The sequence below is a fragment of the Bacillota bacterium genome (assembly GCA_040755295.1).
GTDB lineage: Bacteria > Bacillota > Desulfotomaculia > Desulfotomaculales > Ammonificaceae > SURF-55.
The window spans coordinates 1-115,343 of the sequence record JBFMBK010000005.1 but is presented as its reverse complement, the minus strand read 5'-3'; the positions used below and the strand labels follow the sequence as shown (position 1 = coordinate 115,343).

The 115,343-nt window shown below is 55.2% G+C and carries 109 protein-coding genes, 3 tRNA genes, 2 pseudogenes and 1 other annotated feature (1 of these 115 running past the window's edge); of the genes and pseudogenes, 42 read left to right on the top strand and 72 right to left on the bottom strand.

Annotated features, from left to right (window positions below; translation table 11 throughout):
• Positions 1–53, bottom strand: partial view of a hypothetical protein gene (locus tag AB1500_05780; protein MEW6182673.1) — the 5' portion only. It extends 211 nt beyond the left edge of the window; only the first 53 of its 264 coding nucleotides appear in the window; the start codon lies at positions 51–53; the stop codon falls past the left edge of the window.
• A gap of 225 nt (positions 54–278) precedes the next feature.
• On the opposite strand from AB1500_05780, the gene AB1500_05775 reads away from it, so the two are divergent.
• Together AB1500_05775 and AB1500_05770 are read left to right on the top strand one after the other, a co-directional pair.
• Entirely contained in the window at positions 279–758 is a 480-nt protein-coding gene (locus tag AB1500_05775) for a ferritin-like domain-containing protein (GenBank protein MEW6182672.1), read from the top strand.
• 223 nt (positions 759–981) lie between these two features.
• Positions 982–1,326, top strand: coding sequence for a hypothetical protein (locus AB1500_05770; protein MEW6182671.1), 345 nt, complete (start codon positions 982–984; stop codon positions 1,324–1,326).
• Between the two features lie 616 nt (positions 1,327–1,942).
• Here AB1500_05770 and AB1500_05765 read toward each other — a convergent pair.
• Both AB1500_05765 and AB1500_05760 read right to left on the bottom strand, forming a co-directional pair.
• Positions 1,943–2,017, bottom strand: a tRNA-Val gene (locus AB1500_05765).
• A 274-nt stretch (positions 2,018–2,291) separates the two neighbouring features.
• Complete coding sequence (locus AB1500_05760) at positions 2,292–3,407, bottom strand: D-alanyl-D-alanine carboxypeptidase family protein (protein ID MEW6182670.1); 1,116 nt, start codon at positions 3,405–3,407, stop codon at positions 2,292–2,294.
• Between the two features lie 185 nt (positions 3,408–3,592).
• On the opposite strand from AB1500_05760, the gene pdaB reads away from it, so the two are divergent.
• On the top strand, positions 3,593–4,345 hold the full coding sequence (gene pdaB / locus AB1500_05755) for a polysaccharide deacetylase family sporulation protein PdaB (protein ID MEW6182669.1): 753 nt from the start codon (positions 3,593–3,595) through the stop codon (positions 4,343–4,345).
• Between the two features lie 143 nt (positions 4,346–4,488).
• Here the strand turns inward: pdaB and AB1500_05750 are convergent, their stop codons facing one another.
• The 4 genes from AB1500_05750 to AB1500_05735 all read right to left on the bottom strand — a co-directional run bounded on the left by AB1500_05750 (position 4,489) and on the right by AB1500_05735 (position 9,347).
• The gene (locus AB1500_05750) at positions 4,489–4,992 is read right to left on the bottom strand and encodes a YhcN/YlaJ family sporulation lipoprotein (GenBank protein ID MEW6182668.1); all 504 of its coding nucleotides are present in this window, start codon (positions 4,990–4,992) and stop codon (positions 4,489–4,491) included.
• A gap of 82 nt (positions 4,993–5,074) precedes the next feature.
• The gene (locus AB1500_05745; protein MEW6182667.1) at positions 5,075–6,562 is read right to left on the bottom strand and encodes a divergent polysaccharide deacetylase family protein; all 1,488 of its coding nucleotides are present in this window, start codon (positions 6,560–6,562) and stop codon (positions 5,075–5,077) included.
• A gap of 394 nt (positions 6,563–6,956) precedes the next feature.
• Positions 6,957–7,574, bottom strand: coding sequence for a DedA family protein (locus AB1500_05740; protein MEW6182666.1), 618 nt, complete (start codon positions 7,572–7,574; stop codon positions 6,957–6,959).
• 456 nt (positions 7,575–8,030) lie between these two features.
• On the bottom strand, positions 8,031–9,347 hold the full coding sequence (locus AB1500_05735) for an SEC-C domain-containing protein (protein ID MEW6182665.1): 1,317 nt from the start codon (positions 9,345–9,347) through the stop codon (positions 8,031–8,033).
• Between the two features lie 329 nt (positions 9,348–9,676).
• Between AB1500_05735 and polA the strand changes: the two genes are divergently transcribed.
• The 6 genes from polA to AB1500_05705 all read left to right on the top strand — a co-directional run bounded on the left by polA (position 9,677) and on the right by AB1500_05705 (position 16,367).
• Positions 9,677–12,511, top strand: coding sequence for a DNA polymerase I (polA, locus tag AB1500_05730; protein MEW6182664.1), 2,835 nt, complete (start codon positions 9,677–9,679; stop codon positions 12,509–12,511).
• Positions 12,512–12,685: 174 nt separating this feature from the next.
• Positions 12,686–13,507 (top strand): DNA-formamidopyrimidine glycosylase, encoded by an 822-nt coding sequence (gene mutM / locus AB1500_05725; protein ID MEW6182663.1) that lies wholly within the window; start codon positions 12,686–12,688, stop codon positions 13,505–13,507.
• A gap of 375 nt (positions 13,508–13,882) precedes the next feature.
• Entirely contained in the window at positions 13,883–14,509 is a 627-nt protein-coding gene (gene coaE, locus AB1500_05720) for a dephospho-CoA kinase (protein ID MEW6182662.1), read from the top strand.
• A complete protein-coding gene (locus AB1500_05715) occupies positions 14,487–15,071 on the top strand; it encodes a lytic transglycosylase domain-containing protein (protein ID MEW6182661.1) in 585 nt (194 codons plus the stop codon). The genes coaE and AB1500_05715 overlap by 23 nt, the downstream gene beginning before the upstream one ends.
• A 301-nt stretch (positions 15,072–15,372) precedes the next feature.
• Complete coding sequence (locus AB1500_05710) at positions 15,373–15,576, top strand: hypothetical protein (GenBank protein MEW6182660.1); 204 nt, start codon at positions 15,373–15,375, stop codon at positions 15,574–15,576.
• Between the two features lie 380 nt (positions 15,577–15,956).
• Positions 15,957–16,367, top strand: a complete 411-nt coding sequence (locus AB1500_05705) for a helix-turn-helix transcriptional regulator (GenBank protein ID MEW6182659.1) — start codon at positions 15,957–15,959, stop codon at positions 16,365–16,367.
• A 348-nt stretch (positions 16,368–16,715) separates the two neighbouring features.
• Here the strand turns inward: AB1500_05705 and ileS are convergent, their stop codons facing one another.
• The 15 genes from ileS to AB1500_05630 form a co-directional block, all read right to left on the bottom strand.
• The gene (ileS, locus tag AB1500_05700; protein ID MEW6182658.1) at positions 16,716–19,511 is read right to left on the bottom strand and encodes an isoleucine--tRNA ligase; all 2,796 of its coding nucleotides are present in this window, start codon (positions 19,509–19,511) and stop codon (positions 16,716–16,718) included.
• 210 nt (positions 19,512–19,721) lie between these two features.
• Positions 19,722–19,931 (bottom strand): hypothetical protein, encoded by a 210-nt coding sequence (locus tag AB1500_05695; GenBank protein ID MEW6182657.1) that lies wholly within the window; start codon positions 19,929–19,931, stop codon positions 19,722–19,724.
• Between the two features lie 15 nt (positions 19,932–19,946).
• Positions 19,947–20,304: a binding site (T-box leader), on the bottom strand.
• A gap of 25 nt (positions 20,305–20,329) precedes the next feature.
• Positions 20,330–20,677 carry a DUF167 domain-containing protein gene (locus AB1500_05690; GenBank protein ID MEW6182656.1) on the bottom strand — a complete coding sequence of 116 codons (348 nt, stop codon included), beginning with the start codon at positions 20,675–20,677 and terminating at the stop codon, positions 20,330–20,332.
• Complete coding sequence (locus AB1500_05685; GenBank protein MEW6182655.1) at positions 20,674–21,216, bottom strand: DivIVA domain-containing protein; 543 nt, start codon at positions 21,214–21,216, stop codon at positions 20,674–20,676. The genes AB1500_05690 and AB1500_05685 overlap by 4 nt, the downstream gene beginning before the upstream one ends.
• A gap of 9 nt (positions 21,217–21,225) precedes the next feature.
• Positions 21,226–21,507 carry a YggT family protein gene (locus AB1500_05680; GenBank protein MEW6182654.1) on the bottom strand — a complete coding sequence of 94 codons (282 nt, stop codon included), beginning with the start codon at positions 21,505–21,507 and terminating at the stop codon, positions 21,226–21,228.
• A 247-nt stretch (positions 21,508–21,754) separates the two neighbouring features.
• Complete coding sequence (proC, locus tag AB1500_05675) at positions 21,755–22,573, bottom strand: pyrroline-5-carboxylate reductase (GenBank protein ID MEW6182653.1); 819 nt, start codon at positions 22,571–22,573, stop codon at positions 21,755–21,757.
• A 427-nt stretch (positions 22,574–23,000) separates the two neighbouring features.
• Positions 23,001–23,420, bottom strand: a complete 420-nt coding sequence (locus AB1500_05670; protein ID MEW6182652.1) for a cell division protein SepF — start codon at positions 23,418–23,420, stop codon at positions 23,001–23,003.
• Complete coding sequence (locus AB1500_05665; protein MEW6182651.1) at positions 23,413–24,123, bottom strand: YggS family pyridoxal phosphate-dependent enzyme; 711 nt, start codon at positions 24,121–24,123, stop codon at positions 23,413–23,415. The genes AB1500_05670 and AB1500_05665 overlap by 8 nt, the downstream gene beginning before the upstream one ends.
• 147 nt (positions 24,124–24,270) lie before the next feature.
• The gene (gene phoU, locus AB1500_05660; GenBank protein MEW6182650.1) at positions 24,271–24,942 is read right to left on the bottom strand and encodes a phosphate signaling complex protein PhoU; all 672 of its coding nucleotides are present in this window, start codon (positions 24,940–24,942) and stop codon (positions 24,271–24,273) included.
• A gap of 90 nt (positions 24,943–25,032) precedes the next feature.
• A complete protein-coding gene (gene pstB, locus AB1500_05655) occupies positions 25,033–25,788 on the bottom strand; it encodes a phosphate ABC transporter ATP-binding protein PstB (protein MEW6182649.1) in 756 nt (251 codons plus the stop codon).
• A gap of 409 nt (positions 25,789–26,197) precedes the next feature.
• A complete protein-coding gene (locus AB1500_05650; protein MEW6182648.1) occupies positions 26,198–27,031 on the bottom strand; it encodes a phosphate ABC transporter substrate-binding protein in 834 nt (277 codons plus the stop codon).
• A 66-nt stretch (positions 27,032–27,097) separates the two neighbouring features.
• Complete coding sequence (gene pnpS / locus AB1500_05645; protein MEW6182647.1) at positions 27,098–28,447, bottom strand: two-component system histidine kinase PnpS; 1,350 nt, start codon at positions 28,445–28,447, stop codon at positions 27,098–27,100.
• Positions 28,441–29,136: a response regulator transcription factor gene (locus AB1500_05640; GenBank protein ID MEW6182646.1), complete on the bottom strand. Its 696-nt coding sequence runs from the start codon at positions 29,134–29,136 to the stop codon at positions 28,441–28,443. The genes pnpS and AB1500_05640 overlap by 7 nt, the downstream gene beginning before the upstream one ends.
• 2 nt (positions 29,137–29,138) lie before the next feature.
• A complete protein-coding gene (pgeF, locus tag AB1500_05635) occupies positions 29,139–29,897 on the bottom strand; it encodes a peptidoglycan editing factor PgeF (protein ID MEW6182645.1) in 759 nt (252 codons plus the stop codon).
• Between the two features lie 458 nt (positions 29,898–30,355).
• Entirely contained in the window at positions 30,356–31,885 is a 1,530-nt protein-coding gene (locus tag AB1500_05630) for an MBL fold metallo-hydrolase (protein ID MEW6182644.1), read from the bottom strand.
• A gap of 489 nt (positions 31,886–32,374) precedes the next feature.
• Between AB1500_05630 and AB1500_05625 the strand changes: the two genes are divergently transcribed.
• Both AB1500_05625 and upp read left to right on the top strand, forming a co-directional pair.
• Positions 32,375–33,088 carry a metallophosphoesterase family protein gene (locus tag AB1500_05625; GenBank protein MEW6182643.1) on the top strand — a complete coding sequence of 238 codons (714 nt, stop codon included), beginning with the start codon at positions 32,375–32,377 and terminating at the stop codon, positions 33,086–33,088.
• A gap of 102 nt (positions 33,089–33,190) precedes the next feature.
• Positions 33,191–33,820: a uracil phosphoribosyltransferase gene (upp, locus tag AB1500_05620; GenBank protein ID MEW6182642.1), complete on the top strand. Its 630-nt coding sequence runs from the start codon at positions 33,191–33,193 to the stop codon at positions 33,818–33,820.
• Between the two features lie 8 nt (positions 33,821–33,828).
• Here upp and pstA read toward each other — a convergent pair whose 3' ends face one another.
• From pstA to AB1500_05605, 3 genes are all read right to left on the bottom strand, one after another.
• Complete coding sequence (pstA, locus tag AB1500_05615; GenBank protein ID MEW6182641.1) at positions 33,829–34,713, bottom strand: phosphate ABC transporter permease PstA; 885 nt, start codon at positions 34,711–34,713, stop codon at positions 33,829–33,831.
• The gene (gene pstC, locus AB1500_05610) at positions 34,710–35,606 is read right to left on the bottom strand and encodes a phosphate ABC transporter permease subunit PstC (GenBank protein ID MEW6182640.1); all 897 of its coding nucleotides are present in this window, start codon (positions 35,604–35,606) and stop codon (positions 34,710–34,712) included. Before pstC ends, pstA begins: the two co-directional genes overlap by 4 nt.
• Before the next feature lie 315 nt (positions 35,607–35,921).
• Positions 35,922–36,794 (bottom strand): phosphate ABC transporter substrate-binding protein, encoded by an 873-nt coding sequence (locus AB1500_05605; GenBank protein MEW6182639.1) that lies wholly within the window; start codon positions 36,792–36,794, stop codon positions 35,922–35,924.
• A 271-nt stretch (positions 36,795–37,065) separates the two neighbouring features.
• Here AB1500_05605 and AB1500_05600 point away from each other — a divergent pair, with 271 nt between their 5' ends.
• On the top strand, positions 37,066–37,275 hold the full coding sequence (locus tag AB1500_05600; GenBank protein ID MEW6182638.1) for a zinc ribbon domain-containing protein: 210 nt from the start codon (positions 37,066–37,068) through the stop codon (positions 37,273–37,275).
• A 307-nt stretch (positions 37,276–37,582) separates the two neighbouring features.
• On the opposite strand, the gene AB1500_05595 is transcribed toward AB1500_05600, so the two are convergent.
• The 7 genes from AB1500_05595 to sigG form a co-directional block, all read right to left on the bottom strand.
• Entirely contained in the window at positions 37,583–39,730 is a 2,148-nt protein-coding gene (locus AB1500_05595; protein MEW6182637.1) for a bifunctional aldolase/short-chain dehydrogenase, read from the bottom strand.
• Between the two features lie 202 nt (positions 39,731–39,932).
• Positions 39,933–40,481: an anaerobic ribonucleoside-triphosphate reductase activating protein gene (gene nrdG, locus AB1500_05590; protein ID MEW6182636.1), complete on the bottom strand. Its 549-nt coding sequence runs from the start codon at positions 40,479–40,481 to the stop codon at positions 39,933–39,935.
• A 137-nt stretch (positions 40,482–40,618) separates the two neighbouring features.
• Positions 40,619–42,649, bottom strand: coding sequence for an anaerobic ribonucleoside-triphosphate reductase (gene nrdD / locus AB1500_05585; protein ID MEW6182635.1), 2,031 nt, complete (start codon positions 42,647–42,649; stop codon positions 40,619–40,621).
• Between the two features lie 157 nt (positions 42,650–42,806).
• Complete coding sequence (gene nrdR / locus AB1500_05580) at positions 42,807–43,304, bottom strand: transcriptional regulator NrdR (protein ID MEW6182634.1); 498 nt, start codon at positions 43,302–43,304, stop codon at positions 42,807–42,809.
• A gap of 174 nt (positions 43,305–43,478) precedes the next feature.
• Entirely contained in the window at positions 43,479–43,745 is a 267-nt protein-coding gene (locus tag AB1500_05575; GenBank protein ID MEW6182633.1) for a YlmC/YmxH family sporulation protein, read from the bottom strand.
• A 315-nt stretch (positions 43,746–44,060) separates the two neighbouring features.
• A complete protein-coding gene (gene spoIIR / locus AB1500_05570; GenBank protein ID MEW6182632.1) occupies positions 44,061–44,696 on the bottom strand; it encodes a stage II sporulation protein R in 636 nt (211 codons plus the stop codon).
• Between the two features lie 19 nt (positions 44,697–44,715).
• Positions 44,716–45,492 (bottom strand): RNA polymerase sporulation sigma factor SigG, encoded by a 777-nt coding sequence (sigG, locus tag AB1500_05565; GenBank protein MEW6182631.1) that lies wholly within the window; start codon positions 45,490–45,492, stop codon positions 44,716–44,718.
• Positions 45,493–45,736: 244 nt separating this feature from the next.
• On the opposite strand from sigG, the gene AB1500_05560 reads away from it, so the two are divergent.
• From AB1500_05560 to AB1500_05545, 4 genes and pseudogenes are all read left to right on the top strand, one after another.
• Positions 45,737–46,114 (top strand): hypothetical protein, encoded by a 378-nt coding sequence (locus tag AB1500_05560; protein MEW6182630.1) that lies wholly within the window; start codon positions 45,737–45,739, stop codon positions 46,112–46,114.
• 195 nt (positions 46,115–46,309) lie between these two features.
• Positions 46,310–46,576: pseudogene (locus AB1500_05555) on the top strand (nuclear transport factor 2 family protein).
• Positions 46,577–46,595: 19 nt separating this feature from the next.
• Positions 46,596–47,315, top strand: coding sequence for a DUF2461 domain-containing protein (locus AB1500_05550; GenBank protein MEW6182629.1), 720 nt, complete (start codon positions 46,596–46,598; stop codon positions 47,313–47,315).
• A gap of 399 nt (positions 47,316–47,714) precedes the next feature.
• A complete protein-coding gene (locus tag AB1500_05545) occupies positions 47,715–49,139 on the top strand; it encodes an MATE family efflux transporter (protein ID MEW6182628.1) in 1,425 nt (474 codons plus the stop codon).
• Positions 49,140–49,366: 227 nt separating this feature from the next.
• Here the strand turns inward: AB1500_05545 and AB1500_05540 are convergent, their stop codons facing one another.
• Entirely contained in the window at positions 49,367–49,936 is a 570-nt protein-coding gene (locus AB1500_05540; GenBank protein MEW6182627.1) for a hypothetical protein, read from the bottom strand.
• Between the two features lie 289 nt (positions 49,937–50,225).
• On the opposite strand from AB1500_05540, the gene AB1500_05535 reads away from it, so the two are divergent.
• Entirely contained in the window at positions 50,226–50,690 is a 465-nt protein-coding gene (locus AB1500_05535) for a hypothetical protein (protein MEW6182626.1), read from the top strand.
• 67 nt (positions 50,691–50,757) lie between these two features.
• On the opposite strand, the gene AB1500_05530 is transcribed toward AB1500_05535, so the two are convergent.
• Positions 50,758–51,579 carry a hypothetical protein gene (locus AB1500_05530; GenBank protein MEW6182625.1) on the bottom strand — a complete coding sequence of 274 codons (822 nt, stop codon included), beginning with the start codon at positions 51,577–51,579 and terminating at the stop codon, positions 50,758–50,760.
• Positions 51,580–51,905: 326 nt separating this feature from the next.
• Here AB1500_05530 and AB1500_05525 point away from each other — a divergent pair, with 326 nt between their 5' ends.
• The 3 genes from AB1500_05525 (at position 51,906) to AB1500_05515 (ending at position 57,956) form a co-directional block, all read left to right on the top strand.
• A complete protein-coding gene (locus tag AB1500_05525; protein ID MEW6182624.1) occupies positions 51,906–54,116 on the top strand; it encodes a DNA methylase in 2,211 nt (736 codons plus the stop codon).
• Positions 54,085–55,131: a hypothetical protein gene (locus AB1500_05520; GenBank protein ID MEW6182623.1), complete on the top strand. Its 1,047-nt coding sequence runs from the start codon at positions 54,085–54,087 to the stop codon at positions 55,129–55,131. Before AB1500_05525 ends, AB1500_05520 begins: the two co-directional genes overlap by 32 nt.
• A 212-nt stretch (positions 55,132–55,343) precedes the next feature.
• Positions 55,344–57,956 (top strand): Ig-like domain-containing protein, encoded by a 2,613-nt coding sequence (locus AB1500_05515; GenBank protein MEW6182622.1) that lies wholly within the window; start codon positions 55,344–55,346, stop codon positions 57,954–57,956.
• 54 nt (positions 57,957–58,010) lie between these two features.
• Here the strand turns inward: AB1500_05515 and AB1500_05510 are convergent, their stop codons facing one another.
• The 4 genes and pseudogenes from AB1500_05510 to AB1500_05495 all read right to left on the bottom strand — a co-directional run bounded on the left by AB1500_05510 (position 58,011) and on the right by AB1500_05495 (position 61,809).
• A complete protein-coding gene (locus AB1500_05510; GenBank protein MEW6182621.1) occupies positions 58,011–58,247 on the bottom strand; it encodes a PCP reductase family protein in 237 nt (78 codons plus the stop codon).
• A pseudogene (locus AB1500_05505) lies at positions 58,223–59,692 on the bottom strand (DHA2 family efflux MFS transporter permease subunit). The gene AB1500_05510 and the pseudogene AB1500_05505 overlap by 25 nt, the downstream one beginning before the upstream one ends.
• Positions 59,693–59,745: 53 nt before the next feature.
• Positions 59,746–60,237: a PadR family transcriptional regulator gene (locus AB1500_05500; GenBank protein ID MEW6182620.1), complete on the bottom strand. Its 492-nt coding sequence runs from the start codon at positions 60,235–60,237 to the stop codon at positions 59,746–59,748.
• A gap of 135 nt (positions 60,238–60,372) precedes the next feature.
• Entirely contained in the window at positions 60,373–61,809 is a 1,437-nt protein-coding gene (locus AB1500_05495; GenBank protein ID MEW6182619.1) for an ISLre2 family transposase, read from the bottom strand.
• A 438-nt stretch (positions 61,810–62,247) separates the two neighbouring features.
• Here AB1500_05495 and AB1500_05490 point away from each other — a divergent pair, with 438 nt between their 5' ends.
• The 5 genes from AB1500_05490 to AB1500_05470 all read left to right on the top strand — a co-directional run bounded on the left by AB1500_05490 (position 62,248) and on the right by AB1500_05470 (position 64,963).
• Positions 62,248–62,838 carry a hypothetical protein gene (locus tag AB1500_05490; protein ID MEW6182618.1) on the top strand — a complete coding sequence of 197 codons (591 nt, stop codon included), beginning with the start codon at positions 62,248–62,250 and terminating at the stop codon, positions 62,836–62,838.
• A gap of 17 nt (positions 62,839–62,855) precedes the next feature.
• Entirely contained in the window at positions 62,856–63,086 is a 231-nt protein-coding gene (locus AB1500_05485; protein MEW6182617.1) for a hypothetical protein, read from the top strand.
• A gap of 57 nt (positions 63,087–63,143) precedes the next feature.
• Positions 63,144–63,518 (top strand): hypothetical protein, encoded by a 375-nt coding sequence (locus AB1500_05480; protein ID MEW6182616.1) that lies wholly within the window; start codon positions 63,144–63,146, stop codon positions 63,516–63,518.
• A gap of 23 nt (positions 63,519–63,541) precedes the next feature.
• Complete coding sequence (locus AB1500_05475; protein ID MEW6182615.1) at positions 63,542–64,303, top strand: class I SAM-dependent methyltransferase; 762 nt, start codon at positions 63,542–63,544, stop codon at positions 64,301–64,303.
• A gap of 63 nt (positions 64,304–64,366) precedes the next feature.
• The gene (locus AB1500_05470; GenBank protein ID MEW6182614.1) at positions 64,367–64,963 is read left to right on the top strand and encodes an NAD(P)H-dependent oxidoreductase; all 597 of its coding nucleotides are present in this window, start codon (positions 64,367–64,369) and stop codon (positions 64,961–64,963) included.
• Positions 64,964–65,082: 119 nt separating this feature from the next.
• Here AB1500_05470 and AB1500_05465 read toward each other — a convergent pair whose 3' ends face one another.
• Positions 65,083–65,550 carry a hypothetical protein gene (locus AB1500_05465; protein ID MEW6182613.1) on the bottom strand — a complete coding sequence of 156 codons (468 nt, stop codon included), beginning with the start codon at positions 65,548–65,550 and terminating at the stop codon, positions 65,083–65,085.
• A 311-nt stretch (positions 65,551–65,861) separates the two neighbouring features.
• Here AB1500_05465 and AB1500_05460 point away from each other — a divergent pair, with 311 nt between their 5' ends.
• On the top strand, positions 65,862–66,590 hold the full coding sequence (locus AB1500_05460) for an AAA family ATPase (GenBank protein ID MEW6182612.1): 729 nt from the start codon (positions 65,862–65,864) through the stop codon (positions 66,588–66,590).
• Between the two features lie 99 nt (positions 66,591–66,689).
• On the opposite strand, the gene sigE is transcribed toward AB1500_05460, so the two are convergent.
• The 22 genes from sigE to AB1500_05350 all read right to left on the bottom strand — a co-directional run bounded on the left by sigE (position 66,690) and on the right by AB1500_05350 (position 92,423).
• Entirely contained in the window at positions 66,690–67,373 is a 684-nt protein-coding gene (gene sigE, locus AB1500_05455; GenBank protein MEW6182611.1) for an RNA polymerase sporulation sigma factor SigE, read from the bottom strand.
• 342 nt (positions 67,374–67,715) lie between these two features.
• Positions 67,716–68,618 carry a sigma-E processing peptidase SpoIIGA gene (gene spoIIGA / locus AB1500_05450; GenBank protein MEW6182610.1) on the bottom strand — a complete coding sequence of 301 codons (903 nt, stop codon included), beginning with the start codon at positions 68,616–68,618 and terminating at the stop codon, positions 67,716–67,718.
• Positions 68,619–69,490: 872 nt separating this feature from the next.
• Positions 69,491–70,546, bottom strand: a complete 1,056-nt coding sequence (gene ftsZ / locus AB1500_05445; protein ID MEW6182609.1) for a cell division protein FtsZ — start codon at positions 70,544–70,546, stop codon at positions 69,491–69,493.
• A 132-nt stretch (positions 70,547–70,678) separates the two neighbouring features.
• Positions 70,679–71,038, bottom strand: coding sequence for a small basic family protein (locus AB1500_05440; protein ID MEW6182608.1), 360 nt, complete (start codon positions 71,036–71,038; stop codon positions 70,679–70,681).
• Between the two features lie 53 nt (positions 71,039–71,091).
• Positions 71,092–71,787: a DUF881 domain-containing protein gene (locus tag AB1500_05435; protein ID MEW6182607.1), complete on the bottom strand. Its 696-nt coding sequence runs from the start codon at positions 71,785–71,787 to the stop codon at positions 71,092–71,094.
• The gene (locus tag AB1500_05430) at positions 71,784–72,497 is read right to left on the bottom strand and encodes a DUF881 domain-containing protein (protein ID MEW6182606.1); all 714 of its coding nucleotides are present in this window, start codon (positions 72,495–72,497) and stop codon (positions 71,784–71,786) included. The genes AB1500_05435 and AB1500_05430 overlap by 4 nt, the downstream gene beginning before the upstream one ends.
• Positions 72,409–73,218 carry an FtsQ-type POTRA domain-containing protein gene (locus AB1500_05425; protein ID MEW6182605.1) on the bottom strand — a complete coding sequence of 270 codons (810 nt, stop codon included), beginning with the start codon at positions 73,216–73,218 and terminating at the stop codon, positions 72,409–72,411. Before AB1500_05425 ends, AB1500_05430 begins: the two co-directional genes overlap by 89 nt.
• 205 nt (positions 73,219–73,423) lie before the next feature.
• On the bottom strand, positions 73,424–74,674 hold the full coding sequence (gene murA, locus AB1500_05420; GenBank protein MEW6182604.1) for a UDP-N-acetylglucosamine 1-carboxyvinyltransferase: 1,251 nt from the start codon (positions 74,672–74,674) through the stop codon (positions 73,424–73,426).
• A gap of 4 nt (positions 74,675–74,678) precedes the next feature.
• Positions 74,679–75,593 carry a UDP-N-acetylmuramate dehydrogenase gene (gene murB, locus AB1500_05415; protein ID MEW6182603.1) on the bottom strand — a complete coding sequence of 305 codons (915 nt, stop codon included), beginning with the start codon at positions 75,591–75,593 and terminating at the stop codon, positions 74,679–74,681.
• A 103-nt stretch (positions 75,594–75,696) separates the two neighbouring features.
• Positions 75,697–77,097, bottom strand: a complete 1,401-nt coding sequence (murC, locus tag AB1500_05410; GenBank protein MEW6182602.1) for a UDP-N-acetylmuramate--L-alanine ligase — start codon at positions 77,095–77,097, stop codon at positions 75,697–75,699.
• Between the two features lie 112 nt (positions 77,098–77,209).
• A complete protein-coding gene (murG, locus tag AB1500_05405) occupies positions 77,210–78,343 on the bottom strand; it encodes an undecaprenyldiphospho-muramoylpentapeptide beta-N-acetylglucosaminyltransferase (GenBank protein ID MEW6182601.1) in 1,134 nt (377 codons plus the stop codon).
• A gap of 228 nt (positions 78,344–78,571) precedes the next feature.
• Positions 78,572–79,678 carry a stage V sporulation protein E gene (gene spoVE, locus AB1500_05400; GenBank protein ID MEW6182600.1) on the bottom strand — a complete coding sequence of 369 codons (1,107 nt, stop codon included), beginning with the start codon at positions 79,676–79,678 and terminating at the stop codon, positions 78,572–78,574.
• A gap of 451 nt (positions 79,679–80,129) precedes the next feature.
• Positions 80,130–81,476: a UDP-N-acetylmuramoyl-L-alanine--D-glutamate ligase gene (gene murD, locus AB1500_05395; protein ID MEW6182599.1), complete on the bottom strand. Its 1,347-nt coding sequence runs from the start codon at positions 81,474–81,476 to the stop codon at positions 80,130–80,132.
• A gap of 95 nt (positions 81,477–81,571) precedes the next feature.
• The gene (gene mraY, locus AB1500_05390; GenBank protein ID MEW6182598.1) at positions 81,572–82,561 is read right to left on the bottom strand and encodes a phospho-N-acetylmuramoyl-pentapeptide-transferase; all 990 of its coding nucleotides are present in this window, start codon (positions 82,559–82,561) and stop codon (positions 81,572–81,574) included.
• Positions 82,555–83,940: a UDP-N-acetylmuramoyl-tripeptide--D-alanyl-D-alanine ligase gene (murF, locus tag AB1500_05385; GenBank protein ID MEW6182597.1), complete on the bottom strand. Its 1,386-nt coding sequence runs from the start codon at positions 83,938–83,940 to the stop codon at positions 82,555–82,557. The genes mraY and murF overlap by 7 nt, the downstream gene beginning before the upstream one ends.
• Before the next feature lie 209 nt (positions 83,941–84,149).
• Positions 84,150–85,631: a UDP-N-acetylmuramoyl-L-alanyl-D-glutamate--2,6-diaminopimelate ligase gene (locus AB1500_05380; GenBank protein ID MEW6182596.1), complete on the bottom strand. Its 1,482-nt coding sequence runs from the start codon at positions 85,629–85,631 to the stop codon at positions 84,150–84,152.
• Positions 85,632–85,756: 125 nt separating this feature from the next.
• Positions 85,757–87,916: a stage V sporulation protein D gene (locus AB1500_05375; GenBank protein MEW6182595.1), complete on the bottom strand. Its 2,160-nt coding sequence runs from the start codon at positions 87,914–87,916 to the stop codon at positions 85,757–85,759.
• 350 nt (positions 87,917–88,266) lie between these two features.
• Positions 88,267–88,752 (bottom strand): hypothetical protein, encoded by a 486-nt coding sequence (locus AB1500_05370; protein ID MEW6182594.1) that lies wholly within the window; start codon positions 88,750–88,752, stop codon positions 88,267–88,269.
• A 50-nt stretch (positions 88,753–88,802) separates the two neighbouring features.
• The gene (rsmH, locus tag AB1500_05365) at positions 88,803–89,747 is read right to left on the bottom strand and encodes a 16S rRNA (cytosine(1402)-N(4))-methyltransferase RsmH (GenBank protein ID MEW6182593.1); all 945 of its coding nucleotides are present in this window, start codon (positions 89,745–89,747) and stop codon (positions 88,803–88,805) included.
• Between the two features lie 15 nt (positions 89,748–89,762).
• On the bottom strand, positions 89,763–90,206 hold the full coding sequence (gene mraZ, locus AB1500_05360; GenBank protein ID MEW6182592.1) for a division/cell wall cluster transcriptional repressor MraZ: 444 nt from the start codon (positions 90,204–90,206) through the stop codon (positions 89,763–89,765).
• 261 nt (positions 90,207–90,467) lie between these two features.
• Positions 90,468–90,992 (bottom strand): metallophosphoesterase family protein, encoded by a 525-nt coding sequence (locus AB1500_05355; GenBank protein ID MEW6182591.1) that lies wholly within the window; start codon positions 90,990–90,992, stop codon positions 90,468–90,470.
• A gap of 39 nt (positions 90,993–91,031) precedes the next feature.
• Positions 91,032–92,423, bottom strand: coding sequence for an aspartate aminotransferase family protein (locus tag AB1500_05350; protein MEW6182590.1), 1,392 nt, complete (start codon positions 92,421–92,423; stop codon positions 91,032–91,034).
• Between the two features lie 348 nt (positions 92,424–92,771).
• Between AB1500_05350 and ffh the strand changes: the two genes are divergently transcribed.
• The 11 genes from ffh (at position 92,772) to AB1500_05295 (ending at position 100,398) form a co-directional block, all read left to right on the top strand.
• Positions 92,772–94,112, top strand: a complete 1,341-nt coding sequence (gene ffh, locus AB1500_05345; protein ID MEW6182589.1) for a signal recognition particle protein — start codon at positions 92,772–92,774, stop codon at positions 94,110–94,112.
• A 385-nt stretch (positions 94,113–94,497) separates the two neighbouring features.
• The gene (gene rpsP, locus AB1500_05340; GenBank protein MEW6182588.1) at positions 94,498–94,761 is read left to right on the top strand and encodes a 30S ribosomal protein S16; all 264 of its coding nucleotides are present in this window, start codon (positions 94,498–94,500) and stop codon (positions 94,759–94,761) included.
• Between the two features lie 3 nt (positions 94,762–94,764).
• Positions 94,765–94,992: a KH domain-containing protein gene (locus AB1500_05335; protein MEW6182587.1), complete on the top strand. Its 228-nt coding sequence runs from the start codon at positions 94,765–94,767 to the stop codon at positions 94,990–94,992.
• Positions 94,993–95,006: 14 nt separating this feature from the next.
• On the top strand, positions 95,007–95,411 hold the full coding sequence (locus AB1500_05330) for a YlqD family protein (protein ID MEW6182586.1): 405 nt from the start codon (positions 95,007–95,009) through the stop codon (positions 95,409–95,411).
• 5 nt (positions 95,412–95,416) lie between these two features.
• Complete coding sequence (rimM, locus tag AB1500_05325; GenBank protein MEW6182585.1) at positions 95,417–95,926, top strand: ribosome maturation factor RimM; 510 nt, start codon at positions 95,417–95,419, stop codon at positions 95,924–95,926.
• Between the two features lie 188 nt (positions 95,927–96,114).
• Positions 96,115–96,885 (top strand): tRNA (guanosine(37)-N1)-methyltransferase TrmD, encoded by a 771-nt coding sequence (gene trmD, locus AB1500_05320; GenBank protein MEW6182584.1) that lies wholly within the window; start codon positions 96,115–96,117, stop codon positions 96,883–96,885.
• A gap of 528 nt (positions 96,886–97,413) precedes the next feature.
• On the top strand, positions 97,414–97,761 hold the full coding sequence (gene rplS / locus AB1500_05315; GenBank protein ID MEW6182583.1) for a 50S ribosomal protein L19: 348 nt from the start codon (positions 97,414–97,416) through the stop codon (positions 97,759–97,761).
• Between the two features lie 95 nt (positions 97,762–97,856).
• Positions 97,857–98,384 carry a signal peptidase I gene (lepB, locus tag AB1500_05310; protein ID MEW6182582.1) on the top strand — a complete coding sequence of 176 codons (528 nt, stop codon included), beginning with the start codon at positions 97,857–97,859 and terminating at the stop codon, positions 98,382–98,384.
• Between the two features lie 3 nt (positions 98,385–98,387).
• A complete protein-coding gene (ylqF, locus tag AB1500_05305) occupies positions 98,388–99,215 on the top strand; it encodes a ribosome biogenesis GTPase YlqF (GenBank protein ID MEW6182581.1) in 828 nt (275 codons plus the stop codon).
• Positions 99,216–99,331: 116 nt separating this feature from the next.
• Positions 99,332–100,024, top strand: a complete 693-nt coding sequence (locus AB1500_05300; GenBank protein MEW6182580.1) for a ribonuclease HII — start codon at positions 99,332–99,334, stop codon at positions 100,022–100,024.
• An 8-nt stretch (positions 100,025–100,032) separates the two neighbouring features.
• Positions 100,033–100,398 (top strand): YraN family protein, encoded by a 366-nt coding sequence (locus AB1500_05295; GenBank protein MEW6182579.1) that lies wholly within the window; start codon positions 100,033–100,035, stop codon positions 100,396–100,398.
• A 235-nt stretch (positions 100,399–100,633) separates the two neighbouring features.
• Here AB1500_05295 and liaF read toward each other — a convergent pair whose 3' ends face one another.
• Positions 100,634–101,362 (bottom strand): cell wall-active antibiotics response protein LiaF, encoded by a 729-nt coding sequence (liaF, locus tag AB1500_05290; protein MEW6182578.1) that lies wholly within the window; start codon positions 101,360–101,362, stop codon positions 100,634–100,636.
• Positions 101,363–102,365: 1,003 nt separating this feature from the next.
• On the opposite strand from liaF, the gene AB1500_05285 reads away from it, so the two are divergent.
• A complete protein-coding gene (locus AB1500_05285) occupies positions 102,366–103,889 on the top strand; it encodes a YifB family Mg chelatase-like AAA ATPase (GenBank protein MEW6182577.1) in 1,524 nt (507 codons plus the stop codon).
• 141 nt (positions 103,890–104,030) lie between these two features.
• On the opposite strand, the gene AB1500_05280 is transcribed toward AB1500_05285, so the two are convergent.
• Positions 104,031–104,279, bottom strand: a complete 249-nt coding sequence (locus AB1500_05280; protein ID MEW6182576.1) for a DUF3243 family protein — start codon at positions 104,277–104,279, stop codon at positions 104,031–104,033.
• A 522-nt stretch (positions 104,280–104,801) separates the two neighbouring features.
• Here AB1500_05280 and AB1500_05275 point away from each other — a divergent pair.
• Together AB1500_05275 and AB1500_05270 are read left to right on the top strand one after the other, a co-directional pair.
• Positions 104,802–105,308 (top strand): DUF3231 family protein, encoded by a 507-nt coding sequence (locus tag AB1500_05275; GenBank protein MEW6182575.1) that lies wholly within the window; start codon positions 104,802–104,804, stop codon positions 105,306–105,308.
• A 145-nt stretch (positions 105,309–105,453) separates the two neighbouring features.
• Entirely contained in the window at positions 105,454–106,032 is a 579-nt protein-coding gene (locus AB1500_05270; protein MEW6182574.1) for a hypothetical protein, read from the top strand.
• Positions 106,033–106,520: 488 nt separating this feature from the next.
• Here AB1500_05270 and AB1500_05265 read toward each other — a convergent pair whose 3' ends face one another.
• The 5 genes from AB1500_05265 to rbr all read right to left on the bottom strand — a co-directional run bounded on the left by AB1500_05265 (position 106,521) and on the right by rbr (position 110,579).
• Positions 106,521–106,982: a hypothetical protein gene (locus AB1500_05265; protein ID MEW6182573.1), complete on the bottom strand. Its 462-nt coding sequence runs from the start codon at positions 106,980–106,982 to the stop codon at positions 106,521–106,523.
• Positions 106,983–107,302: 320 nt separating this feature from the next.
• A tRNA-Sec gene (locus AB1500_05260) sits at positions 107,303–107,396 on the bottom strand.
• A gap of 394 nt (positions 107,397–107,790) precedes the next feature.
• Positions 107,791–109,086 carry a replication-associated recombination protein A gene (locus tag AB1500_05255; protein ID MEW6182572.1) on the bottom strand — a complete coding sequence of 432 codons (1,296 nt, stop codon included), beginning with the start codon at positions 109,084–109,086 and terminating at the stop codon, positions 107,791–107,793.
• A 238-nt stretch (positions 109,087–109,324) separates the two neighbouring features.
• Entirely contained in the window at positions 109,325–109,663 is a 339-nt protein-coding gene (locus tag AB1500_05250) for a hypothetical protein (protein ID MEW6182571.1), read from the bottom strand.
• Between the two features lie 373 nt (positions 109,664–110,036).
• Complete coding sequence (gene rbr, locus AB1500_05245) at positions 110,037–110,579, bottom strand: rubrerythrin (protein MEW6182570.1); 543 nt, start codon at positions 110,577–110,579, stop codon at positions 110,037–110,039.
• A gap of 162 nt (positions 110,580–110,741) precedes the next feature.
• On the opposite strand from rbr, the gene AB1500_05240 reads away from it, so the two are divergent.
• Positions 110,742–111,677, top strand: coding sequence for an L-lactate dehydrogenase (locus AB1500_05240; protein ID MEW6182569.1), 936 nt, complete (start codon positions 110,742–110,744; stop codon positions 111,675–111,677).
• 40 nt (positions 111,678–111,717) lie between these two features.
• Here the strand turns inward: AB1500_05240 and AB1500_05235 are convergent, their stop codons facing one another.
• Positions 111,718–112,107, bottom strand: coding sequence for a hypothetical protein (locus AB1500_05235; GenBank protein MEW6182568.1), 390 nt, complete (start codon positions 112,105–112,107; stop codon positions 111,718–111,720).
• A gap of 13 nt (positions 112,108–112,120) precedes the next feature.
• On the bottom strand, positions 112,121–113,146 hold the full coding sequence (gene queA, locus AB1500_05230; GenBank protein ID MEW6182567.1) for a tRNA preQ1(34) S-adenosylmethionine ribosyltransferase-isomerase QueA: 1,026 nt from the start codon (positions 113,144–113,146) through the stop codon (positions 112,121–112,123).
• A 490-nt stretch (positions 113,147–113,636) separates the two neighbouring features.
• Here queA and AB1500_05225 point away from each other — a divergent pair.
• Positions 113,637–113,730 (top strand) — tRNA-OTHER (locus tag AB1500_05225).
• Between the two features lie 38 nt (positions 113,731–113,768).
• Here AB1500_05225 and AB1500_05220 read toward each other — a convergent pair.
• Both AB1500_05220 and AB1500_05215 read right to left on the bottom strand, forming a co-directional pair.
• Entirely contained in the window at positions 113,769–114,506 is a 738-nt protein-coding gene (locus AB1500_05220) for an ABC transporter permease (protein MEW6182566.1), read from the bottom strand.
• Positions 114,503–115,342: an ATP-binding cassette domain-containing protein gene (locus AB1500_05215; GenBank protein ID MEW6182565.1), complete on the bottom strand. Its 840-nt coding sequence runs from the start codon at positions 115,340–115,342 to the stop codon at positions 114,503–114,505. The genes AB1500_05220 and AB1500_05215 overlap by 4 nt, the downstream gene beginning before the upstream one ends.
• Position 115,343 lies beyond the last annotated feature (1 nt).

Sequence of the window (115,343 nt, the reverse complement as noted above, 5' to 3'; positions counted from 1 at the left end):
TCCAAGACCTCGAAACCGGTTTTACCGCATTTGGGGCAAGACGGTTCAGCCATCAGTCGATGCCTCCCTTCCTTAATTTTCTATTATATTTCGACACAAAGCGCTTTCTTCCTGCCAAACTCAATCCGCAATGACGTCCAGCCGGGTATATAGTCGGATACGTGCTAAACTTTTACCTGAAAGCACCGGTCGGTCTCGTTTATTTTATCGCTACAAACCGACCTTCTCTGAATAGTATGTTTCGAAGGCAAAATTACTTTGGAAAAAGGTGTTGGATAATGAAGTTTTCGAAAAACCAACTGGAACAAATAATCAGCGGTTTGAACCTGGATCTTTCGTGGGAGTACGCCGCCTTGGTTCAGTATATACAACACGCGAGCATGCTGAGCGGCGCGGAATATGTGGCCGTCATCGACGAACTGCTGGAACACGCGCAGCAGGAGCACGAGCACGCCGTAATTCTGAGCGATCTGATCCAGTACCTCGGCGGCGTTCCCACTGTGGAAGTCGCCACCAGGCTGACATCCTTCGATAACAAGGAAATGCTGCGTCAGGACCTTCAGTGGGAGTACGACGCCCTGCGCCGTTATTTACAGCGCATAGAACAGCTTGAAGCGCTGAAGCTCTACGACTCGGCGCAAAAAATTCGCAACATAGCGGTGGAAGAGCAGGAGCATGCCATCGACCTGGAAAAGGCCCTGGGCATCCAGAAGAAGAGCCCGTTTTACCTGCCGGACCCCCGAAACAATAAGAAGTAGACACAAACCGTCAATACTCAGGGCCATCCGATTTGGCCGCGCTTTGCGCAGCCTTCATTCATCGTCCAAGCCGGCATTTTCACCGGACGAGGATAACCGGCACGCGTTGCAGAACAACCGTTTCCCGCCTGAAATTCGTAGAATTAACTATTATTGCATTTTTACTTTAACCGAAAGAGATGCTATAAGTGTATTTCGCGTAACCAGCCAGGGGGAATAGGCAATGAAGAAATTAAATGATTTCTTTGCTGCAGGCGTGATAATCGGCCTTATTGGTAATATATGGACAACCCTTATAGTTCTGGCATTGATTCTACTAGGTCTTAATATAAGAACACCCTGGAATGATTTAGCCGCATTATTCTTTAAGGAACCAGAGGTATTCTCTTTTTCGGCACAATATTACGGATTCTTGGCGACATTTGGGGTAGCTATCACCAATGGTATCATCATAGGAGGTTTATTAAAATTTACAGGAAGAGATTTTGCGTTATCTCAAAAGCATGGTAGTATGCTCCGCAAGCGTTATGTTTGCTTTTATGATCTTATACCCTTCTCTTGGACTTAACGCCGATCAGCACTTAATAGTGACCTCTTATACATCTTTAATGGGAACCAATCATTTGCTGTCCTTGCAGCTTATCTCTTTATTCGACATACGAATATTGGTCTTTGAGAAAGTGCTGCTCCGGAAACCGTCCTTGATCTCCCGCCTCGATCAGGTCCCGCAGGCGTGTTTTATTTCTCGCTTGACTAAACGCCCGGCCGGCCACTCACGCCTTAAGGTACTTCTTAGGTCCGTTCGGACCCTACAGCGCCCTCCCTCAAATATAAGTGTTCTTTCGTAGGGCGCGACGACCAGCTGCGTATAGCTTTGTCAGCCTGTCAGCGCCGGGTCCTCACGTACCTCTATGTACGCTCCGGCCCGTCCCTGTCAGTCTTTCGCGCTCTACTTGCTTCTCCCCGCGCTCCGTATTGCGCTGTGTTCGTGAGCTGCCATTCTGCCCATTTTCATTCTTCAAAAGAAAACTCATACATATATGTTATATTCGCAATTAGAAACATCTTATCTTCTTTGGCTTCCCTCTCATGTTCTTTCCCCTCCTGGACGGCGGCTGGTGGTAATGGACTCTCTCACGACAAAACAAAAAGGCTTCCGAAATCCCGGAAGCCTTGCTTTTCCATGGTGGGCGGACCTGGGATTGAACCAGGGACCTTCTGCGCGTCAAGCAGACGTTCTCCCACTGAACTACCCGCCCATCTTAGTGACCGCAAACAAAATTATCTCTTAAACCGGTGTCTTTGTCAAGTGCCAGAAACACTCAGGGTTTCCGCCCGCCGGAAGGCAGATCGTCCGACGGCTTTTGTCCCGTGCTCTGACGCACCTACTGGCGGCGGCACTTTGAAAAATTCCCGGTACAGTATTTCCGGATACAGATGTTCTTCAGCATCTCGGGCTTGAACTTGCTGTAAATCGGACCCTTTTCGGTAAACCCGCAGGCCGTAAGAAACAGTCTACAAGTTTTGCGGGGCCTAAAAGTATCCCCGGGTTTTCGTCCGGTACCAGGGCCTCCGCTCGACGGTGCGCCCGGCGATCAACCCGGTGCGCCCCAGTTCCTGCCCCTTCCAGGTGAATATCACTTCGCCGAAACGGTCTCCCGCTTTTACCGGGGCCACCGGTTCCCGGTAGATACGCACCTCTTTGCGGATGTTTACGAGCTCCTCCCGGGGCAAAGAAACCACCAGTTCGTTCTCGGCTCCCAGCGGCACGTCCGGCAGCCGTCCCCCTCTCACCTTCAACCGCGTGAAGTATTCGCCACCTGTGCATGCGACCTGGTCCACGACCTCCTTTAATCCCCAGGTGAGAAGCTGGGACGCGTCTCCGTACCTGTCGCCGCTCCGCAACACCACCGCGATGAGGTTGCGCCCGTGGCGCGAGACGGAGGCGATGAGGCACTTACCGGCCGCATCCGTTGTTCCTGTTTTCACGCCCGTAATCCCGGGAAAACCGCTGTGGAGAAACTCGTTGGTGCTTTCGATCTGTTCATTTCTTTGCGGCTTTATCCACCGCACGTTCGCCTGTCTTGTCCGCACAACCCCGGCAAAGAGCGGATTTCTCAACGAATAGCGGGCCAGAGCGGCCAGGTCCGCGGCGGTGCTGTAATGGCTCGGGTGCGAGTAACCGTTGGTGTTGGCGAAGCGGCTTCCGGACATGCCCAGCAAAAGAGCTTTCGCATTCATCCACCGGACAAAGGCGTCATGGTCTCCCGCCACGTCTTCGCCGATCGCCACCGTGGCATCGTTGGCGGAGCAGATCAAAGCGGCCTTCACCAGTTCACGAAGCTTTATTTCTTCTCCGTTGTGGAGGTCGATGATTGAACCCACCGACACCCCGGCAGCCCGGGGGCTTACCTCCACCCTTTCATCGAGGTCGGCCAGTTCTTGCGCCAGGATACAGGTCATTACCTTCGTCAGGCTCGCCATGGGTCGGCGCTCCGCGGCGTTTTTGGCGAAATAAAACACGCCGCTGTCGGCATCCATCAGAGCCGCCGCTTCCGCTGTAACTTGTGGCTGTCCCAGCGCCGGAACGGTTCCCGCAAAAAGCGATACCGTTATGCACAGCAGAAATACACCAAGCCTTGCTTTCAATGTCCGACACCCCTTGTTCATTAACTCCTCTTACCGATCTTTTGTTTGGATCGAGATGCATATTTACGGACAAAACGTAATAGCTTTTACAGGGGACCGGACCCTTTCCCCCATCTTCGTCTTGGACGTTTATTCCGGACGGCGTAAACGACCCGTCGACACGGATTTATTAGGGGAGGGATACGATGCGGGTTTTTTACCTGAACCTCAAGTTATGGAGACAAATCACCCTTCTGTCTTTTTTCCTCCTGGCGACGGCAGGCGTTTTTACTTTCGCGGTCCTGCGCGGACCCGACGCAGCCCCAACCGCCGCAAAGAACAGCCCGATCATTTATCGGGTTAAGACCGATAAAAAGGTGGCCGCTCTCACCTTTGATATAAGCTGGGGAACTAAAACCCCCGGGCCTGTCCTCGACGTTCTAAAAAAGGAAAAACTGAAATGCACCTTTTTCCTTTCAGGCCCCTGGGTTGTCAAGTACCCTGAAATCGCCAAGCGAATTGCGGCCGAGGGACACGAAATCGCCAGCCACGGCGAAAGGCATATCAACCTTAGCGAGCTGCCGGCGGAGGAAATAAAGAACGAGATTAATCTGGCCCACCAAAACATTCTCGCCGTGACCGGCAGGCAGGCGCGCCTTATCCGCACGCCCAACGGCGATTATGACGCCAAGGTCTTGAAAGCCGCTTCGGAGGTCGGGTACACCGTAATCCAATGGGACGCTGATTCGCTCGACTGGAAAAACCCCGGGGTCGACACAATCATCGAAAGGGTAACGAAGCTGGCGCGTCCCGGCAGCATAGTCCTGCTCCATGCCAGCGACAGTTGCCAACAAACTGATCAGGCCTTGCCGGTAATCATAACCGAACTGCGAAAACAGGGTTACAAGCTGGTGGCGGTTTCTGAACTACTGCGCCTTGGCCCCGGGGTTACCGATTAGCAGGAAGGGTTTTCCCTTCCCGCCACGTAACGATTCAGGTCTCCTGTAGGAGACTGCTGCAAAACTACGCACAGCTAAGTTTGAAGGTGAGAGGCTTCTCACCGCGTTCACCAATTTGATGCGACAGGGTAAATGTTACCCTGCTATCTTGTCGTAGGTGTCATACGTCTGTTTATTTCGCTTATCTCTTTTGCAAACGCTGAAACCGGCCGGCCTTCGGCGATGCCTTCCTGAACGCGCTTGATCCTGGTGAAGGTGTCCGTATCCGTGGTTACCATCACCTTTGTCAAACGTGTTTCCATTTTCTTTAAACGGTCGGCAACCTGCCGTTTAATGGTGTTTGTTTCTACCCGCTCGACTCCGGCTTTCAGGTTTAACCCCACGTAGGCCGTGTGTCCCGTTAAGAATACGGTGGCTTTGTTGACGCCCGGCACCCGCGACGCTTCCGATGCAAGGCGTGACGCCAGGCGGCTTTGCTCCCTGGGGTCCGTCGGAAGCGGTTTTGCCGCCGGGGACGGGGTGGTCGGCGTGCCGGGCGTCGCGGGATCAGGCATCGGTTTGCGGCTTACGCTGCATCCCGCCGCGAGGCAAAGGTTTGCCGCCAACAACAGCATTACAACACCGGTAATAAGTTTTGTTCGTTTCACTAGTCTTCCCCCTTCTGGTCGATTTTTTAACCTGAACGCTTTGTTCCTTAAGACCAAGGCGCGGTCTCGCCATTAGTATCCCTTAGGGGTTTTGGGATATTCCAGGGCGATCCTGGAATACGATGTTAGACACATACACCATCTCAATCCCCTGCGCCTCGAACTCGGGAATCATCTCTTTAATTGCCCTGGACGTCGTCAGACCCGTCCGCCCGACGTGGCCGATGGCAACGGCGTACCCCTGACGGGCCGCAAGCTGGGCCGCCTCCCGCAGCTGCCTTTTCACATATCCGAGGTCGTTCATATTGTCCAGAAAAAGCCCGCGTGATATGCAGGGAACACCGATTTCCTTCCCGACCTGCAGGGCCACCGTCCGGTCCGTAGTCCTGCTGTCAAGAAAAAACATCCGGTGTTCTTTCACTGCCGTGAGCACCGCGCCCATGACGCGTTCGTCCGCTGTCGCGCGCGAGCCCATATGATTATTCACACCTATGGCGCCCGGCACGCTGGCCGCCGCCTGGTGCAAGCGGTGCTTGATCTCTTCGTCGTTGAGGTCGGTATAAATGGCGCCCGGCCCGGTGCTGTAGGGATCCCCGTTCACCGCTTCCATGGGCATGTGAAGCAGGACTTCGTAGCCGTTCTGCAGCGCGCGGTGGGCTATCGGTGTAGAATTAGGAAAATTGGGCATCACCGCAAAGGTAAGCGGCTTCTTAATTTCAAAATAATTTGATGTGCCGTTCTTCTCCGACGGCCCTGCAAAATCGTCAATTACGATTGCCACCTGGGGCCTTCGCACCGGAACCCCGCCGCCGGCAGGCCGTAGTACGGGCTGTAATTCTTCCTCAAAGTAGCGTTTTACCCCGGCGTAAACGGCAGAGGCAAGCTCCTTCTGATAAGCGGGATCCAACAGCCTTACCGCCTCTTCGGGATTGGACAGGTACCCGAGCTCGACCGTGACGGCAGGCATACTCGTTCTTCGAAGGACGTAATAAGGGACGGTCCGGCAGCCGCAAGCCGCGCCCCTCTTGTCAACCCCGGACAGCTCACCCTTAACCGCGTCCGCCAGCGCCGCGCCCCGTTCGGACCCGGGACAGTAGAACACCTCCGGTCCCGCCCGTCTGCTGTCGTAAAAACTGTTGGCGTGCAGGCTGATAAAGACGTCGGCCTCGTTGCTGTTCGCCAACACCACACGGCTTTCCAGTCCAAGATAAGGCAGTCGAAGCTCCCCGTCCCCGCCTTCCTCCACCGTCTCGGCATCACCATGGGTCATAATTGCCCGCGCCCCGGCGTCCATAAAAAGTTTTTGCAGCCGCCTGGCCACGGAAAGGTTGATTTCGCTCTCATACAACCCGAGACCGGACGCGATCGCTCCCGGATCGCGTCCCCCGTGACCCGGGTCCAAAACTATGACCTTTTCGGCAAGCGCGGTTGCGGAAGCGTGTGCAGGCGGCAGGAAAACCGCAGCCGACGCTAAGGTCAGACAAACCGCCGATACGACCGGGACAGCGTTTTGAAGCCGCCGCAGTGTTTTAAGAATCCAATTGTTTTTCTCAACAGCGAGAAATCGCAAGGCCAATCCTCCCCCCTTTATTTTGGGAGAATCGGCCCTGCCTCAAACATGTAGAAATATCTATAATTGTACGCCACAGGTAACCGAAAGCAGAGTACAAATTAAGTCCTGAATCGAAAGTCCTCAGTCCTCAGCCACGAATTAACAAACTAATGGCTTAAAGCGCTCCAAACCTCGGGCTAAGGATGCAGGACTTAGGATTTTGTTTCCTCCGTGTTCTTTGTTTCTTTGTGGTAACCCGGCATCCAGCCTACTGAATCTTAAGACGCGGCGTTCCGAATCGCATTTTGTACAACAATGAAAAGGGATTTGACGTACCTTTGAGTGCTGGGTGACGGCTTGTCCCGTTATAAAAATCCATATTCTGTATTCTACATTCTACATTCCTGTGGTTTCACTGCCGCCGCCGCCAGATAAAAAGGACCACACCGGCGATAATCGCCGCGAGAATTACCACGTCGAACCGGTGGAACCACCCCCGCAGCAGTTCCCAGTGCTGGCCCAGTTTAACACCCAGATAGGTCAGGAACAGACTCCATGGCAGCGAACCGAAGAAGGTATAAACGACAAAGCGCTTGAAATTCATCCGGGTGATGCCGGCCGGAAACGATATGAAGGTCCGGATGACTGGTAGAAGACGTGTAAAGAATACGGTGGTATCGCCCCAACGTTCGAACCAACGGTCGGCCACGGCCAGTTCGCGCTGCGAAACCCAGAAGTAGCGGCCGTATCGTTCGATAAAAGGGCGCCCGCCCTTATGCCCGATGTAGTAAGACACGATGGAGCCGATCGTCCCGCCCACGTTTCCCGCAAGCGCCGCAAGGTAGAAATTGAGTTTCCCCTGGGCCACCAGATACCCGCCGAAAGGAAGGATCACCTCGCTCGGCAGAGGGATATTGCAGCTTTCGATCGCCATTCCCAAAGCGATCCCCCAATAACCCATTGAGGCGATGTATTGAACGGTCAGCGCCACAATCTTTTCTAACACATAAAACACCTCTCCCCCGACCATATGCCCCGTCGATACAACATAATTACTCTTGCGAATATCTTCGAGAAGTGGCAAGAAATACCAACCACAGACACAGAGCAAAAAAATGGTATCTATTTAAGGTCAGAATCCAGTAGCCAGAAGTCAGAATGTATAGGAGAACCATGAATCGTATCGGATACGGCCTCGAATCGATTCAGACCTGAAACCCGTGACTGAATCGTTATTATTTTGATATTTCTATTCTCTATGAATCAGTGCTTCTGTGGTGACCCAGCACTCAACTTACTGATCTTAAGACGTGGCGTTCTAGTATTGTGTATATAACGATGCAAAGTTATATTAATGTGCCGTTGAGTGCTGGGTGGTTCCGGCTTGTCCGGATTAGGATACCTAACAACTTGAGTCACGGATTAACACCGGCGGACTGGGAATACCAATAAAAAAACCCCGTAAGGGGTTGTTTTTCGACAGGACCTAAAATATACCAAGTGAACGACACAGCATGCGGTATTTCATCGATACGGCCGATACCGAAACACCGTATTCGGACGCCAGCCGCTCCTGTTTAACCGCCCGGTTCCCTTCCAGGCGCGAAACCATGTAAACGACCGCCGCCGCCCATGCCGCAACCTTCCTTACCGCAGGCTCATTCAAGGTACAGAACTTATACCACAACTTGAGGGCTTCGCCGACCAGCTTAATCTTGCCGCGCTTTTTCAGGTCCTGCGTCACCAAACGCGCCACTTCCGCGTGCTCGGGTTGCGGCCAGGCAAAACCTTCCGATCCCGCCCTTTTCTTTTTTCCGGCTCCCTTCTGACCCGGCTCAGAATCCTCCTTGGTTTCCTTGACTACCTTTCCGAAAAACTCCCTCCACCGCTCCCGCCTGACCTGGCTGCGGATTATTTCGCGCAGGATGTGTTCTTCAAGAAGGTAAATGAGGTTGTTCAGACGTTCTCCCCACACATCCTCCGCCTTAACGCTGTTGTCCTGTCCGGCTGAGCCCAGAGTGGTCGCCAGAGCGGTGATACGGTGCGCCCTTTGCCGGAAATAAGAATTCCAATCGGCCTTTTTCTTACCTACCAATCGTTTGTAAGCCTTATAGTCTTTCTTCAACCATGACAGTAACGCTTCCTTCGCTTCCCGGGGCAGTGATAAGCCCGTCGTAGAAAACTCAAACTCCTCACCCACCCGAAGCAGGCGGAGATATAATATGCTGCCGAGGATAACATCCGACGGGTTTTCGAACCCCCGCACGTGGAAGGTCTCCCCGCTCAGGATGTCTTCCACGAATATGGATTGATCACCCAGGGCTTTTACTTCATAAAAGGCGTTGGGAGCGCTTTCCCACCAACCCAGGAGGGTGATTTCTTTCTTGTCCAGGTCTCCTACTGATGCCTTGCGATATATTTCAACTATTGTTTCTGTTCCGCTTACCGGAAAATCGAAAATAAACCACTCGAAACAACGTTCACTGACAAAATCGTCGTCGAGGGAGAACAGGCTTCCTGCCATGCCGCTCAGATACAAATGCTGCGCCCAAATTGCCGCTTCGTTGAATGCCGGCTGCTGCGCGAAAGAACCAAGCTTTCTTTTCAATTCCCTGGCCGTTATCCGCCAGCGTACCTGATCGAGGGTTACGACCTTACCGGCGCAACAATCGTAAAAATTCCGGCCGCTGCCGCACGGACAAGCTTTAAAACGAGGGATTTCTATGCCGGTAGACCTCCTTAACAGTATTGGTCTTCTTAGTATATTCCCCACAGTGTTTATTTTTCCTGCATCTGTATTCATTTTTCCTGCCGAGGAGAGTGTTGTAAACCGCTCCCGGTTTGAAGCGGTTTTCAGCGCCCCCAAGAAGGTATTCTGTTCTTTTTAGTGGAATACTACCTTAAAAGAGTGCTGCAAAACAAATAATCGGCGGAAAGGTACCTCACGGCCGTCTGCGGTCATAAGTTTAAAAGTTCCCCTAAGATGAGAACGGATGCCGGACGCAGGATTTCAGAGGCAGGAACCTTTGAATTTTTTAATTCCAGACTTCGGTTCTGACTTCTGAAATTGTCAGGTGTAGTTTTGCAGCGGCCTGTTTAAAAGACAGAGGTAAGAGGTTGGGGCGAAAAAGTATGCGAAAAAGGGCCGGGGGATCTAGGTACCGTTTAAGGGGAGCCATCCGAAAGGTCTCCGTTAAAAACAAAAACGGTACACAGGCCCCGCAGTCAAGCGTAAGGGTCCCCCCGAAGTTAAACGAACCGGTAAACCTCGCCGCCGGCAAAGTGTTACATACTACTCCGGCGTCAAAGGTACGCCCGGAAAAAACAAGCGGGCGACAGCTCGAAAAAAACGCGGCCAAGGCGCCGGCCCGACCGCGCCGCATTCTTCTGATTGACTCAAATAGTCTGGCTCACAGGGCCTTTCACGCCATTCCGCCGCTCAGTACGAGAGAAGGCCTTCCTACAAACGCGGTTTTCGGTTTCACGAGCATGCTCCTTAAACTGCTGAAAGAAACCCGCCCCGACTGCGTAATCGCCGCCTTTGATAAGGGAAGGATGACCTTCCGGAACGAGTTGGAGCCCACCTATAAAGCACACCGCCCCGCGACGCCGGATGACCTCCGCCCCCAGTTCCCGTTGATCAAAGAGGTATTGAGCGCCTTGAAAATCCCGGTGATTGAGGTCGACGGTTTCGAGGCCGACGACATCATCGGCACCCTGGTCTCCAGGGCCGAAGCTGAAGGCTATTATTCCCTGATCGTTACCGGGGACCTCGACACCCTGCAGTTTGTATCGCCAAAAACGTCCGTGCTGCACACCAAAAAAGGGATAAGCGAGATAGTCACTTACGACGGGGAAGGGGTCAGCGAACGCTTCGGTGTCGAGCCGGCGCAACTGGCTGATTACAAAGGTCTTGTGGGAGACGCCTCGGACAATATCGCCGGCGTGCCGGGAATCGGGGCTAAAACCGCCGCGTCGCTGCTTGCCAGATACGGCTCTTTGGAGAAGGTTCTGGCCCATACCGCCGAACTCCCCGCCAGAACCCGCAACCTGCTTTCTCAAAACGCCGAGCAGGCCCTCCGCTCGAAACAACTGGCCACAATGGACAGGAACGTCCCGCTGTCTTTGGATATTACCCTCGGCTGGCCCGGACCTGATCACGACGCCGCGCGGGATATCTTTCACCGGTTGGCGTTCCGTTCTCTTCTCAAGAAGCTCTCAGAACTGCGGCCGGAAACGGTTCCGCAAAAGAATTCCGACCCCGCCGCGCGGGCGGCCGGAAAAACCCGGCTTGCGCCGCGGATCCTTGACGGATGCGCGCAGGTCGTTGTAGAAGCACGCCTGGCGGCCATATTCCTGCAGGAGGATAAGCACGGAACGGCCTGCGCCCTGTGTGCCGGCGAAGACGGCGTCGTCCTGGCCCGGGGCCGTGATGATACGGCGTCCGTCCTGGAAAAGGTGGCTTCAGTGAAAAACCTCTGTTTAACGACCCACGACGCCAAGCGGGCACTGCACCTGACGGCGCCGTACGGTTTGGAGCCCGGTAGAATCGTCTTCGATACGATGCTGGCCGCGTATCTTTTAAACCCGAGCGTCTCGAACAAACTCGAAGATGTAGCGTTTGAACATGCCGGTATTTATCTCGCGGACGAAGACCTCAGCCCGGCCCAACGCGCCCTCACCATTTTCCTTCTTACCCCGGTGCTGGAAGCCAAACTCCGGCTTCAGGAGCAGGAATACCTTTTCCGGGAAATAGAGCTGCCGCTGGCCGGGGTGCTGAAGTCGATGGAGAGCGCAGGGGTAGCGGTCGACCGCCGGGAACTCGCCCGGATGTCGGCTGAACTCGGCGAACGGGTGGAAACAGTATCCGAAGAGATTTTCAACACCGCCGGCGAACGTTTCAACCTTAATTCGCCGCGTCAACTCAGTACCGTCCTTTTTGATAAGCTCGGCCTCAAGTCGGCGAAGAAGACGAAAACAGGGCAGTCAACAGACGCCTCGGTGCTTGAGAAACTATCCGACCACCGGATCGTGTCAAAGATTTTGCTATACCGCCAACTGGTTAAATTCAAGAACACTTATACCGACGCCCTGATGCGGCAGATCGATCCGGTGACGGGCCGCCTGCACACGACGTTCTACCAGGCCGTTACCGCAACCGGACGCCTGGCCTCGGCGGAACCCAACCTTCAGAACATCCCGATCCGCGACCCTATGGGGCGAAGGATCCGCAAGGCTTTCACCGCCGGTTCCCCGAACAGTGTTATCCTAAGCGCCGACTATTCGCAGATTGAGTTGCGGATTCTTGCGCATCTTTCGGAAGACCCGCTGCTGATTCAAGCCTTCAACACCGGCGAAGACATCCATACCAGGACAGCCGCCGAGGTCTTCGGGGTACCGCTCGAAGCGGTGACCTCTGAAATGCGATCGAGGGCGAAGGTGGTCAACTTCGGAATCATCTACGGGATGAGCGATTTCGGCCTCGCACAGGAACTGAAGATCGAGCCGGGCGAAGCCCACCGGTACATCCGTAATTACTTTGACCGTTATACCGGTGTGAGACTGTTCGTTCACAACACAATCCGGGAAGCACGCGACAGGGGTTTTGTCACCACCGTTTTCAACCGGTACCGGTACATTCCCGAAATATTGAGTCCCAACCGTATCCAAAGGCAGCTCGGCGAACGCCTTGCCGTGAATACCATCATCCAGGGAAGCGCCGCCGACCTAATCAAGAAGGCGATGGTCGACATCCACCAGGAGTTTACCCGCCGGGGGTGTAAATCTCAGATGGTGCTGCAGGTCCATGATGAGCTGCTCTTTGAGGTACCGCGCGAAGAGCTCGGTACGATCGCGCCGCTGGTTAAGGACGCGATGGAAAACGCCCTGCAATTCAATGTGCCGGTGACCGTGACACTCAAATCCGGGCCGAACTGGCATGACGTAGAAAAACTAATGAATTCGTGAAGTCTCTCCCGTATACGGGAACACGTAAGAGCGCGGTCAGAAACGAGTAGAGCGCCACAAACGGGCGGGGACGAGGCGGAACGTACTTAAGGTGCGCGAGCAGTCGAACCTGACCGGCTGGCGAAGCTATTCGAAGTTTATTACCGTGCTCTTAAAAAGGATTGAGGTATAGCCTTGCCCGAACTTCCAGAGGTTGAAACCATAAGACGGCAGTTAAATGATAAAATCACGGGTTTAACCATCGTTGACTGCACCGTATACTTAGAAAAGACGGTAAAAACGCCTTCCCCGGAGGTTTTTAAGAATGAGGTCCGCGGCCGGAAAATCGTGGGGGTTGCGCGCCGCGGAAAGTACCTCCTCTTCAGTCTTGACGGCGGCCGCTCCCTGGTCGCCCATCTCAGGATGACCGGCCAGCTGATTTGGGAGAATGATGATAGGCCGCTTCCCCGGCATACCCACCTGGTGTTTCACTTAGACCGGGGTCGCCTGCGCCTCACCGACCTGCGTCAGTTTGCCCGTGTTTCGCTCCTGGCAGCAGCAAACGGCGATACAGAGGCGGGACTTGATAAATTGGGGCCGGAGCCTCTCGGAGCGGAATTCAGCGAAACGTATTTGGCCGATTTGCTGCGAAACTCTAAGCGCCGGTTGAAACCGCTGCTTCTCGACCAGAAAGCGGTCGCAGGCGTGGGCAACATATACGCCGACGAATCGCTCCACAGAGCGGGGCTTCATCCCGACCGGGTGGCGGGCGGGTTGAGCGCGCGGGAAACACGCGCCCTTTATTTCGCCGTAAAAGAGGTGTTAGAGGAAGGCATTGCGCACCGCGGCACCAGCCTCAGGAATTATGTGGACGCCGACGGCCGCCGGGGAACGCACCAGGATTTCCTTAAGGTGCACGGCCGCGTCGGGCGCCCCTGCCCCCGCTGCGGCTGCCCTGTTCAAAAAATCCGCCTCGCGGGACGCGGGACCTATTTCTGCCCGCAATGCCAGGTGTAGGAGGGGGAAGGAGGAATATAGAAGGTGAAGATGAAAGTCACTACAATAACGCAGGATGTACTCGTAGGATGAAAATACAGACCCACAAGCCGGTTACTTAGAAGCAGAAAAGTATCATAAACGGAACGCGGCGAGAAGTGATGCAGTGCAAGGAACCCAGCACTCAATTTAACTTGAAAAGTAGCAATTTCATAAAAACGTCAGATGTTGTGAAAACCGCTTGCTTTTTGCTAGGGTAAGTTTGAGTGCTGGGGGAGACGAACCGGAGCGTACTGGGTGCGTACGTGAGGATTCGGCGCCGCAGGGCTGACACAGCAATGCGTTACTTATCGCCGAGCCCATCGAAAGAAGAACTATTCTCAGAGGAGGGGTCGAATGAAGGTCATAGGACTCACCGGCAGTGCAGGCGCGGGGAAGACAAACGTGGCGCGCCATCTGAAGAGTCTCGGCGCGGAGGTGATTGAAGCCGACGCTGTGGCAAAGCAGCTCACCGAACCCGGTCAGCCTCTTTTGAACAAAATCATCGAACAATTCGGCCCGGAGTACCTCCTGCCGGACGGTTCCCTGAACCGGGTCGCGCTCCGACGATTAATATTCAGCGATTCGGCCGCGAGAAACCGACTCAATGCGCTCACACATCCCGAAATCGCCGCAGTGATCACGGGAACGCTGCAGGAGTTACGCCAAAGTCCGGAACCGCCGATGGTCGTGGTCGTCGAAGCGCCCCTTCTCCTTGAAGCCGGTCAGGCCGATAAGATGGATGAGATCTGGGTCGTCATAGCCGATAAAGACGCCATTGTCCGCCGGTTGGCGGCCCGAGACAGGATTCCTCCCGAGCAGGCGCAGTCGATCATCGCGGCGCAAATGCCTCAGGAAGAGAAAATCCGCCGTTCAGACTGCGTAATCGATAACAGCGGCGGCTTCAACCATACCCGCGAGCAGATTGAATTCTTTTACAAGAAACTACTGGAGGAGCAAGGTGGCGGCATTGACCAGGAATAGGCGCGACCTGGCGGTAATCCTCCTGGTTGTCTCATTCGCCGTTTTGCTTGTCAACCTGAAACCTATAGGGCGGCATTACTACCCCTTAGAACATCAGGAAACCGTTTTCCGGTACGCCGCAGAAAACGGTCTGAACCCACTGTTGGTGACCGCCATTGTTAAGGTGGAAAGCGGTTTTCGCCATGACGCCGTATCCCCTCGCGGCGCGGTAGGCTTGATGCAGCTGATGCCTGAAACCGCGGCCTGGGTTGCCTCGAAACAGGGGCGGACCTTCTCGAACGATCAACTTTTAGATCCCGAAAAAAACGTCTGCTTCGGCACCTGGTACCTGGCCTTCCTGAACCGCGAGTTTAACGATACCATCCCGGCCCTGGCGGCCTATAACGCCGGGCGGGGAAACGTAAGGAAATGGCTTTCCGATCGGACGTGGACCGGCGAGAGCGCCGACATCGACCAGATACCGTTTTCAGAAACCAGACAGTTCGTGCGGAAAACCATTTGGACCTACCGGATTTACTCCTACCTTTACCCCGAAGTCAACAATACCGGTTATTTACATTGACGGCCAAACACCTGCGTCATCACCGGAACAGCGGCGTCTTATATAACCGCCACCATCGGGACGCCGAGCAGGTACGTCGGACGTTCACCGTCTCTTTCCTTCCTGCCAGGCACCACGAGTCCATAACCGTTTAACCGTCTTGCTTAACCAGACGGTTTTTCCTTGGCAACAGCCGTGCGGTGCGTGAATAATCACGGGTGCGAATCCCCGCGCACTCATACCGACCGTTATAAAGACGGCATGGTTCTTGCAATCATATGATTGTGGATTGAAGAAGTACTATTGAAGGGGAGATGCTGTTATGCCGTTTCAGATTCCGCTCATGGACATATTAAGCCCGGCGCAGGAAGGGAACGAGAATAAAGGGCCGGCCAAAAGGTCTTTCATGAAAAGACTGGCTGCGAGGTTCGACCTTTCCGTCTTCGACCTCTGGATGGTCATTTTTACCATAGTAGCGCTGGCCGCTATTTACGGAATAGGAGAACTGGCCGCTTATCTGTCTTGATAAGCTTTCGGAGCCGGGAAAAGAGCCGCAGCGGTTGCCGCGTTTTTCCTTTATAACCATTCAGCGTTTGGTGTTTTACCGGAAACCGCGAGGAGCATAAAGCTTCGCCAATCTTCGCAGCGGGCTTCGAAGACCGCTTTGCCGTTGCCGCCACGATGCACCCGGGACTGGACCAATACCGCTGTCCTCACCTTCTTGATTTCCATAACCCTTATATTGAAAGATAATGGCTTTTAAAGGCGGGAAAAGCACCGTAATTGTTCTTTTTATCGTCAAGTCTTTATTTATTCCTACAAAATTTATATTATTAAAGCGAATCTTGTTATACATAATTTCGTGAATCACGTCAGGAGTCATGTCAAATCCGAGGGTGAGGGTATTTGAACCCAAGAGACAGCGATGTCAACATTTTTAAACAACGACTCCAGCACCTTAGGAAATGCAAGAACTGGACGCAAAAGGATTTATCGGAAGCTTTGAATGTGGCCCGGTCAACGATTGCCGGGTGGGAGGCACAAAGCAAGGAGAACTTCCCCGACAGGCAAAGCCTCCTCCGCCTTGCGGAGATTTTTAACACTTCGGTCGATTATCTGATTGGAAACACCGAGGATCCGGCAGCCCGAAATGAAAAACAAATCCAGGAGCATCCCGATATAGAAACTTATCTAACAAAAGTCCTCTCCGGTGAAATCCCGCTCCACTTCCAGAAAGCCGAGATTGAAGCTACCGTTAAAGCCAACCTTCAAGCGATACTGACCGCAATTCAAATAGAAAAAACTCCCGTTAAATAAGGTTACAAAAATAATAAAGACGAGAGACTCTGATTGTGGTTAACCAAATATCTCATGTAGAAAGAAAGGCGTCGCTCATTATCCTCTCACTTCCGACTTCCGACCTCCCACCTCGCACTTCCCAACCGCCCGGCCTCCTAAAAGAGTGTTGAAAACAGATTCAACGTCTTTCGGCAGTCAAACCTAGTAAATTCCCGGAGACTGAAAACGGATGTCGGACGCAATATCAGGGGCAAGAATCTTTGTAGAAATTCGCTACGCCAATTTCTCTCGGATTTTCTAACTTCTGACTTCCAACATCCTGCATCCGACTTCTGAAACAGCTAGGCGTGGTTTTGCAGCGGTCTCCTAGCCGTTCGCCCCAATAGGATTAGAACCCACAACCTCGGCGCAGCGCGAACAAAGTTCCGGTTGAATCGCGTGCTGCCCTACCGTTTCGCTGTAACCCCAACACCGGGCACACTTTTCTCCGGGCGCCCGTCGCACCAGCACCGAAAAATCATCCTGGCCGAAACTCCCCTCCGGAGCCGGCTCCCCGTCCCGAGCCACCTCTAGCCGGGAAACGATGCTTATCATCCTCAGGTCGCCGGCATTTTCTTTTATAAACCGGTGCGTTTCCCCGGCAGTATAGACCTCCACCACCGCCTCCAGCGAATCGCCGATAACCTTACCCTGGCGTGCCTGCTCCAGCGCCTCCAGGATGACGTCCCGCACCCGGAGCAGACGCTCCCAGCGCGCTTCAAGCGCTTCGTCGTCGAGATACTCGTCCTTCGGGGAAGGCATGTCGAGCAACTGAACACTCGCGGCCTTCTTCCCCGGGACCGGCACATAACGCCAGATTTCCTCGGTGGTGAACGCCAGCACCGGGGCCAGCAGGAGCAGAAGGGTGTCCAGCACCTCGCGGAGCACCGTCTGTGCGGCGCGTCGTTTGATCGAGTCCGGCGGCTCGCAGTAGAGCCTGTCTTTCAGCACATTCAGGTAGAAGGCGCTCAGATCCACAACACAAAAGGAGTGAATGGCGTGCTGGACCACGTGGAACTCGTAGTCCTTGTAAGCGTCCAGCACTCTACGCTTCAGCCGTTCAAGCCGCATGAGGGCGAAACGGTCGATCTCGGGAAGTTCGCTGTAAGGAACCGCGCCCTCCCGCGGGAAGTCGTACAGGTTCCCCAGAAGGAAGCGGAAGGTGTTCCGGATCTTACGGTAGGCCTCGGCTATTTGTTTTAGGATGCTGTCGGAAGCCGCGAGATCACCCCGATAATCGGCGGAACACACCCAAAGGCGCAGGATGTCTGCGCCCAACTGCTGGATAACCTTCAGCGGGTCGACAACGTTGCCCAGCGATTTGGACATCTTGCGCCCCTGTTCATCCACCAGAAAACCGTGCGTGAGAACCGCTTTGTAAGGCGGCTGCCCCGTGACCGCCACGGATGTGGAAAGCGATGAATTGAACCAGCCCCTGTGCTGGTCGCTCCCCTCCAGGTAAAGGTCCGCCGGCCAGGTAAGCTCCGGCCAGGGCGACGGCTGGTGTATCACCGCCCAGTGGCTGGAGCCCGAATCGAACCAGACGTCCATTATATCGTCTTCTTTGCTAAACTCACCGCAGCCGCAGGCGGGGCACACAAACCCCGGCGGGAGCAGTTCCTGTGCCGGAGCGCTGTACCAGATGTCCGAACCGTGCTTCCGGAAGAGCGCCTTCACGTGTGCGATGGTCTCATTATTGATGATCTCCGTGCCGCACTTCCCGCAGTAGAAAATGATCAGCGGCACCCCCCAGAGGCGCTGGCGTGAGATGCACCAGTCGCCCCGTGTGGCCACCATATTGTAAATCCGCTCCTCGCCCCATGCCGGGATCCATTCGACCCGGCGAATCGCCTGCAGCGCCGCTTCCCTGAAACCGTCGATGGAAGCGAACCACTGCTCCGTCGCCCGGAAAAAGACCGGGTTTTTGCAGCGCCAGCAATGGGGGTACTGGTGTTTGACCCTGCTTTCTGATAGCAGCCGGTCCCGCTGCTTTAAGTCATCTATGATTGCGGGGTTCGCCTTCCGGTAGAATACCCTCGCAAGAGGGCCGGCATCGTTCGTGAAAAACCCGCGCCCGTCGACGGGGGACAAAACCGGCAGCCCGTATTTTTTACAGGTAATAAAGTCCTCTTCGCCGTGACCGGGAGCGTTGTGAACGCAACCGGTGCCCTGTTCCAGGGAAACGTAATCGCCGAGAACAACCAGCGAATCCCGTTCCGCAAAGGGATGCCGGCAGAGCGCCCCTTCCAGCTCCCGCCCCTGAAACTCGGCCTCAACCGTGTACTGCTCGCTCCCGAGGACCTTCAAAAAAGGCCCAATCAACTCCTTCGCCACTACGTAGCCCGCCCCATCCGATCGCACGACCGAATAGACGAAGTCCGGGTGAAGGCATACGGCGACATTCGCCGGAAGCGTCCACGGGGTGGTGGTCCAGATTACAAAATAGGTTTCCGGAGGCAGCAGCCCCTTCCCGTCGACCACCTTAAACCGGACATAGATAGAAGGAGACTCCTGTTCGGCATACTCCACCTCGGCCTCGGCCAGCGCCGTTTCACATGTCGCGCACCAGTACACCGGCCTCAAACCTTTGTAAATGTAACCCTTTCCGGCCATTTCCCCGAAAACCTCTATCTGCCTTGCCTCGTATTCGGGTATGAGCGTAAGGTAAGGATTACGCCAATCACCCCTGACCCCGAGGCGCTCGAACTCCTTCCGCTGAATATCGACGAACTTCAGGGCGTACTCCCGGCAATGCCGTCTGAATTCCACGGGCTTCATCCGGTGACGGTTAATCCCCAGGGTTTTTATCGCCTGCTGCTCTATCGGCAGGCCGTGCGTGTCCCATCCGGGCACGTACGGTGCGTCAAAGCCGCTCATGGAGTGGTATTTAACAATTATGTCCTTCAGAATCTTGTTCAGGGCGTGCCCCAAATGAATATGGCCGTTGGCATAAGGCGGCCCGTCGTGAAGGATAAACTTCGGCTGCCCCGCAGCCTTTTCCCTGGCAAGGTCGTAAAGGTTGATTTTCCCCCAGTACTCCAGGATCTCAGGCTCCCTCTGCGGCAGATTCGCCCTCATCGGGAAATCCGTCTTGGGCAGGTTTAGCGTCTTACTCCAGTCCATCTCTTCCTCCTTGAAATAGTGCTTCTTTCGCCGAGCGCCGCGATAAGCTTCACGTAGCTGCGTCAGCTTGGCAAGGCCGGGCCCTCACGTATTTCCATATACGCTCCGGCCCGCCCTTGCCAATCTTCCTTGCTCTGCTCGCTTCTCACGGCGTTTCGTTTATGTTATACCACTGCAGCTAAGCAACACGCTTACGGGTCTATATTTTCCTCAATCGCTGTGTCGCAACGCGGCATGGGCGACTTCCTTAAGAATAGTGCTTCTTTCGATGGGCGCGACGATGAGCTCCGCCTTTGTTACATTACAGGCCAGCTTAAGGGTCCTATTTTCATTCGACGTGGTGCCGACTAAGGCATCATATGGAACTCCTTCGAAAATAAGTGTTCTTTCGTAAGGCACGGCGATAAGTAACCTTAACAAATAAAACCCCCCGCCGTAAGGGACGAGAGGTTCTCCCGTGGTACCACCCTAATTATCCGACACCCAACCAGGTACTTGCACGCGCTCAAGATAAAGTTCTATCGCCTTGGAAACCTTATCCATCGGCTCATATATTCTTCCAATACCCGCTCAAGTGCCGGATGCTCTTACTGCCGGTAACGGCGGCAAACCGTCCGGACCTATTTGAACCCCGGCGGTCGACGGTCGAGGATAACAGACCGCCGTACCCCTGATGTCCGTTCAGCCCGGAATCTCCCGGGTGATTTTCGGCGGTTCCGGTCACCCGGCTTCCACCTCCCCGGGCTCGCTTGAGACTCCGACAACCGCTTACTCTTCCGTTCATCGACTTATTTATTATTTGCAGTTCAGCCGCCCCGTCAGCGCGGCATAGACCTGTCCTTCTTCAATACCCGCATGGCGCACTCGACCGCCGCTTCCACCGTACCCCCTTCAATACGGATGGTCTTCTCCCGGGATGATTCACCGTGCACTATGCAAAAACGGCTGGCCGGGGTGTCGAAAACCTTGCTCAGTATCTTTAAAAGCGCCTGGTTCGCCTTGCCTTCAACCGGCGGGGCGTTAACCCTCACCCGCAGGTGGTTGTCGGCCAAACCGACTATTTCATTCTTAGACGCCCGCGGGGTCAGACGAACCCGAAACACCACCCCGCCTTTTTCCCCGCGGAACAAGGACTGCAGGTTTTCTGCCTTCCCGTCCGGGCTCATGCCCTCTTTTTCCGGGTCTTCTTCACGGGACTTAAAATCCCGCCCGTGGTACCGCCTTTCTCATTACCTGCCTTTTCGCTGAGGAGAACGCGGAACCGTTCCGCCGCACCGGAAAGGAGCGCCTCTAAACGCTTTTCCGCTTCGTCGAGTATATACCTGGTTTTGTTCTCTACCTGGACAACCAGGTCGGCCATGCGTTGTTCGGTATGTAGAACCGTTTCCTCCGCCTGTCTGGCGGTCTCGGCGAGAGCGGCTCCGGCTATGTTTTCCATTTCCTTTAAAAGCTCGGGAACCTGTGTATCCACCCGCTCCGGACCGGACTGGTATCCTGCAGGCGGGGGCAAACCCTCAGACGGCAACTCCCGGACGCCCGCCGCTTTCTCCGCCGCCCGGCTTGATGCCCGCAACTGTTCATTCTCCCGGTAAAGGCGTTCCATGACTTCCGCAACCCTGGTCAGGAAGTCGTCGACCTCCTGCTCACTGTAACCGCGGAAGACGCGCTGGAACTCTTTCCGGTGAACGTCAAGCGGAGTGAGCATTCCAATCACCTAAAAGAAAGAAAATAAGGTGCCTAATATCCATAGTACAAACCTTTGCGCTATATTTAATACAAGGAAGGCGATCAACGGTGAGATGTCTATCATCCCGATCGGTGGAATGATCCCCCGGAAAAGGCGCAGGTAAGGTTCCGTAACCTCGTAAATGAACCTGATAATCGGCTGGTACGGGTTGTGCTTTATCCAGGAAAGAACCACACGGATAATTATAAGCCAGATGTAAAGCTGAAATGCTATGTCAACAATCCGGAAAATCGTCAGTTTCAACGCCATGTTCCAAGACCTTTCTGTATAACGCTCCGGGACTTTCGGGGAAACACCCTATCCTAAATATTATATCACACTTCCGGAACCGTAAATATTCAGGCACCTTGTTGGGCGCGACGATTTGAGAGGTGCGATGTGAGAGATTAGAAGTGAAAGCCTTGTTAAATTCCACTTCCCAACTTCACGCTGCTCACTTCTCAATTGCTCTGCTTGCCTCTTACCGCGTTTCGTCAGTGTTATATAAGCTGAATAGCTACCCGGAACTTAGTTCCCGCGAACGCGCGGCAGCGGCTCCCACAGCCCGGATGAGTATCGCTCTCAGTCCGCGGTCTTCAAGCTCAAAAAGTCCGGCAGCCGTTGTGCCGCCGGGGGTTGTAACCCTATCACGCAGCGCGGCCGGGTGTTCTCCCGATTCGAGGACCATTTTTGCCGCGCCGAGCACCGTCTGGGCGGCTAGGACAAGCGCTGTATCCCGGGGCAGTCCCATCCTCACCCCGCCGTCGGCCAGTGCTTCAATAACCGTATAAACATAGGCCGGCCCGCTGCCGCTCAACCCCGTAACGGCGTCGAGAAGCGCCTCTTTGCCCGCAACTACCCGGCCCACCGCGGAAAATATGGCTTCAGCGCGCGCTGCATCCCGCGGCGCGGCACCGGTTCCCAGGGCATAGACGCTCGCACCCTCGCCTACAAGACACGGGGTGTTCGGCATGACGCGAACCACTGGCACCGAACGCGTGAGGTTTTTTTCAATCACATTTATGGGAACCCCGGCAGCGATGGAAATCAGCGTCTGTTCCGGACGCAGGAACGGTCCGGCCTCCCCCAGCACCGGAACCACCAGATCAGGCTTTACGGCGAGAACAATTATATCCGTTTCACCGACCAGGTTCTTGTTGTCCTGGGTCGTCCGGACACCAAGTCCTTCTTCGAGCCTTCGAAGGCACCGGGCGTTGACATCGCCGACCAGAACCGCGTTTGGGGCAACCCGCCCGCTATTAACCAGGCCTGTCGTCAGCGCCCCTCCCATGGCTCCGCCGCCGATAATCCCTACCTTGAGTCCGGTTAGCGGCACCTAAGCAAGCCCCCTTATAATAGTACTTCTTTCGTAGGGCGCCGCGATAAGCAACGCATTGCTGCCAACTGCGAGGTGGGAGGTAAGAGGTTAGAAGTGAGATGCTTGTTCGAATTCGCTGATGAGCGAATTCCTTCTAGAATCACACTTCCAATTTCCCACGTCTCACTTCCCAATTGCCGGTTCGTCTCCACCGGTCTTCCTTGCACTGCATCACTTCTCGCCGCGTTCCGCATATGTTACTCTTCTGCATCTAAGTAACCGGCTTACTGGTCTGTATTTTCAGATTTTATGGTGCCCGGCACTTAGTCCAACATCTCCAAGTATTTTCAGATGACACCGACGACTCCAAAGCCACAATGCCGTACTATCACTATCAGATGTCTTCTGAGTGTTGGGCCTTGGGACTCTTGGGAAATGATGAATGCTATCCGCGCATCCAGGGGAAAAGGCTCTTTTCGGTTTCTTTCGCCTCGGCGGCGATATCCACGTTGTTCGGCGCGAACAGAAAGATTCCGTTACCGACCTTCTGAACGTTTCCCCCGAGGGCATAAACCGCGCCGCTGATGAAATCCACCACCCGCCGCGCCAGGTCGGTCTCTACCCGTTCCAGGTTCACCACGACAGGACGGCGGTTTTTCAGGTGATCGGCAATCTCCTGCGCATCATCGAAAGAGCGCGGCTCACAGACCACCACCCGGAGTTGTCGCTGGGAGTGCAAACTAACCACAGAGCCTTTTTTGGCCCGGAACAAGTTTTCCTGCGAATCAACCGCTGTCTGTTCTTCTTCCTGCTCGTCTTCAAAACCGATGAATCCCAGAACCTTGTCCACCAATTTCTTAGCCATGACCTTTTCCCTTTCCCTCCTGTAGCGGGTTAAAAATCGCCGTGCCTACCCGCACTATATTCGCCCCTTCTTCTACAGCAACCATATAATCCTGCGTCATTCCCATGGAGAGAAAATCCATTGCCAAACCCGGAGTATTACGGTTGTCTTCAGCCAGTTCCCGCAACCTCCTGAAAACCGGCCGCACCTCCTCCGGGTCATGTACGAAAGGAGCCATGGTCATCAGTCCCCTGATCCGAACGCCGGGAAGCTGTGTCGACGCTGTCAGGAAGTCCCTCAGTTCTTCCTCATAGAGACCGTGTTTCGATCGTTCCCGCGCAACGTTAATCTGCACCAGCGCATCAAAACATACGCCTTCCTGCGTCGCCTGACGGTTTAATTCGGTCGCCAGGTTCCACCGGTCGAGACTGTGAATAAGCTTCACCTTGTTAACAAGGTTCCGTACCTTATTCCGCTGAAGATACCCGATAAAGTGCCATTCAACCTCAGGTCCGAACTCGCGGTACTTTCGGATGAATTCCTGGACCCTGTTTTCACCGAAGGTGGTGATCCCCGCAACCTGCGCTGCCCGCATTACGTGCACCGGAATCCCCTTGGAGACCGCCACAAGCCGTACGGAACCGGGATCCCTCCCGGCATGTCTTGCGGCTTGAGCTATTTGAACCTTTACCCGCTCAAGGTTGTCTGCCATAAACCGGTTCATTTCAGGAGTAATTCGCCGGAAAGTGTGGTATTTCCTGCAAACAAACAAAAATTATCCCACAGGAGTATGCTACGTGCCGGGCGACAGTCCTGAAAGCGTTCAGGACCAGCCCCCGGCGCGACCGATCGGAGTAATGTCCGTCCCCGCCTAATTGAGTTCTTCCCATTCGCCGGTAACCAGATATACGACGTCCTCCCCGATGTTGGTGGCCCTGTCGGCCACACGTTCCAACCTTAAGGACGCGAGGAGCAAGTAAACATAACACCGGATGTTCTCCGGTTCTTTTTCCATTAATCCCAGGATCGCCTTGAACGTTTTATTGTAAAGGTGATCGACCTGGTCGTCGGTGGTGCACATCGACCGCGCCTTGGCCACGTCGTTGTCCACGTAGGCGTCCAATCCCTCTTTGACCATCTGCTGCACCAGCCTGCCGATCTGTGAAATCCCTTCGAGCGCCACTCCGGCAACGGTAGCGCTGTAGCAGATAATCAGGTTGAGGGCGGAACGCGCTATGTCCACCGCGTGGTCGGCCATGCGCTCCAGGTTGATGATAATCTTTATCCCGGTCGTTATTATCCGGAGGTCGCGCGCGATCGGCTGCTGGGTGGCAATAAGCCGCACGCACCTGTTTTCAATGTCTTCGCACAAGGCGTCGATCTGGTCGTCGTTCATAATGACCTGTTTCGCGAGTACCTCATCCTGCGTTACCATGGCCTGCACCGCATTGAAAACCGCTATCTCGACCATGCTTCCCATCCGCAGGATATCACGCTGCAACTCGGCCAGTTCCCTTTCAAACGTCGCGCGCTGGCTAGTCACGCTATTTACCACTCCCCGAAAGATGAGTAATGTTTGCAGAAGATTTATTGAAGTTTACCAGAAAAGAGGGAACAAAGCAATGGTGTTACCTTAACCGAACCGCCCCGTTATGTAGTCCTCCGTCTTTTTTACCTTGGGACGGGTAAAAATTGCCCCGGTCTCGCCGTATTCAATAAGCTCGCCGGTCAGGAAAAAGGCCGTGGTGTCCGAAACCCGCGCAGCCTGCTGCATGTTGTGGGTAACGATTACGATTGTGTAGCGCTCTCTTAATTCGCGGAGGAGCTCTTCGATTTTTGTGGTAGAGACAGGATCCAACGCCGAAGTTGGTTCGTCCATCAGAAGCACCTCCGGTTCCACAGCCAGAAGACGGGCGATGCAAACCCGCTGCTGCTGGCCTCCGGACAGGCCGAGCGCCGAACGGAAAAGCCGGTCGCGCACCTCCTCCCACAGCGCCGCCCCCCGCAAACTTGACTCCACAAGCTCGTCCAGGCGGCGTTTATCTTTGACGCCGTGGATCCGCGGTCCGAAAGCGATGTTATCGTATATGGACATCGGGAAAGGATTCGGGCGCTGAAAGACCATCCCCACACGCTTCCTCAACTTTACGATATCAACCTGGGGCTTGTATATGTCCTCACCGTCGAGGAGAACCGTACCCTCAACACGAACCCCCTCGATCAGGTCGTTCATCCGGTTGAGCACCCTTAAGAAAGTTGTCTTCCCGCAGCCTGAAGGTCCGATCAAGGCCGTGATTTCGTTGGTCTTAATCTCGATGCTTACGTCCTTAAGAGCCTGCTCTTCGCGATAGTAAAGGTTCAGGTTTTCGACCTTGATACGCGTATTCATTAGTGGTCCACTCCCTCGGAAAATAGCGCTTCCTCCGTTGGCCGCGACGATAAGTAACGCATTGCCGCCAACTACGAGGTAGGAGGTGAGAGGTTAGATGTGAGATGCTTGTTGAAATTCGCGTAGCGAATTCCTTCGATAATCCCACTTCCAGCTTCCCACGTCTCACTTCCCAACTGCTCCGGTTCGTCTCAACCGGTCTTCCTTTCACTGCATCACTTTCGCCGCATTCTGCGTATGCTGAAACACCGCTTTGAAATTCCAAGTGTATGGATCTAAATTTCCATGCTTCGTGATTTCTGGCACGGCGGAATGGGCGCCGTGTTTGTGAGCCGCCACCGATTGCGTGGTGGACTCCTATATTACCCATCATTCCAAGAAGCCGCTTACAAAACCATGTCCGGCCTTCTTATTTTTGTTTCTTCATTTCGGACGGTAGAAGAAAGCCCCTGCTTTTTATTTTTTCCCGGAATGAAGCGCTGCACATGAATTCAAGGTAAGCCTCGACCGCTCCTTTAGGTTCCCCTTTCGTATACATGTGTTCCAGCGCCCAAAGGGGGTAAGCGCCGTTGGTTATGGTTTCCCGCGAACAGACAACCGAGTCGTATTTAAGCGTTTTAACCGTTCCTTCCAGGTTGGCCGCGTCGACAAACCCGATGGCGCCGGGTGTCTTGGCAACAGCCTCCCGCAGTTCAACATTCGAGTTTACAACCCGGGCGTCCCCGGTAAATTCTTGTCCCCTAAGGACCAGGTCTTTTATTACCCGGCGCGAGCCCGAGGACTTGGGCCGGTTGACTATCGTTATCTTTAAGTCCTTCCCGCCCACTTCACGCCAGTTCTTTATCCGGCCGGTAAAGATTCCGGACGCCTGGTCCGCGGTAAGGTTGTCCACCCCGACGTCCCTATGGGCGATCAAAAGGAAAGGACACAACGCCACCACGTGGTCGACCAGACCCTTGAACTTCGGGTCGCCGGCGGGCGGCTCCACCTCCGAGGCGCCTATGTCCACAAGTCCGCAAGCAACCTGCTGCAAACCCGTATACGATCCCCCGCCGGAAACGTTCACCACCGCCCCGGCATTCGCCGGCGCAAACCCCGCCGCGGCGTCCCTCGCCAGGGGTAAAAGGACGGTGGAACCGGAAACCGTTACGTCCGCACGACTCCTGCCGCAGCCGCCGACAATCAAACCGAGGACCAACAGAATCGATATCAGAACCCTCTGCATCTTACACCTTAACAACACGGGGTAAGCCTCCAAACAGGTTACACCCCACTATTAAGCTACGGTTAAATGAATGCTAAGTCAATATTAAATTTCCAGCACCGGTAAATAGAAGGAAAACCGGCTTCCCCCGCCCAATTCGCTTTCTACGTCCACCCTCCCGCCGTGCGCCTCGACGATATGTTTGACAATCGCCAGGCCCAGCCCCGTTCCGCCTGAAGCCCGCGAACGTGCTTTTTCCACCCGGTAGAAACGCTCAAAAATCCGCGGCAGGCTCTCTTTGGGAATGCCGATGCCGGTGTCTCTGACGTCCACCTTTATCCAACCGGGGGAAGTAACCGCTTTGATGACGATTTCGCCTTGGGATGTAAACTTAAGGGCATTGTCTATCAGATTGGAAAAAACCTGGCCGATCAACTCCGGGTCTCCGTGCACTTCCGGCAGGCTGGGCGGCAGTTCCACGGAAAGCTTTAATCCATGCTCACTCGCTCGCTTTTCAAAAACAGGAAGTATGCGGGCAAGCACCTCCCCGATCGATACGCTTCTCCTGACAAGCGCTGTCCGGCGGTCCTCAAGACGCGACAGGTTCAGGAGGTCTTCCACCAGACTCCCGAGACGTATTGTTTCCGATTCAATGATCTCAAGAAACTCCGCCGCGGTTTCCCGATCCTTCATGGCGCCGTCGCGCAAAGTCTCTACAAAACCGCGAATGGCCGTCAGCGGCGTCCTCAACTCGTGTGAAACATTGGCCACGAATTCACTCCTCATCTGTTCCAAACGCCTCTGCTCGGTTACGTCCCTCAGGACCACCACGATTCCTGAACCCTCCGGGGTTGAAATCGGCGTCAAGCGGGCGGTAAAGGTGCGCGGCTGAGGAGAAAGGATTTTCAGCTCCCGCCTCACAGGCGACCCGTCCTTCAAGACCTGCCGGATCAACTGCTCGAGTTCGTGGTTGCGGATAACCTCCAGGATGTTTTTCCCCCGCGTCTCTGCAGGGCTGACCCCGAAATGCGTTTCGAGCGCCGCGTTGGTCAGGAGCACCCTGCAGGATGAATCGAGCGCGAGCACCGCTTCGTTCAGGCTCGCAAGGATTTCCTCCATACGCGTCTTTTCCGTCTGCAATACATTGAAGGCCTCTTTCAAACGGGGAGCCAAAAGGTTGATACGCCCGGTCAGACTCCCGGCGTCCTCCGTACTTGTGATGCCTCTTGTCTCTTCAAACCGCGTCAGATCCCTGGCGACATCGATCAACGCCCTGAGGGGCTCAGCCACCTGTCGGCTTACGATTCGCCCGGTGACCACCGCCACCAGAGCGCCGCCCGCTATCACCGTCCACAACCCCGGGTGACCGTAGAATATAAGTAAGCATAATCCCGCATAAGCCAGGAACAGCAAAGAGAAGCAGATAAAAATCCTTTTGCGGATGGTCTTTACCATTTATCCCGCTCCTTAAAACGATATCCCGCTCCCCGCACCGTTTCAATAAAATAAGGCGCCCCCGGCAGTTGTTCGAGTTTATGCCTGATATACCGTATATGAACGTCCACCGTCCTCGAACCACCGGGAAAATCAAAACCCCAGACCCTGTTTAACAAGGAATCGCGTGAAAACACCCGCCCCGGATGCTCCGCGAGGTAATAAAGCAACTCGAACTCTTTCGGCGTCAGTCCCTGGCTTTCTCCCGCCCACGAAACGCTCAACCGCTCGCGGTCGATAACCAGTTGACCGCACACCAGCTTATCATTCGCTTCAGCCGCCGGCTTGCGCCGGAGGTGCGCGCGCACCCGGGCCACCAGTTCCCGGGGACTGAAAGGTTTTGTGACGTAGTCATCGGCGCCCGTTTCCAGTCCTAAAACCTTATCGGTTTCCCCGCCGCGGGCGCTCAGCATGATCACCGGCAGATCCCGCAGTCTTTTATCCGCCCGCAGCGCCTGACAAAAACTCAGCCCATCCATCCCCGGCAGCATAACGTCGAGCACGATCAGGTCAGGGTTGCGGGTGCGGGCGAGTTCCAGCGCGCTTGCCCCATCCCCCGTGGTCACAACCGTAAATCCTTCCCGCTCCAGGGTAAAACGCAGCAACCTCCGGATGTGCTCTTCGTCGTCAACCGCAAGAATCAGCGCCACGGTCAATATCCCTCCGGTCTGATCGATACTACCGCGGACATCCTGCCGGTTCTGCCGGCGTCGCGGCGGTGGGAAAACATAAGTTCGGGGCGGCAGGCGGTACATATGTTAACAACCGATATATTTTCCGCTAGGACACCCGCGTCGATAAGGATTCTGCGGTTGGCCTCCCAGAGGTCCACCCGATATCCGTCCGCGTCCTTATGGACGACCTTATCGCCCCAACGGCTGAACTCCGCCGCCACCGGCTCGCTTACGTTAAAACAACAGGGACCGATAGCCGGGCCGATCGCGGCCAGACAGCGCGCCGCCCGGGTGCCGAAAGCGCCGGACATCCGGCCCAGCGCCTTGACGGGAACCTGCCGGACCGTGCCCCGCCAGCCTGCATGAACGATCCCGGCCGCCTTGTTTTCGGTATCCGCAAGAACAACCGGAACGCAGTCCGCGAAAAAAGCCATCAACGGTATTCCCGCGCTGTTCGTTATCAGGCCGTCGGTCTCCCCGAGCGCGGTTTGGGCGTCAAACGCTCCCGAACCCGCGATCCGAGGCGTAACCACCACCACGTTGGCGCCGTGCGCCTGCCGCCCGCAAACCAACCGCTCCGGATCGTACCGGAGCGCGCCGGCCAGGAGTCTTCTATTTTCGCGGACCCTTTGCGGCTGGTCCCCCACTAAAAAACTCAGGTTCAGCGAAGCAAACGCCCCGTCACTTACTCCCCCAAGGCGGGTGGTGAAGGCGTGTTCGAGCCACGGAACAGTCAAGGCTTTCGCCCGAAAGACCTTTAAGCCGTTAAGATCCTCTAAAGTAAAAGCGGGAGTTGTCGCTTAATCATCACCCCTGTTAAAGTTCAAAGTTCAAAGTTCAAAGTTCAAAGTTCAAGGTTCAAGGTTCAAGGTTCAAGGTTTGAAAGCAGAATAAACTCTTTTAAGTGACGAAGACGGTCAGAATATCGAATATAGAATATAGAAGTCAGAATCGAGAAGGGGAACAAACCTCCCGTCTTCTGTACCACCTACTATTTACTATCTACTGCTCCCAAACTGAAGATTGGTTCCGCACCGACTCACAACTCGCAGCCCGAGACTCGTAACTCGCAACTTGTAACTTTGCCCCCGACTAAGGACTGAGAACTATCGACTTAGGACTTAACTTGCAACTCGTAACTTCCGACTACTACCTACTGTCTACTGCCTGCTACCTACTATTATAGCAGTTAGATTTAATTCCCGCCCGTTACAACCGATTCGAGCCGGCGGGCTATGGAGGCGATTTCTTTGGGATCGGAAGCCTTCAGGACCTCCTGCAGCCGCTCTCCCAGGCGGCGGTAAGCGTCCAGCAACGCGGCGGCCTGGACGTCCGCCGCGAGGGTCCACGACGACAAATAGTTCGGAACAACGGCCTGTAAGCCGAGATCTTTTTCTATCATGCCGCGCAGGTTTTCGGACGCCTCCGGTTCACCGTGGACCACGAAAACCTGTTTCGGCCTGGTTTTGAAGTTTGACAGCCATTCGATCAGTCCGGCCTGGTCGGCATGAGCCGAATACCCCGAAAGCTCAACGATTTCCGCCTTTACGGCGATTTCCTCCCCGAAGATCGAAACGCTCTTTTCGCCGTCGAGGATGCGTCTGCCGAGCGTCCCCTGGGGCTGAAAACCCACGAACACAACCGTGGATTCAGGGCGCCAGAGGTTGTGCTTGAGGTGGTGCCGGATGCGCCCGGCTTCGCACATACCGCTCGCGGAAATGATCACCATGCCGCGCGGCGTTTGATTCAACGCCCGGGACTCCTCGGTAGTGACCGAGAAGCGGACGTAATCCGAATCGAGCGGATTTTGCCCGGATTTTATCAGGGCTTGAGTCTCCTCGTCATAACACTCCTTGTGCCGGTCGAAGATACCGGTCACCGCGGTCGCCAACGGGCTGTCGATGTATACCTGCATCGGCGGCATTTCGCCCTTATGGTGCAGCTCGCTGAGGTCGAAAAGCAGGTCCTGCGTGCGCTCTACCGCAAAGGCCGGAATAATTACGTTGCCGCCCCGCTTATAAGTGCGCCAGAGAACATCGTGAAGCACGGACACCTCGTTTTCTTCGGGGTGCAGCCTGTTTCCGTAGGTTGATTCGATCACCACGTAATCGGCGTTGTCAACTACCGCCGGGTCCTTGACGAAACGCTGGCCCGGCCTGCCTATATCGCCCGAAAACAGGACCTTAAGCGGAACGCCGTTTTCGCTGACCGTCAGCATGACCATCGCGGCGCCGAGGATATGGCCGGCGTTATAAAAGGTGGCGCCGATCTGCGGGGTTATGGTCAGGGTCGTATCGTAGCTCACACCCTCGAAAAAACTGAGGCTCTTGTTCGCGTCCGCCACGGTGTATATCGGATCCAAGAGCGGTTTACCCGCACGCCTTGCCTTCCGGTTCTTCTGCTCCACCTCCATCTCCTGAATATGGGCGGCATCGGGTAAAAGAACCGTAAGCAAGTCCACCGTGGCCGCCGTGGCCAGGATTTTACCCTTGAACCCCGTTTTACAAAGGCGCGGGATAAGGCCGGAATGGTCGATGTGCGCGTGGGTCACCAGCAGGTAATCGATAGAGGCGGAAAGAAACGGAAAGGGTTCATAGTTACGCTCCCGCGTTTCCGGAGGTCCCTGAAAAAGGCCGCAGTCGACGAGGATTCGCGTCCCGCTCGCCTCCACCAGAAAGCAGGAGCCGGTCACCGTCCGGGCGGCGCCGTAGAAGCTTAAACGCATGGGCCACTCTCCCTATCTAAGATTTATTCTTCTGCCGGAGGGCACGACGATGAGCTTCGCATTACTTAGTCAGTCTCCGCCGTCCGGGTCCTCACGTACGCACCCAGTACGCTCCGGCCCGGCCGTCGGAGCGCTTCCTTGCACTGCTCGCTCCTCTCCGTGTTCCGTTAGTGTTACGATGCTGTTTCTAAGCGACTAACTTACGGGTCTCATCCTTCGTGGTGTCCAGCGTTCAATCCAACATTTGCGATTGTTGAAAGATGACATCGAAGAACCAAGCCGTAGTTTCTTACTATCAGTACCAGCTCCTTCTGAGCGCCGGACATGTATTACTATTCGTTCCCATACTCCGCAAATCCTGTCGAACTTCTGTCATTTTAACAAAGAACTGTAGAGTGCGCCCCGCGACAACAAAGAGTCTTTAAAATCTGTTGAGAATCTCCGCTTTGTGTTAATATATGAAATTAAAAGACATCAGGGGGCTTAATTATGCGTATCGCAGCGCTGTCGGATGTTCACGCCAACCTCCCCGCACTGGAAGCGGTCCTGGCCGATATCGCGGGACGGGATGCGGACCTGTTGCTTTGCGCCGGCGACCTCGTCGGGTACGGGCCGCACCCGAACGAGGTGGTCGAGCGCATCCGTATCGAACAGATCGCCGCGGTCTGCGGCAACTATGATGAAGCGACGGCCTTCGACCGCCCGGTGTGCGGGTGCATCTTCCCGGACAAAGCGGCGCAGGAACTGGGCGAACGCTCTTTATCCTGGGCTCAGGCGCACACGAGCGAAGAAAACAAGGCATTCCTCCGTTCGCTTCCGCCGCAACTCCGTTTTAATTTTGAAGGGCATAACCTCTATATGACTCACGGGAGTCCCCGCGACCGCGACGAGTACCTCTTTGCGGAAACGCCCGTGGAAACGTTTACCGAAATGCTTGCTCTTGCCGGCGCCGGCATCCTGGTGGTGGGACACACCCACCGGCCGTTCCACCATAGCCTTCCGGCCGGGCACGTCATAAACTGCGGAAGCGTCGGCAAACCGAAACACGGTTCCCCGGCCGCCGTTTACGCTTTGATCGACCTGAAGAAAGAACCGGCGGTGAGCTTCATCGAAGTGCCCTACGACGCAGACCGCACCGGGCAGGATATAATCAGAGCGGGCCTCCCGGCGGAATTTGCTGAAGCCTTGAGGACAGGCCGATAAAACTCAAGGGGTCAGCCTTTAAGGTCCGTTCAAAGTTAAAGTTCAAAATTCGATGTCGGAAACAGTAAGAACAATAGGGTTACCGCCGGGAAGGAGGTAATTGTGAAAAACGTGTTTGTTTTCGACCATCCCCTGATTCAGCACAAGGCATCGTTTCTCCGCGATAAGAACACCGGCACGAAAGATTTCCGGGAACTGGTCTCCGAGGTAACCATGTTGATGGGGTATGAGGTTACAAGGGACATGCCTCTGGACGAAATTGAGATTGAAACACCGGTGGGGACGGCAAGGACCGGAGTGATTTCCACGAAGAAAATGTTCATTGTACCCATATTGAGGGCCGGACTTGGCATGGTTGAAGGAATGCTGAAACTTCTGCCCACGGTCAGAGTGGGCCACATCGGTATCTACCGCAATCCCGAAACGCTCGAAGCGGTCACTTACTACCGCAACCTCCCCGGCGACGCGGAAGAACGGACCGCGGTCGTTCTGGACCCGATGCTGGCCACGGGGGGCTCGGCTTCCGCCGCTATAACGATGATTAAGGAAGAAGGCGTGAAGGTTATAAAGCTGATGTGCATCATTGCTTCCGTAACGGGAATAGAAAGGATAAACACCGATCATCCGGAGGTGCGGATCTACTGCGCGGCGGTGGACGAACAGTTAAACGACCATGGGTATATTGTCCCCGGTCTGGGAGATGCCGGCGACAGACTGTACGGGACCAAATAACTTAAATGTTACGCCGAGGTCAGCCGCCGGGCGAAACGTCGGGCGAGCCATCGGGCAAGAAGGTTGAAGATGAGCAGCACGAGCACCAGAACGGCCGCCGAACCGTCCGCCACCCGGCGTATATCCGGGATAAGGGCTTCGGAGTTGATCTTCCAGATATGCACCGCCAGCGTCTCCCCGGGACGGAAGGGGTTCCAGGGCGACGTCGGATGCAGCAGGTTGGCCTGGTCGAAGTTGAGGTGCGGCGTCGTGATGCCCGCGGTAAAAAGCAGCGCCGCCGCTTCACCGAACACGCGCCCGGCGGTGATTATGATGCCGGTGATCAGCCCGGGCAGGGCGCAGGGAAGGACCACCCGGTAGGTGGTCTGCCACCTGGTGGCCCCGAGGCTCAGGCTGGCCTCACGCCAACTTTGCGGCACGGTGCGAAGGGTTTCCTCGGTGATGCGGACCATCAGGGGCAGATTTATCACGGTCAGGGCAAGGGCGCCTGCCGCAAGCGAATAACCGAGGCCGAATTTCGTGACAAATATAAGAAGCCCGAAGAGCCCCACCACTATCGACGGCAGCGAGGTAAGGGTTTCGATGCACAGGCGGATGATATTGGTGAAGGTGTTCTGACGCGCATATTCCACAAGATATATCCCGCCGAAAAGACCTACCGGAACCGTCAACGCCATGGAAAGAAACAAAAGGTAAAAAGAATTAAACAGGTTAGGGCCGATCCCGCCCCCGGCGCGGATTGTTTCCGGATTACTCTTTAAAAAAGCAAGGTCGATGGACTTGTACCCGTGCACAAGTATATACCCGAGCAGCAAGGCCAGGAGAACGATTACGAAACCGGCGGCAAGCCAGAAAAGCACCGTGGCCAGCATGTCCTTGGTCTTGGCATTCACCAGCTCGACACCTTCTTCCCGATCGTACGTATTGCCAGAATAGAGAGAAAAGAAATCAGCAGCAGTATTGCGGCCATAAACCAGAGGGCATCGTTCCATAGGGAACCCTGAACCGTGTTCCCCATATCCATGGTGATGCCGCTGGTAAGGGTGATGATCGGATCCAGGATGGAATGGGGAATTTCCCGCTTGTTGCCGATCACCATCTGCACCGCCAGCGCCTCGCCGAAGGCGCGCGCCAGGGCCAGTACCACTCCGGTCAGCAGCCCCTCCCGTGCCGCGGGAATAAGCACCATTTTAATGGTCTGCCATCGTGTGGCGCCGAGCGCGTACGCCGCTTCCTTAAGATGCGAAGGGAGGGAGCGGAGCGCGTCGAAGGAAACGCTGGTGACGGTGGGCAGGATCATCACCGACAGGACCGCCGCACCGGCCAACAGGCTGAATCCCGTTCCCCCAAGGTTTTCTCTCACAAACGGCACCAGAAGGCTCAGGCCGATATAACCGTAAACCACCGAAGGGATACCGGCGAGAAGTTCTATCACGGGCTGCAAGACTTGCTGCCCCAACCTGGGCGATATGTTGGACATAAACACAGCCACCGTAATCCCGAAAGGCGCGCTGACCGCCGCCGCAAGCGACGAGGCTATTATCGAACCGACCATAAAGGAGAGGACCCCCACTTGAGGACCCCCGAGTGCCGCCGCCCTGTCGGGCCACCAGTTGACGCTGAAAATGTTGGCCAGACTGACCTTATGGACAAAGAAAATGGAGAGACCCTTCCAGCCCAGGAACACAATGATCGCTATGGTCAGAGCGATGGCTATCGAGGCGCAGACGAAGGTTACCGTATATCCGGCAAACTCGCGCCTCGTGTTGGGGCTAAACCACTGCATCAATCACTGCTCCCTTGATATAAGCGTTCTTTCGTAGGCGCGGCGATGAGCTGTGTATTAATTCGTAAGGCTCACCTGTATTTTGGAGGTGGGATGTGGGAGGTTAGAAGTGAGATTTTTTAATGAAACAACTCACTATGTGAATTTCATGGCTCGCACTTCCCACTTCACACTTCACACTGCCCAATGCGCTCCGGCCCGTCCCTACCATGCTTTCGTGCTCTACTTGCTTCTCCCCGCGTTCTGTATTACGTTACGCCTGTGGGCTTCGCATTGCTGCCGACTGTGCAACTTCCCACGTCTCATTTCCCAATTCTAAGGCTTGCGTTCAACCTGAATCCCGTTAACAGGGAAGTAATACATCTCTTTAACAAGGCCTTGCTGCACCTCGTCGCTAAGGACGTAGTCGATGAACGCCTTCGCTGCTTTGCTCGGCTCGCCCTTTGTGTACATGTGACCGTAAGACCAGAAGGGATACTTGCCGCTGCTGATGTCCAATTCGTTAGGTTCCGCGCCGTCTATCCTAACGGTTTTTACCTTATCATTAAGATAAGAAACAGCCAGATAACTCACCGCTCCGCCCGTTTCACTGACGATCTTGTGCACGGTGCCGGAGGAATCCTGCTCGGCGCCACCCTTGGCTTCTTCTATGCCTTCCATGACATATTTGGTGAAGGTGGACCTGGTGCCGGAGCCTTTCGCGCGGTTAACCACGAAGATCTTCCGGTCCTTCCCGCCGACCTGTTTCCAGTTCGTTATCCTGCCCGTAAAGATATCCTGAATCTGTTTCTTGGTAAGGCTGTCCACACCCACGCCCGGGTTTGCCACCACGGCGAAGGCCTGAACCACAACCTTGTGATCCAACAATTCTGAGGCGTTGATGCCCTCTTTCTCCTCGGCGAATATATCGGAGTTGCCTATGTCGCAGGCGCCCTGGCTGACCTGGCTGAGCCCCGTGCCGCTGCCGCCGCCCTGAACGGTAATCTGCACATCCGGATTCTTTTCATAGAATGCCGTCGCCGCTTCTTCTATAAAAGGCTGCATCGCGGTGGAACCGACCACGATGATTTTACCCGAAAGCGTATCCTGTTGCGAAGGGCTGCCGGAACGGCTACCGGCGCCGCATCCCGCGGCAACGGTTACAACAGCGGTCAATACGACTGCCAGGACAACCAGCCGGTTTTTCATAAACAAACAAAGTCCCTCCTTAGGATTTTTAACTTTATTTAATGTTCATTTCTTAAAGCCATGGCATAATAAAAACCCGTTTGATCCCTCCTTAATCATAAGTTCTTAATAAATTTTACCTGTCTTCTGTTAACTCAACGTTAGAGTTAGATTAAAATAATGTTAAATTTGTTCAATAAAAATGCTTCCCAACAAATCCACTGCCTTGACAAGAAGCCGGGTTTTCCATAAGCTTGAGTTGATACCATAACGAACAGGAGGAAAACGGTCCGTGCCGATCTATGAATTCCGCTGCAAATCCTGCGGGCATCGTTTTGAAAGGTTGTGCCCGCTTGGCGAGACGGGAGAAAACCTTTCCTGCCCGGCTTGCGACACCCCGAAACCCGAAAAACTGATTTCGTTTTTCGCCACCAAAGGCGTCGAAGGGGGCAAGGGGGACACCTGTACCACCTGTAGCACGCCCTCAAGCTGTGCCTCCTGACACTGAACAAACGAGACCAGGTCTGGTCTTAAGTTGTTAAGCCAATAACCGGGCGACCGGTCGCTTTATACAAAGGCCGCAAAATAAAAAGCGGAGACTATGGTGTTTATAGTTTCCGCTTTAGTTTCTGGATTCAACCGGGCGGACTCTCGTAGTTTCTAATCCGGGCAATTCGGAACCACCCAGCACTCAACGGCACATTAAAATAACTTTGCATCGTTATATACACAATACGACTTAGAACGCCACGTCTTAAGATCAGTAAGTTGAGGCTGGGTCACCACAGAGGCACAAAGTTCACAGAGAACTACCTGGGGAACGCGGCGGGGATCCCTCCGTCCACAGGCAGCGTTGCGCCGGTCGTGGGCGTCTGGTCCGCGGCAAAGAAAACGACCGCATTGCCCACGTGTTCGGCAAAGACCTCCGTTTTCAGGAGGTTCCGTTCCCGGTAATATTCCTGCAAGCCTTGCGGGTCAAGCCCTCTGGCCTTCATCCGGTCCGGACCCACAACGTCCCACAGGCCGGAAGAGATCTCACCCGCGCCGAATACGGCGTCGGCGTTAATCATGTTGACCTTCACGCCCAGCGTGGCGAGTTCCAGCGCCGCGATCTTGGATATCTGGTGCGCCGCCGCTTTCGAGGCGCTGTATGCGCCGAACGCGGGTCCGGGATCAAAAACGTTCTTGGAACAGTTCACGACGATGTTCCCCCCGGTCCCCTGGCGCTTGAAAATCCCCGCCGCCGCCTTGATAAGGTTGAAGACGCCCAGGAAATTAACCCTCATCACTTCCTCAAGCTTATCCGCTTCAAGGTGCTCGATTCTCGCCACGTGGGCAATCCCGGCGTTCGGGACCACGATGTCGATCCCCCCGAGGATGCGGCACACCCGGTCAAGCCCCGCCGCCACGGCGTCATAATCGGTTACGTCCATCACCAGGGTCTCGATGACGAGCGGGTCGTATCTTGCCGACAGCGCCTTTTTCACCCTATCCAGCCTTTCCGCATTTATATCAGACAATACCAGCGCCGCGCCCGCCGCAAGCAGTCTGTCGCCGATCCCCACCGCCATCGCGCCGCCGCCGCCGGAAACGAAAGCGACCTGCCCTTCCAGCGAGAGCCCGCCCGACCTGCCGAGTTTCTTCTGTTCGAGGCTCCAGTATTCCATGTCGAAAAGCGTGTGGTCCGGTAGAGAGACGTACTCTCCCAGCGCCCTTGCCTTCACCTTCGCCCGGATGGTGTGCTCCGCCAGGTCGGCGGCGATTCCGGCGGCCTTCCGGGTTTTCCCCGCCGCGATAATACCCACACCCGCGACCAGGAAAACCCGCGGGTACGGGTCAAGCCGTTTTCTCTCCACGTTTTTCTCACGCACGCAGCGGTCGAAATAGTCGTTGTATTCCTTCTTAAACTGCTCCACAAGCAGCCTTATCTTCCGGCTGATTGTCTCGTCGTCCCGGTCAACGCCGTCCGCGTAAACGTATTTACCCTTGGTGCGGATGACGTGATCGGGGGTTAACAGTCCCGAAACGCAGAATTCGGGCGCTTCCTGCGACAGCGACGCCTCGATGATGTCCTTCGCGTCACGCACCTCGAGGATGAACCGCTTCAACCTCCCGTCGCTCCCGGCATGCGCCAGCGCCCCTCTTACGGCCTGGCAGGTTATCGACGCCGCCTGCGCTTTATTTATCGGCGCCTCAATCTCCGTACATCTTGTTAAGAGCGTTTTGTTTTTAGTTTTCGAGGCGATGTACTCTTCCGCCATGGTCACGTATTTTATCGTCCGCTCGTACGAGGTTTTTGCGTCGTCACCGAAGGTGAATAAACCATGATTGAGAAGGACTATGGCCTCAACATCCGGATTTTTTTCATACAACTCGTAAACGGCCCCGGCAAGCGGAAAACCGGGCATGATGAACTCCAGAACCGCTACCCTCTCTCCCAGGGCCTCATTAAGAAGACTATCGTGCTCTTTCTGATTGGTCAGGATCAAGACGGCGTCGGCATGGGTGTGGTCGACGAACTTGTGGGGAAGGTACGCGTGAAGCAGTGTTTCCACGGAAGGGTCCGGCGAAGCGGCATCGGTCATGTGCGTCCGCAACTGGTTTACCATTTCCTCGTCCGACATGCGTTCGAGCGACCGGAGCCGACGCAGGTACTCCAGGTCAAGGCATGGGAAGCCCTGCGGCTCGATGGCCGCCAGGTCCCAGCCGCTTCCCTTGACGAACAGCACGTCGTTCTCGTTGCCGAAGATATCCCTCACCCTGGATTTTACTGATGTATTGCCCCCGCCGTGAAGCACAAGCCCGCCTTCCCTTCCGATAAGGTGTGAGGTGTATATCCGCAAAGCAAGGTCTTCCGGGTAACCGGCATATCTTTTAATGTATTTTTTCGCTTCCTCTTCGTTGTACAGACTTCTCATAATCATCAGCCTGACGGCGCCCTCCGCCGGCTTTTCCAACCACCCTTCCTTTTAAAGTCGCTGAGTTTAGCAACCTGTTTTACCCATTTTACCTTGTTCCGCTTGATTGTAAAGCGTGTCTTATCTATTCAGCGTCCCGTCGTGAAACGTAGCGGTACGGGAGGTGGGGAGTCAGATGTAAAGGGGTGGAAATCAAAAGCCTCACAAGCTTAGCGCTGAAGGTGAAGCCGGACTGAAACAGCTAGGCGTAGTTTTGCAGCAGTCTCCTGAGTTTCGTCTCTATTATACCCCCGCTCTTCATCGAAGCCTGCACGTCAATCAGCCGCTGGTTCCGCGAACCGCGGAACGGCAGCGTCAAGTCCCGCTCCGCCAGGACAAAAGGGCCGTCGACGAGGACGTCCGTCACCGCAAGCAGTTCCCGAGTCGAGGGGACGTTCCCTTTGACAAGTTCTTCGAAGGTGTAACCCGTATACGTCGTTATATCGTATCCCTTACCCCGGAGGACCCATCCGAGGGCCGCAAAAGAAGCTGCCTGAAGGAATGGGTCTCCCCCTGAAAAGGTCACACCTTTTAGCAGCGGGTTGCGCACGATGTCGGCAACCAACACCTCCAAGGAAGACTCATAACCGGCATCCGGGTCCCAGGTCTCCGGGTTGTGGCAATCCGGGCACCGGTGCGGGCACCCCTGCGCGAAAATGACATAGCGCAGGCCCGGGCCGTCAACCACGCTCTCGCGCACCACACCGGCGATCCGTATATTAATCTTCTCCGCGTTTTGAGTGCTTGACATGCTGGACTCCTTAAATAGTAAAATACAGAATATAGATTATGGAATGGGGAATGGGAAATTTTCTACCTTCTACCTTCTACCTGTTAAAAAAGATGGCCCCCGCGGCATACAGAACCCGCAGGGGCCCCCGCGTTTTTTTAATGCAGCGTTCCCGGGCCGCCGAGGTGAACCACCCGGGATTTCAATTCCGAAACCTTCGCGTCGTTAAAGCGATCGACCGTGGACAGGTAACCGGTTATCCGCCGCACCCTTCGGATCGAGGTCGAACCGCATTTCGGGCACTTCTCGTCCAAAACGCCCGTAAAACTGCACTGTTCGCAGAAATCCACCGGGAAGTTTATCCCGACGTACCCCATATCGTTCTGCGCCATATGCCGGATGATGGCCTCGACCGCCTCGGGGTTGTCCACCGGCGGGGAAGGAAGCTCTACGTAACTGATGTGACCGGCGTTGCAGAACTTATGATAGGGGCCTTCGACTTCGATCTTGTGAAAGCACTCGATCCCGAAGTGGACAGGCACGTGGAAGGAGTTGGTGTAAAAATCCCGGTCGTTCACCCCGGGAACGATCCCGAACTCCCCCCGGTCCGGTTTTATGAAACGGCCTGCCGTCCCTTCCGCAGGCGTGGCCAAAAGAGTATAATTCAGATTGTACTTGTCACAGGCCTCATCAATCCTTTGCCGGAGCCATCCGACGATTTCCAGCCCGAGTTCCTGGGCGCCCGCGTCCTGGGCATGATGCTTCCCCAAAAGCGCCACGAGCGCCTCCGCCAGCCCTATAAAACCCAGGGACAGCGTTCCGTGCTTTATCGCCTCCTCGATGGAATCCTCCGGTTTCAAACCGTCCGTGTCCAGATACAACCGCTGACCCATAACAAACGGCATGTCCTTTACTTTCAATTGCGCCTGGAGTTGGTAGCGGTGATAAAGCTGCTCTATGCCGAGCTGGGTGATTTCCGCGAGATGCTTATAAAACTTATTAATGTTCCGTTCCGCTTTGAGGGCCACCCGGGGAAGGTTGATGGTCGTGAAGGACAGGTTGCCGCGCCCCTCCGCTACCTCCGGTCCGCGGCGGTTGGCCATTACCCGCGAGCGGCAGCCCATATAAGAAACCTGCTCGCCATAAGGGGTGTTGAAGCTGGAATCCATAAAGCTGAATGTGGGGTTCAAGCGTTTTGAAGCCACTCTGACGGCCAGTTGGAACAGATCGTAGTTCGGGTCTTCCGGGGTGAAATTGACGCCTTTCTTCACCCTGAAGATAATATTCGGGAAGATGGGCGCCTCGTTCCGCCCGAGCCCGGTCTCATAGGCGAGGAGCAGGCCGCGCGTTACCCTCCGGGCGTCCTTGCCGGTTTCCATGCCCAGGTTGATGCTGCTGAAAGGCACCTGCGCCCCCGCGCGCGAATGCATCGAATTCAGGTTGTACACCAGCGCTTCCATCGCCTGGTAAACCTCATCGTCCGAAGCGTTAACCACATAAGGCGCCATGTCCCTGTCAAAGTCTGCGAAAGACTGCCCCCCGAACATGTCGTTTTGCGAGCTTTGGAGGATGATACAGGCAAGGGCGGTCGCAGAGCCGGGGCGTTTCGGCGGGCGGATGTGACCGTGCCCGGTGTTGAAACCTTCGGCCAGAAGTCTTCCGAGGGGAATCTGGATGCAGTTCAAGGTCTTAGCGTAGAAACCCAGGTCGTGGATGTGAATATCGCCGCGGATATGCGCCTGGGCAAACTCATCCGGGATCAACCGGGTGAGGTAATACTTCTTGCTTGCGGCCTCTGCGATCTGGAGCATCTTTGCCGACGGGGAGTTAGAAACGTTTGCGTTTTCCCGGCTGGTCTCGTCGAGGATCTCTTCCACGGCGTCCATAAGATCACTCTTCGCGTCACGGATCCGGGTGCGCCAGTTGCGGTACAGGATGTAAGCCTTGGCGGTTCTCGCGTGCCCGGCCTCGATCAGAACCTTTTCGACAAGGTCCTGAACGTCCTCGACCCCAAAGGCTGAACCGTTGTATCTGGCCTTGAGCATCGTAAGGACTTCGAGGGTAAGCCGCATCGCCGTTTCTCTGTCTTCCCCGCCCACGGCCCGCGCCGCCTTAAAGATCGCATCGGTGATTTTTGAGTCGTCGAACGGAACCTCTCGTCCGTCCCTCTTTCGGATAACCTGATACACTTAAACTTTCCCTCCCCTCATTTAATTGCCGTTACGTTTATACGATGGCTTTAGGTATCGGGACACTCATTTTCACCGCACTCCTTTTGAAAAGCGACTCGTTTTTAGTCGGAAACCCATCCCTTATCGGTATTAATTAATCTACTGGCGAAATGTGTTAATACCCGGATTCGTCTTTCTTTGCGGTAACACTCCCGTCTTCACGGTCCTTAAACAAACGTTCGACTTCCGCCTTAAAGTCGTGCCCGTCGCGGAATTCCCGGTAAACGCTTGCAAAACGTACGTAGGCCACCTCGTCGAGCCAGCGCAGCCTGTCCACAACAAGCTCGCCGATAACGTGCGCCGGAACCTCCGACTCAAGCCGATTCCTCAGTTCACGCTCCACTTCGTCCACGATCCGCTCGAGGTCCTCCCGCTTGACCGGCCGCTTGTGGCAAGCCTTCAAGAGCCCTCCGAGCAGCTTCGTCCGGTTAAAAATCTCCCGCCGGCCGTCTTTCTTGACCACGATCAGGGGAAGCTCGTCCACCCGCTCGTAAGTGGTAAAACGCCTGTTGCAGCGAGGGCATTCCCGTCGACGTTTAATGGTCGAACCCTCGTCCGCCGCACGGGTATCCACAACCCGGGTGTCATCGAAGGCGCAAAATGGGCAGCGCATACGGCCTCACACACAAAATGTAGTATATTATTTATCTTACACCACAATATTTTGGGTTGTAAATGCCAAAAAGGAAGGAAAAAGGGGGGAATTCCTTAATCTCTCTTTACACGCATTTTCAGGCTCGCCCGCATTCAAGCTCTTAAATATTTTGTCCCTGAATGTCGAAAGAACCTATCGCCGGTACGAATACCGAGCCAAATTTTCTATCGGGGCCTCAATAAGAATGACGTCCATGCCGATCCTTACTATGCTTTCCCAGGGGACGATCATCTCTTCATCCTTGCCGAAGAACCCCAGAAGGCGGGAGGGCCCGGGCAGCACCAGAGCCTTGATCCTGCCGTTTTCCATGTCGATATCGATATCCTTAATCAACCCCAAGCGCCGCCCATCCAGGACGTTTATCACTTCCCGCATCCTGAGATCAGATATCTTCAACATAGGCCGTCCCTCCCATTAAAAGCCTATGCCTTGCTGGTTATACTTAGAAGTAAACTAAGACTGCGTGAAAAAAATCGGCCGGCCCGGGGTCGTTCAACGTCCTTCCGGCTTACGGCCCGAATTGAGAACAGAGTTTCCGTCTATGATTTTCACCTCTTACATCCCGCTTCACACCTCTCATATCGCCGCGCCCGACGGCGGAATCCGAAATAGATACCTGGATATCGGGCGACTGTGATAATTAAGCCGTTGTGAAAAAATAAAAACCCGGTTTTAACCGGGCTTTTTTCTTTACGTTCTTTATTGTAGTCTAAATTACCGTCCGTTCTCGTGCCGCCGGACCTTTGTAGTCTGCACGACCTGCCGGACCGGCAGACCCAGATGACGCTGCGCCAATTCCCAGAGCCGCGAGCGAAATTTCACCCGCTGGCCGTTCTCGCCTCCGGCAAGGGTTTCCACACTCGCATCGGAGTTGTCGACGCTCACCATGCAGAGCGGCGGGAAGAGCACGCACCACCAGTTCTGCCCCTTACCTGCCCCAAGCACCACGCGGACCGCTTCGTACTCCCCTGCCGGCAGGGTAAGGTCACCGTAGGTCCGTACGGGGAAGTCGAAACGCCCGTGGTAAACCTGCACGCCGTAGTCCTTTCCGGCCATTGCGACTTCGCGGGAAGCAACCGCCTTTATCCGGCCAAGGTTGTTGTCAACCAGCCTCCGGGCTACCCGCACATCGCTGACACCCTTGAACTCAGGAGTCATCGTCTCGATCATCGCCCGGCGGACTTTCTGCTTCAACTTCTGGTCCACCGGGGTATCACTGTTTGGAATGATGTGTATCCTGATAAGGTTGTCGGGGTTGTATAACTCGACCGTCCGCTCGCGGAGCACCCCCACGGCAAGCCCGGTAAAAACCAGCCCCACACCTAATATTACCAGCAACCTGCGTTTCATTTCTTTCCCTTCCCTGCCCTTACATGTACTTGCGCATGTGGCCGAGCGCCGCCTTCTCGAGACGCGAAACCTGCGCCTGCGAAATCCCGATCTCGTCAGCCACTTCCATCTGTGTCTTACCTTCGAAGAACCGCATGGTGAGGATAAGCTTTTCCCGGTCGCTCAGTCTTCGCAACGCATCCCGGATGGCGATCACCTCAAGCCAGTTGGTATCCTGGTTCTTTTCGTCCCCGATCTGGTCCATGACGTAGATCGGGTCACCACCATCATGGTAAATCGGTTCAAATAGAGACACCGGCTCCTGAATGGCGTCCAGCGCCAGCACCACTTCTTCCCGGGGAACATTCAACTCCGTTGCTATCTCGTTCACAGACGGTTCCCGCGCGTTTTTACTCGCGAGGGAGTCACGCACCTGGAGGGCCTTGTACGCCACGTCCCGGAGGGAGCGTGATACCCTGATCGAGTTGTTGTCCCTAAGGTAGCGGCGGATCTCGCCGATGATCATCGGCACGGCGTAGGTTGAAAACTTCACGTTCTGGGTGAGGTCGAAATTATCGATCGCTTTTATCAAACCGATGCAGCCGACTTGGAAAAGGTCGTCGACAAATTCCCCCCTGTTCGTAAAACGCTGGATCACACTTAAAACCAACCTCAGGTTCCCGTTTATCAACTCGGACCTCGCGCCGCAATCACCTTGCTTGACCGCCTCAAAGAGTTTCCGCATCTTGGCCGATGTCAGGACCGGAAGCTTGGCTGTGTTAACCCCGCAGATTTCAACCTTGTTGATAACAGTCAACGCCCCCTTTGGCACGCGCTTTTATTGCGTCTCTTCGATTGTCATTATTGCCGCTGCGATTTTTGTTTATACTTTAGAACCAATTAAAAAACAAAATGCGCTGCATTTCGCGTTTGAACAACGCTTTTCAGAGATGTAACGTAAGCCCGGCGTTCGTTCCGTCTTTCCTGGACATAAATGGTAGACAAAATGATGCAAATCAGCGAAAATATTTAGTAATGAAAAAAGGGGGGGTGCCCGCCGGTTGGCAAACGCCATACTGATTTACACGGGTTCAGCAGTTATAATCCTGTGGGGGATAACCCACCTGATACCTACAAAAGCCGTGGTAAACGGTTTTGAGCCGGTATCGGAGGACAATAAGAGAATCATAGCCATGGAGTGGATGGCCGAAGGACTTACGCTCTGTTTCAAAGGCCTCCTGGTGCTGTTTGCAACGATGCTCCAAGGTTGCCGAAATCCCGCCACTCACACACTTTACATTGGATCCGGCCTGATGCTGGCGGTTATGGCCGGTCTGACATTCTTCACCGGTTTTAAAACGTCGATCGCGCCCATAAAGTTCTGCCCTTTTGTAAAAATAACGGTCGCGGCGTTGTTTCTCCCCGGTAGCGTGTTATGAATTGAAGGGGTTCCGGTAACAATCAGTCTGGAATTCATTTACAAAAGGGAGGTCCTGGATTTTGCAGGAATCGCGCGCAAAGGAAGAAGTCTGGCAAACCATCCAAACACTCAACCGGCTCTGGACCGCGGAAGGCAATGCCGATGAACTCAAAAACTACTTTCACCGGGATATGGTGGCGATAACCCCACCGACCGCACCCGCCTTGAGGGAAGGGACGCCTGCGTCGCCGGCTGGAAGGCTTTCTCCACAACGGCAAAAATCCATTACTGGAAGGAGACCGACCCCAGGGTCGATCTGTACGACAACGGCAGTTTCGCGGTTGTCACCTACTACTTCGATATGTCCTTTGAAATGGGTGGGCAGACCGTTAAGATGGGCGGGAGGGATATGTTCGGCCTTGTGAACGAGGACGGAAAGTGGTGGGTGGTCGCGGATCAGTTCTCCCCTTATCCGCGTTAGACGAAAGGAGGCGGTAACGGTGGGCGCAAAGGCGGACAGGTTTAACGGCTTCCTGCCGGAGACCGCAGAGTTCCTTAACGACCTTAGAGCAAACAACAACAAACCCTGGTTTGAAGCCCACAGGCAGGATTATCAGGAATACCTGATCCGGCCGCTGCAGGACCTGGTCGCGGACCTCGGGGGGTTCATGTACGCCATTGACCCGTTGTTTGAGCTGACCCCCGCGGTGAACAAGACGATTTCCCGAATCTATCGGGACACCAGGTTTTCCAGGGATAAATCCCCTTATAAAAGCGCCATGTGGATAACCTTTAAACGGCCGGGCAAGGACTGGAAGGACGCCCCCGCTTACTTCCTCGAGATTTCCCCTGAGTCGTACCGCTACGGGATGGGGTTTTACGGCGCCTCTAAGGAGACCATGGACGGACTCCGGAAGGTGATCGACGAGCAGCCGGACAGGTTAGAGAAGGCCACAGACTTTTATCCGAAGCAGCAGGAATTCGTAATAGAAGGAGAAACATACAAGAAGGCGCCGGGCGAAGACAAGCCTGAACACATCATGCTCTGGTACCGGCGTAAAAACCTCTACCTGGTCTGTAACAGGGAAATTGACGACCGTTTCTTCCACAAGAACCTGGTTGAAGACCTGACCCGCGGTTTCAATCTTCTTGCGCCCCTCTACCGTTTCCTCCGTGAGGTAAAGGATCAGTCCGCCCGTCAGACGAGGCGAATTCGATAATGAGCAAAACAGGTCAAACAGCTAAGAATCGCCTACCTTGCCGGTATAATAACCGATACGCTGGCTTTAATCCCAATGCTGCACCCCCCTATGGCGCGCTCGCCCATAGCATTATCCAGGTCGTACCGACCTGGATAATCCAGGCTGGGCTGATAATGCTATTCGGTCTCGGTTATATCGGACCTCGCCGTATACGGTAGAGATGCCCCACAAATCCTTCGACAGCGGCTTCGCCGCAGATCCCTCGCCTTCCAAATCCAAAGCGGGCGGTCATACGATAAAACTTCAAGCCCCCATAACTCTGCCTTTCTTTAGTGCGCCGAACTAAGTTATAATGGGCCGTAGACACGTCCGCCCGCTACCATGCGGACCACCAAACCGGAGGCCACTGGCTTTATCATGGCAGACCATACGAACGTCACCGTCAAAGCATACGACTCCCTATCCCGGCGTTGGTCGCGTGAGGGGGGATACGGCGAGTTCCTGGCCATCGCGGCGCCGCTGATTTTGGCTACGGGTATGTGGTCGCTGCAGCAGTTTATCGACAGGATGTTTCTTACGTGGTATTCCCCGGCGGCGGTGGCCGCCTCCATGCCCGCCGGAATGTTGAATTTTTCACTGACCTGCGTATTCCTCGGAACGGTGAGTTACGTCGATACCTTTGTCGCCCAGTATTACGGGTCGGGCAGGAACAGAATGATCGGCCCCGCGGTCTGGCAGGGCATCTACATCGCTGCGATCGGCGGTTTGATTTTGCTTGCCGTCGCCCCTTTTTCCCGGCAAATCTTTCAATTTATCGGTCACAGCAAACCGGTTCTGGAGAACGAGATCGTCTATTTCAGAATTCTTTGCATGGGCGCTTTCCCTATGCTGGCGTCCGTTGCGCTGGCCGGGTTTTATGCCGGCAGAGGGAAAACGTGGACACTGATGTGGGTAAACATTGCGGGGACCGCGGTAAATGTGGTTCTCGACTACTGTCTGATATTCGGCCGCTGGGGCTTTCCCGGATGGGGCATGAAAGGCGCCGCCGTAGCGACGGTGCTTTCGGGGTGTTTTACTCTTACCACCTACTTGGTTCTCATCACAAAGCATTCGTATAGAAAGGAATACAACAGCCTTCACTGGCGCGTGAACCGGCCGCTCCTGGCGAGGATAATCCGGTTCGGCTTCCCCAACGGCATACAGTTCCTGGTGGATATGGCCGGATTTACAGCGTTCATCCTTATAATGGGCTCCCTCGGAACGATTAAACTTGCGGCCACAAATATCGCTTTCAATATTAACACCGTAGCGTTCATGCCTATGCTGGGAAGCGGTATCGCCGTGTCGGTGCTGGTGGGGCAATACCTCGGCAAAGAACGGCCGGAAATCGCCGAGCGGAGCGTCTATTCCGGATTCCATATAACCTTTCTCTACATGGCATTCATCTCGTTGCTGTACGTTGTCGCCCCGGGTATTTTTATCATGCCTTTCGCTTCGCATGCCGCCCCCGAGAGCTTTGCAAGTATAAAGGAACTTGTGACCGTCTTGCTGCGTTTTGTGGCGATATATTCGCTGTTCGATACGATGAACATCATCTTCTCCTCCGCCGTCAAAGGTGCGGGCGACACCCATTACGTGATGCGCATGATGCTTATCGTGTCGCTGCTTGTACTCATTATCCCAAGCTACGTAGCCCTGATACTGCTGCATAAGGGACTGTATGCCGGGTGGGGCATTGCCTCAGCGTATGTAATCATCCTCGGTTTTGCCTTCCTGTACCGGTTCTTAAACGGTAAGTGGAAATCCATGCGGGTTATCGAAAGCACCCCGCCTTTGTTTTAGTAGTTCAAAGTTCAAGGTTCAAGGTTCAAGCTTCGAGATTCTATAAGGTAAAAACCGAGAAAGAAACTTCCTCAATTTAGTTTGAGTGCTCCGTTCAACAGGCCAAGGTATTTTCCCCATATTATCCGGTATTTATCGTATTAAATCATCGTGTTTTCGTCCGGCACTCAGAACCTGAGTGCCGGATTGGCGGTGAGACTGATTTCCGGACATCCACGGATTCATTGTTACGCGGTGCCTTTGAGCAGTCTCCTGCGCCTTCGCGGGGAAAGTGTCAGCTTCCGCGGCGGGGTCGGGACTATAGGCAGTTTCTCTTCGGGACTTGAAACCTTCATGTCCGGATACAGACTGTCATCTCCCAGCTTGGACACCAGCCAGGCGGTGCCGGCCCCGAAAATAACATGGTCAAAGAAACTCAAAAGATGTGTCGCAGCTTTTCTGCTTCTCACCTTCATCCCTAACTTGCCGGTTAGACCCCAGATGGCGACCCATTCCAACGCCCCGAACAGCGCTCCTTTAATAACCGCCCTGTCACGACCGGAGATCGAAAGCAGGTAGGCCAACACCACCCCCGTAAAACCAACCACGGTGTTGTTTACAAGAGAACCAACCACCTTGCTTGCCATGGAATTCGACTTTGCCTCTTCTTTTGGCAAAAAAAAACTGGACCCTGTTTGGTTGTATTGCTCATCGGTCAGTCCCAGGCGGTACTCAATGGTGTTTGCCAGCTTGGGCGGTAAGCTTGCTAACAAAGCGCAGCATACGCCAAGAACAATACGGTCTTTAAATTTCTTCATTCCACCCGACGCCCCCTCCTCCCTTGAGCCGTTTCTATCATCTTACCCCCGGCCGGTTTAAATAAACGCTGGAAATAGCCGGAACGTTTTCCGTGCAGGTACCGGGAAGGCCCGTAACCCGTCTTAAATCGGGGATACGAAGAGACTTTGAGCCGTTGTCTTGGCTCGAAAAGCCCCTCAACCTGGTTATTTTCGAAAAATTAGAGGATATATGGGTAATTATGTAGAATAGAATCGAAAGGTGAGTGCCCTCGACAACATACAGTTACATATTAAGGAGGTGGAACGGATGAAATACTTCGATGAACTGTTGCAGGAAGACGTAGCCTCGTACGAAGGCCGTCACGACGACCTCATCCGTCAGACACCGGCTTTTTTCCGGCTTCTTACACGTCTGCTCGATGACCCGATGCTGCCCCGGCATTTACGCCCGCTTGTCATGGCGGCCATAGCTTACTTTATTCTGCCGGCGGACATCTCGTCTGAAAACCCTCACGGCCCCCACCATTACGTCGACGACATCTTCCTTTGCGCCTTCGTTGCACTCCGGGTGGCGCAGGAGGTGAACTCGGAACACATCCTCATCAACAACTGGGACGGTGAAACACCCGTTTTCCCCCTGGTGCAGGAGGTTATCGCCCGGGAAAAAGACCTGATAGGCGAACAACTGGACCGAATCCTCCGGTTCCTCAGCTATGAATTCCTGGTCAGCAAGCAGCCCCCGGTGGTTAACAAGTCGGAAGCATTACTCTAAATCTCAGCGGTATTGACTCATTATTGCGCCCAATACGGGGCCGGGGAAGATATCCACGCTGCCTCCCTCACCCCTTTGCTGTTCCCGGCAAAGACGATTCACCCGCCGCCCTGCTGAGGAGTCTTTCCGAAACCGCCACGCCCGCGCTCACAAAGATAACGTCAACCCCCACACGGAGTACGATTTGAATCAACGCGATTTTCACAAACACGGCGCGGAAAAGCGTATACAGCAGCCAGTCGCTGCCGAACACCAGCACACCGAACCACAGCCCCCGCGCAAATGCCGAATTACCTCCGATTCCTTGTCTCAGGAGTTGATACATTACCCCCACCCACACTCCCAGGCAAAGAGTCCATATAAAAGTGGCGAGCGGTTCGTTAATGTAAGCGGATTCGAGATGAAGCACCGCGTAGGCGAAATACCGCCCGATAAGAAACAACAAGCTGATAACGGTAACAGAAACCAATGCGGCTGCGAACTTTCGGCCGTCAGCTTTCCCAATGCTGTCAGCGCCGGAATAAACCCCGAGCAGCACCCCCAATAAAAGAAACGATATCCCGTCCACAGACCCCGAATACAACTCGTATGACAGCGATGACCCCGCGATAAGCGTCATCTCGATCATGCCGATAAACCACAGGACGCCGAATGAAATCCCGTAGCGGAAGCCCTTGGAAAGCCTTGCCCCGGGCAGTTCCTTTTGGATCGCGGCAAAAACAGCCGCCGCCGCCCCGTAAGTGACGATAAAGAGGACGACAACCGCCGGTATGAACAGTCCTTTTTCGATGAAGACGCTCGGCGGCGCGTTGTAGTGAAACGCGGGCCCTAAACGGTGGCCGATGAGATCAACCGCCGTACAGCCCAGAACAATCCCCGCAATCTTCAACCATTTCCTCGAGTATATGGCCTTTCGCCTCCCCGGTTTTTATGTAATTATATATATAAGTAACTAAATATATACTATTCCTAATTCCGCGGCAGGGTCAACCGGAAACCGGAAAAACGTTTTTCGTGTCAAAGCCATGTCTATTTCTTAAACAGGCGTCTGGAAATCTCTTCTCCACCTGAAGCCGATTAATCTAAGGAGGGCGCTCTCGGAATAACCCGGAATATATGCCTTGGTAAACTCAGGTTTACCAGGGATTTATGGTTATGAGAGGATTACCGCGACCAAAGTAGAAGATATTTAATATGTGATGATTTCGGGGGATTATGATGATAGAGAAAAACTTCGACGTTCCTTTTATTGCAGACCTAGCCCTCCGTGAAAAACAAATCCAACAAAATTACCGGCCGATTATCGCCGTTCACAAATGGTTCGCCAGACGTCCCGGCACTTTGTTCCGGGGGCTTCTGCTGTCCGAGTTCAGCCAAGGCAACCTGAGAGAGATGTTTTATCAAGCCCATAACCTAAAGGGAATCAGAATAGCCGATCCTTTTATGGGCGGCGGAACACCTCTCATAGAAGCCAATCGTATCGGATGCGACATAGTAGGATGCGACATTAATCCGATGGCCTACTGGATCGTACGCCAGGAAATCGACCACCTTGACCTCCAGGCTTACCGCAAAGCCGCCTCCCATTTACTGAACTATTTAGAAGGTGAAGTAGGCTCTTATTACCGGACCAGATGCTTAAAGTGCGGATCTGCCAACGCACATGTCAAGTATTTCATCTGGGTAAAAACACACAGTTGCAGCAAATGTGGCTCGACCTTCGATCTGTTTCCCGGCTACCTGCTTGCCGCCGACACACGTCACCCGAAAAATGTGTTAATCTGCGGCGTATGCGGTGAGTTGAATGAAATTGAGGACCGAAAAAATCCCGGGGTATGCGAAAGTTGCGGGATAGCCTTAAAGCTTAATGGGCCTGCGATCCGCAACCGCTGCGCCTGTCCAAGCTGCGGCAGGACCAACTCGTACCCGGACGCTTTAAAAGGCGCACCCCGACACCGCATGATTGCGATTGAATATCACTGTCCTGTCTGTAAGCCGGACCATCAAGGACGGTTCTTCAAGAAACCCGATGCTGAAGATTTGACAAAGTATATGTCCGCATCTGCGGATTTAATTGCTCTGCAGCCTCGGCATACGCCCGGCGATGAGATCCCCCCAGGCGATGAAACCGACCGCCTTCACCGGTGGGGTTACCGGTTCTACCGCGAAATGTTTAACGAACGCCAGTTGCTGGGTCTTGAGTTAAGCTGCGGGACCATTGCGAAATGTTCTGACGAAAGGATTCAAAATGCGCTGGCGACAAACCTTTCGGATTTGATCAGGTACCAAAACATGCTTTGCCGCTACGATACTATGGCCCTTAAGTCGTTGGATGTCTTCTCTGTGCATGGTTTTCCGGTCGGTCTGGTACAATGCGAATCCAATATCCTCGGCATTACCAACGGCAGAGGCTTAAATGTAGGCAGCGGAGGCTGGTTAAATATTATCGAAAAGTATGCGCGCGCCAAAGCTTACTGTGAAAAACCCTTCGAAATCCGACATCAAGGCAGGCGCAAAATACAGGTTTTAATCGATGAAGAGTGGATCGGGCAACAACGACAGGCTCCCAACCTATTGGAAAAGCGAAGCGTTGAACTGTACTGCGGCAGTTCTACCCTCTGCAAACTACCTCATGCCTCCCTCGATGCGGTTTTCACCGATCCGCCGTACTTTGCCAACGTCCAATACGCTGAGTTAATGGATTTTTGTTATATTTGGCTGCGCAGGTTGGCGATTGACCGCAACGGCTTTCTTGCCAAGCATTCAACAAGGGACGAGAATGAACTCACCGGCAACGATACTATGGAGCGAGGACTGATTAACTTTACTGAAGGATTGGCCGCCGTCTTTATCAACATGGCGCACGCCCTGAAGCCGGGAGCGCCGTTTGTATTCACATACCATCACAATACGATAGACGCGTATTTACCTGTGGTAGCCGCTGTTCTTGATGCGAAACTGACTTGCTCCGCCTCGATACCATGCCCTTCGGAGATGGGCGCCTCTATCCATATCAATGGCACAGGCTCATCCATAGTCGACACCGTTTTTGTTTGCCGTTCAACGGGTTCTATACCCGGATATTTGATTGTTTCCAAGCCCGAAGATATTGCGAAACTTGTTAAGAACGACTTGGAACAATTACGGGCTGGGAATCTCAAACCGACGCGCGGCGATATACGCTGCATTGCTTACGGGCACCTGGCTCGTCTGGCCGTCTGGAACCTGCGAAAAGACTGGAACGATGGGATTCCTGTCCATGAGAAGCTAAGAGCCGCTGCTCAGGCTATTGAAAAACTCGGTGGATGGGCCGGGGTTGAGCAGCATCTTACAGATACCTTGACCTGTGCTCCCCCGTACCAAAGCTGGGTGGCCCGAGAGTATCAAACAAGCTATGGAGATAAAACTGATGAAATTCTCTTTTGAGGTTCCTTTCCCCGAAGTTGAAGCTAACCTTGATACATTTGTCTCTGCTGTTTTCTCATGCCTTGAATCGGAATTCCTCGTTCTCCCTAAGGGCGAAGGATTTATTGATTACCCGGTTTTTGAAAAAGGATACGAGTCACTGAAGCAAGCAACAAGCGGATTTAAGAATATACAAGTTGAGTCGGTAATGGATGTGGTTTTTCAAATCCCGATGTGTTTTATTGTTCTACGGACAATGCTTGGTTTCACCCCACCGGAATGGGCTTACATCGCAACCCAACGAACAGGGGTTGAGGTGAGTCAAGGGTTTGTTCGTACTTTAGACCGTGGTATTCGGATGGCGCCTCTGATTTCATTACGACGCAGTAACACTATAACCAGCAGGATAAAGGCCCTTGTGGAAATAGCTTGCCAGTTGCTTAACTCGCAGGTTCCGGGCGTGCAATCAGATAAAATACACCGTCTGGACAAGGCCGATACCAGAAACGGCCCCGATTCCATCAGAGCACTTTCAGGTATGGGAGTGCCTTATGCAATGCTTCTCTATGAGCGGTTCCTGGGTCGACCTTTTGCCGGACACAGAGACTCCGTTTCGGAGTTGGTCGGTGACAGTCTGGAATCAGCAATCGAGGATGTGCTCGTGAAGACAGGTATCAGCTACAGAAAAACGAAACGTGCGGAGCGTATCTCCGGTTTTGATCAGGCGCCGGACTTCATTATTCCTAGTGAGTTTAACCCGCAGGTAGTAATAGAAGCTAAGATCACTGAAGACGACGGGACAGCCCGGGATAAGGTAACTCGTATCCAGCATCTTGCTGAACTTAGTCTGATAGGACGGCCTGAGGACTCACCTAAATTTGAGGTAATCGCCTGCATCGCCGGTCGTGGCTTCGGTGTCCGCCGCGAAGACATGAAAAAACTCCTTCTTGCTACACGAGGAAAAGTCTTCACCTTAAAGACTCTGAATCGCTTAGTGGAATACAGCCGGCTACGGGAGTTTAGAACGACGAGATAACATCTTAGACTTTAAATAGATTCTCCTTGTTTGCACTCCTTCTTGTTCAAGAAAGCTGATCAAATTAGTTGACTTTACCTTGAATTCCAATAAAATTGGTGTATATAATTTAAAGAAGCTAATTTGACTGTGATTTACCGGTGAGAATGGTAAGGTTAAAAAGTTAATTGATTGAATAATCAGTATATTATTAAAGTAAAGGTACAAATGTTATGAAGATTTTTCGCTCCCTGCCCTTGCCGGTACGGTGGTTGTTTATTGTCGGGGTAGTCACCGTTATAGTGGCAGGCTTTGTCATGGTTGCATCGTCGGCCACGGGCCCGGCGGTTTGGTCCGATAAAACGCCCAGTCCCACAACCACCGTCTGGAAGCCGACCATCAGTGTGGTCGTCGATGACGCGGTAAATCTGGATGATAATTCTTTGATCATGCAGCTTAACGGGCAACCGGTCGACGCCGGCATCACCCACCCCGGCCACTGGGATTACAGCGATCCATATAACCCTGTGTGGGTTATTGACGATTACACCAGGGGCACGATTTCCTACACGCCTCCGGCGCCGCTGCAGGACGGACAGTCTTACAGCGTGTTTGTTTCCATTGCCAACGTCAACTCGGAAACATCCACCGATACCTGGTCCTTTGACGTCCAGATTCCCCCCGCGACTTTTTCTTCGGTGACGCCGGCGGACGGCGCCGTCGTTAATGTCGCAAACCCGGCCATCAGCGTACACGTCCAGGACCCTCTCAACGTGAACCTGGACAGTGCTTCCGTAATCATGCGGGTTAACGGGCAGCAGGTCGGCGCCGCTTTCAGCTTTGAGATTGTGGGCTATGATGAGGGCGGCCCGATTTATGACTATACTCAAGGTACGATCTCTTATACGCCTGCGTCGTTACCCGACGGAAACACACCCGTCTTTGTTTCCATCGCCAACGCCTACGGCAAAACGTCGGAGCACAACTGGTCCTTCACCGTTGCGGCGCCGCCGCAGCTCAGCAACCCGTCTCCGGCCGACGGCGCCACCGTCACCACCCGGACGCCGGCTATCTCCGCCCACGTAACGGATAACGGCACGGTTGCGAGCAACAAGATGCTGGTGGACGGCGTAGAGGTGTCCGCCTCGTACAACGCCGGGAGCGGCACCGTGAGCTACACGCCGGCAACGCCTTTGGCAAACGACGCCAGCCACACCGTCCAGCTTACGGCATACGACGCCGCCGGTTCGTCCAGCTCCCTGACCTGTACGTTCTACGTCATGGTCACCGGGCTCATGCCGAGCCCGGCGTGCACCGACTGCCACACGGCTTATCCCGGGGGCCACCAAAACATGAGCAACTGCGCCAAGTGCCACGGCGGCAGCCAGCCGGTCTATGATTGCCGGGAGTGCCACGGAACGGCTCCGCACGGGACAGCGGAAATCTCAGATACTTATGATGCTGGTCATGACGGCTACGTTTATACCGGCTGCGAGCAGTGCCACAACTCGACGTACAGTTATAAAATCCCGGTCCACCCGGCGGACCTCCCCGCCGCCCACGAAACAACGACCGACATGACAAACTGCCGATGCTGTCACCTTTCACGTCTAACCGAGGAACATTACCGGCACCTCGACGACACCGGCCAGCGGTACGACTGCCTGACGTGCCACGGCGGCGGCGCCGGGCAGCAGGTCAAAGACGCCGTAACTAACCAGCAAACTAACTGCGACGCCTGCCACGACACCGGCAGCCACGCGACAGCGCCGCACCCGAGCGTGCTTAGTATGAGTTGTTCTACGTGCCACCAGGACAGCCTGATCGTGGACTACTGGAACCCCGCCACCGAGAACGCAACCCACGGAAACTTTTCCAGCACCACCGACGCCTGTGCCGGCTGCCACGTCGCCCACGCCGCCCAATCTCCGAATCTGCTAAAGACGGGGCCGACCCAGGCGCACTTCTGTTACCTCTGCCACGGTCAGGGAAGCACGAGCGCGCCGTACGACGTTCAGTTCGGCAAAATCCAGGGATACGTGGAAGGCGTAGGGTCCGTCTGGTATCCCTCGACCGCGGGCGGTTTCGAGAGGCTGACGATTCCCGACGCCGGGAAGGAGTACAGCGTCTCCGGCGGCACATATGAACCGGTAACCTCGCGGCACAACGTCTGGGGTTACGCCGATGAAACCGGCGGTCTGGAATCAAGCGACCTGGCAGGCGACTATTTCATCCCGGGCGGTCAAACCGAGCTGACCGGCAGCGGCCTCGAATGCAGCTCCTGCCACGACCCGCACGCCGGCGGGCCGGACGCGCCCAACCCGCGGCTCCTGCGGACCAGCGTCCTCGATGGCACGTACACCGGACTCGGTGTAGAATTCCTCCGGGCGTCCACCGGCGTTTCTTACGGCTACCGGGTCACCGACTACATCAGCGGCAGCACCGCCTGGTGCGGCTCCTGCCACAGCAAGTTTAAGACTTGCGATCTCGATAACAACCCGGGAGCCGGACACGCGACCGAGCACCTCGGCTTATGGCGCCACCCGATGGACGTGCCCCACGTCTTCCTTCCGGACGGCGCCGACGGCGGCATCAGCACCGGCACCCCGCTGGAGGACCAGGGCGCTCCCGATACGTTGGCGTGCCTCAGTTGCCACCGGGCGCACAGCACCGCCGCCGTCATGGAAGGCTGGGCGACAAGCTGGCCGCGTTCCGAGGGTGGAACCGGCGAAACGTCGGCGCTGCTGCGGATGAACAACCGCGGCTTCTGTTATAATTGCCACGGCGCCGGACAGTACAACTCCTGGAACGATCCCCGCCTTGACTGCAGCGATTGCCACACCTAATAGGGCGGGTTCTTCCCAACCCGGACGAGCCGGAAGAAAATATATTTACGCCTTTTAATCAGGCCGTCCGACCTTCCATCCCCTGCCGACTTCGACCACCAGGTCCGGTGTAACCAAACGCAGCCCCCGGTTACCGGCGGCCTTCTCGAAACCGGAGCGCGCCCGCGCGCGCAGCGCCGCCGGGAAACGATCCAGTATCGCCAGCGTATCCGGCGCCCAGGTGATCTTTCGCCGCCCTGCGCCCACCGCCAGCGTCGCCAGGATGCCTATCGCCGAGACGGCCAGCAGCACCAGCGCCACGTCGGTAAACGCCGACTGCAGCGCCTGGAGCCGCGCCTCGGCCTGAATCTCCTGTCCTGGATCCGGGGGCCGAGTTCGCGCAGCAGGCCGAGTTGGCGCCGCCGCGCCGGGTCGAGAGCGCCATTCCGGACGAGTTCCTGCAAGCGCGGCAGTTCGTGAATTAAGCGCGGGTCAACCCCCAGCGCGGCCAAGCGTTCCGCGACGTAAGTCCTGGCGGCATCGGCCGTCCGCTGGGCAAAGACGGTCGCGGCGACGGCAACGCCGAAGGGACCGCCGAGGTTGCGCACCATGTTGAAAATACCGCTCGCCGCCCCGATTCGGCGCAACGGCACATCGCCCGTAACCGCCCGCGAGAGGGGCGGCAGCATTGCGCCGATACCGACGCCGAGAACCGCCATCACCGCCAGCAAAAAGGCGTAACTCGTTTCGCGGTGTACCAGCGACAGGAGGTAAAGGGCAAGGGATGTCAGCGACGCTCCCAGCACGGCGGGCAGCCGCGCCCCGGTCCAGTCGCTCATCCGGCCGCTCAGCAGCGAAGCGCCCATAATCCCGAGAAACAGGGGCATGACGAGCTGGCCCGTTTGGCCGACCGAGTAGCCCTGCACCTGCTGGAGAAAAAACGGTATCAGGAAGAAGGCGCCCTGGAAGACCAGAAACGAGATAAAGACGGCGGTCCCCGCCGCGGCGAACAGGCGTGTGCGCACGATGGACAGGTCCACCACCGGGTGCGCGGTACGCCTCTCTACAGCGATGAAAAGAGCTAAAAAGAAAATGAAGCTCGCGGCAAATCCCACGGTCAACACCGAATCCCAACCCCATGACCGCCCCTGGTTCAGGGCGACGAGCAAGCTGCCCGCGGCAAGGAAAAGCAGCGCCGAGCCCGGCAGGTCGAAGGGCTCCGGCCGCGCCCGGCGCGATTCTTTCACCACCAGCGCGACGGCCGCAATGCCGGCCAGCCCTAACAGCACACTGGCCCAGTAGATCGCCCGCCAGTCAAACCAGTCGATCAGGTACCCGCCGAGCGTCGGGCCGAAGGCCGGGGCGGCGCCGGAAATCATGCCCTATACCCCGAGGGCACGGCCCCGCTCCGCGTGGGGAAAGTTCTCGCCGATGAAGGCCATACCGATGGGGATGACCGCCGCCGCGCCCAGGCCCTGGACGAAACGGGCGCCCGCCATGAACCAGATGCCGGGACTCAACGCACAGGCAAAGGCGCCGGCGGTGAAGAGGCCGAGCCCGATGAGGGCGTTCCGCCTGCGTCCGTGCATATCCCCCAACCGGCCCCACATCGGCTCAAAGACGGAGGCGCCGAGGGCGTAGGCCAGGCTGAGCCAGGCCACCGCTTCGATAGGAACACCGAAGTCCCGCATGATGACCGGGGTGGCCGGAAAAAGAAAGCTCAGGCTCAGGACGACGGTAAATGTGCCCACAAGCATGGCCGTCAGGCCCCACCATTTATAGTTGTCTTCAGTGACCGCGAACCTTTTCATCAGTTTTCCTCCTCAATGAGACGCTGAATCCAGGCGATGTCTTGCTCCAGGTGTTCGATGGACCGCGCCAGGAGCGCGGTCCGGTAGTGGTCTACCGAGCGGTTGCCGATTCGCTCCCGGACACACCGGCGCTCTTTTAGCTTGCGCGCCCATTCATCACGCTGCCGCTCCAGCAGCCGTTTGCGGTCCGAGGGCGGGATGTTCCGGAAGAACAGCATCTTCAGGCCAAAGGAAACGCCAGGGTCCCGTAACAACTCCACGAAGCGTACCTCCCCCTCAGGCGTGATCCGGTAAGTGACGCGCCTCTTACCTGGCCGCTCTTCTACCGTCTTACTAACGCAGCCGCGCTCCTCCAGCTTTCTGAGCATGGGATAAAGAGAACCGTAGCTGACCCTGCCGAAGTAGCCGACGATACTCTCCAACCGGCGCTTCAGCTCGTAGCCGTGCAACGGCCCGTCCTTAAGCAGGCCCAGAATCGGCAATTCAATCATCGTACCTCTTCCATATCAAATTGGTATAAGGCCATTATATATCTATTTGATATATCTGTCAAGTTCCACCGATATACACGGCCGTGTCAAGATTCAGTAGGTGAGCCTCCCAGATTTAAATTATAGAGGTAACCCTCAGCCTTGGAGGGACCACCTTACTGAGGTAAGTTCCCGTAAGACATGCTTGACCCACGGTTTTCCAGCGAAAGGTCCTTGTAAAGCCGGGACTTCTGCTGCCAGCCAATCCACATACTCTCCACAAGCTGCTTTTAAAGATTTTGCTATGGCCGTGGGAGGCATAATTCTCTTAAAGATGTCCTGACGATAATTGCGGCCGGCTTTATTATAGTCACCGAGTTTTCCGTTAGCCCGCACCGCCAAAAGACGGGCCATACGGTCGGCTCCTTCAGGGGTCCACCGTGCCCCTATCCGTTTCATTCGCCGGGTAATCGTATGGCGAACCTGCCCTTCAATGGTCCCCAGCCTCTCATTTTCCGGCAGCGAGGCGATCCCTTCCCAGTTTTCTAAGAGGTACTTCCTCAATTGCCGTATTCGTTTCCTTGCCGGGCGGCCAGGCGCCTGCTTTAGAGCCTGCTCTAAAGCAGATAGTACAACTTCACGATCACCTGTCGCTATGCCTTCAGCTGCTTCGTTATAACATTTACTGCAGAAAGATAGCGCTTCGGTTAGTCCTTTCCGTAAATGAAACCGGTCCAAATGATAACTGGCTTGTGGGAAAAAGGCTTTTCCACCTTCCTTAATCCACCTGGCACCATCCCCGCCAATCCGCACCTCTTCTATTCCGTCCAGCGCCCACTCACTGCCAAACAATACGCTGGCCTCTTCCCAAATTGCTTCACCATTCGTCAACCCCGCCACGCTATGACGGTTCACCAAGCGTCGGGGCTTCCCTTCTTTACCCTCATATCCTACAACAAGCTTGACTTCACCAACACAGGCTTTCGCACGCTGCTGCCGGATCATAACCCCATCGGCTTCGATAAACAACTCTCGCGTAGTTTTCTTCCCCAATGGTATTTCCCCATGTTTAAACACCGCTGTCCGCGAAGCCTTTGCTTCCTCTGCTACCATCCGGCCCGCCCGTTGGACTGCCGACCAAACCGTCATTGCATGTACCCCAGGTGCTATATACTCTAACAAGCGGCTTGCCCGCCTAAAAGGCATTTCCGTCCCCAACTTGATCATTATCTTGCTCATGCGCGGGCTTATCTGCTTCCTCTCGCCCAAATCCAGCGTTTCATCCAACAAAAATCGGCATTCCTGCGTCTTGGTTTCACGATACAGTCTGCGCCTGAAGCTCAATTCTCCAAAACTCGTCACGATACTTCGTTTACGTAACCCTACATTTTCAAGCGTCTTCTGATCCCGTTCCGCCAAAAGCTTCTTATCTATTTCCTCTAAAACTTCGGCCATTATCATCAAAGACACCCTTTGCACCAAACCCTGGACCCTTTCTTCCAACTCCTCAAAGCTACTAACTGAACCTACAACTTCGCTAAAACCTTCCGTTAAATGCAGGACTGCATCTGCCAAACATCGAACATTAACCACGAGACCTCAACTCCTTTGGCTGGGAGGGCTGCTTTTATGCAACCGCTTGAGGTCTCATTTCTTTATGACCTCCTCTTTTACCTACTGAAACTATACACTCCCGATATACACGCTTTACTGGGATCCAAAATAATGCTCCGGGCTTTAGCAGCAATATCCCTTGCGGTTTATCATAATTTTGCCGAATGGTTGCAGGAATATCAGGGGGGTCGTAGAAAAAAACCTTGCAGCCGTCATTACTGGCTGGAGGGCAACGAGGATGGCGGACAAGGTGCTTTATTTTCCGTATATAAGGTTTCCGGAGAACGACTGGTTCACGCGGGTACTTTTGGTATTGGGATAAAGTGGGTTCCATCGTTCCATCTGAGTACCTTCAACGTTCGGAGAAGCTCGGGACTTACATGTGCGAATTGATGTCAGGCTGAACTCGTCAAACCCGTGGTCCCTGTTGCGTATACCGAAAAAATACCCCTGTTCAGGGAGGCCTTTCTCGAGCTTATTAACCGAAACCCGGTTATCACGGAGCGCCGCGGCGCCGCCTTGCAGCGCGGTAAAACCTGGCGGATACACATAGAAAAATCCGGCGACGCGCTCGCGGATACGCTTTACGATAAGGGGCTGGCAAGGCCGGCGGAGTATCCGTGGTATGAAGTGGAGAAACTTACGGCCGACCTTTTTATGGCCTACTTAGCTTCGGTTCTCGGTAAACTGGAAGATTTACAGATGGACCCGATAACGGATCGCGCCGAGACCCTTCCAATATTCTCGAGCAGCCCCCAGAACGTCTCCTCAGTCCGGCGTCCCTTCTCGACCAGCTTCGCATGCGCGTGCTCGACGGGATCCTCCCGGCACCCGCTGGAGGAATCCCGGTTAAGGAACTCGCCGAATTCAAGTCGCGATACGCTGACCTGCTTCCCCGATTCCGGAGGCGCGTTGAATCATTCCTGGCCGACGTTGCCCTCATCGCCGATAAAAACTTGGCAGATTACAAAGTCCGCCTCTTTAAAGACGAGTTGCAGGAGGAGTTAGGTGAAATCAGAACGCGCATGCATGAGAGAAAATGGCCCCGGATAGTGTTTGGAACCCTGTGCGGGCTTCTGGCCGCCGCCATGCCCGGCGCACGGGCCGTAGCCGCCGGCGACGCCGTGTCAGCCCTGACGGCGCTACCCGGCCTGGTAACCGCCGTTTATTCCGCTTTCAAAGGAGCACCTAACCAGAAAGATGTCCTGCATTCCCCGCTCGCTTTTGCAGCGCTGGCTCAGGAGCGATTAACCTGATTCTACAATCTCCTTTACCAACAGGAAAGGCACATTAAGATACAGCACGACAACGTTTTGACAAAAATGATCCGGTTAACCGGTGGACATCCGCAAGACACGATGCTCCTCTGCTCAGAAGCGTACTACACGCTTTTGGGAGAACAGCGCCTTTTAAGCGAGACGGTCGAGATCGCCTACGAACGAGCCATGCTAAGTCTGGCACCCGTTTTCGAAGAAATACTTGACGATATCGGAAAAAATCCGCTTGTCCGCGAGGTCCTTCGCAGCCTCGCAGCAGAAGAAAATATTTACCAGGAAAAGCATCACCCGAATGAAATCAAAAGAGTGACCGATCAGCTTATAGTGAAAGCCGTTATCGAGAAAAAAGGCCGTGGCAAGTACAGGTTTGTGGAGCCGATGTTTAAAGAATACGTCTTGCGAAGCTACTGAGCAAGCCTTATGAGGTAACGACCTTGTTAAATGAAATTATCAAGAAGCAGTTCAACAGGCAGGCGGAGAGATTCAGCAACTGGTCCGTCACCCGGAACCGGGAGTACATGCGCCGGTATTTTGAGTTCTGTAGAATGAAAAAGGACGATACGCTCCTGGATGTCGCCTGCGGGACCGGAGAATTCGCGATATTCTGCGCCGGTAAAATAAAATCGGTTCAGGGTATAGACATCTCCGAAAATATGATCAAGATAGCGGCGGAACAGGCGGCACGGGACCGCCCGGTTAATGTAAGATTCATCTGCCACGATGTCGAAAAGATTCCCTGCGATGACGGTTCCTGCTCGGTGGTGATCTGCAAGTCGGCGTTTCACCATATGAGCAATTACGACCAGGTTTTCAGGGAAATGGTGCGATGCTGCGAAGGCGGCGGAAGAGTGAGCATTCAGGACATAGTTTCGTACAAAGACCGGAGGGTCAACGATTTCTTCGAACGCCTGGAAAAGGAGATCGATCTAAGCCACAACACGGCTTTATCTAAAGAATCTATCGTTAACCTCTTCAAAGCCAATAACTTGAGCATTCTGGACGAATTCGAGGTCGAAGTGGAACTGAACTTCGCGGACTATCTCGGTCACGCCTGCCAGTCTGAAGATGGTACGGCAAGGGTGGAAAGGTTGCTGGAATCCGGGTTGAAGGACAAAAGGATTTCGGAATACTTCATCGTCGCCGACGGCGGACTGTTCTTCAAACGAAAAGTCTTTCTTATCCTGGGCGAAAAGTGAAGAAGTAAAACGCCGGCGGGCTGGCCGCCCGAAGAACAATATAAAGCGTAAGGGGTTGAATCATTGAAGATATCGGTCATTCTGGGGCACCCGGAAGAAGGCAGTTTCAACCACGCCATAGCGGAAACCGTCGTCCATACCCTTGAGGCCGGCGGTCACGAGGTTATTTTTCACGATCTGTACGCGGAAGGGTTCGACCCCGTCCTGCCGGGCCGGGAGATACCCAAAGACGCCCCTCTTGACCCGGTGATACAGAAGCACTGCGACGAGATTTCCCAGGCGGAGGGAATCGTGATAGTCCATCCCAACTGGTGGGGCCAGCCGCCGGCGATCCTCAAGGGCTGGGTCGACCGCGTGATCCGGCCGGGTGTGGCTTATGAGTTCCTGGAAGGCGACAACGGCGAAGGAGTGCCGGTGGGGCTTTTGAAAGCAAGGTGCGCCCTGGTCTTCAACACCTCGAACACCCCCGAAGAACGGGAACTGAAGGTTTTCGGCGACCCGCTCGAAACGCTGTGGAAGAACTGCGTTTTCGTCCTGTGCGGGGTGGAACGCTTCCACCGGAAAATGTTCGGGGTGGTGGTTACCAGTACCCTTGCGCAAAGAAAAACCTGGATTGAAGAAGTAAGAAAAACCATACAGGAGTTTTTCCCAAAAACCTGACGGTTGCTACACCCGATGACCGGGAAATCTAAATAGTTATACCCGACATACCCCACCAGCCAAAGTCCAGTGACCCTCTTAACCAAGACTCGTAAGTTGCCACTTCACTCCGTGGACGTCTATGTCTCGGCTCTCGGGTTGCTTTCCAGCCGGCGCAGTGTCTGCGCCAAAGTCAACCCCCACAGCAGGCCGCCGGAATGGTTCGCTAGCACCGTAGCGGTTGTGAAATCAGAGAGGTATTGTGTTTCGAGCAGGACGGGTATAGCGTAAACGAAGAAACCTAGTATAATCCCGTAAAAGGCCCCCTTGAGAAGATAACCCCGGGAGGTTGTCTGAGGCAGGGCATAAGCGAAGACGACACCCAGCAGGCCTACCCACAGTATCTGAACGATTAAGGCGTACCCGGCCTGGAAATGCGTTTGGGGCAGGTCTCCGAACAGGATAACGCTCGCCCAGTCGAGATAGCGCAATATGGGCAGACCCAGCAGATAGTAGGTGGTCAGATCCCACACATTCATCAACACGCCTCCGGCGATTCCCGCCACGAGTCCCCGGAAGAACCTGTCCATTTGTTTATCGTCCTCCATGACATCCTGCCCGTTTTTAAAGTTAAGGGTTGTTGCTCGGCAACCCGGGGTTTACTTCGTTCAAGGCACTGTCAATAGAAAAAGGGTCTTCCCATGATTTTATTCTTTGTAATTCAAAGCAAATAATACCGGGTTATTCAACGTAACGACCATCGCCGCCCGCGTTAGTAATCGGCACACCCAAAGAACATCTAGGATAAGGAGGGTTTTTGACCATCTCCGGTGAAAGAATAACGATGTAGGAAATCACACGCCACGAGTCGAAGGTCCAAAGGCGGAAATTTGGAATTTATCGAGGAAGAGAGGGACCCATGCACCTTACCAAACTGACCATTTATCCCGAAAGCTTCCCGACGAAAGAATGCTACCCGTTCAGCCTCCCGGTTTTAAACCTGACGAAGAGCATTGAGTTCAAGACCCCGGTAACGTTTTTCGTAGGGGAAAACGGCACCGGGAAATCCACCCTGCTGAAGGCCGTAACCCAAAAATGCAGCATTCATATCTGGAAGGACGTTGAAAGAAGGCGCTTTCACGCCAATAAATACGCCGAGGAACTGTACAGGTATATAGATGTGCAGTGGGCGGAAGGACCGGTTCCCGGCTCCTTTTTCGCGTCGGAGATATTCAGGGATTTTGCGCTTATCTTGGACGAGTGGGCGGCGGCAGATCCGGGTATGCTCAAGTACTTCGGCGGCGAGTCCCTGGTAACCAAATCGCACGGCCAGTGCAACATGTCCTATTTCAAGAGCCGGTATCAGATCAAGGGGCTTTATCTTCTGGACGAACCTGAAACCGCCCTGTCCCCGAGGAAGCAACTGGAACTGCTGGAGATACTGGTCGAGACTAGCCGGACGGGAAAGGCTCAATTCATCATCGCCAGCCACTCGCCCATTCTCCTTGCGCTGCCCGGGGCCGCCATATTCAGTTTCAACCACGTGCCGGTAAAACAGGTTGACTATGAGGAAACGGACTACTTCAAGCTTTACAAGGACTTTCTTAACAACAGGGAACGGTATTTGAAACCGGTAGACAGTAGGTAGTAAGTAGTAGGGTAGTAGATGGAGGCTCCGCCCGGGGGCCGCAGCGTACCCCGAGAGACCGCCACCCGTTTTGAAACCCTGCTTCGGCCAAAGCATCATCTAAGCCAAACGGCACATTTCCTTCCGCAGACGTTTGATTATCCGCTTCTCGAGACGCGAGATGTAAGACTGCGAAATACCGAGCAGGTCCGCGACTTCTTTTTGCGTTTTTTCTTCACCGCTGTGGAGCCCGAAGCGCAGTTCCATTATCACCCGCTCGCGCCCGCTGAGACGTTCGAGAGCAAGGCGGAGGACCCTACGGTCGACCTCTTCTTCGATCCTTCTCGATGTGATGTCGATGTCGGTCCCCAGTATATCCGACAGGAGCAGTTCGTTGCCGTCCCAGTCGGTATTTAGAGGTTCGTCGAAGGAAATCTCCTGCCGGATTCGTGACTGCCGGCGCAGGTGCATAAGGATCTCGTTTTCGATGCACCGCGAGGCATAAGTGGCCAGCTTTACCTTGCGCTGCGGGTTGAAGGTGTTAACCGCCTTGATCAGGCCGATGCTCCCGATGGAAACCAGGTCCTCTACGTTTACGCCGGTGCTTTCATATTTGCGCGCAATGTACACAACCAGCCTCAGGTTCCTTTCAATGAGGGTGTTGCGGACCGTAAAGTCCCCGGTTTCCAGTTTATCGAGCAGAATCACTTCTTCGTCGACGCTCAGGGGCGGCGGCAGCAACTCCGGCCCGCCTACGTAATACCCCGGCCGGCGCCAGCCGATACGGATGAAACAACGCAGGATGAAAAGCCTGACCCGCCAGAAGATACGGTCTAACAAGTCGGAATCCCTCCCTATAAAAAGACGTTCAACGTTTATAAAAGGCCGAAGCACAAGCAATTGGTTTTCATTCCCGGTAGCGACGATGGATCGTAGCAAGGAACTCCCTCGAAATTGGTTTACAGTTTTAAGTTCAGAGTGAGGTTTGCTGCTATAGAAAGCTGCCTGAATTACTGCTATTTTCATCATTTCTGGTGGAACTGCGCCCGGCCGCATGGCCAACTCCTATCTGTAAATGATGAATGATGACGAAAGGTCCATCACCATCAGCCTAACTTGGAACTTGGAACCTTGAACCTTGTACTTTTAAAGCAAAGCGTCAACCAGCCGCGGGTGAAGAAGGGCGTTGTACTTCGCCTCCGGGCTTAAGCGGTGGCGGTAAATCCCCACCACCACCCGTTTAATCCGGACCACCTTTCCTCCGTAAACCACCTCGACCGCATCCGGCTTAAAACCGATGAGCAGGCCGCCGCGCTTCCCGAGGGACTGGTACGGGATCAGCCGCAGGCGTGTCGCCCAGCCGGGGTCTTCAATTTTGGTGCCGATGGCGGAAAAATCAGGCTCAAAACGTGCTTCTAAGGCTTCTCGAAGCTCGGGAGGCATAAAGTCTTTGACGGAATCGTACTCGGCGATTACCACCGGATAACGGCTCACCGGGTCTATGAGCTGGTTGCCGGTGTCCAGCAGAGCTTCCAGTTCAACCTTCTTCAAGCCCATACGGATGGTGATAGGAACCCTGAAAAAACCCTCCGCCAACCTCCGGCGCAGAAAGGCGCCTTTCGTCCCGGCAACCACCACCAGTATAAGGGCGATAAGAATACCGGGCCATAGATATGCGTAGTCGTTTAGTCCGCCTTCCGCCGCCGTGCCCCCGACAAGGCTGTTAATGCCGAGGACCACTCCCCCCATCGCGAATGAAACTCCAAAGAAAAGCGCCCAGGCACCGAGAAAACGCCGCCATGAAAGCGGCGCGAAAGCGATGAGCACCACCAAAGCAGAAAGCGCGAGCTTCCCGGAAAAGTTAAAAATCCGGCCTCCTTCGGGAAAGAAAATAAACATCACGTACAACGAGCCGACTGTCGCCGCGGTAATAAGGCGCAGAAACCGATACGGCAATCCCGCCAGTTTAGCCGTGAGGTGTAGTATGGCGTAATTCATCAACATGTTGTTTGCTAGAAGCTCATCGACGTAAACGGTATACCCATTCATTTGACACTCGCCCGCTTTCAACTAGAAAATCCCGGCAGCCCGCCGAACAAGAATGACGGGCAGAAAGTCGGGGTTAAGGTCAGAGGTCGATTTTAAAGAGATTCAACCGCGAATTCCCGCGGTAACAATTGAAGTGTCCCGGTCGTCGGGCGCACCGATATGCTGCGCATTTCAGATGTCGGATGCAGGAGGTAAGAAGTCGGATTTCTTGGAAGAATTCGCTGTTACGAATTCTTCCGTTGAGTCTGACCTCTGATTTCTGGCTTCCAACCTCTAATATTGTACGCTCCACGCCGCCCGGCTTCGCTTTCCCCCAGTACTCAATTTGGCACCGAAAGCTTAGTTGGTTCCATGGGTAACTGAATACCAGGCAAACGTACTTCCTCATCCTTCGTTGAGTGCCGGGTTGTTTTTCGTAGCCCCCTGGAACCTTTCCTATTCTGGGTGCCGAAAGCCGTTAAGTTGTCTTTCTCTGGGTTAAGGTATTTTGCAATACTCTCCCAGGCCGGCTTCGCGTTCTGCTTGCATCTCGCCGCCCGGCACTCAACTCACTCGATAACGATGGCGTAAGTCGTAGTGTATATTTGAGTGCTGGGTCAGAGAAACACTACGCGGTTGAATAGTTACTCCCCGCGAAGGCTTCAAGCCTCTGACTTCACACCTCCCGCTCCTTAATAAGGCGTTCTCCCAGGAATCTCTAAAAAGGTATGCTGCTTGTATGGGTTTTATGAGAGGAGTAACGGCAAAAACGAAAGGCTTTTTTCAAAGCGCAACCCCGGCTTTGATTGTATCAAGCCGGGGTTGTGAAAGATGTAAAATCGTAGTTAAAGCTTTACGTTTGGATACGCTGCCTTTTTGCTTTTTTCGTTAGTTTATTTTCCTGACCGCCGGAGCAGAAATACAGGGATATCGAGGTCTTCATGCTGCTGGCTTACGGTTGTCTTCAGGTCGAAATCCATCGCCTCCGAAACCTGTCTGACATCGAAACCCGTAGCTATAACCGTTACCCGCACCTCATCGTTCAGGCTCTCGTCGATGACCGCTCCGAAGATGATATTGGCTTCAGCGTCAACCACCTGGGCGATGATTTGTGCGGCCTCGTTGACCTCAAGCAGCCTCATGCTTGAATCACCGGTCATGTTTAGGAGAATCCCCCTGGCCCCTTCGATCGTTGTTTCGAGCAGCGGGCTCGAAATCGCCATCCTGGCCGACTCCACCGCCCTGTTCTCCCCGCGCGCCACACCGATGCCCATCAAGGCGGAGCCTGCGTCTTTCATTATGGTGCGCACGTCGGCAAAATCAAGATTAATCAAACCGGGGACGGCGATTAGATCGGAGATGCCCTGTACCCCCTGCCGCAGCACATCATCGGCTATACGGAAGGCTTCGATCATCGAGGTGTTCTTATCGATAACCTGAAGAAGCCGGTCGTTGGGGATGGTAATCAGGGTATCGACCCGCTCCTTCAGCTTGCTTATTCCCGTTTCAGCCTGGAGCTGTCTTTTACGTCCTTCAAAAGCGAAAGGGCGTGTCACCACGCCAACGGTAAGGGCTCCGTTTTCTTTTGCCAGTTCCGCCACAATAGGCGCTCCACCGGTTCCCGTTCCGCCACCCATCCCGGCGGTGACGAAAACCATGTCCGCTCCCTTAATTCCCGTAGCGATTTCTTCCCTGCTTTCCTCCGCCGCTTTCTCTCCGATTTCCGGATTTCCGCCTGCACCCAGACCCTTGGTCAGCTTCGCACCGATCTGGATCTTGTTCGGGCTTTGGGACATAGCTAAAGCCTGCGCATCGGTATTAACAGCGATAAATTCGACTCCTCTTACCCCAGCTGAAATCATCCGGTTTACGGCATTATTGCCGCCGCCACCGACGCCAATCACCTTAATGTTTGCAAATTTGTCCAGATCGATTTCGACATCAATCACGGATCGTCCTCCCCTCCGAAATGGGCGTAATCCAGGCCGGATGAAATGAAATTGTAAAACTAATCAGCCAACTGTATAAAGTTGAAGATTCCACGCCCGGTATCGATTTCCCTTTTCTAAAAACGACAATTTTTACTTTTTTGTTTTATTTGCTTTATTCATGAGATGGCGGCGTATGATTCCTAGATTCTGGAATAATCGCACCCCAAAGGCCACAATTGCCGCCGTGTAAAGCTCCACCCCGAGACGGTCGCCGATAAAGACCAGGCCGGCGGCGAGAAGCGCGTTACTGAAGAAGCCGCTGATAAAGATTACATTATCAAAATGGTCCTCCATCGAGGAGCGTACCCCGCCGAACACCGAGTCCAGCGCCGCAAGTACCGCTAACCCCATATACTTACCGTAAGCCTGGGGAAAAACAAGCGGCACCTTCAGCCCAATCACGGCTCCAATTACAAGACCTATTATCGCCAGCCAGAACCCGATCCACATACCGGACCCCCCTCAGCGCTTCAAAACGCATTGCCGGAATAGTTGTTCCTTTGTCATCCTTCTTTAACCTGTTTCGCGAATTCATAACGCAATGAACCCTTATAAGCCGGGATCTCCACTCTGTTCTTCGGCTCCACTGTAACGTTCATTCCCCAGTCGCGCAGAGTTTCAACCAACCCCCCCCGGATCTCGAGGCTGCTCCTGAGCGCAGCTGAATCACCTATGGCGAGGATCTCGTAAGGCGCCGTTATCTTCTGCGTGTTTACAATGATAAAGGAACCCGCAAGACGGATCTCCGATATGGAGATAAGGCGCTGCCCGTTGATACTTATGGCCTCGGCCCCTGCGGCACGCAGCTCGTTTACCAGCTTCAGAAGATCCTCGTCGCGAAAGGTGAAGATCGCACCCGGCGCGGCACTTTCACTCGTGTTGGTTATTGTCACCATTACCCCGTGCCCCTCAACAGCGGTCATCCCGGCCACAGCAGCCGCGTCATTCACCTCGGCCTTTAGTATTTCCTTGGCCTGGGTATACCCGAGACGCGTGCGGGACAACTTTCTTTCAAGATCATTCGCCTCCGCCTCAAGCCCCGCCCGCTCCCTGGCCAAATCCTTGAGTTCCCGGGCTAATTCGTTGGCGCGGTCAAGAGGAACGCCGGGCTCGGCAGCGCGGTTGGTAGTGCGAAACTGCAGCGTGATCATAAAGCCCAATACCAGGGCTATCAAGGCGATCGTGTAACGTTTTTTCACGGCTTCACCCCTCCGCCGACCGGATGCGCGTGGGTGAACTCCCGGCTCCCCTTGTAGGCTGGAATCGTAACCTGCGCCAATTTTCGGATGGAGACCTGGATGCCCCAGAACTGTTGGAGGGTATCAACCACCCCGCCCCTCATCTTAAGGGAGTTAATCATCGTGTCCGGGTCTCCGATGGCGGTGATGATAAACGGAGCTGCTACCCGTCTGGCCTTATTGACTAAAATGGTCGGGCCGATGCACCTGACCTCACTGGTGGAAAGCAAACGCTCGCCGTTTATGGCCAGGGCCTCGCCCCCGGCCGCGCGCAATTCGTTCAGCACCCGCAGCACGTCTTCATCATGAAGCACGTATAGATTAGGGTTCTGTCCCGGTTGAAGAACAGCGTTGCTGTCGCTGAGGGTCACCTCAACACCTGGGCCGGTTACCGGTACCAACCCGGCCTCAATCCGGTACCCGGCGAGCTTATCCTTCATCGGTTTAAGGCCGGCCTGGGTTGTCGCCTCGTCAAGCTCGTTGCGGAGCCCGGTAACCCGTGCCTGCAACCGGTCCCTTTCCTGCCGCGCCGCAAGCACTTCCGACGTCAACCTTTGTACCCGCTGGATTGGAACCGTTCGCTCAATCTCGCGGGAAAGCCGATACTGAACCGCGATCATCAGGCCCAGAAAGAGGGCCACCAGCATCATTGTGAGGTGAATTACCCGCAACGTCCTTAACCCCCTGGGTGACAAACTTAACTACGGGACGTTTTGCCACGTTAAGATCAATGTATAAAATCTTCCGGTCGCCCACCGTCTTTAGTATGCTGCAAAGGACCCGGTCCTTCTCGGGCAAGTCCTCCGGCAAACCCAAACATATTTTGACACCTTCGGTGGTGTAAGCCTCAACAGTTTTGATAGGGGTCACATGAATTTCCGCTAGAGACGGGATCAGTGTCTTGCTCAAGGACTTAAGCACCGTCACCGCGGTCCGGAATCCTGCCGTTCTAAGACGCTTTCCCGGTGTAGGCGCTATACCCGCCCCGGTAAGCACCGGGAGCGTCGAAGCAGCATCGAACCTCCCGATGCATACCCCGGCGTAGTCCAAGCCGTACAGGCCGTCTTCCCCGGATACCAGAACGACGGCTTTCCTTTCTATGAGCCTGATCAGTACCCTTCCCGGCAAACATCGCTTGATTTCCAGATCTTTCACCGCGGGGATGATCTCCACCCGCGCCGCCGCCTCGCGCAGGTTTGTCCGGAAAATGTTATCTCCGATCGGTATTGAGGCGGCACCGGTTATTTGCTTCGCCGTCAGTCTTTCATTTCCTTCCACAACAACCTCGCGAATGGCAAAAAGAGGAGAGTTTAACAAAACAAACCCGGCAACCAAAAGAAGCATGACTAAACAGATGCTTTCCAAAGTGTTGCCCCTTGACCTTCTCTTCACCCGATCCGCCCCCCGAAGCCAGAATATGGAATACGGAATGTAGAATATAGAACGGAGACAAGGAGATTTATCTACTACCTACTACCTACTACCTTCTACCTACTGCCCCCCCGACTGCAGCTTGTCCCGAAGAATTTCAGGAAAAAGCCGTCTTTTTAAAGACGACCGTTTCAATGCCATATAGACCTTCCGTCCACCAAAACAACTAACTGACTCTCTCGATAGCTGCTCCCAGTGACCGGTATTTTAATTCCAGTTCCTCATAACCGCGATCGATGTGCTCTATTTTCTCGATTACCGTTCCGTTATCGGCTATAAGACCTGCAAGAACAAGCGCCGCTCCGGCACGCAGGTCGGGGGCTTCAACATGCGCTCCGCTAAGCTTTTCCACGCCCCGGATGACCACCGCCCGGCCTTCTATGTACACGTCGACGCCCATCCGTCGAAGCTCCGGGATGTGTTTAAACCTATTTTCAAAAACCGTCTCCGTCACCACACTCGTTCCCCTGGCAACCGCAAGAAAAACACACATCGGCGCCTGCAGGTCGGTCGGGAAACCCGGGTAAGGCATGGTGCGTATATCCACCGCTTTTATCGGCCCCTCCCGCCGTACCCGGATGGATTCACCCTCCAGATCGAGGTCGACCCCCGCTTCCCGGAGTTTTGCCAGCAAAGGCTCTACGTGTTCCGGGATGACGTTTTCTACTACAACTTCGCCTCCCGTGAGAGCGGCGGCAATAATATGCGTGCCCGCTTCAATCCGGTCGGCGACGACCCGGTGCCCCTGCGGCCCGCGCAGCGATTTTACCCCGCTGACCCTGATGGTGGATGTTCCCGCCCCGCGGATTTTCCCTCCCGCCCGGTTGAGAAAATTTTGCAGGTCGATTATCTCGGGCTCCCTTGCCGCGTTTCTGATAACGGTGGTACCTTTTGCAAAAACAGCCGTCATTATAAGATTTTCCGTGGCGCCTACACTCGGCAGGTCGAGGTGAACTTCCGTTCCCACAAGCTTGCCGGCTTCCGCCGTTAAGTACCCCGACCGTTCCTTTATTTCCGCCCCGAGCGCCCTCAACCCTTTTATATGTAAGTCTATAGGTCTGAGACCTATGTTACATCCTCCCGGCAGAGAGATCTTCACGCGCCCGAAGCGCGCTAAAAGTGGGCCCAAAACCAAACAGGAAGCTCGCATACGCCGCATCAAAGATTCCGATATTTCTTCCAATCGAAGATTTGCTGTGTCTACGTGAACATCTTTTCCTTCGCGTGTGCATTCCACTCCTAAGTGCCGCATCACTTCGCACATTACGGCGATATCATTCAGCCTCGGCACCCCTTCGATCACACTTATCCCGTCGCATAACAGACTGGCGGCCAGGATGGGTAAGGCAGAATTTTTCGCTCCACTAACCTTAATCGCTCCCTGTAAGCGGTTTGGACCCTTGATGACAAAACGCATCCGGTCATCCTGCCCCGCTTTCACCAATTACTCTCACCTCAAGTTCCAACCAAACACCGAACTTTGCCTGGACCATTTCCCGCACCTTGTTAATCAGTGATAACACATCGTCGGCCCGGGCACTTCCAAGGTTGACAATGAAATTGGCATGCACCTCGGATACAGCCGCGTCCCCGACCCGCAAGCCTTTGCAACCGGCCAACTCAATCAGACGTCCCGCCGCGTCACCCGGCGGGTTTTTGAAGACGCTGCCGGCGCTAGGGCAATCCAGGGGCTGGGAGCCGCGTCTCTTTCGCAAGTATTCCTCACTCCGACGCCGGATATCGATCGGGTTGCTGGGAGTCATTTTAAGGGTGGTTTCCGTTACAATCGCCGGTAGACGCTGCAGCCCGGACGTCCGGTATCCAAAATCAAGCTCATTGCGGTTCAGCACCCGCTCACCGGCACGGGAATCAATCACCGTCACCTTCTCCACTACATCGGCCATGGCCGCCCCGTTGGCTCCCGCGTTCATGGTAACGGCGCCGCCTATGGTTGCCGGTATCCCCACGGCAAACTCGAGTCCTCCTAATCCTGCCGCCTGGGCTATGGCTGTTACCCGGCCGAGTTTTGCCCCGGCCTCAGCGATTATCCTGTCGCCGGCGATGCTGACGTGCCCGAGCGCATCGCCGATTCTCAGTACCACCCCCTTCAACCCGCAATCACTCACCAATAGGTTTGAGCCGTTTCCAATGACGATCAGCGGCAGATCATTCGTCCTGCAATAATCCGCCAGCAATGCAATGTCCTCACGGGAAGCCGGCTCAACGATGACTTCCGCCGGACCGCCGATCCTCCAGGTCGTATGGTTTTTCAGCGGCTCGTCGTATAGAATCTTCCCTTTTATCCTGCTTGCAAGACTTGCTGGCAGGTAAGACATCTCATTCTTCCTCCTTACTCCCAACCGAAAAACAGGCATGCTTAATACGGATTGGGGAAAGCGGACGGAACCTTCAGGCCGGACGGTAAAAACCTCCGAAAGCTTACCCGCTGACTTCGTAATGGGAGGCGCAAAAACGGCCCTCTAGCAATTTGACAAGCTGCAATCCCACTTGGAAAATGTCTCCGGCACCCAGGGTTATAACGATATCGCCTGGGCGGACGATCTTTTCCAGATAGGCCGCACGGTCGTTCCCCGGCATCTGCAGCGGCGGCCGTCCGTGGTTCCGGGTTATCGCCTCCCGGATTAATTCAGAGGTCACACCCGGTAACGGCGCTTCACCGGCGCTGTAAATCTCATCGACCAGCACCGTGTCCGCACCGTTGAAAGCCGACCCGAATTCCTCGTGCAGAAGAGCGGTTCTTGAATACCGATGCGGCTGGAAAATGGCGATAACCCGCCCCGGATTCAGTTGACGCGCCGCTTGGATCGTCGCCGCGATCTCGGTAGGATGGTGCGCGTAATCGTCCACTACCCAGATGCCACCCACGTTGCCAAGAGTCTGAAATCGGCGGTTCACGGAACGGAAGGCTGCAAGGGCGCAGGCGGCATCATTAAACGAAACCCCGAAGTACCGGCCGACCGCCACAGCGCAAGCGGCGTTCAGAACATTGTGCATCCCCGGGACACTCAGCGTCAGTTGTCCCAGGTACTCCTCCTTGTGGTACAGGCTCGCCTCCGAGACCAAGCCGCGAAACCGGATATCTCCAACCCGGAAATCCGCTTCCGCATTTTGTCCGTACGTGAGAATCGGCCCTTTGGCCGCGCCGATGATTTCCGCCTGCCTGGTGTCGTCGCGATAAATCACCGCCAGGCCGCCCTGCTGGACCTTGCCGATAAAATCGCGGAAGGCGTCCACCAGGGCATCCATCCCGCCGTAGTAATCAAGATGGTCGTTTTCGATATTGGTTACGACCGCCACCTCCGGCGAAAGCAGCAGGAAAGAGGCATCGCTTTCGTCGGCTTCGGTAACGAAATAGCCGCTTCGTCCTAACCGGAAATTGCCGCCTATCGCCGCCCACTCCCCGCCTACCAGAACGGTCGGGTCAAGCCCTCCCGCGATTAAAACCGCCGCCACCATCGCGGTTGTCGTTGTTTTACCGTGTGCGCCGGCCACGGCAACACTCCGATACCCCCGCATCGTCTCCGCAAGGAGTTCCCCCCGCCGTATCACCGGGATACCGCGCTGCCTGGCCGCCGCCACTTCGGGGTTTTCGGCTTTGATCGCAGAAGATACCACCACCAGCTCCGCGCCGCCGAGATTTTCTGCTGCGTGCCCCGAATAGCAGACGGCTCCGTCGGCCTTCAGACGCTCTGTGACCCGGGAAGGCTTGGCGTCCGATCCCGCAACCCGGTACCCTTGGGATAGAAGAAGCGCTGCCAGACCGCTCATACCGGCGCCGCCTATTCCGACAAAGTGCACATTTTGAGGTAAATTAACCATATTTTAGACCATTACTCCTCCCAAGGGCTCATTCCCACGGTATTTTATGCAAATACTGCTCAGCATGCTACCAGGCTTGTACATATAATGATCACACGGGCTTCTAACCGCTTTATCCGAGGTTTCCGATCTCCCTTACACACGCGATTATCTGCTCCAAAGCATCCGGTTTCCCCAGGCGGGCGCTGTTTTTCGCCATTTGGGTCAATCGTTCCGGCGCGTCCAGAAGATCGTTAACCTCCCGGAGCAGTCTCTTCCCGGTAAGCTGCGCGTCTCTTATCATAACCGCAGCTTCCCTGTCTACGAGGGCCTTCGCGTTATACTCCTGATGGTTGTCCGCGGCATACGGGTACGGAATCAGAACCGCGGGCCTTCCCACACATGTAATTTCCGCTATTGTCGCCGCCCCCGCCCTGCAAAGCACCAAGTCCGCCGCGGCCAGATGGTCCGCGATGTTATAAAAATAGGGCGCGATGGTAATGTTCCCCTGCCCCATAGTGTCTATACCGTCCGGCTCAAGGAGCCGTGTAAAAGTCTCATACCCGGCGGAGCCGGTCGCGTGATAAATCCTGACCCCCGGCCTGCCGTAAAAGGCCTTAACCACATCCACCATTGCCTCATTAAGCCGCCGGGCGCCGCGGCTGCCGCCGAAGGAAAGCAGTACGGTCTCCGCACCCGCGCCCAGCCGAGCCCGCGCTTCTTCACGGTCGATCCTCCGGATTTCTTCCCTAACCGGCAGACCCGTGACTCTTATCCTGGCGCCGCGCGGGAGGTGCCGCATGGCCTCGGGAAAAGTCAGCGCCACACACCTCGCGGTCCGCGCCAGAAGTCTGTTCGTAAGACCGGGAAAGGCGTTTTGTTCATGAATCAGCGCCGGAACGCCGGCAAGGTAAGCCGCCAGTAGAACCGGTCCGGAGACATAGCCGCCGGTCCCTATCGCCACGGTTGGTTTAAAAGCCCTTACCAGCCGGTATGCTTCCCCGGCGCCCCAAAAGCTGAGCGTGGCCGACCACAGGTTCCGGGCCGTCAGCCGCCTTTTGAACCCCGCAGCGCTTATGGTCTGAAAGGGCAGCCCGGTCCGCGGCACGATATCGGCCTCCAAGCCCTGTTTGGTTCCGACGTAAAGAACCCTGCAGTGTTCAAATGCTTCGCTCAGACCCTGGGCTATCGCGAGGGCCGGATATACGTGCCCCCCCGTCCCGCCGCCCGCTATTATGAATCGTAATTCCGACACCCTAACTTCCAACTTCTCACATACCGCCTCTCAATACGCCTTCCGTGTTCCGTTTTCCCCAAGCACTCAAATCGGTGCGCAAAATGTGGGAAGTCGTACGGGCAACTCAAATGCACCACAAACGGCATTCTTCTTAACTCTCATATTGAGTGCTGGTTATTTTCGCAGCCTCCGGCTAGCACTCCAAATGGTAAGTGACCATTTTTTCTACCGGTTAAGATGTTTTTCATCAATATTCTACTACCTTACCACCTGCCGCGATATATTGAGAAGCACTCCTACCGCCGAAAGGGTAAAAACCAACGACGTGCCGCCGTAACTGATGAACGGCAGCGGAATACCCGTAATCGGCAAACTCCCGGTAACCACACCGATGTTTATTAGTGCTTGAAGTCCGATCCCCGCAGTTATTCCGGCCGCCAGAAGACTGCTGAAGGAATCCGGCGCCAAAAGCGCCACCCTCAGTCCGCGCCAGATGAATACAATAAACAGGCTTACCACCACTACTGTCCCTATCAACCCCAACTCTTCGCCGATCACCGCGAAGATGAAATCCGTATGCTGCTCGGGCAGGTATAGAAACTTCTGCTTACCCTGCCCTAGTCCCATGCCGAAGAGACCGCCCGATCCGAGGGCGTAAAGCGACTGGATGATGTGAAAGCCGCTTCCCAGAGGATCTTTCCAGGGATCGATAAAAGCCAGGAAACGCCGCATGCGGTATGGTTCGAGATAAATTGCCGCACCCACCGCGGCGACGCCGCACATACCGAGGGAACTTAACGCCGCTATGGAACAACCGGCACAAAAAAGCATCGTGAAAACCGTCCCCATCAGCGCCATTGCCGTACCTAGATCGGGCTGAAGCAGAATAAGGCCGGCCGCGATGCCGGCAACTGCCAGGAAAGGCAACATGGTCCGGAACCCCCTGGGCCCGGGCCGCTGTACGCTCAGCCCATACGCCGTGAAGACCACCATGCCGAACTTAATGATTTCCGAAGGCTGGAATCGAAGCAGCCCTATATCGATCCACCTTTGTGCCCCGTGAGACGCATACCCTACTCCCGGGATCAGAACCACTAAAAGAAGCATAAAAGAAATGCCTAACAACAACAGGGCATGCCGTCTAAAGTTGCGGTAGTCGTATTTCAAAAAGAAGATCATACCGATAATACCGATGACTGCCCAAAAAAACTGTCTCTTGAAGAAGTAAAAGCTGTCATGAAAGCGCACCAAAGCGGTGTACTCACTCGCGCTGAAAACCATAACCACCCCGATACTAAGCAGGGTGAGCACGCTCAGGAATAAAATAAAATCCGGCGGCCGTGAGGCGTGGCTGCGGGATCGCATTCCCCGTCCTCCTCTGAAAATGCGTTCTTATTTCGTAAGGCGCGGCGATACTCAACGCATTGCTGCGATTTTGGAGGTTAGACTAGTTGAAGGAATTCGCTACAGCGAATTCCGTACTTCTGTTTCGACTTCCAACCTCTTGCATCCAACTTCTAAAATGGTTCGTCTCCTCCGGTCTTCCTTGCACTGCATCGCTCCTCGTCGCGTTCCGTTTATGTTACTCTTCTGCATCCAAGTAACCAGCTTACAGGTCGTCCCATTTTCATTCTCATCCGGAGCGGCCTCTGGTCGCCCAGCGAACTCCTTTAAAGTTCAAGGTCCAAGTTTAAGGGGCAGTAGCCAGAATCCAGAACCCATGCCGGTTTTTAAAAAATTCGGACTCAGGACTTTAAACTGAGGACTTAGGACTGTTGAACCCGTGAATCCCGACCCGTAACTCATGACTCAGGACTTAATCCGGAACGGCCATCTCCCGCACGGTTTGCTTGAACAACTCCCCGCGCTCTTCATAATTCCTGAACATGTCCCAACTGGCGCACGCAGGCGAAAGCAACACGACATCCCCCGGACGTGCGGCCTCTCGCGCGAGATGCACGGCCTCTTTGAAACCTTTCGCCCGAAGAATCAGGTCAACGCCCGCCGCTGACGCCGCCGCCGCAATCTCTTCCGCGCTCTCCCCGAGAACCACCAGCACCCGCGCCTTCTCCTTCACCTTCGCCGCAAAGTCGTCAAACCTGCTTCCCTTGTTCCTCCCGCCCGCTATCAGTACTATCGGCCGGTCGTATGCCTCCAGGGCTTTAATCGCCGCGTCGGGATTAGTGCCCTTCGAATCATTTATGTATCTCACGCCGTCAATATCATCCACAAATTCAAGGCGGTGAGTTACGCCCTTGAAATCCCGCAGCGTCTTGGCGATCACATGCGCCGACACACCCATAAAGCCCGCCGCGGCCACCGCCGCCAGCGCGTTTTCCAGATTGTGCGCACCGGGTATGCCGATCTCACCCGCGCCGCAGATCTCCACCGGACCGCCGTCGTGTGCGAAAAACAGCCTGCCGTCACGGACACACGCGCCACTCTCAAGGTTATGCCGCCTGCTGAAGAATAATTCCACCCCGCGGCTCTGACCTTTCATCGCCGCCGTCAGCGGATCATCCAGGTTGAGCACGGCGGCGTCTCCTTCCTCCTGGTTGACGAAAATGCGAGCTTTGGCCGCCGCGTATTCCGCTATAGTCCGGTGGCGGTCAAGATGATCGGGTGTAACATTCAGAACAACCGCCACCCGGGGACGGAAAAGGAGGGTGGTCTCAAGCTGGAAGCTCGATACCTCCGCCACGATAACATCCGGGGGGACATCTCCCTCCACCAAGCTGATCAGAGGTGTTCCTATATTTCCGGCCACCACCGTACGCCATCCCGCCGATTTGAAAATTTCCCCGGTGAGCGCGGTGGTTGTGGTTTTACCGTTGGTGCCGGTAATAGCTACAACCGGCGCCGAAGTCAAACTGAATGCGAGTTCGAGTTCCCCGGTCACTTCTATCCCCCGCATACGGGCCTCCGACAACGGTTCCAACTCTGTCGGCACGCCGGGGCTCACCACAACAAGATCAAATCCCGCCACAGCCGGGTACGCGCCGAAAAAGGTTTTGACACCTAATGCCGCCGCTTCCGGCAATTCCGCCGCTGTCTTGATATCCGTGAGGACCACATTCGCCTTTTCCGCAGAGAGAAAGCGCGCCGCAGCCACACCGCTTTTCCCGGCGCCTACAACGAGTATATTTTTACCTTCGAATTGCAATGTAAACACGCTCCTATGTCATTGGTCACGAGTCACGGGTTACGAGTCGCGAGCCAACGAGTTCGACTTTCGACTCGTGACTTTGGACTCGGGACTTATCCTAAGCGGTAAAGTCCCGCCAGGCCCACGAGACCCGAGATCAACCCCGCCAGCCAGAAGGACAGGACCACCCGGTTTTCCGACCACCCGCAGAGTTCGAAATGGTGGTGAACAGGACTCATCCGGAACACCCGCCTTCCGGTAAGCTGGAATGAGATAACTTGTATTACGACTGATAACATTTCGACTATAAAAACAATTCCTACAATTATTAAGAAAGGTTCACTGCGCGTCAAAACCGCCGCCGTCGCCAGTGCTCCCCCGAGCGCCAGCGAACCGGTGTCGCCCATGAAAACCCGCGCCGGGTGCCGGTTATAAACCAGAAAACCCAGGCACCCTCCCGCTACCGCGCTCAGGTCCACGGCAAGCCCGATTTTGTCCACAACCAGGGCAAAAAAAACATACACCGAAGCCGCAATCACAGTCAACCCGGCGGCAAGGCCGTCCAGACCGTCGGTAAGGTTGACGGCGTTGGCCATCCCGGCCACGAACAACACCGTGAATATCGCAAAAAATCCGAAGCCGTAATCGAGATGGAACCCGCCGTCACGGAACAAACCGGAAAAAGGAATCGTAAAGTCCGTGCCGCGCCCGGCGAAAAAAACCGCAAACAGCACCAGTCCGAAGGATACAACGACCTGCACCAGAAGTTTCTCACGTGCCCTGAGTCCCAACGAACGATTCCGGACAACCTTCAGGAAATCATCCAGGAAACCGACCATGCCGAAACACAGTGTAACGAAAAGAAGGGCCAGCGCCTCCTTATTCCCCCGGCTGAAAAACAACGCCGTGAAGGTTATCCCCAGAAGAAAGATTACCCCTCCCATGGTCGGCGTCCCGGCCTTGGAAAAGTGCCTGGCGGGACCGTCGTTGCGTACCGACTGACCGACCCTCAGCCTTCTGAGGACGGGAATTAAAAACAGGCCGGCTATAACCGTAACCAGAAAAGAAACTCCGAAAGACGCCGCAACCTGGGTTGTCAAGATTCTACACCCCCGGTTTCCAGGGCGCTTACTACCGTCTCAAGGTGCATGCCGCGAGAGGCTTTCACCAGCACAACTTCGTCTCCCCGCAAGACGCTTTTCAGCACTGCTGCCGCAGACGCCGCGTCGGCGCAGGGGAAAACCTTCCCCGCGGAAACGCCGGCGGAAACGGCGCCCGCCGCTATCCCCTGCGCAAGATCGCCCACCGCCACCACCACGTCCGCACAATCGGCCGCCGCCCTGCCCACCTCCCGGTGGGCATCGACCGCCCGTTCGCCTAACTCCAGCATATTACCGAGAACCGCCACCCGGCGCCTGCCCCCCGCCATTTGCTTTAACAAGGCGAGCGCCGCCCGCATGGATGCAGGATTGGCATTGTAAGCATCGTTAATCACTGTAAGTGAACCTATTTTTCTTATTTCCGACCGCATGTCGCTCAACCTGACACCGCTCAGCCCATCTCTGATCTCGTCGGTTGTCAGGCCCATTTCACGCGCCACCGCAATCGCAGCAACCGCGTTGAGGGCGTTATGAAAACCGGGCACAGGGAGAAAATACTCCTCTTCCCGGTCTTCCGCAGCCACCCGGAACCGGCCGCCCTCGTCGGCGGCATTATAACCGACAAGCCTGACCGCCGCACCGCTTCCGGTCCCGAAGAAAACGACCCGGCCGCGGCAGCGTCCCGCTTCCTCCGAAATAAACGGGCTTTCGTCGTGCAGAACTGCAAATCCCTCCGGGGGTATAAAGTCCAGGATCTCGCCCTTGACCCGGGCGATCGCCCGGACACTCCCGAGACGTTCAAGGTGCGTCTCCCCGATATTCGTGATCACCGCCGCGTCGGGGCGGCAAACATCAGCGAGCGCGGCGATTTCTCCGGCTCCCCGCATCGCCATTTCCACCACCGCCACTTTATGCCCCGTTTCCAATCTCAGCAGGGTCAGCGGAACACCGATCTCGTTGTTAAGGTTGCCCCTGGTGGCAAGCACCCGGTAACGGACTGCGAGCACAGCCGCCATTACGTCCTTGGTACTTGTCTTCCCGGTGCTCCCGGTTACCCCTATCAGAAAAACACCAGCCAGCCGGCGTATATAACGCGCCAATTTCCCCAGCGCCGCCAGGACATCGGGGACCAACAGAACCACCGAAGCCGCGCCTGTCGCGGGAACCGCCCGCGACACGACCACCCCGGCGGCACCCCTATCCAGCGCCTCACCGGTGAAATGATGGCCGTCGTACCTCTCTCCGGCGAGGGCGAAAAAAAGCGCTCCCGGTTTTACCTCACGACTGTCCGTGGTTACCGCCGTCGCAATCCGTGACGGATCACCCCGTACAAGTTCGGCGTCCAGTACTTTTGCTGTCTCCCCAATGGTTAAAGGCAACATTTATCTAATTCTGCTCCCGAAGGTCCAAGTCCCGAGTCCTTAGTTCTAAGTTCCTTAGTTCTAAGTTCCTTAGTTCTAAGTTCTAAGTTCTAAGTCCTAAGTCCTAAGTCCTATGTCCTGAGTCCTAAGTTCGGAAACAGAGACTGAGGACTGGGTCTTTCGAATTAGGACTTAACTCGCGACTCGTGACACCTACTAACTGCTGACTACTAACTACTGACTACTGAACCCCGGCCTTTTCCGATCCGAATCTCCTGCCAGACCTCCACCGCAACCTTGCGGTCATCAAACGGAATTTTCTGAGTGCCGATAATCTGGTAGTCCTCATGGCCTTTCCCCGCCAGCACGACAATGTCCCCTGGTTGAGCGCGCGTAAAGGCTTCTTTAATCGCCTTGCGGCGGTCGGGCTCGATTATATAACGCGTCTGCCCGGCGCTCCTGACCCCGGTCTCTACCGCCGCAATAATCTTCCGCGGGTCCTCGCTGCGCGGGTTGTCGGAGGTCACCACCGCAAAGTCGGCCAACCTGCCCGCCGCTTCACCCATCAAGGGACGCTTGGTCGAATCCCGGTCGCCCCCACAGCCAAAAACCACGACCACCTTGCCGCGGGCCAAAGCCCGCGCCGCTCGCAACACGTTTTCCAATCCGTCCGGCGTGTGCGCGTAATCGACCACCACCGTAAAGTCCTGCCCCGCATCCACGCGTTCAAAACGCCCGGGCACCGATCCCGCGTTTTCGAGCGCCCGCGCCACGTCACCCGGCGGGAACCCTTCCGCAAAGCCCGTCGCAAATGCCGCCAGAGCGTTGTAAACGTTAAATCCACCGGCGAGCTTCAGTCTCAAGGGGGTTTTCCCCCACGTCCCTTCGACCGTAAAATCAGCCCCGGATTCCTTGAGAACGATATCCCGCGCCCGCACCCCGGCGGGGTTCTCAACACCGTAGGTAAGGACCCTGCCGCCGCTGGTGGAAGCCAACCTCACCCCGTACCGGTCGTCGGCGTTAACTACCGCCAGCTTGGAACCCTGTTTGCCGGCGGGCGCCTTCAGTCCGGTGAAAAGCAGTTCCTTGGTCCGGAAATAATCCTCCAAATCCTTGTGAAAATCAAGGTGGTCCTGGGTCAGGTTGGTGAAAACCGCCACATCGTATTCGACACCCGCAACGCGCTGCAGTGCCAGGGCGTGCGAGGAAACCTCCATGACCGCCACGGTCACTCCCGCGTCCGCCATCCGGCGCAACAGCGCCTGCAACTCCAGCGACTCCGGCGTGGTGCGCTCTTCCGGAACTACAACATCCCCGATCCTCGCGCACAGGGTACCGATAAGTCCCACCTTTTCCCCCTGCGCCCCATAGATCGCGCTGATGAGGTGAGTGGTGGTGGTCTTTCCGTTGGTACCCGTGACCCCGACCATACGCAGCCTCTGTGCGGGATAACCGTAAAACCGTGCCGCCGCCGACGCCAGCGCCGCCCGTGAATCCGGCACCCGAAAGACAGCCACCCCGGCCGGCTCCTCGATATCTTTTTCGACCACTACGGCGGCAGCCCCGCGCTGCACCGCGTCCCCGACATAGTCGTGTCCGTCCAGCTGAAATCCCTGGATCGCAAAGAAAACAAAACCGGGTTCCACCCGTCGTGAATCATAGGCGAGTCCCGCCGGGTCAAGCTCAAAAATCTTGGACAGGTTTTCCGTCAAAATACTTCCTCCTGATGTTTTGCTGTTTGCTTCCGGACACTGAGCTTAACACATACCTGATTGGTTTTTCAATCCCGATATATTATTGCCTGTTTGAGCCTGAAACAAGCCTTGGGCCGGTACCGTCAAGGGTGCAGGACCGTCGGCAGCGACTCGTCCTGCTCCTCATCCGGCGGCTCAAACCGCACCCTGATTTTCTCGCCGCGACGCACCTTTGTCTTGGGCGCCGGCTTTTGCTCGACGGCGATTCCGGTCCCCGAGGGAGCTAGGCAGAGCCCCACCTTTTCGAGCAAAACGGCCGTGTCTTTAATAGTAAGGCCGATAACATCGGGCACCGTCACCTCCGCCTTACCGTTTTCAGGTCCTTGCTTCAATTCCAGTACCACCCTGGTGCCGCTCAGCACCGTGGCACCGCTTTGCGGGACCTGCGCGCGAACCACGCCGCCCTCGCCCTTAAGCGTAAACCCTAATTGCGCCGCCTTCAGGTTCTCAATGGCCTCCTCAAGCGGAAGGTTGACGACTTGCGGCACCGTTACCGGTTTTGGTTCGGTCTCCATCAGGTACCACGGCTGTTCGGGTTTTTTGAGACCTTCCTGCTGCGGTACGCACAGGTAACGGAGTGCGTCCTGCATCACCGCTTTAAACACGGGCGCCGCTATCTGCCCGCCGTAGTAAGCGCCCTGGGGCTCCGAAATCACCACCAGGGTGACCAATCGCGGGTTATCCACAGGGGCAAAACCGACGAAAGAAGCGACGTATTTCCCCGACACGTAACCGCCGGCGGGCCCCACGACCTGGGCGGTGCCTGTTTTTCCCGCCGTACGGTAACCGTCGAGGTAGGCGTTGACACCCGTCCCGTTGGCCACCACGTTTTCCAGCAGAGCGCTCAATTCCCGCGCCTTTTCCGTCGAGAGAACCCTTCTCACACGCTCCGCCTCGAAGCGGCGCACCACTTTGCCGTCCGTCGAGGTTATCTCCCGTACCAGTCGCGGGCGCACCAGTTCCCCGCTGTTGGCCACCGCCGCGGCCGCGGTGATAAGCTGAACCGGCGTAACCGCAATCGACTGCCCGATGGCCATCGTCGCTATGTTGAGGTTGGTGGCCTTCTCCTGCGGGATCAGTATTCCCTTCGCCTCCCCGGGCAGTTCTATCCCTGTCGGCTCGCCAAAACCAAATGCCTTGACGTACTTATAAAACTTGTCCCGCCCGAGGTCCAAACCAGTCTGGATAAAACCGGGGTTGCAGGAGTTTTCAACAACCTCGGCAAAGCTCAAGGATCCGTGACCGCCATCCTTCCAACAGCGGATATGCCTGTCGGCCACTTTGATGAAACCCGGACAAAAGCGGGGGGTATTCGGGGTTACGACGCCCTCGGAAAGCCCCGCCGAGGCCGTAACGATCTTGAAAGTCGACCCCGGTTCGAAAAGCTGCCAGATCGCCGGATTACGGTCCCATACCGCCCTGGGTGCTTTCGACCAACCGTCCGGGTCATACGTGGGCCGGTTTCCCAGCGCCAGTACTTCCCCTGTTTTGGGGTCCATTACAATTATAACCGCACTCGACGGTTTACAGGTATTAACGATTTTATCCAGTTCGCGCTCGGCAAAATACTGGATCGTCTCGTCGATGGTAAGGATAAGGTTATTTCCCGAAACCGGGGGCTTTAACTGATGAAGCGCGGTGGGAATGTTACGTCCTGCGGCGTCCTGCTCGATCACAATCCTCCCGGGCTTGCCGCGCAAATCCTTATCATGAGTCATTTCAATGCCAGTCAGGCCCTGGTTGTCGATTCCGACAAATCCTAAGACGTGAGAGGCCAGGGTTCCGTGGTTGTACTGCCGCCGGCTTTCTTCAATCAGTTCGATACCGTCGAGTCTCAGGCCGCGGACCTGTTGTCCCGTCTTATAATCCACTTTTCGCTTAAGCCAAACAAAAGAGCTTTTAGCAGTCACCCGCTTGTAGACCTCATCGCGGTCTATTCCCAGGACTGAAGACAGCTTTTCCGCCGTCGGGGAAGGATCGGACACCTGCGCCGGCATCGCCACTATCGATTCGCAGCTCACGCTGGTAACAAGCACTTTACCGTTGCGGTCGCGGATGTCCCCGCGCCTGGCTTCAACGTCAATATGGCGGATCCTGTTCTCCTGCGCCCCTTGTTCAAGCTCGCCGCCGCGCACCAGTTGAAGCCACGTCAGACGACCGATCAGGACAAAGAAAATAAGGACTACTACGAAAAGAAGCTGCGTCAGGCGTTTTCGTATGATAATCTCTGCCAATTGAACCACTCCCGACGCCTAGGAGGCTGCTGCAAAACGGCTTTTTTTTCGCAACCTCCGGATTTTTACTAAGTTTAACCACCAAAAGCCGTTGGATTAGTGCGTGTTCCGTCGCTAATGAAATCTAAGGGTGATTCCGAAAAATCGCTGCCGCGCCCGTGAATCCTTTCAGCAACGCTTTTTCGGCTCCACCCGGAGGTTTGACCTGCGATAAACCTTTTATTTGAACCCAAGCTTCGACGCTAAAGACACCTTGCTCCGCTGTTGAAGAGTGTAAAATTGAAGAGTTTTTAAGTATCAGGAAGATCTGATTTAAAAGTGACAGTTGCTACAGGGGAATTCTGTTCATTATCGAACCCTCACGAAGCCCTTGACGAATCCATATTCTTAAAGGAAAGCACCTCAAACAACGACTGCAGCCAGCCCGCTTCTCCAGGCGCGGCGCCGCGCTGTTCCGTCGGCTTTAGTACGGGTGCGGCCGCGGGGGCATCCGAAACGGGCACTACCAGTTTTATCTCTCCCCCGGCGGGCGGGCGCACCATTCCGAGCCTGTTAACCGCCGCCGCTTCGATCTTATCCGGCGCTACCATTCGCTGAATGGCGCCGTCCAACGCCTGGTTCTCTTCCTGCGCCATGGCCAGTTCCCTCTGAAGTTCCTGGAGGTTGAAACCGACGGAGATAATCCTGGCCTGGCATAGGATAACCGTCAACCCGAGAAAGAAACCGATGATCACCAGCCCGCTGACCTGAAAGCCCAGGGCCGGAACATATTTCTTTCGGGGTTCGGCGATAGGTGGTTCCTGCCGCGGTAAAGGACGGAGAACCCGGTCCCCGGCTAATACCAAGTTTATTCATCCTCCTTTCCGGATAGAAGAACTCCTGCTACCGATAACGGCTAGCCCACCTTCTCAGCCACCCGCATCCGCACGCTGCGCGAACGGGGGTTGCGCCCGAGTTCCTCGCCGGTCGGCGTCCGCGGCCTTTTTGTCACCGGCGTTAGTTCCTGCTTCTTCGAACAAACACATATCGGGGTACCTGGCGGGCAAACACAAGAAGCATACGCCGCCCGGATGAAATCCTTCACGATCCTGTCCTCCAGCGAGTGATAGCTCAAGACCACCAGCCGCCCGCCCGGTTTAAGCAGCGGAAGGGCCTGCTCCAGCGATTCCTTCAAGGCATCGAGCTCCTGGTTGACGGCGATGCGTAGCGCCTGAAAGGTACGCCTCGCCGGGTGGGGGCCCATCCTGCGGACCGCCGAGGGTACGGCCTTTTTAATCACGTCGACCAGCTCGCCGGTAGTGGTTATGGGGCGCTCCGCCCTTTCCTTTACAATAAACTCCGCAATCCTTTCCGCCCATTTTTCCTCTCCGTACTCCCTGATGATATGCCCCAGTTCCTTTTCGCTCAGGGTGTTGACGAGACGGGCGGCGATAACCGGCCCTTCGGGGTTCATCCTCATGTCGAGTGTCACATCGTCCCAGTAACTAAACCCCCGGTCCGGATTGTCAAACTGGTAGGAAGAAACACCCAGGTCGTAGAGCAGGCCGTCGACTCGATCGATCCCCAACTCCGCCAGCGAATCGGCCAGGTTACGGAAATTCGCGCGAACAAACCGTATCCGGCCGTCCCCGTCCAGACGCGCACGCGCCGCGGCCAAGGCCTGCGGGGCGACGTCGAAGCCGATCAGCCGCCCTTGTGGCCCAAGCAAGCGCAGGATTTCCATTGCGTGTCCGCCGCCCCCGATGGTGCAATCCACATATACTCCTTCCGGGTTCACTACGAGCATCTCCACTGCCTCTTTAAGCATCACCGGTTTATGGCGAAACTCCAACTCGACCACCACCTTCAAGTATGTTTAGTCTTCCGGTGCAAAATCCAAATCAACAATCTTTTCTGCGATCTCTTCATAAGCCGCCTGGGTTTTGGAGCTGTAGTCCCCCCACTCTTCTTTCGCCCAGATCTCAACCCGGGAGGAAACCCCGAGAATCACCACATCCTTCGAAAGGCCCGCATATTCCCTAAGGTTACCCGGAACAAGTATTCTGCCCTGTTTGTCCACTTCCAATTCCGACGCCCCGGAAAAGAAAAGCCTCGCGAACGCGCGGGCATCCGCCCTGGCAAACGTAAGACGGCGAAGCTTCTTTTCGGTGGCTTCCCATTCCGACCTGGGAAAGCAGAAGAGACAGCGGTCGAGACCCTTGGTGACAATAAAACGCTCACCCAGCCCCTCTTTGAAGCGGGCGGGAATGAAGACGCGTCCCTTGATATCAAGGGTGTGTAAGAACTCCCCTATGAACATCGGTTATACACCAGGGTTTCCACCACTTTCCTCCACTTACCACCACCTATTCTATAAGATGACGGGAATTCCTGCAAGTAAAATAAAAAAATATCGACAAAATTCTTATTATTTATTTATTTTTCTTAACTAAAAACAAAAAACCCAAAGGTTCCCTTCGGGCGCAAGCATAAAACATACATTATTAAATTAACGGCATCGTTACGGGTAATCGTTCTTGGAAGTCTGCCCGCTGCCGGTGGGAATCCGGCGAATTGGGTCTTATGTGCTCTGAGAAACAGCCCCGCTCCGAAGATTGATGATCCGGCACGTCGGGCCGTCCGGTCCCAGCTCAAGCACGGCAAAACCGGGAGGATACCCCTTCTTATCGCTGCTCTTCAAATGACCGGGGTTGACCCAGAGAACTGTCCCCTCCACCCTGATTTCCGGGACGTGGGTATGCCCGTACGCCACTATGTCCACTTCACCCCGCGCGGCAAGCGCCGCCGGGTCGGGGTCGCCGGGCAGGTCGTTCTTATGGGGACCCGGCGTATGGGTGAAAAGGATACGGTAGCCCTCGAATTCCATGAGCAGCCGGTTGGTTATGGCCGGGTTCCGGTAGTGCTCGCAGTAGACACCGGGCACCTGGATGATTTTAAGGGGATAATCCTTGAGAACGGCGATGTCTTCGCATTCGTCCCCGAGGTGCACAACAGTTTCTACCCGCCAGTCACGCATGAGCATCCGGGCGGCGGAACGCAGGTTTTCGGTTTCCCCGTGGGTGTCGCTTACAAGGCCAAGACGCATGGTTCCTCCTGTTACGGGTTCAGGACATACTTTCTGAGTTCAGCCCGATGTTTTCAGGCCCGGGATAAAACTCTTTGCGGCGATCCCAAGGAAACTGCGGTTCCGGTCCAGGATCTCAGCCAGCGCCTTGAGGACGTGGTCGATCTGCTCCCGGGACACGACAAGCGGCGGTTCAAGCCTGATAACGTTCGGGTTGTTCAGTGTATAAGCTGTTAGAACCCGGTACTTGTTCAGGAACTCACCCGACACCAGACTGCCTAGGTACTCGTTCGACAGTTTGTCGAGGAGGCCGAAAGTCAGCTTGTGGGTAAGACCTTTCTTACCCTCGGCGAACTCAAGGCCGATGAGAAGCCCTCTGCCGCGGACCTCTTTCAGCAGCGGGGAACCCTTTTTCAGCTCACCGAGACGACGCATCAGGTACTCGCCCTTTTCGGCGGCCTGACGCGAAAGGTCTTCGTCAATAATCACCTCCAGGGCCGCAAGCGCCGCGGCGCAGGCCCAGGCGTTCCCCCCGAAGGTAGAGGTGTGAAGCAGGCACTTGTCGATCGAACCGTAGGCTTTCTTCCAGGCGGCGTCGGTGGCGATATACGCGCCCACGGGCATCACGCCGCCGCCGAGTGATTTCGCCAGGCAGAGGATATCGGGCTCGACATTGTCGTGTTCGCAGGCGAACATCTTCCCGGTCCGGCCCAACCCCGTCTGAATCTCATCCATGACGAGCAACGTGCCGTACTTGGCGCAGAGTCTTTTGCACTCCCTTAGATAACCGTCTGACGGAAGGTTGATGCCTCCCTCACCCTGTATCGGTTCGACGATAAAAGCCGCCGAGTCCTTTGAGTGGAGCGCTTTTTCGAGTGCCTCAAGATCGTCGAATGGAACCGCCGCGCACTCCGAAACCAGAGGCCGGAACGCCTCCTGGTATTTCGCCCGCCCCGTAACCGAAAGGGCGCCGAAGGTTTTACCGTGGAAGGAATTCACCGTGTATATCAGCTTGGGCCTACCGGTGCCGATGCGCGCGAGTTTTATGGCGCCCTCCACCGCCTCGGCGCCGCTGTTGCAGAAGAAGGATCGCTTGAGGTCGCCGGGTGCGATAGCCGCCAGATTTTTGGCAAGCGCGCCGGCCAGCGGGGAAAGAGAAGCCTGCAAAAGATTCGGAACACCCCGCACCGCATCAACCGCCGCGATGACTCGCGGATGGTTGTGCCCGGTATTCAGAGAACCATAACCGCCGAGAAAGTCGAGATATTCCTTCCCGTCAACGTCCCACAGGCTTACACCCTCCGCCCGGACAAAACGTTTGTCGAAATCCATGAGCTTCAACAGGGTCGCCAGACCGGAATTGAGGTACTCCTGGTGCATCTCGCGAACCTCCGCGCGACTTAGTGAAAGCGCCCGGTCAAGACTCATCAAATTAGATTCTTCGCCCACCATCGGACCCTCCTTATAAGTGCCGCCTCAAAGCCCTGAGCCGCTTCTATTTAATTATCCGCGGATAAAAAAGCCTTTGGCAGATAAATCAAAGGAAACGTTTCTTTCACGGCATGTTAAAATATATATTATATCTATTTTGTAGAATTTCAACCCCGGCGCTGGCTTTGCTTGACAGCGAACGGTGCGTTTCAGTAAAATCAATCTGTATGCTTATTTTGAAGTGGGGACATGAAGTGTAAGCGGGGCGTTATTTTGCAGCAACCTCTTAAGACTTAGAACGAGCGGACCGGTCCGCTCTTGCAGGTTTTTATAGCGGCGGAAGGCATTATGCCTGAAAGGGGGGGAACGATGTTTTCCAGCCTTGCGGATAAGCTTGCCGAGACCTTTAAAAAGCTCAAAGGCAAAGGCAAGCTGTCGGAGGAAGACGTTAATGCGGCGCTGAAGGAAGTACGGGTAGCCCTTCTTGAAGCGGACGTCAACTTCAAAGTGGTAAAGGATTTTATAAAGCGCATCCGGGACAGGGCGGTGGGCCAGGAGGTTTTGGAACACCTCAACCCGGCGCATCAGGTCGTGAAAATCGTACGCGACGAGCTTGCCACCCTTATGGGCGGTGAAAACGCCCGGTTGAACATCGCTTCCAGACCCCCCACTGTGATTATGCTGGTAGGCCTACAGGGGTCCGGCAAGACTACTACCGCCGCCAAACTGGCCCTGATTCTGAAAAGGCAGGGGCGGCGGCCCCTGCTGGTGGCCGCGGACATATACCGCCCCGCGGCCGTTAAGCAGCTGGAGGTTCTGGGCGCCCAGATCCAGATACCGGTATTCACCCGAAAAGAGAATCCGGTGCTTATCGCCGCCGGCGCCGGCGAAGAGGCGGCCCAAAAAGGGTACGACACCGTTATCATCGATACCGCCGGTCGCCTGCATATCAATGAGGAATTAATGCAGGAACTTGAGGGAATCAAGGCCAGGGTCAAGCCCCACGAGATTCTGCTCGTGGTTGATTCAATGACCGGGCAGGACGCCGTAACGGTAGCTGAAAGCTTTCACAGCCGCCTTGGCGTCGACGGGGTGGTGCTGACCAAGCTGGATGGCGACACCAGGGGCGGCGCGGCGCTGTCCATCCGGGAGGTAACCGGTCGCCCCATTAAGTTCGCGGGTATGGGCGAGAAGCTCGATATGCTTGAACCCTTTCACCCCGATCGTATGGCCGACCGGATTCTGGGGATGGGAGACGTCCTCACTTTAATCGAAAAAGCGCAGGATTCGTTTGACGCCCAACAGGCCGTCGACCTGCAGAAGCGGATTAAGAGCGCCGATTTCAACCTTGAAGATTTCATGAACCAGCTCCGCCAGTTCAAAAAGATGGGACCGCTCGATCATATTTTGGAGATGATACCCGGTTTAGGCGGGTTAAAGAAAATGCGTGAAGACCTCCAGTTTGACGAGCGGGATCTGGCGTGGACCGAGGCGATAATCAACTCTATGACCGTCGAAGAAAGGCGGCGCCCCGAGATTATCGACGGCGGCAGGCGGCGTCGGATCGCCGGCGGAAGCGGAACCACGGTCCAGGACATTAATCGCCTGCTGAAACAGTTCGAACAAACCAAGAAGATGATCCGCCAGCTTTCGTCCTTTGAGAAAGGGATAAAGAAAGGCGCAAGGATGGGTCGTTTCCCTTTTAGTTAAAACGAAATTCAAAACCACTTTAATAACAAAGGAAGAAACGATTTCAGAAGGAGTTCGCCATGCGGCTGTAGGCCGCTCCATCTGAAGTGATGAAAACGTAGACCCGTAAGCTGGTTACTGAGATGCAGAAAAGTAACATAAACGGAACGTGGCGAGAAGTGATGCAGTGCAAGGAAGACCGGGGGAGACGAACCGGAGCGTACTGTATTCAGAGGTTAGATACCAGAAATCAGAGGTCAGATTGAAAGTGGGAATTCGCTACAGCGAATTCCTTCGAGAATTCCGACTTCCGACATCCTGCATCTGACTTCTGAAACACGTAGCAATGCGTTACTAATCGCCGCGCCCTACGAAAGAACACTTATCTATAAAGGAGGTGACAAACGTGGTTAGGATCAGACTCAAACGCATAGGAGCAAAAAAACAGCCGCGGTACCGCATTGTGGTGGCGGACGGGCGTTCACCGCGGGACGGCCGTTTTATCGAAGAGATAGGTTTTTACAACCCTTTAACGGACCCGGCCGAGGTCAAAATCAACGAGGAACGGGCCAAGGAATGGATCGCCAAGGGAGCCCAGTTGTCGCAGACGGTTAGGACCCTGTTTATTCGCGGCAACATCATTGCCGGCGGGGGAAAAGGAAGGGGCTAATTTATGAAAGAACTCGTGGAGATTTTGGCCAAAGCCCTGGTAGACAACCCGGAAGCGGTCAACGTTAAATTAGTGGAGCAGGAAAAATCGGTTGTGGTAGAGCTGCGGGTTGCTCCCGAAGATGTAGGAAAGGTAATCGGAAAACAGGGCCGGATTGCGCGGGCAATCCGGCAGGTTGTCAAAGCGGCGGCTGCCAAATCCCGTAAAAAAGTGGTTGTGGAAATTTTGTAGCGCCGGTGAGGGATATGGACCAGATTACCGTTACCCGGCCTGTCATCCTGAAGGTACGGTTAACCGAAAACTATAAAAAAGAGTTGCTGGAAAAACTGGCGGCGGCGATCGCAGAGGCGGACCGCGAGGTGCAGCGTGCGGAATTCCAGGCAAAGCGCGTGCAAGCGGAAAAGAAAGCCCGTCCCGCACCTGCAGCCGCAGAAGATACGGAAAGGATGCGCCGCGAGAATGCCGACGCCAGGGAACGATTGAGAAACCAATACGAGACAATAAAAGATTTGCCTCCCGGAACTGAGATTATTCAGGGCCGGACCGAAAGCCTCGTGGAGATACATATAGGTGACGACGCGAGACGCCTGAACCCGGTGGAGGTCGTAATCGAGGAGGATAAGATCGTAGCTCTGAGGGAACAGGGTTGAGTCTGGTGAACCGGGATTTGATAGCCATCGGTGAAATTGTGGCGCCCCACGGGCACCGGGGAACCGTCCGTGTTCTTCCCCTTACGGATTTTCCGGAACGTTTTTCGGGCATGTCTACGGTCACGGTTTTTAAGGACGGTCAGTGCAGGAAATACACGGTCGAAAGCGCTGAACGGCATAAACGGTTTGTGCTCCTCAAATTGGCGGAAGTGAAGGATATGAACGCCGCGGAGTTGTTGCGGGGAACCCTTATCAAGGTTCCCCGTGAGGAAGCAGCGCCGCTCCCCGACGGGAGCTATTATATCTTTGACGTCATAGGCCTCGAGGTCTGGGCGGAAGACGGAAGCCGTCTCGGGACGATAAGCGAGGTTTTCCAGACGGGAGCAAACGACGTTTACAGCATCCGCCTGACTGACGGCAGGGAAATCCTGATCCCCGCTTTAAAAGAAGTGGTCCTGGAGATCGACGTCCCCGGCCGACGTATGGTGGTACGGCTTCCGGCCGGTTTGCCGTAACCGCCCGCCTTTACCGCGTTTGCAATCCTTCTTAATTTCTTACCGGACTGCCGGAGCCAAAGTGTGAACCACAGAGACCCAGAGGTCGCAGAAAAACAGAATAGGCATGGTAATATCTGTTTGTTTTCATCTCTGTGTTCTCTGTGCCTCTGTGATGGATCGATGTTTAAATAGAAAGTATGAGTAAAATGCTTTTTGACGTTTTAACGCTTTTCCCGGAAATGTTTTCGGGGCCTCTTTCGGAAAGCATTCTCAAGCGGGCGATTGCCGCGGGGATTGTAACAGTCAACCTGATTAATATACGCGATTATTCGTGTAATAAACACAGGACGGTGGACGACACCCCGTTCGGCGGCGGCGCGGGCATGGTGATGAATCCCGCCCCCTTCTTCCTGGCCTTGAAATCCATAGAACAGCGGTCGCAAAGCAAGCCCGGCGCGGTGGTCCTGCTTTGCCCCCAGGGTGAACGCCTTTCCCAGGATATGGCCTGTGAGATGGCGCAGATGCGGCACATCGTCCTGGTTTGCGGCCATTACGAGGGAGTCGATGAACGTGTCCGGGAACGCGTAACCGCGGAGATTTCCATAGGTGATTACGTGCTTACCGGCGGCGAACTGGCGGCGATGGTGGTAATCGACGTGGTTTCCCGGCTTATCCCGGGAGTGCTGGGCGACGAAACCTCGCCGGCAGCCGATTCGTTCAGCGCCGGTCTCCTGGAACACCCTCAGTACACCAGGCCCCGCGATTTCGAAGGATTAGAGGTCCCCGAGGTTTTGTTAAGCGGGCACCACGCCAGGATCGAAAGGTGGCGCCGCGAAGAAGCGCTTGTCCGGACGCTGGTGCGGCGCCCGGAGCTGGTGCAGCCGTCGCAGTTCGACGCCGAGGACCGGCGCTTTATTCAAGAGCTTGCAGCCCGCATCGACCGGATTAATAAAGTCAAAGGCAAGTCGGATTCATGAGGATGAAACGAAAGTCTGTCAACCGTTTTTGTAACCGTTAAGCCGCTTAGTGTTTCGCTGACCCAGAACTCAAATATACGCTACGACTTAGACATACGCCATCGTTATCGGGTTAGTTGAGTGCCGGACGGCGGGAAGCAAGCAGAGCAAGAAAAAATGGCTTGGGTCCAGCACTCAACGAATTGCTATAAATGGTTCAGCAGGAAGGCAATCATTAGCTAAGACGTAAATCATATTGAGTGCCTGGAGGAGTGTACAGAATTCGGATGTCGGAAGCCGGAAATCAGAGGTCAGACTCAACGGAAGAATTCGCAACAGCGAATTCTTTCAAGAAATCCGACTTCTTATCTCCTGTATCCGATATCTGTATCCGATATCTGAAATGCGCGCTTATCGTCGCTCTCGACGACGGTAGGCATGAAAAGGTACCCGATTTCTTTGTTGTTGCGAGGCGGAGGTTGGCGTGGTATAATTTAACCTGGTCTTACCGGGGGTTGGTATTTCATGAAGAATTGAGGGGGTTCAACGATGAGTAACCTTACAGAAATATTTGCCGGTGAGGAGCATCTTAAGAAAGAGATCGCAGATTTCCGGCCCGGCGACACGGTGCGCGTTCACGTCAAGGTGGTTGAAGGAAACCGGGAACGCACCCAGATGTTCGGCGGCGTAGTCATCCGGCGGCGCGGCGGGGGTCTCGACGCGACCTTTACCGTCCGTCGCGTATCATACGGTGTGGGCGTGGAACGCATATTCCCGCTTTACTCCCCGCGCATCGAACGGATCGAAGTTATGAGGCGTGGCCGGGTACGGCGCGCGCGCCTGTACTACCTGCGCAAACTGCAGGGCAAAGCGGCACGTATTCAAGAACGACGCTAGAATTTATCAGGGACCCGGTAAGGGGTCCTTTTTTCTTTTTTCGAAGGTTTGAATTTTACCGGTGTCCACAATAATCCAGGGGGGTCTTACCGTAAGTGTCAGAAAAGCACGGTATATTTGGTGACATCCTTGAGTCTTTAGTTATTGCGATAGTCCTTGCGGTGATAATCCGCACCTTTATGTTCCAACCTTTCTATATCCCATCCGGTTCGATGATCCCCACATTGTACAAAGGGGACCGAATAATAGTCTCCAAGCTTTCTTACAGGTTCCACCCGCCCCAGCGGGGCGACGTCGTTGTCTTCCACTATCCGCTCGATCCCAAGAAGACTTACGTCAAACGTCTTATCGGTCTCGGCGGCGAATCAGTGACTCTGTTAGGCGGCAAGCTGTTCGTTAACGGTAAAATGATATCCGAGCCTTACCTGCCCCCCAATGTAACCTTTTCGGACTACGGGCCGGTTAATATCCCGAAGGGTTCCTATTTCATGCTCGGCGACAACAGGATGAACAGCGAGGACAGCCGCGTCTGGGGTCTCCTGGATCAAAAATATATAATCGGAAAGGCTCAGGCCCTGTACTGGCCGCCGGGCAGGGCAACACTAATAGGCACGGGAAGATAATCCATGAAACTGCACTGGTATCCGGGTCATATGGCGAAAACCCGGAAACTCATTCGCGAACACCTCAAACTCGTGCATGTTGTTTTTGAACTGCTGGATGCCCGGATACCTGTATCCAGCCGGAATCCCGATATCAACACGGTTATCGGAAGGGTTCCGCGCGTGGTAATCCTCAATAAGGTCGACCTGGCCGATCCTACCCAGACCCGGGCCTGGGATAAAGCCCTTGCAAACGAAAACAACCGCGTGGTACAGCTCGACTGCTTTTCCGGCCGCGGGCTCGGTAAAATCCCGCAGATAGCCCGGCAGGTGACCACCCCCGGACGCACGGGCGTCATAAGAGGAATGGTTATAGGGATACCGAATGTCGGCAAGTCAACCTTCATCAACCGGTTCGCCGAGCATAAGTCGGCGCGCACAGGCGCCCGGCCCGGCGTGACACGTGGAAAACAGTGGATCAAGGTAACGCCCGGTATTGAGCTCCTCGACACCCCGGGAGTGCTCTGGCCCCGTTTTGAGGATGAAGAGGTGGCGCTGAAGTTGGCCGTCACCGGGGCGATCAAGGAGGAGGTCATCGACCGCGAGGGCGTTGCTTTATGGCTGCTGGACTGGCTGCGTTCGAACTACCCGGGGGTGCTGAAACGCCGCTACCAGATGCCCGCCCTGCCCGCCGACACCGGCATGCTTCTCGAGGCGATCGGACTTAAACGCGGGCTGGTTGCCGCCGGAGGACGGGTGGACCATCTTAAGGCCGCCGTTGCACTTCTTAAAGAATTCAGGGACGGCCGGCTGGGAAGGTTTACCCTCGACCGTTGCGTCGAACAAGAGTAGTTCAAGGTTCAAGTCTAAGCTAATGCTGTATGACGTTGGGGTTCGTTTAAAGTTTTACTAAATACTCAGAAACTACCACCTCGTAATACACAACTTGCTCCCGAGGAGATGTTCTGATGCACCCTCAGACACGAGGATATTTTTCGCAACACCTGTATTTTGAAGCCGTTTTTAAAGATCCCCGTGCCGAGGAAGAACGGTACGCCGCTCTTTTCAACTTCGAAAGGGAGCTGAAAAGTCTCGGCTTTCGCCTGGTCGCCGGGGTGGATGAGGTCGGAAGGGGCCCGCTTGCCGGACCCGTTGCGGCCGCGGCGGTGATATTACCCGAAGACGTGCAGCTTACCGGTCTGAATGATTCAAAGGCCGTTTCCGCATCGCGCCGCAGCTTTCTGGCGGGAAGGATCCGCGAATTGGCCGTTGCCTGGGCGGTGGACATGGCTTCCGTGGAAGAGATCGACGCCCTCAACATACGCCAGGCTTCTTTTCTGGCGATGCGCCGGGCACTGGACGGCCTGGCGGTCAAGCCGGACCATGTGGTCGTTGACGGCTGTGCGATCCCCGGTTTTATCCTTCCGCAAACAGGGATGGTTCGCGGCGACTCACGGGTGGCGGCGGTCGCTGCCGCGTCGATTATCGCTAAAGTCACCCGCGACGGATTGATGGAAGAACTCGACGAGATATACCCCGCCTACGGGTTTCGCCGCAATAAAGGCTACCCGACCCCCGAACACATCGAAGCGCTGCGGCTGTTCGGACCGACCCCCTTCCACCGTAAAAGCTTCGCTCCGGTAAAGGTGCTGTTGGGATAATAATGCTGATGAATAAAAGTCGAAAGCAGCTTGGAGAGTTCGCGGAAAAACTTGCGGCAGACCTCCTTCGTCGAAAGGGTTACAGGATAGTAGTACAGAATTATCGATGCCGCTACGGAGAAATCGACATCATCGCGCTCGACGGGCAAACCCTGGTATTTATAGAGGTCCGAGCTAAAGGGTCGACCGGTTTCGGCAAGCCGCAGGAAAGCATCGGCTATCAGAAACGGAAAAAGCTCCGCGAGGTTGCCCGCTATTACCTGACTTCAGAGGTACAAAAAGGCAGCTCCTGCCGTTTTGACGCGGTGGCCGTCCAGTTCGAAACAGGCAGCCTGAAAGTCAGGGAACTCGAACATATTGTAGACGCCTTTTAACAAGCTACAGTGTAACGGCAGGGGTTACAGGTCCGAATTCAGAAGTCAGTAGCCAGAATCCAGAATGGAGAGGGGTTAGCGGAAATTTTAACATGCCTTAAATCCCTAAAATAAGAAGCCTGTTACTTGATACCATGCAATGAGCTATCTGCAAGGGTGCCCCAACGGTTTTTCTTTATTCTGACTACTGAATACTGGATTCTGAATTCTGACCCTGAACAGATACGTTTTAGTTTCACGCGTCTTTAATCTCGATACCGCCCATTACCGCCCGGCAGTATATTTTAACCCTGGCCTGCGAGTCCGCACTACCGGGACGGGTCAACCTGCGGCTGGCGATAATGCCCCCACCTTCTTCCCGGAAGAATTTCAACCCGCCAAGGATGGCGGTTCCCTCGCATTCGACGTTCAATTCCCGGGGAACCCATACCTCGACCCCTCCCATGATCGCCGTTATACCTATTACGGTTTCCCGCGGCGGTATTTCCGCGACGCTCAGGTCGATTTTTGCCCCGCCCATCAGCGCGAGGTAATTCCCATCCTCGAGCTTCCAATCCTGATTTTTCAGCTCAAGCCCGCTCATCACCGCCAAGTGTGTACCGCCGGCGACCCCTCCCCTGAGGATGCTCCACCCCAGCAGGATTATCAGGACGGGCCAGAACACCTTCCAGACAAGTCCCAGGTTCAATTCATAGTGACCGAGGTTGCTGCCGAGAATGACCACCCCTAAAACAAGCAAAACCAGTCCGTTCAGCAGTCTGCCCGCACCGGGCCTCCCGCCGCCGCTGTCCGGCCCCGGAATAAGCACGTCCACACCCCACGCGATTAACAGCACCGGCCAGTAAACACGGAAAAGATCGCCCACATTCATTGTCAAAAGCCCCAGGTTCTTAAGCAGCCAGACGGTACCCAGCGCAATAATGAGCACGCCCGCAAGCATCGGCCTTCTACGGAACAAACCCATCCTTCTTCCCTCCCTCTTTTGACGAACTATCTTAAGGAATAAATCTCACCGCCAATCCAGCACTCAGTCACTGAGTGCTGGACAAGAACACCATGATTCAAGACAATGTTACTGCCAACATTATGTCTTTACAGGCATTATACCCGTTTCTACTCTGTGTTACCAGGCAACCCGGACCGATATACCTATCCGTCCATTTCCTTTCAAGTAACGATTGGAGGGTGTCCCATTTTCCGACTTCCAACCTCCAACCTCTAATACTGTACGTTCCGTACTACTCCAGAACGGCTTTCGCACTCTGATTGCATCTCGCCGCGTTCCTTCAAAGAAACATTAAGCGGCTGGATAGTTACCCTTTCAATATCTTTTTACAGGACTGCGGGAATTCTGTTTCGAGCCTTCGGGCCGGCGAAGTCCCGGTTGCTTCCGTTTCCACCGGTTAACACTTCCTGTTCATATAAAATAATCTGGAATTATGGGCTCAACACGCAATTGGAAGAGGTGAATCTTCAATGATAGCAACGTGGCAGGTATTATTCCTGATCGCGCTCGTCTTCTTCGCGATTATCTTTTATTTCCCGTGGTTCTGGTCTGCCATGGGCATCATTACGTGCGGTTGACGAAATTCCCCCCGACCGCCGCGCGGCGACCCCTCAGCCTTATTCAACAATAAAGAGGGCGCCCGGTGGGCGCCCTAAGATCAATCCCGCAGTAATGATATTATGCCCATTTGCCGTACGGTTTCCCCCCCCGGAAATAAGTAAGGAGGGCATCGCCTCTGCTCGTCGATACCCTCCTTATAACCGGTAAGGGCAGCTTTCCGGCCCTTGCCCGGACCCACGGCACGAAACAATAATACAATATCCGACATGCTTTGTCAATGAGTGACATATGTCATTATTTAGCCGCTTCTCCTTATAAATCCATTTACTTTAACGTAAAAGCAGGAACAGGTAATTTGCACGACGAATTTAAGTCTAAATACTTCCCGGAGGAACAATATTTGCTGGCGATCGTTAAGAGCGTGGCGCTTGACGGCCTGCAGGGTTACATCGTGCAGGTCGAGGTCGATATCTCGGGGGGTCTGCCCGCCTTCGACGTTGTCGGGCTTCCTGATACCGCCGTTCGTGAAGCCCGGGACAGGGTTCGGGCGGCGCTTAAAAACGCCGGCTTCGAGTTTCCGGTACGCCGGATTACCGTGAACCTCGCCCCGGCGGACATCCGCAAAGAGGGGCCGGGGTACGACCTGGCACTGGCCACCGGCATCCTGGCGGCAACCGAACAAGTACCCCCGGAATGTGCGGCGGGCTTCGTCTACTTCGGCGAGTTGTCTCTCGACGGCACCGTACGGGGCGTCTGCGGGGTATTGCCGAGCGTGGCGGCGGCGGTGCGCAGGGGGGAAAACAAAATTGTGGTCGCGGCGGCCAACGCGGAAGAAGCCGCCCTTGTCGAAGGCGCCGTCGTTTACCCTGTAAACAGGCTGCAGGAGTTGGTCCTTTTCCTCCGGGGTGAAGAAGAGATTTCCCCTTGCACGGTGGACCTGGCGGCAATACTTGGACAGCACCGGGAAGAACTCGATTTTGCGGAGGTACGGGGTCAGCTTTACACCAAAAGGGCGCTTGAGGTGGCGGCAGCCGGCGGACACAACGTCCTTTTGGCCGGAAGCCCCGGAACCGGCAAGACGATGCTGGCGCGCCGCCTGCCGGGTATCCTTCCGGAAATGACCTTCGACGAGGCGCTGGAAGTAACGGAGATCCACAGCCTTGCCGGGCTTCTGCCCCCCGGCGAGCCGCTTTTGACCCGGCGTCCCTTTCGTTCCCCGCACCATACCGCCTCGTCCATCGCCCTTGTGGGCGGCGGACGTGTTCCCCGTCCGGGCGAGGTCAGCCTGGCTCACCACGGCATACTCTTTCTCGACGAGTTCCCCGAGTTTTCCAAGGATGCTATCGAAGCCTTGCGACAGCCGCTCGAAGACGGCGTGGTGACCGTATCGCGGGCGGCGGGCTCGATCTGTTTCCCGGCCCGGATAATGCTGGTTGCGGCCTGCAACCCCTGCCCGTGCGGTTTTTACGGCGACCAGGAAAAGGAGTGCAACTGTTCCCCCCAGCAGATCCAGCGCTACCGCAGCCGCCTCTCCGGCCCCCTGCTCGACCGGATCGAGCTTTATGTTTCCGTCCCGCGGGTGAGGTTCCGGGAATTGGCGGGCGAGCCGGCGGGAGAAACTTCCGCAACCGTCAGACAGCGCGTGGAAACCGCCCGCGCCGCGCAGCGCGCGCGTTTCAAAACGAAAAAGGTCGGCTGCAACGCGGCAATGAGCGCCGGACAGGTGAGGCGCCACTGCGCTACGACCGCGGAGGCCGGCCGGATGCTTCAGGCGGCTTTCCGCCGGCTCGCCCTGAGTGCGAGGGCTCACGACCGGGTATTGAAGGTCGCGCGTACCATTGCCGACCTCGAAGGGGCGGACGTTATCGATACCGCGCACATCGCCGAAGCTATTCAGTACCGGGAACGCGACGGCGAACGGTAGCAAAGATAGTCGCGAGTCACAGGTCACGAGTCGCTGGTAAGAATTCAGTAGACAGTAGTCAGTAGTCGCGAATCGGCAAATCAAGTTCCAGTCGAAAGTTCCCGGTCCCTTTTCCGGACTTGTGACTAAGGACATTGAACCTTAGTGGAGCACCTTGTCCGACAGGCGCACGATCAGCCCGGCGAGGATGCGCTTTTCGTCCGGGGTTGCGACGCGCCACATCTCCCGCATCAGAGCCTCCTCCGGCGAATCGGGTTTGACGAACTTCGCCATCACATCCCCCAGGTGCAGGATACCGTCTATGAGCTGCTCGTTGGTAAGCCCGGCGGCCTTGCCTTCTCTGATTTTCGAGGCGAGTTCCTTGGGAAAGTTGTCTGCCATTATATCCATCAACATCCACCTCCCTTCCTGCTCTGAAAATAATCGTTCTTTTGATGGGCGCAACGATAAGCTGCGTATAGCTTTCTGCCTGGCAGCGCCAGGTCCTCACGTACGCACCCAGTACGCTCCGGCCGTCCCTGCCAGGCTTTCGCGCTCTACTTGCTTCTCCTCGCGCTCCGTTTATGTCACTCTCCTGCTTCTTAGTAACCAGCTCACGGTCTTCGCATTTTCATTTTCTTGATGGAACTGTTCATGACCACATGATGAACTCCTCTGAAAACAACACTTCTTTCACAGGGCGCCCGTGCTGCATGACTGCTTCTAAGCAACCAGCTCACGGGTCGCTATTTCCATGCCAATTTTCATGCTAGTTGACACACTATTAGTTGACACCCTTCTTTTATGAAGGTTTTCCCGGCCGGGCGGCTTTTAAACAGACAGCCGGCCGTCTATCGCGGCGAAATAATTCTTGGGATAGAAAGACGGATTTCCTCAAACAATTAATTTGAGGTTTATGGCGGAGGTTGCGCTATGGTACAAATAGGCAATTACCATATCGGAAAGGCGGAAACAGCCAAGGAATCCGTACTGAGCGCCGGCAAAGCGCACGTATTATGGAACCAGCTGGTCGCCAGGTACGACTGCATCGAGAAAACCCAGATATACCACTATTTTATACATGACTTAGATTTTAAAGCCTTCTTGGGGAAAGGCTTGACCTGCATCCTGGAAAAGCAGGTCGACGAACTGGAAGCGGCGATGGACAGTTTCAAGCTGCCCCTTCCTCCGAGACCTCCCAAAAGCGTCAATGTAGACGGCAGCAGCCAGGTTATGAATGACAGGTACATATTCCGGGACATCTTTGCGAGTTGCGAAAACCTGCTGAGCACCCTTCTCCACACCGTTCGCACCTATATCACCAACGACCCTATGCGCAAGCTTTTTATAAGGCATCTCCAACAGGAAATAGAGGCGTATGACGACCTGTGCAAGTACGGCAGGGTAAAGGGGTGGTTTGAAGTCCCTCCCGCTTTTTGATCCGAGACCCGGCCGAGGCTCGCTCCGGCATAGAGCAATCGCACCCAGCAACCTCATTGCTCTACGCAAAATATGGCTCCGATAAACATCACGAAATTAATCATGACCATACCGTTGCAGCTAATAATAATATCGGGGTGGCTATATGAGAATTAAAGACAGGCTGATACTTGGTGCGGTTACAGGTTTGTTAGGAAACATACCCAAATTGGCATTGATTGCGATCGCAAAAAGGTTCAACTGGGCCATAATGGACGGACCGGGGAAGGCCGCCGGCATGCTGGTGCCGGCACACCGGATAGCCACGCCGCAAGGCAGGTTGGTCGGATATCTTGCCGACGCGACTATCGCCGCGTTGCTCGGCGTGACAACCGTCTATGTTCTTTCGGCAACAGGAAAGGACAGGGCGGTGCTCAAGGGAGCGTTAGGCGGTCAGGCGGGGTGGACCGGACTTTACGGGGTACTTACGACAATGGGCGCGACCAAGGTGCAGGCGATCGGGCCAAGGACCGTGCTGGCGGAATTCGTGGCGCATACGGTTTTCGGCGCGGTCGCTGGTTGGGCTGCAGTCAAGCTCGGCGACGAGGGTTTGTTCACCGGAAGAGTCCCCCTCAGCGCCGCTCCTTATCGGGTGCAGGAACAAAGCGGCGGGCGGCGCCTGCTGCTGAAAAAGCGGCCCGCCGGACTCGCGCACAGAAGATCCCGGCAGCAGTCGGCGAGTTGAACCGTTTTTTAGCTTTAAAGGCCTCCCTCTACTTAAAACACGATAAAAACAATTGCCTAATTGAAAATGGCCTACCCTGGCGTTTGCCCCCCGGATCGCCGTGCTCCGAGCCGACGCGACATCGGCTTGCCTCAGAGCGAACGACGGCGCGCGTATAGAGCCGATATTAACGTTTCGAAGAAGCTGGAATGTGCAGTTGGGCAGGTTCAAATACTTACAAACGCGAGGCTTTAATCGGGCACGATGTGCGCGCCTGTTCGCTTAGCCAAGTCTTCACCGTGTCGCGTAAGCGGCCCTCCGACAAGGCGCTCCTGTTGAACAAACGCCGGCGGCTAGGAAAAGAGTATGTTGAAGCAATGGTCTTTTAAAAAGGTCGAAGCCGATTTAAATCGTATTTGGGATAAGCCGTCTGCATTCTCAATAGGTATTCAAAATTTAAAAAACATTCAGAGTCTGCTCGTACAAAAAAACCCCTCTGAATTATTATCTTATATTATGGAAGAAAGAATATAAAAGAATGTCCCCAAAGCTCCGGCACCGAGTGCAAGAATAAACATCATTAAATAAATAACAGGTGTCGAGTCTTCTCTATTACTTCTGTTTCCTTCAATTCTTTCTTTATACTCTACTTTTCTTGCTCTATAGAATTTAAGGTCGCAGTAGTTGAACACAATTGCCATTGTTCCGAATAACCAAAAAGCTGCAGAAAAGAAACAGCAGCCTGTCACGGCTATAATCAGAAGGTTGTTCGGTAGTTGTGAAATTAATTGACAAAAACCTATAATAGCAGCTTGCACTACTAACCCATAATAAATAATTAGCCATTGCTGATTTTTAGTATGCCTTATGTCTTCGGTGTAAATTTGATACATCATCCGGTGATTTTGATTTTCTTCTTGTGGGTTGAGGCGAACGTTATTCAGAGCTTGGTTACCTTCACCGTTGCTCATCAGATCTATCCTCCGATTCCTTTTAATATTTTGCTCATTTGGCGTTATCTTCGGCATGTTATAATTCATGCCAAATGTTACGAAGCTCCTATTTGCTTCCTCATGCTACTCAAAATTTTCTGCATTCCTCAGTAATGTTAGCTTATTATAAAACGTGTCGGAATTAAAACGAAGTTAAATATTGGTAAGGGTGAAGAAAGGAAGGATACTTGAAAAACATACTCGTAGAAACACAGCACGGGGGCGGATTTCTCCACCCCCGTATTAGTGCAAAGGTTTATGTCGTGCGATTTTCAATTAGGTTACAGAGTCTGATTTTTTGGCGGGAGTGCGTGGGAATCGAACCCACCGCGGGCGTCTAACCCGCCGGCTGGTTTTGAAGACCAGGAGGCCCACCAGGACCCGTCCACCCCCTCAAATCTTGTGCAACTATTCAGGCACCATGTTGGGCGCGGCGATAGGCTGAACAGTCACATTTCGATTATACAGGCGGCCCTTTGCGGTGTCAAAGGGGATGTTCAGGAAACAGTTGCGAGTCGCGGGTTGCGAGTTGCGAGTTGCGAGTTACGGGTTGCAAGTCAGGCTTCAGACAGGAATAACTAAGCGATTTTTCTTTTAACTTAGGACTCGTGACTAACGACTTAATCCGTGTCTTTCCGTGTTCATCCGTGGTTCAGGTTTTATCCCCGCACCCGTTTCCCTTCCGCACTCCGCACTCCGCACTCCGCATTCCGCATTCCGCACTCCGCACTCCGCACTCCGCACTCCGCATTCCGCATTCCGCATTCTACCTTCTACCTTCTACATTCTATATTCCCCCTCTCCTCTTCTCCCGCAGGGCGCGGAGGCGTTCCAGGCGCTCTTTCAGGGTTGCTTCGGCGCCGTACCCGGTGGGCTTGTAATAGACGGCGCCGCGGAGTTCCTCCGGCAGGTACTCCTGAACGACGAAGCCGCCCGGGTAGTCGTGCGGGTATTTGTAGCCCCGGCCGTGGCCGAACGCCTTGGCGCCCCGGTAGCCGGCGTCCCGCAGGTGGGTGGGGACGTAACCGGTCTCTTTCTTCCTCACGTCCTCCAGCGCGCGCTCTATCGCCAGGTAGGCGGAGTTGCTCTTGGGGGCGAGGGCGAGGTAAACCGCGGCCTCGGCGAGAATGATCCGGGCTTCGGGAAGTCCGACGAACTGCACCGCGTCGGCGGCGGCCTGCGCCAGCCCAAGCGCCCGCGGGTCGGCAAGCCCGATGTCCTCGGCGGCGCTTATCACCATCCGCCTGGCGAGAAACTTGACGTCCTCCCCCGCTTCGACCGCGCGCGCCAGGTAGTGAAGGGCGGCGTCGGGGTCGCTGCCCCGGATGGATTTGATGAAGGCCGAGGCAACGTCGTAATGGGTGTCGCCCGATTTGTCGTATTTGAGCGCGCGCTGCTGGATGCACTCCTCCGCGACGGCCAGGTCGATCACGACGGTCCCGCCGGGTCCGGGCGGTGTCGTCAACACGGCCAGCTCGAGCGCCCCGAGCGCCACCCTGGCGTCCCCCGCGGCCGCAACGGCGATGTGGTTAAGCGCCTCTTCTTTTAGGTCCGCGTCGTATTCCCCGAGGCCCCTTTCCGGGTCGGCAAGCGCGCGCGTGAGGATGGTTTTGAGATCACCGGCGGACAGCGGCTTAAAGCGGAAGATCGTCGAGCGCGAGCGCAAGGCGCCCACTATTTCAAAATAGGGGTTTTCGGTGGTGGTGCCGATGAGGGTTATTACGCCCTCTTCGACAAAAGGCAGGAGCGCGTCCTGCTGGAGCTTGTTCAGGTGGTGGATCTCGTCCAGACACAAAACTGCCGGTTCCCGCGCCGCAACAGCACGGGCGGCCACTTCCCGTATTTCCTTTACGGTGGTGAGAGCGGCGTTCAGACGGACAAAAGGACGGTCTGCCGAGGAGGCGGCCATATTCGCCAGAGCGGTCTTCCCGGTACCGGGCGGCCCGTAAAAAATGGCCGAACTCAGGCGCCCGGCTTTGATCGCCCGGCGCAGGAGTCCTCCCTCTTTCAGCAGGTGCTGCTGGCCCACGAATTCATCGAGGGTGCGCGGCTTAAAACGCGCGGCAAGCGGCGGTCTTTCCACTTTCCCTCCGTCGGTTACCCGTATTCCGCTTAGCGCTGAAACGGCCTCTTAGGCGCTTTGACACCAAGATATACACAAAATGGCAAGCCCAGCACTCAACGATACGTCAAAACTGCTTTGCGACGTTGTACGCAATGTGCACTCAGAACGCCACGCTTAGGATTGGCAAGTTGAGTGCTGGGTGGTTCCGGCTTGTCCGGGTTAGGGCCGGTCCGGCTGAAATCGATCACAAGAAAGCCTACTCCTCCGCGGCTACCCGCTCGAACATGTTGAGATCGATGGTCACGCTAACCGGGTTCCCGGAAACGTTTTTGACCCGCGCCCGGAAATCAGGCTTTTTCAATAGGCACTGCCACATGGTGGTCCCTGTGTAGCAGGCGGTCTTGTCCATAACCGCCCACTCAGGATCGCCGGGTCCTTCAATGTAAAGGAGAAGGTTGCCGTCGCTTTCAATGCGAAATGCTATTATTAAAACGGTCGCTTTGAGTTCCTCGAAGGTCACCTGCTCCTGGGGGGCAAGCTGAAGATTGGAACAAAGATTAACGATCTTGGCCTGCATGTTGGGAACCTCGAACATGTTTTCCTCCCGAATTGTTAAATATTTTATAAAACGGTTTCGCTTTTCAAATTATAAGCCGTTTATACTTGCCCGGCAAGTACAAGGAGAGTGTTGCACAACAAGTTTATCGACAGAAAAAGTAGCCTACCGTTTTCGGTGGTCAATCATAGAAAGGGTCCCGGAGACCGTGAAAAAAGCATGGCGAAAACGGAGGTTGGATGCCGGAGGTCAGAAGTCGAAGAATTGAGGGAATTCGCTCGCGAATTCCCTCAAGAAATTTAACCTCTAACTTCTTGCCTCTCACCTCTGTAATAGCCAGGCGCAGTTTTGCAACGGCATCCAAGGCAGGAACCGGGAGGAATTATTGACCTGAAGGACAATTCATTCTGCCTCATTCTCCCTGGTAATTTTCGCAGAGAGGCTCAAAATAAGCCCTGGGATGGGCGCAGACCGGGCACTCGTCCGGAGCCTCGGGCCCCTCGTGGACGTATCCGCAGTTGCGGCATTTCCAGCTTGCGGTTTTAGCGTTTTTAAAAACCGTCCCGTTTTCGACGTTTTCCAGAAGGCCCTTATACCTGCGCTCGTGGTTTTTTTCGACTTCAGCCACCTTCCGGAAGAAAGCGGCGATCTCCTTAAAACCTTCTTCCTCGGCGATGCGGGCGAATTCCGGATACATTCCGGTCCATTCGTGATTCTCACCTTCCGCGGCGGCTTTAAGGTTCTGTTTTGTGGCGCCGATGCCGTTCAGAAACTTGAAGATGCGCTTGGCGTGCTCTTTCTCGTTGTCCGCGGTCTCCTGAAAAATCGCCGCTATCTGTTCGAACCCCTCTTTGCGGGCCGCGCCGGCAAAGTAAGTATATTTATTGCGGGCCTGCGACTCGCCGGCAAAGGCGGCCCAAAGATTAGCCTCCGTACGGCTTCCTTTAAGATCCATCGACCTTCCCCCTTTTTCCATGATGCATATTCTACCACAAAATCAGCGACAAGAGCAAAACTCACATAAAGAATAAAACGCCGTCATTCGAAAAACCTAAGAGATAAAATCAAGGCCTTCCTGCGTTTTTCAAGAAGGCATTCGAAGGGAAGGTTTTCCCTCTTGGCAAAAATCGCCGTAATCGGAACCGGTCTGGTCGGCGCCACCGCCGCATTCGCTTTAATAGAAGGAGATCTGGTTCACGAGATCGTGCTCCTCGATATCAACCGTTCCAGGGTGGAAGGAGAGGCGCTGGACCTGGGGGACAGCACGGCCTTCACCGGCCCCTCCCGCGTGTTTGTAGGCGACTACCAGGATTGCCACGATGCGGACATAATAGTTTTTACCGCCGGGGCGAACCAGCGTCCGGGTGAAAGCCGCCTGGTGCTGGCTGAAAAGAACTTCGAGGTTTTGCGTGACGTTCTGCAAAAACTAATGCCCTGCTGGCGCGGCGGTATACTCTTTATCGTATCGAATCCGGTGGACATCCTGACTTACGCCGCGTGCAGATTATCCGGAATGGACAGGTCGAAGGTGTTCGGAAGCGGCACAATTCTTGACAGCGCCCGGTTCCGCCACGCCTTGAGCACCCATGCCCGTGTTGACGCCCGAAATATTCACGCTTACGTCATAGGCGAACATGGCGATTCCGCCGTTCCCCTTTGGGGACGCGCCACCGTTGCGGGCATTCATTTCGACGAACTCTGCCGTCAGGTCAACGCGCCTTATCCCGACCGGGAAGCCGTTAACACTTACATCCGTCAGGCCGCCTACCGCATCATCGAGCGCAAAGGAGCGACCTACTACGCGGTGGGCCTGGCTATCCGCAAGGTTTGTGAGGCCATCTTGAAAGACCAGCACCGGGTGCTTACCGTTTCCGGGTGGCTCAGCGGTCATTATGGGTACCATAACACGGTTTTCAGCCTGCCGACGGTGGTAGGAAGAAGCGGCAGGTTGGCGGAGCTGGAACTTCCCCTCGACCGTACGGAAGAATCAGCCCTTAAGTATTCCGCGGCGATTATCAAGGCTGCGCAGGAACGTCTAAGGGAACTTCAGTGATGCTAACAATCCGAGAGGTATGAGAACCGGTTGCGGCCGTTCACGACTCGGCATCGACCTCGGCAACGTAGTGCTCTAAAAACGTCAGGAGTTCTTCGCTGATCTTGCTCTGGTTGTAAGCGCCGATACCGGCCGTAATAGCCAGGGGGAAAAACGCCAGCCAGCCGACGGCGCCTACGGCTGCCTTGTCCAACCATCTTCCGGATCCTGTCTCCACCTCGATCCCGTCCTCACGCTGCCTTAGCCATACCGTAAGGGCGTATGCCATCCCGGCCACACTGGCTAAGGTCCCGCCTTTTTTTGCCTGCATCACGACAGAACGTCCGTCTTCAAGCAATTGAGTCTCGTATTCCCGCCGGTGGAACCAGGCTTCTACAGCCCGACCGAGGTGGCCGATCTCGATTTTGGTACGGTAAATCCGGAAAGCCAAATGCCTTCACCTCTCAAATTATTACCATCGCGTCTCCGAAGCTGAAAAAGCGATACTTGAGTCTGACCGCCTCGCGGTACGCCCGCAATATCTTTTCTCTCCCCGCGAAAGCCGCGATCATGATTAACAGGCTTGAGCAGGGCAGGTGAAAGTTGGTGATTATCACATCTACCACCCTGAAACGGTAACCGGGATAAATAAAAAGATCGGTAGTCCCGGCGCCGGCCCGGACCTCGCCGGTGGCGCCGGACGCCGCCTCCAGGCACCGCACGGTGGTGGTGCCGACCGCGATCACCCGCCGTTTCTCACTTTTCGCCCGGTTCACGGCCGCCGCCGTGTCTCCGGGAATGTCATACTCCTCCCTGTGCATCCGGTGTTCGGTTATGTCTTCAACCCGCACCGGTCGAAAGGTATCGAGTCCGATGTGCAGCACCAGCGAGGCCGTTTCCACGCCTCCGTCCCTTACCCGCGCCAGCAGTTCCGGGGTAAAATGAAGCCCCGCCGTCGGCGCCGCCGCCGAACCCGGTTGTCTTGCATATACCGTCTGGTACCTTCCGGGCTCTGACAGCTCTTTTTTTATATAAGGAGGCAGCGGCACGTGTCCCACGTGACGTAAAACCTCTTCAAACAGTCCCCGGTAGGAAAACCGGACAACCCTTCCGCCGCTTTCCGTCCGTTCTAAAATCTCGCCCTTCAGCAAGCCCGCCCCGAACCAAAGCCGGGTTCCCGGCGGCGTCCGCCGCCCCGGCCGTATCAGAACCTCCCATGTGTCCCCGCCGAGCGCCCGGAGCAGGAGCAATTCCACCCGGCCGCCTGTGCCTTCCTTTATCCCGTAAAGCCTGACGGGGAGGACTTTGGTCTCGTTCAACACCAGAATGTCACCCGGAACCAGGTACTCCTGGATGTCCCTGAAAACGCGGTGTTCAAACCCTTCCCGGTCGCGTTGAACCACCAGCAAGCGGGATGTGTCTCTTGTTGGTGACGGCTCCTGGGCGATCAGTTCCGCCGGCAGTTCGTAATCAAAGTCGCTGCGTCTCAGCAAGTTCTCTTTCCCAGACCCCTTTCGACTCCCCCGATCGTTTCTATTTTATAATAAACAGGAAACCAGAGAAAGCTTTCCCTACACCCGGACCGTGTCAAGCTACTGTAGGGCCTTTGACGCCAAGATCTACGCAAAATGTCAAGCCCAGCACTCAACGATACGTCAAAACTGCTTTGCGACGTTGTACGCAATGTGCACTCAGAACGCCACGCTTAGGATTGGCAGGTTGAGTGCTGGGTAACCCCAGAGACACAGAGCACACGGAGGGGAAAAGACGGGAATATGGGTATTCATTTTTGTTACAGCATGTTTGGCAGTGAGCGGCGGAAGATCAAAAGCGCTACGGGGAAAGTATTGCATCCTGTTAATCAAGCATATTGATCGATTAAGCAACTGGTAGCCGAAACTTAACTGTGACAATTTTTCATAACTGTTATGACAGGAATTTATTATTAAGGATTCGAACTATAAATTAAAACACATATCAGGAGGGAACGGAGCCGGTGCTCCCCGCGGGCTGCAAACCCGTTGGCCGGTTTGTAAAAACCGGGGTCGGGTTCGACTCCCACTTCCCTCCTCCAAAATACCCGGGCGCCTGGGCCGACCGGTACGCCGCCCCTCAGCGCACCCGGCGCACCGTCCAAACGGCGGCGGCGAGACAGGCCGCAGCGTAGCCGGTGAGAACGATGAAGGAGACCGGCGGCAGCCCTTTGCCCGCCGCTAATGCGCGCAGGGCGTAGCTGGTGTGGGTCAGGGGCAGGCAGTAGATGAGATCCGCCACCGCCCGGGGCAGGTTTTCCGCCCGGAAAAAGGTGCCGCAGAGGAAGGCCATCGGCAGGATGATAAAGGTGCTGAAGTTGGCCATATCCTCGTGGGAGGGGACCGTCATCGCCGCTACTACGCCGAGGGCGGCGAAGAGCAAACAGGTGAGGAGGATAACGGCAAAAAAGCCAGACCCCGCCGCCGGCCGGGCGCCGAAAAGGAAGCCGAGGACCAGGATGATCAGCGCCGCCGCCAGCCCCCGGACCGTCCCCGCCAGCACCTTGCCCAAGACGAAGGAGAGACTGCTGACCGGGGCGAGGAGGTATTCTTCGAGGGTTTTATGGTAGAGGCGGCTCATATTGAGCGAGACCCCGACGGCGTTGAAGCTCACCGTCATCGCGCTGAGCGCAATGATGCCGGGGACGACGAAATCCAGGTAGGAGCCGCCGTTTACCGTGATGTTCCGCCCGAGCCCCCAGCCGAAGGCGACGAGGTAAAGAAAGGGGCTTATCAGCCGCGTGGCGGTAAACTTCCAGAAAGTCCGCCGGAAAGAGAGCATCTCCCGCCAGAAAACCGTGTAAAAATCTAACATCAGTCCCGCACCTTCCTTCCGGTCAACTTTACAAAAACATCCTCTAAGGTCGCCTCCCGGATCGTCACCGCTTCCCTCAGGGTTCCAGCGTAGCCGACCGCCTCCTCCCGGGTGCCGAAAAAGGCGTAGGTGGCGCCCGCCCCGTCGAAACCCTCGACCACGAAGCGGCCCACCTGCTCTTTCAGCATTGCCGGCGTGTCCAGCGCAATCAGCCGCCCCCGGTCCATGATCCCGACCCGGTGGCAGAGCGCCTCCGCCTCCTCGATATAGTGGGTGGTGAGGAGCACCGTGACGCGCTCCCGGTTCATCCGCCGCACCAGGTCCCACATCCGCCGCCGCGTCTGCGGGTCAAGGCCCACGGTCGGCTCATCAAGAAAAAGCACCTGCGGCATATGCATCAGCGCCCGCGCGATCATCAGCCGCCTTTTCATCCCGCCGGAGAACCGGCTCACCAGTTCGCCGGCACGGTCGGCAAGCTCCGCGAAGGCCAAAAGCTCCTCGATCCGGCGGCGCCGCTCGGCCGCCGGCATTTTATAGAGGCGCCCGTGCAGTTCTAAGTTCTCCCGGGCAGTGAGCTCCTGGTCCAAGTTCATGTGCTGCGGCACCACCCCGATCGCATGGCGCACCCGCGCCAGGTCCCGCCGCACCTCGTACCCGGCGATATAAGCCTCACCGGCGGTGGGCCGGGTCAGCATCGTCAGCATCCGCACGGTGGTCGTCTTCCCTGCCCCGTTGGGGCCGAGGAGACCGAAGATCTCACCATCTCCAATCTTAAGGTTGAGGTTGTCCACCGCGCGGAGGGTGCCGTAGTCCTTGGTTAACCCGTTGATTTCAATCAAA

Coding starts and splice junctions, on each gene's coding strand:
- AB1500_05775 (MEW6182672.1), top strand. CDS start 279: ATGAAGTTTTCGAAAAACCAACTGGAACAAATAATCAGCGGTTTGAAC.
- AB1500_05770 (MEW6182671.1), top strand. CDS start 982: ATGAAGAAATTAAATGATTTCTTTGCTGCAGGCGTGATAATCGGCCTT.
- pdaB (MEW6182669.1), top strand. CDS start 3,593: ATGCGGGTTTTTTACCTGAACCTCAAGTTATGGAGACAAATCACCCTT.
- AB1500_05740 (MEW6182666.1), bottom strand. CDS start 7,574: ATGGTCGGGGGAGAGGTGTTTTATGTGTTAGAAAAGATTGTGGCGCTG.
- AB1500_05735 (MEW6182665.1), bottom strand. CDS start 9,347: ATGAATACAGATGCAGGAAAAATAAACACTGTGGGGAATATACTAAGA.
- polA (MEW6182664.1), top strand. CDS start 9,677: ATGCGAAAAAGGGCCGGGGGATCTAGGTACCGTTTAAGGGGAGCCATC.
- coaE (MEW6182662.1), top strand. CDS start 13,883: ATGAAGGTCATAGGACTCACCGGCAGTGCAGGCGCGGGGAAGACAAAC.
- AB1500_05710 (MEW6182660.1), top strand. CDS start 15,373: ATGCCGTTTCAGATTCCGCTCATGGACATATTAAGCCCGGCGCAGGAA.
- ileS (MEW6182658.1), bottom strand. CDS start 19,511: ATGGACTGGAGTAAGACGCTAAACCTGCCCAAGACGGATTTCCCGATG.
- AB1500_05690 (MEW6182656.1), bottom strand. CDS start 20,677: ATGAGCCCGGACGGGAAGGCAGAAAACCTGCAGTCCTTGTTCCGCGGG.
- AB1500_05685 (MEW6182655.1), bottom strand. CDS start 21,216: ATGCTCACTCCGCTTGACGTTCACCGGAAAGAGTTCCAGCGCGTCTTC.
- AB1500_05680 (MEW6182654.1), bottom strand. CDS start 21,507: ATGGCGTTGAAACTGACGATTTTCCGGATTGTTGACATAGCATTTCAG.
- AB1500_05670 (MEW6182652.1), bottom strand. CDS start 23,420: ATGGCTAAGAAATTGGTGGACAAGGTTCTGGGATTCATCGGTTTTGAA.
- AB1500_05665 (MEW6182651.1), bottom strand. CDS start 24,123: ATGAACCGGTTTATGGCAGACAACCTTGAGCGGGTAAAGGTTCAAATA.
- pstB (MEW6182649.1), bottom strand. CDS start 25,788: ATGAATACGCGTATCAAGGTCGAAAACCTGAACCTTTACTATCGCGAA.
- pnpS (MEW6182647.1), bottom strand. CDS start 28,447: ATGGTAAAGACCATCCGCAAAAGGATTTTTATCTGCTTCTCTTTGCTG.
- AB1500_05630 (MEW6182644.1), bottom strand. CDS start 31,885: ATGCGTTTAAGCTTCTACGGCGCCGCCCGGACGGTGACCGGCTCCTGC.
- AB1500_05625 (MEW6182643.1), top strand. CDS start 32,375: ATGCGTATCGCAGCGCTGTCGGATGTTCACGCCAACCTCCCCGCACTG.
- pstC (MEW6182640.1), bottom strand. CDS start 35,606: ATGCAGTGGTTTAGCCCCAACACGAGGCGCGAGTTTGCCGGATATACG.
- AB1500_05605 (MEW6182639.1), bottom strand. CDS start 36,794: ATGAAAAACCGGCTGGTTGTCCTGGCAGTCGTATTGACCGCTGTTGTA.
- nrdG (MEW6182636.1), bottom strand. CDS start 40,481: ATGTCAAGCACTCAAAACGCGGAGAAGATTAATATACGGATCGCCGGT.
- nrdR (MEW6182634.1), bottom strand. CDS start 43,304: ATGCGCTGCCCATTTTGCGCCTTCGATGACACCCGGGTTGTGGATACC.
- AB1500_05575 (MEW6182633.1), bottom strand. CDS start 43,745: ATGTTGAAGATATCTGATCTCAGGATGCGGGAAGTGATAAACGTCCTG.
- spoIIR (MEW6182632.1), bottom strand. CDS start 44,696: ATGAAACGCAGGTTGCTGGTAATATTAGGTGTGGGGCTGGTTTTTACC.
- AB1500_05545 (MEW6182628.1), top strand. CDS start 47,715: ATGGCAGACCATACGAACGTCACCGTCAAAGCATACGACTCCCTATCC.
- AB1500_05540 (MEW6182627.1), bottom strand. CDS start 49,936: ATGAAGAAATTTAAAGACCGTATTGTTCTTGGCGTATGCTGCGCTTTG.
- AB1500_05535 (MEW6182626.1), top strand. CDS start 50,226: ATGAAATACTTCGATGAACTGTTGCAGGAAGACGTAGCCTCGTACGAA.
- AB1500_05525 (MEW6182624.1), top strand. CDS start 51,906: ATGATGATAGAGAAAAACTTCGACGTTCCTTTTATTGCAGACCTAGCC.
- AB1500_05520 (MEW6182623.1), top strand. CDS start 54,085: ATGGAGATAAAACTGATGAAATTCTCTTTTGAGGTTCCTTTCCCCGAA.
- AB1500_05515 (MEW6182622.1), top strand. CDS start 55,344: ATGAAGATTTTTCGCTCCCTGCCCTTGCCGGTACGGTGGTTGTTTATT.
- AB1500_05500 (MEW6182620.1), bottom strand. CDS start 60,237: ATGATTGAATTGCCGATTCTGGGCCTGCTTAAGGACGGGCCGTTGCAC.
- AB1500_05485 (MEW6182617.1), top strand. CDS start 62,856: ATGCATGAGAGAAAATGGCCCCGGATAGTGTTTGGAACCCTGTGCGGG.
- AB1500_05465 (MEW6182613.1), bottom strand. CDS start 65,550: ATGGAGGACGATAAACAAATGGACAGGTTCTTCCGGGGACTCGTGGCG.
- AB1500_05460 (MEW6182612.1), top strand. CDS start 65,862: ATGCACCTTACCAAACTGACCATTTATCCCGAAAGCTTCCCGACGAAA.
- spoIIGA (MEW6182610.1), bottom strand. CDS start 68,618: ATGAATGGGTATACCGTTTACGTCGATGAGCTTCTAGCAAACAACATG.
- AB1500_05440 (MEW6182608.1), bottom strand. CDS start 71,038: ATGTGGATCGGGTTCTGGCTGGCGATAATAGGTCTTGTAATTGGAGCC.
- murA (MEW6182604.1), bottom strand. CDS start 74,674: ATGCGTTTTGTCATCAAGGGTCCAAACCGCTTACAGGGAGCGATTAAG.
- murB (MEW6182603.1), bottom strand. CDS start 75,593: ATGTCTTACCTGCCAGCAAGTCTTGCAAGCAGGATAAAAGGGAAGATT.
- murC (MEW6182602.1), bottom strand. CDS start 77,097: ATGGTTAATTTACCTCAAAATGTGCACTTTGTCGGAATAGGCGGCGCC.
- spoVE (MEW6182600.1), bottom strand. CDS start 79,678: ATGCGATCCCGCAGCCACGCCTCACGGCCGCCGGATTTTATTTTATTC.
- murF (MEW6182597.1), bottom strand. CDS start 83,940: ATGTTGCCTTTAACCATTGGGGAGACAGCAAAAGTACTGGACGCCGAA.
- mraZ (MEW6182592.1), bottom strand. CDS start 90,206: ATGTTCATAGGGGAGTTCTTACACACCCTTGATATCAAGGGACGCGTC.
- AB1500_05355 (MEW6182591.1), bottom strand. CDS start 90,992: ATGCGTCTTGGCCTTGTAAGCGACACCCACGGGGAAACCGAAAACCTG.
- AB1500_05350 (MEW6182590.1), bottom strand. CDS start 92,423: ATGGTGGGCGAAGAATCTAATTTGATGAGTCTTGACCGGGCGCTTTCA.
- ffh (MEW6182589.1), top strand. CDS start 92,772: ATGTTTTCCAGCCTTGCGGATAAGCTTGCCGAGACCTTTAAAAAGCTC.
- AB1500_05335 (MEW6182587.1), top strand. CDS start 94,765: ATGAAAGAACTCGTGGAGATTTTGGCCAAAGCCCTGGTAGACAACCCG.
- AB1500_05330 (MEW6182586.1), top strand. CDS start 95,007: ATGGACCAGATTACCGTTACCCGGCCTGTCATCCTGAAGGTACGGTTA.
- trmD (MEW6182584.1), top strand. CDS start 96,115: ATGCTTTTTGACGTTTTAACGCTTTTCCCGGAAATGTTTTCGGGGCCT.
- rplS (MEW6182583.1), top strand. CDS start 97,414: ATGAGTAACCTTACAGAAATATTTGCCGGTGAGGAGCATCTTAAGAAA.
- ylqF (MEW6182581.1), top strand. CDS start 98,388: ATGAAACTGCACTGGTATCCGGGTCATATGGCGAAAACCCGGAAACTC.
- AB1500_05300 (MEW6182580.1), top strand. CDS start 99,332: ATGCACCCTCAGACACGAGGATATTTTTCGCAACACCTGTATTTTGAA.
- AB1500_05295 (MEW6182579.1), top strand. CDS start 100,033: ATGAATAAAAGTCGAAAGCAGCTTGGAGAGTTCGCGGAAAAACTTGCG.
- liaF (MEW6182578.1), bottom strand. CDS start 101,362: ATGGGTTTGTTCCGTAGAAGGCCGATGCTTGCGGGCGTGCTCATTATT.
- AB1500_05280 (MEW6182576.1), bottom strand. CDS start 104,279: ATGGATATAATGGCAGACAACTTTCCCAAGGAACTCGCCTCGAAAATC.
- AB1500_05275 (MEW6182575.1), top strand. CDS start 104,802: ATGGTACAAATAGGCAATTACCATATCGGAAAGGCGGAAACAGCCAAG.
- AB1500_05270 (MEW6182574.1), top strand. CDS start 105,454: ATGAGAATTAAAGACAGGCTGATACTTGGTGCGGTTACAGGTTTGTTA.
- AB1500_05265 (MEW6182573.1), bottom strand. CDS start 106,982: ATGAGCAACGGTGAAGGTAACCAAGCTCTGAATAACGTTCGCCTCAAC.
- AB1500_05250 (MEW6182571.1), bottom strand. CDS start 109,663: ATGTTCGAGGTTCCCAACATGCAGGCCAAGATCGTTAATCTTTGTTCC.
- rbr (MEW6182570.1), bottom strand. CDS start 110,579: ATGGATCTTAAAGGAAGCCGTACGGAGGCTAATCTTTGGGCCGCCTTT.